The following is a 112,355-nucleotide window of genomic DNA, read 5'->3' on the forward strand; positions in this document are numbered from 1 at the left end:
GCTGGGCGCCAGCCCGACCGCGGCGGCCAGTTCCGCCACCGTCAACGGCTCCTCGCACCGTTCCGCCATCAGGACCAACGCCCGCTCCACCGGATCGACCGGCGCGGGCGTCATAGGACGGCGCGATTCCAGGGCGCGCAGCAGCAGCCCGGCCGCATGATGCGCCTGCACCGGGTCGAGCGGCCGGTCGGCCGCCTCCGCCGCCAGATAGCGCACCAAGCCATCCAACGCCGTGTCGATGGGGAAGAAAGCGTTGCAGGCATGCACCGCGGCCTCCGGCACCAGCCCGCCGGCCGGCACGTCCAGCACGACGAAGCGGTTGGTCCCGGCGCTGCGGAAGCTGTGCGGCATCCCGTCCGCCACCAGCACGCCGCGCCCGTCGCCCACCCGCCCGCAAATGCCGGCGACCTCCATGTCGAGGGTCCCGGCGATGGGCAGGACGATCTGGTGATGATCATGCGCGTGCCGCCGCTCGAACCCGTCGTAACTGCGGGTGCTGACGCTCGGCCGATGCGGGGAGGCCACGCCGTCGGACTCCTGGGGAACGGGTTGGAGCGGCCATGCTACGCCGCCGGGACCGAGGCGTACAGGCACACCTACGATCCCTTCCGCCGGAGAACCGGTCAATCCCGGCCGGAGCCCCGGTCAAGACAGCGTGCCGTTCACCGGCTATGGTCGCCCGATCCACGCCAACCGACCGATCCCCATCATGCCCGCCTCAACCGCCGCCCGCCCCGCCCTGCCCGACCGCCCGGCCGTCAACCGCGCCACGCTGGTCGGCTTCACCGCCATCCTGATGTGGGCGACGTTGGCCCCGCTGGCGACGCTGGCGTCGATGGTGCCACCGTTCCAACTGGTGGCGACCTCCTTCCTGCTGGCCTTTCTGGTCGGCAGCGGCTGGACGGCGCTGCGCGGCGACAACCCCTTGCGCTATTTCCGCCAGCCGCCCGCCGCCTGGGCACTGGGGGTGGGCGGGCTGTTCGGCTTCCACTTCCTCTATTTCATGGCACTGCAGGCGGCGCCGCCGGTGGAGGCCAACCTGATCAACTACCTGTGGCCGCTGCTGATCGTGCTGTTCTCCGCATTGCTGCCGGGGGAGCGGCTGCGGGCGTGGCATGTCGGCGGCGCCGTTGCCGGTCTGGCGGGCACCGCGCTGCTGATCGCCCGCGGCGGGAGCGGCGGCCTGGGGAGCGGGTTCTCCATCGATCCGGCGCATCTGCCGGGCTATGCGGCGGCCCTGGGCAGCGCCATCACCTGGGCCGGCTATTCGGTGCTGCGCCGCCGGCTGGGCCAGATCGGCGAGGCGCCGACCGACGCCGTCAGCGCCTTCTGCCTCGCCACCGCAGCCCTGTCGCTGCTCTGCCATCTGGCACTGGAACAGACGGTGTGGCCGGAGACCCTTGCGGGCTGGGGAGCGATGCTGCTGCTGGGGCTGGGTCCGGTGGGGGCGGCCTTCTTCGTCTGGGACCATGGCGTGCGCCACGGCGACATCCGGGCGCTGGGGGCGCTGTCCTATCTGGCGCCGCTGCTGTCGACCCTGCTGCTGGTCCTGTTCGGCCTCGCTCCCAATTCGGGGATCATCTGGGTGTCCTGCGCCCTGATCGCCGGCGGCTCGCTGCTGGCGAGCAAGGACCTGCTGCAGCGAAAATCCTCCTAGGCCTCCGCCCCCTGCGCCGCGGCGGCGACGTCGTGGCGGGCGCGGTCGCCGGTCGTCAGGCCGTTGAAGTACCAGTTCAGCGCCACCGCAGTCAGCGTGCCCAGCAGGATGCCGCTGTGCAGCAGCGGCGACAGGAAGGACGGCATCTGCGAGAAGAACTTGTCCGACACCAGCGGGATCAGCCCGACGCCGACGCTGACCGCCACGACGATCAGGTTCTCGCGCCGGTTGGCGTAATCGACCTGCGACAGGATCCGCACGCCGGTCGCCGCCACCATGCCGAACATCACCAGCCCGGCGCCGCCCAGCACGAAGGCCGGGACCGAGGCCACCACATGGGCCAGCTTCGGCAGCAGCCCCAGCAGCAGCAGGATCAGCCCGCCTGCCGCACAGACCCAGCGGCTGCGCACGCCCGTCACCCCGACCAGCCCGACATTCTGCGAGAAGGAGGTATAGGGAAAGGTGTTGAAGACACCGCCGATCAGCGTGCCCAGCCCGTCGGTGCGCAAGCCCCGGACCAGATCCTCCTGCGTCACCGGGCGGCCGACCATGTCGCCGACGGCCAGGAACATACCGGTCGACTCGATCATCACCACGATCATCACCAGCGACATGGTCAGGATGGCGACGGGGTCGAAGACCGGCAGGCCGAACTGGAAGGGCTGGACCAGCGCCACCCACGGTGCTTCGGCCAAGCCGCTGAAATTGACCATGCCCAGCGCCATCGCCAGCACCATCCCGGCCACCAGCCCCAGCAGCACCGCGACGTTGCGGACGAATCCGCGGCCATGCTTCATCAGTGCCAGGATCGTCACCAGCACAAAGGCGGCGACCCCCAGGAATGCCGGATCGCCGAAGCGCGGATTGCCCACCCCGCCGCCGGCCCAGCCCACCCCGACCCGCATCAGCGAGATGCCGATGATGGCGATGACGCTGCCGGTCACCACCGGCGGAAACAAAGGCAGCAGCCGGCCGACCAGAGGTGCGGCCACCATGGCGAAGACGCCGGACCCGATCACCGCGCCATAGATCCCCAAGAGCCCAAGCGACGGGTTGGCCGCCATCGCCACCATCGGCCCAACGGCGGCGAAGGTGACGCCCATCATGATCGGAAGCCGGATGCCGAACCGCCAGAACCCCACCGCCTGGATCAGCGTGACCACGCCGCAGGCGAACAGGTCGGCGTTGATCAGCATGGCGATCTGGTCCTTGGGCAGCTTCAGCGCCCCGCCGATGATCAGAGGCACCGCGATGGCCCCGGCATACATCACCAGCACATGCTGCAGCCCCAGCGCCAGCAGCCGCCAGGGCGGCAGCACCTCGTCGACGGGATGGGCGGCTGTCTTGTCGGTGGCGCGTGTCATGGCGCAAGCCTCGCTGTCCTGTTGTGCGGCATTGCGATGCATGGGCCGTGCCGCGTCGCCGCACCGCGTCCCGCGTGGCGGACACCAAACGAGCCTGCACAAGATGTGGGCATGTTCCGATCGAGGCTGCCCGCGCAGGTGGCAAATCCCGCGCGGTTTTTTGCCGCGCCGGGTGGAGGCGGCGATGATGGCTGCGTTATTCTTTAACGATCCGTGGGTACAGTCGCTGTCGCCTACCCCTTTCGCGCAACCCGAACAGAGCGTCGCGATGAGCAAGTCGATCGAGGGTGTATCCAACTGGATGCACATGTTCCGTTGGATCGTGAAGCTGATCCGCGACGAATACGGGGTGGACGAAGCTCTGCTGACCCGGAGTGCGACGCTGGAGACCGACATCCAACTGTCGATCGACCAGGTCGAGCAGGTTCTGGAATACATCTCCGAGAGCTTCGGCATCCGTTTCCCCGAAGGGACCCTGGACGAGCTGGTGAAGCTGGAGGAGCTTTGCCTGTTGGCGAGCTGGATCAAGGGCTATTACAAGCGCCCCGAGTTCATCTCCGACGAGTTCGAGAGCCGCTGCCGCAGCATCAACGAGATTGCCGCCTGAGATGACAGACCCGACCTTCTCCTATCCGCCCGGCTCCTATCCGCCCGGTTTCGTCTGGGGCGTCTCCACCTCCGCCTACCAGATCGAAGGGGCGGCGGCCGAGGACGGGCGCGGCGCCAGCATCTGGGACGTCCGCTGCCGCACCCAGGGCGGGGTGGTGAACGGCGACACCGGCGACGTGGCTTGCGACCATTACCACCGCATGGCGGAGGACGTGGCGCTGATGAAGGGGCTGGGCGTCGACGCCTACCGCTTCTCCGTCTCGTGGCCGCGGGTGCTGCCGCGCGGCAAGGGCGCGGTGAACGAGGCGGGGCTGGACTTCTACGACCGGTTGGTCGACCGGCTGCTGGAGGCGGGGATCGAGCCCTGGCTGTGCCTCTATCACTGGGATCTGCCGCAGGCCCTGCAGGATCTGGGCGGCTGGTCGGCCCGCGACTGCGCCGGATGGTATGCCGACTATGCCGCGCTCTGCGCCCGGCGCTACGGCGACCGGGTGAAGCGCTGGATCACCTTCAACGAATTCTCAGTCTTCACCCTGTTCGGCTATGCGATTCCGTGGGCGGCGCCGGGCATCGTCGACCGGGCGCAGCATCTGCGCGCCATCCATCATGTCAACCTCGCCCATGGCGCGGGGGTGGACGTGCTGCGGGATCTGGTGCCCGGCGCCTCCATCGGCGCGATCCACAACCGGCAGGTCGTGATCCCCGAGACCGACACGCCGGAAAACCACGCCGCGGCGGCGCTGCTGGACGAGCATTGGAACCTCGTCTTCTGCGATCCGCAGATCCTCGGCCATTATCCGCCGCAGACCGCCGCCGCCATCGAGCCGTACGTCCAAGCGGGAGACATGGCGCGGATCGCCCGGCCGGTGGACTGGTTCGGGCTGAACCACTACGGCCCGATCTTCGCCAAGGCCGATCCCTCCCGGACCTGGGGCTACGGCTGGGGCGACGCGCCGCCCGATTCGCCGACCCACGGCGTCGGCTGGGCAATCTTCCCCGACGCCTTCCGGGACGAGCTGCTGACCATCCAGCGCCGCTACCGCCTGCCCATAGTGGTGACGGAGAACGGCTGCGGCGGCAGCGACACCGTCAGCCCCGACGGCGCCGTCCACGATCCGCACCGCATCAACTACCTGACCATCTACAACGCCGCGATGCGCGATGCGATGGCCCAGGGCGCCGACGTGCGCGGCTATTTCGTCTGGTCGCTGCTGGACAATTTCGAATGGGGCAGCGGCTATGGCCAACGCTTCGGCATCGTCCATGTGGACTTCCAAACCCTGGCCCGCACGCCGAAGGACTCGGCGCGCTGGTATGCGGAGCTGATCCGGAAGGCGAAGGCCTAACGTCGGCGCACCTCCGCGCACACGCCCTCCGCCCCGTCCGGCACCTCCACCCGCGCGGCGCCGTCGCGCAGGAGCAGGCTGTGCCCTTCGGGAACCGGCAGGGCGTCCCCGCCATCGGAGGTGACGGACAGGCATCCGGCAAGGGCGTGGACCAGAACCACATCGCCGCCGGCACGTTGGCCGGCCGGACCAGCCAGCAGCGACAGGGTGCCGGTGGCCGACGCGCGGTCGAGCATCAGGTTCACGTCGCGGATCGGGCCGGCGGTCGGCTCGCACCACACCGTCGACTCGCCGGGAAAGGCGAAGGCGGGGTCCAGGCGGCGCCGTTCGACCGGCGGGGCGCCATCGACGGACAGGCGCATGCCGTCGCCCTCCACCACGGCAATCAGCCGGTCATAGCCGGGAAAGGCCGAAAATGGACCGGCTTCGACGACATCGGCGATGCTGACCCGCCATAGGAAGCGACCATCGGATGTCGGGCCGGAGGTCGGCTCCACCGCCAGTTCGGTGGTGACGCCGCCGCCATTCTTCCAGGGAACGCGGCGGTGATCGGCGGGGCTCAGAAGGGTGACGGTGGGCAAGGTCAGGCTCCGGCGCGGATGAACTCCGCACCGTCATAGCACAGCCGGTGCCGATGCCTCAGGCGAAGAGATTGAAGCTGCCCATCAGCTTCTGCGTTCCGGTCTGGCCGGTGGGGATCGAATTCAGGCTACCGATGGCGCTGTTCAACCCATCCAGCGTCGCCTGCTGCCCGGTGGTCAGGGCCATGCCGGTGTCCCCCTTGGCCGGAGCCTTGGCCACGGTGTCGTAATCCTTGCTGTAGTTCCCCATCACCAACTGCATGGCGTAGTTCTTGGGGTCCTTGTCCGACTGGCCCTTGTCGCGGGTGACGCGCAGGGTGTAGTCGCCCTTGTCGACCGTCAGATTGCCGGCCTGCAGCTTCTTGAAGGAGTCGTAATTGTCGCCGGACTTCGGGTCGCTGTCGGCCAATACCCGGCCCAGCCGGTTCATCAGCTGGACACGCACGCCGTCGTCGCCGACCTGACCCATGGTCATCTCACCCTTGGAGGTGACCTTGAACTTGTAGAAATCGACCTTGTCGTTCGCCGACAGCGTGCTGGCGACGTTCAGGCGGGTGGCGTTCTTGGCAAGAACGCCGATGTCGGTGGCGCCGGACGTGGCGGTCGACGCCGACTTCTTGACCGTCTTGGAAAATTCCTGGACGTCGCCGACGGCCTGGTTGCTCTGCGACTTCTTGATGGCCTCGACCGCGTTTTTGATCGACGCGTTGAGGCCGGACACCATAGAGCTGACGCTTGAGAGAGCATCATCCGCCATGATCCGTCATCCTTCTTCCGATCCGACCATCACATTCAAACCCGAACGAGCGGATTCGAATGCCGCCGAGAGGTACCAACAAGGGTGCGGCCGGCTGCGCCGCCACCCGGACACGTCTGCCCTAAGGGAGTATACGACAACAGCCGGCGGAACATAGGTAGGATTCGTGATTTTTTTGGTCCAAAGCAGGGATGCGGGGCCTGCACGCCACGGTTGGCGGCCCGACCCCGGCTCAGGATCGCGGCTTTCCCTCCATTTCCGGGTTCGTTGCGGACCGCGTGGCGGTCAGGCCGGCCGGCTGCGGGGCCGACTCGGAAGCGGCCGGTCCGGCCGGTTCGTCGGCCAGGGGGCAGTGCGGCGGCTGGGTGGGGCCGGTGACGACATCGAAATCGAACATGACAACCTCTCTTGCGGATGAGGAAGCCGCCCGGATCGCCCGTGTTCGGATTTTGAGGATGTGCAGCCCGTCAAGGGCAGAGGTCACAAACACGAAAGCCGCCGCGGGTCGGTCCGGGCGGCTTCGGGAATGAGCGACAGATGCGCGTTCCTAGGCCGCCGGACGAAACCAGCGGCCAAAATATCGGGAGCGTCCGGAGGACGCGATGGAAAGCGCCTGTTGCATGACGGCGACCATAGCGCGCGGCCGCCGCCCTGCCAAGGGGCATTTTCCCGATCAGCTTGCCTTGCGCTCGCCCACCGTGTCGGCGACATAGGCGTCGCGCTGCCCCAGCGGCCGGGCAGGCCGGCCGTCCCGGTCGGTGGTGTCGCGGGCGGTCTGGTGCTCGATCTCGGCGTTCAGCTCGGCCCCCAGCAGTACGACGTAGGAGGTCAGGTTGAACCACAGCAGCAGCACCACGACCGCGCCGACCGACCCGTAGGTCTCGTTGTAGCTGCCGAAATTCGACACATAGATTGAAAAGCCCAGCGATCCCAGCAGCCAGACCAGGGTCGCCGCCGCCGACCCCCAGGAGACCCAGCGCCATTGCGGCTCCCGCCGGTCGGGGGCATAGCGGTAGAAGACGGCAAGCCCCAGGATGATCGCCACGGCCAGGATCGGCCAGCGGGCAAGGCTGGCGATCCAACCGATCGGCGTGTCCTGCAGCCCGATGATGTTGATCGCGGCCGGCACCGCGACGATCATCACCATGGCGGTGATAACGAAGAGCAGGCCGGCCACCGTCAGGCTCATCGACAGGATCGCCAGCTTGATGAAGCTCCGCGTCTCCTGCTCGCCATAGGCGATGTTGAGCGCCGTCACCAGCGAGTTGGTGCCGCGCGACGCGCTCCACAGGGTCAGCAGCAAGCCGAAGATCAGGCCGAAACCCAGCCCCTGAGACGGGGTGGTGGCCACCTTGCGGGCCTGGTCGCTGACGATGGACAGAGCTTCCGGCGGGAGCAGGCCGCCCATCTGACTCAGCTGGTTCTCGATCATCACCGGGTCGGCGACGAGGCCGTAGATGGAGACCAGTGCCGCGATGGCCGGGAAGATGGCGAGCAGCCCGTAATAGGCCACGCCCGCCGCCAGCATCGAAACGTTGTCCTTGCTCTGCTCGTCCCACACCCGCAGCAGGATGTCCTTCCATCCCTTCTTGGGAATGTCGGACGGGGTTTCCGCCGACCGCCCGCGCCCGTCCCGGCCTCCGCCGCGCGCGTCATTGGCGGCGCGCCCGGCCGCATGGTGCCCGTTCGCACGGTTCCGGTGCTCGTAGTAATGGCGGCGGCTCAACCCCAGCATGACCCGCCCTCCTCAGACCACGGCTTCGCGCAGCGCGCCGACGCGGTGGCGGGCGGTCTCCACGGCATGGAACTGGGCGCCGATGACGACCTGCAGGTGATCGTCCGGCGCATCGCGCAGGGCATCGCGGAACAGGGCCAGCGTACCGTCCAGCCCGCTTTCCAGCCGTGCCAGCAGGTCGCCCCGCCCGGCCGTTCCACCGACGCCCGCCACGACGCTGCGCGCGCTCGCCTCCGCCAGGCCATGCAGGGGCGACCAGACCCGGCCGCCGTCACCCGCGGTCTCGATCCAGCCGCCGCCGTTGCGCAGCTCGGCGTCCAGTTCCATGGCGCTGCGGTCGAGCTGATCGGCCAGGGTTTCCAGGCGGGCGGACAGGGCCGGGTCGGCGATGGTCATGTCGGCGCGGCGGAAGGCGTCCGAGCCGTCGCGGCAGGCGGCGATCAGGTCGGTCAGCACATGCCGGCTGCGCGGGTCCAACTGCCGGCCGCGGGGATCGTAATCGTCGAATTCGGTGGTGGCTTCCGGGGTGCGGGCGACCGCCCAGGCGAGCCAGAGGGCGCCTACGCCCATCAGCGCCACGGGAATCGGGTTGGCGCGGACGGCGCGGGCGATCCGGCCGGACATGCCGTTGCCGCCGCCTTCGATGACGTCGCGCACCACCTGCACCACCCCGCCCGACATCTGGCCGGGCGACAGGCGGAATTCGATCTCGTCGATCACCGCGTCCATGCGGGCGCGGATCGACTCGATCTCGTGCTCGATCTCTTCGGGCCGGCGGTTCTGCGCCGCTGTCGTGGCCCCGGCAGCGGCCGCGTGGTCGGAGGAAACCGACGCGGACGGAGCGGCGGACGGAATGGCGTCGTTGTGGTTGGTCATGCCGGACGTCTCCTGTGGGGGCTGCCGGCTTGCAACACCAGGGGGCGGCGATTGTTCCGGCCTGACCTGCACAGGAAAAGGGCCGGAAGGTCTCCCTCCCGGCCCCGTCCTTCAAAACATGTATCCGCCGCCCGCGATCGGGCGAGCCGGACTTGGGCCAGCCGGATTCGGGCCAGCCAGACTTGGGCCAGCCGAACTCAGGCAAGCGTGACCAGCGCCACACCGCCGAGGCCGATTGCCGCGCCCAGGCCGCGCAGGACGAGCCCGCCCCTGCCCTCGCGTGCAACGCCGCGCAGCGACAGGGCCACGGCGACGCCGGCCCCATGCAGCAGGGCGGTGGCGAGCGCGAAGCCCAGGCCGTAGAGCAGCGGCTGCGCCGCCTCCGGCATCTCGGCCCCATGGGCCTGGCCGTGGAACAGCGCGAACAGCGCGACCGCCGCCAGCGACACCGGCAGCGACAGGCGCGACCGCGCGGCGACCAGGGCGCCCAGCACGATGACCGAACCGGCGATCCCCAGCTCCACCGCCGGCAGGCCGATGCCGGCCATGCCCAGCAGGCCGCCGCCGATCATGGCGGTGACGAAGGCCGCCGGCAGCGCCCACAACGCCGCGCCGCCGCGCTGCGCCGCCCACAGCCCGACCGCCACCATGGCCAGCAGATGGTCCCAGCCGCCGACCGGATGCAGGAAGCCGTGGACGAAGCCGGCATCATGGGCGCCGAAGGTGTGGGCGTCGGCAACCGCCGGCAGCACCAGCCCGGCCAGCAGGACGGCCGAGGCGAGGGGGAAACGTTTCATGGACAAGCATCCTCTGATGTCGTGTCGCGCCCGCCACGACCCTCCCGCCCGACGCATGGGGAGCCGGGCTGCATGGCGCGGTTGGGGCGAAGTGTAGCAGAAAGCGTCATCTCGGCCATGGCCGAGACACCGGGCCGACCCCGCCGGATCTACGTATTTTGACGCAGGTCAATGAGTTGCACCCCGGTTCCGTCAGGATGGATCCGCCGCCGCCCCAGGACTTCACCATGACCGCAACCACATTGCCCGCAGAGGGATCGGTATCCGTCCGGCTGCGGCTCGACGGCGAAACGGGCGGCAATACCATCGGCCGGGCCGAAGTCGCCACCCGGCGCCCACGCGCCGTCGCCGCCCTGGTCGGCCGCCGGGCGGAGGAGGCGGTGCGGCTGGCGCCCCTGCTGTTCAGCCTGTGCGGCACGGCGCAAGGTCTGGCGGTCGCCCGCGCCTGCGAAGCGGCGCTGGGCATCGACGCGGGCGCGCAGGAGACCGCGCGCCGCCTGCTGACCGACGCGGAGGCGCTCGACAGCCATGGCTGGCAGGCGGTCGTCGAATGGCCGGCGCGCCTCGGCGCCCCGCCGCGGCCGGCCGCCCTGCGCACTCTGCGCCAAGCGGTGTCCGCGGTCATGCCGACGCTTTATCCGGCCAAGGACGGGCTGCGGCCGGGCGGCGGCGTCCTTCGGCCCGACGCGGCGGCCCTGCGCGATGCGCTGGACCGGATGAATGGCTGGCTGGCGGCAGAGGTCTTCGCCGGACCGCCGCCACGGGATGCCGACGAGCTCGCCCGCTGGGCCGGCCTTGGCGCCAGCGACGCGGCGCGTCTGGCCGCCCGGCTGCTCGGCCCCGATCTGGCCGGCTGGGGGGCGGGGGGCGTGCCGCTGCTGGGCGAAAGCGGGCCGGACTGGTTCGCCGCGGCGCTGTCCGGCGATCCGGCCTTCGCCATCCGGCCGCGGCATGACGGCGCCCCGGCGCTGACCGGGCCGCTGGAACGTCAGGCGGCGCACCCGCTGGTGGTGTCGGTGACCGACCGCTTCGGCGACGGGCTGGCCCGGCTGTTCGCGGCACGGCTCGCCGATCTGGCCGAACTGCCCCGGCGGATGGAGGCGGCTATTGCCGATCTGCGCCCGGCCGATCCGGCGACGGCGGCAGGTCCGGCACCCGGGTCGGGCTGCGGGGTGGCGGAGACGGCGCGCGGGCGGCTGGCCCATTGGCTGCGGCTGGACGGGGACGGGCGGATCGCCGATGCCCGCATGGTGGCCCCGACCGACTGGAACTTCGCCGCCGACGGTCCGCTGGCGCGCGGACTGGCGCGCGCCGAGGTGCGCGGCCGCGACGATGCGGCGGAGAGAACGCGGCTGCTGGTCGCGATGCTCGACCCCTGCGTCGCCTGCGGCATAGAGGTACACGAATGACGATCGCTTGCCGAAGCGGTCAGGCCGTCCGATGATGGGTTGTCGAACGGATGGTGCGAATGCCTTGCTGTGAAATGTGGGGCGGATCGAAGAGTGGGAGAGCGCGTGATGTGCACGGTTTGCGGTTGCGGAGAAGGCGAAACCCGGATCGACGGCAAGGCCACCGATGCGGAGCATGAGCATATCGGCCCGGACGGCAAGGTCTACCGACACCGCCACGGCGAGGGGCACGGCCATGCCCACCACCATCACGACGACACCCACGAGCATGTCGCCCCCGACGGCACGGTTTTCCGCCACAGCCATACCGGGCATGGGCACCATGATCATGATCACGGGCATGACCATGAGCATGACCACGGGCACGCGCACCACCACCGTCCCGACCGCCCCGACGCCATCGACGGCGGCGCCGCGCTGAACCAGCCGCGGCTGATCACCATCGAACGCGACATCCTGGCGAAGAACGACGCGCTGGCCGACATCAACCGCCGCCGCTTCGCCGGACGCGGGGTGTTCGTGCTGAACCTGATGTCCAGCCCCGGTTCGGGCAAGACCACCCTGCTGACCCGCAGCCTGACCGACCTGAAGGGCCGCTTCCCGGTGGCGGTGATCGAGGGCGACCAGCAGACCAGCTTCGACGCCGACCGCATCCGCGCCACCGGCACCCCGGCGGTGCAGGTCAACACCGGCAAGGGCTGCCATCTCGACGCCTCCATGGTGGCGCAGGCCGCCGACAAGCTGGCCGCCGAGGGCGGATTCGCCGAGGACGGCGTGCTGTTCGTCGAGAATGTCGGCAATCTGGTCTGCCCCGCCGGGTTCGACCTGGGCGAGACCCACCGCGTCGTCGTCCTCTCGGTGACGGAGGGGGAGGACAAGCCCCTGAAATACCCGGACATGTTCGTCCGCGCCGACCTGCTGGTCGTCAACAAGATCGACCTGCTGCCCCATCTGACCTTCGATGTGGAGCGCATGATCGGCTATGCCCAGCGCCTGAACCCGTCGCTGGCGGTGATCCAGCTGTCGGCCACCACCGGCCAGGGGCTGGAGGAGTGGTACGACTGGATCGCCGACGGTCTGGCGGAGGCCCGCGCCTCCCAAGCCGCTGCCCACCCAGCCTCTGCTGCCGTCTGACCGGAGGACCGCCGCCATGTGCCTTGCCGTCCCCGCCCTCGTCACCGCCCTGCTGCCCGACGACCGCGCCACCGTCAGCCTCGGCGGCGTCACCTCCACCTGCTCGCTGGAGTTGGTTGAGGGCGTCGCCATCGGCGACTACGTGATCGTCCATGTCGGCTACGCCCTGTCCCGCCTCGACGCCGAGGAGGCCGAGCGAACGCTCGCTCTTCTTGCTGAGGTGGCCGACGCCGAGGCTGCGGCCTGACGCACGCACGTCATTCCCACACACCCGCCGACCACCCGGACCACCCGCCATGACCGACCGCCGCCTCTTCACCCGCAAGCTCGACATCGCCCGCGGGGCGGTGGACATGACCCATGGCTCGGGCGGCAAGGCGATGGCGCAGCTGGTGCGCGAGCTGTTCGCCGCCGCCTTCGCCAACCCGTATCTCGACCAGGGCAACGATCAGGCCGCCTTCGACGTGCCGGGCGGACGCATGGTGATGACGACCGACGGCTTCGTCGTCTCGCCGCTGTTCTTCCCCGGCGGCGACATCGGCTCGCTGGCCGTCCACGGCACGGTGAACGACGTCGCCATGGCCGGCGCCGTGCCGCTGCACCTGACCGCCGGCTTCATCATCGAAGAGGGCTTCCCGCTCGCCGACTTGAAGCGGGTGGTCGACAGCATGGCCGCCGCGGCGCGCGAGGCCGGGGTCGCCATCGTGTCCGGCGACACCAAGGTGGTGGAGCGCGGCAAGGGCGACGGCATCTTCATCACCACCACCGGCATCGGCATGGTGCCGCCGGGCGTCGCGCCGTCGGGCGACCGGGCGCGGCCGGGCGACGTCATCCTGGTCAGCGGCACCATGGGCGACCATGGCGTCGCCATCATGTCGACCCGCGACAATCTGGGCTTCGAGACGGCGATCCTGTCCGACAGCGCCGCGCTGAACGGCCTGGTCGCGGCGATGGTGGCGGCGGTGCCCGACGTGCATGTGCTGCGCGACCCCACCCGCGGCGGACTGGCGACGACGCTGAACGAGATCGCCCACCAGTCCGGCGTCGGCATGCGGCTGCGCGAGGCCGACATCCCCGTTCGGGCGGAAGTCACCGCGGCCTGCGAATTGTTGGGGCTGGATCCGCTCTACGCCGCCAACGAAGGTAAGCTGATCGCGATCTGCGCGGCGGAGGAGCGTGACCGGATGCTCGCCGCCATGCGCGACCACCCGCTGGGACGGGATGCCGCCTGCATCGGATGTGTGGTGGAGGACCCCCATCGGTTCGTTCAAATGGAGACCCGCTTCGGCGGCCGCCGGATCGTGGATTGGCTGACCGGAGAACAGCTTCCCCGGATCTGCTGACCCGTACCGGCGGGCTAACTCACCCTTTCCAAAGATCCTGTCCCTTCGGCAGGACCCCTTTCGCGCGCTGGCCGTTGCCTCTCTCGGATGGTCCTATGCTCTGACCAGAGACGTTCAGCGACGAGAGATTATAATGGCGTTGTCCAACATCGCTCTTTTGGGCGCACCCCGCCTGGACCCCGGCCGCATGGCCGGGACCCGGTCGGCGATGCAGGCGATGGACCGGCTTCCCGGTTGCCCTCCCCTGCACAGGCATCGCGTGAAACGTGCCTTCGACATCGTCGGTTCGCTGGGTCTGCTCGCCATATTCGGGCCGCTGATGCTGGTGCTGGCCTGGATGGTGGCCCGCGACGGCGGGCCTGCGGTGTTCGGCCACCGACGCGTCGGTGCGGACGGACGTTCCTTCACCTGCCTGAAGTTCCGCTCGATGGTGGTGAACTCCGCCGAGGTGCTGGAGCGGCTGCTCGCCACCGACGAGACGGCGCGCGCCGAATGGCTGGCGACGCGCAAGCTGCGCAACGACCCGCGCATCACCCCGGTCGGCCGCTTCCTGCGCAAGTCGAGCCTGGACGAGCTGCCGCAGCTGGTGAATGTCCTGCGCGGCGACATGAGCCTGGTCGGCCCCCGCCCGATCATCGACGACGAGGTCCCCTACTACCGCGCCTGTTTCCCCTTCTACACCCGCTGCCGCCCCGGCCTGACCGGGCTGTGGCAGGTCAGCGGCCGCAGCGACGTCGATTACGTGCGCCGCGTCCAGCTCGACACCGCCTATGTGGTGGGCTGGAGCTTCTGGACCGACATCGGCATCATGCTGCGCACCGTGCGGGTGGTGGTGAAGGGCAGCGGCGCCTACTGACCATCCTCCCCCCACCCTCCGAAAGCACTCATCCCTTCACACCGGTCGCGCGTCCCATCGGGGCGCGCGACATTGCTGTTTACGCACACCATTTCCGGTAGGGGAGCGCGGCGGCCATCCCCCGTTGCTGTCCCCGTTGCATGACACTCTTGCCGAATCCGGGGTGGACTTTGAGAATGGCGGAACGACGTGCTAGGGTCGGGCCAACCGGCGAAACCCTGGTATAAGTGAACGATGAGCGTAAGACCGCCGGCCGGACCGGCCAGTCAAGAGGGGCCTAGGATGGCGAAGCTGCTGGCTGCCTTGCTGCTGATGATGGTGGCGATCGGGCCCGCCTGCGCCGTGGCGCCGACCAGCCGAGCCGACACCGTTGCGGCGCTCGACCGATACCGCACCGATTTCGCGAAGATTCGCGGCTACGGTTCGCTGTCCGCCGCCGACCGCAACTACGTCCTCTTCTCCGACGCCATGCGCCGCGTTTTGACGGAACATGTGAAGCCCTTCGACCCGCAGGTACTGGTCGACAAGGCGGAAGACGGGCTGAAGAAGAAAAAGGCGGAAAACCCGCGCGCCAGCGACCGCATGCTGACCGAAGCGGCGCTGGACAGCATGCTGGGCTCGCTCGATCCCTATTCCAGCTTCCTCGACAGCGAACGCTACCGCTACCTGCGCGAACAGACGCAGGGCGAGTTCGGCGGGCTGGGCATCGAGGTGACGATGGACGAGGAAAGCGGCCTGATCAAGGTCGTGTCCCCCATCGACGGCTCGCCCGCCGCCCGCGCCGGCCTGCGCAGCGGCGACCTGATCGCCCGCATCGACGACGTGGCGGTCAAGGGGCTGAACCTGCACGACGCCGTCGCCCGCATGCGCGGCCCCGTCGGCAGCTCGGTCGCCCTGGCGATCCGCCGCCCGCCGGCGACCGACGCCAACACCCGCGTCTCGCTGACCCGCGCCATCGTCAAGATCCAGCCCGTCCGCTACCGGCTGGAGGGCAACGTCGCCTATGTCCGCATCGCCACCTTCAACCAGTCGACCTCTTCGGCGCTGGACGCGGCGGTCGAGGACATGCGCCGGCAAGCGAAGGGCCGGCTGACCGGCGCCGTCATCGACCTGCGCAACAATCCCGGCGGCCTGCTGGAGCAGGCGGTACAGGTGGCCGACCGCTTCCTGGAGACGGTGGACATCGTCTCCGTCCGCGGCCGCGACCCGGAGGAATCCCGCTCCTACCGCGGCACCTCGGGCGACCTGCTGGCCGGGTTGCCGGTGGTGGTGCTGATCAACAGCGGCTCGGCGTCGGCGTCGGAGATCGTGGCCGGCGCCCTGCAGGACCATCACCGCGCGCTGCTGTTCGGTTCGCGCTCCTACGGCAAGGGGTCGGTGCAGACGATCTCCTCGCTCAGCGTCGACACCGGCATCCGCCTGACCACCGCCCGCTATTACCGCCCGTCGGGGGCTCTGGTGGACTGCTTCGGCGTCTCGCCGAACCTGGAGGTCAAGCCGACCCACGGCAACACCGAGGAAACCCATCCCGACCCCGCCACCTGCGACGCGAACGCCCCGACGCCGCCCAAGCCGCAGGTCTGGATGGCGCAGGACATGTGCCCCGACGTGATGGACAAGGCCCCGCGCCCCGACGACGACCGTCCGCTGGAATGCGCCGTCTCCGCCATCCGCAACCGCCTGACCGGCACGCTGGCCGGCGGGGAGTGAATTGAAAAGCCCCTCTCCCCTTGCGGGGCGGGATCGGCCAAACGCCAACGGCGTTTTGCCGACCCGCGGGTTGGGGTGAGGGGTAACAAATCCAATAATTCCAACGGCCTGCGGCCGCCGCCGCCCCCTCATCCCAACCCTTCTCCCGCAAGGGGAGAAGGGCATTCGCAATGGAGCGGCGCTGCTTGCCTTTGAAGTATTTTCCTACCCCGCGAACGCCGCGTCCATCACCCGCGTCTCCACCGTCCATCCCGTCCCATGCGCCGCGATCGCGGCGACGGTGCCCGGAAGGACCCGGCGGTCGAACAGGCTCCAATCCGCCGGAACCCCCACATCCCCCCGCAAGCCCTCGCCGATCTCCAGCAGGGCCGGCGGCGCGCCCGGCGTCACCTCCACCGCGAACTGGTCGAGCGGCATCGACAGCCCGACGCCGGCCGCCTTGATGAAGGCCTCCTTCCGCGTCCAGGCCAGCAGGAAGCCCTCGTCCCGCCGCTCCAGCGGCAACGCCTGCAAAGCGGTTCGCTCGGCGGCGTGGAAGAAGCGGTCGGCGATGCCGTCGGCGCTTTCGATCGGGCGCAGCCGTTCGATGTCGACGCCGATCCGCCCCTCCGCCGCCACCGCGATGGCAAGGCTGTCCTCGCTGTCGCTGAGGTTGAAGGACGGACCGCCGGGCAGCGCCGGCTTGCCGTGCGTGCCATAGTCGAAGACCAACTCCGCCGGATCGCGGCCGGTGCAGCGTCCCAGCAGCAGCCGCAGCAAGCCCCGGCGCAACACGAAGCGGTCGGTCAACCGTTCCATCAGAAAGCGGTCGGCGCGTTCCACCTCGTCGGCGGACAACAGGGCGCGCATCGCCGCCCCATGGGCCGACAGCCCGGTCAGATCGGCGAACCAGACGCGGACGACTCCGGGACCAAGGACATAATCGCCGGCGCACCCGCCCGCCGCCACCGTGACGCTCGTGTCATGCATCGGACAGCGATCCTCCCTCCTGAATTAGCGTCCTGGCTCCGGCAGGGGTTTCGGGTATCATGCGCGCCTCTCGCATCCGCCCCTGCATCCGGACCAGGATCCCATGGTTGACACCGCCCTGCTCGCCCCGCACCTGACCAACGTTCTTCGCGACGCCTTCATCCCGGAGCTGCCCAATCATTACCGCGGCAAGGTGCGTGAAAACTACGACCTTCCGGATGGGCGGCGGATCCTCATCACCACCGACCGGCTGTCGGCCTTCGACCGCGCCCTGACCGCCATTCCCTTCAAGGGGCAGGTGCTGACCCAGACCGCGCGCTTCTGGTTCGAGGCGACGAAGGACATCTGCGCCAACCACGTCCTGGAATACCCGGACCCCAACGTCGTCGTGGCGAAGCGGCTGACCATCATGCCGGTCGAGGTCGTGGTCCGCGATTACATGGCGGGCACCACCGGCACCTCGATCTGGTCGATGTACAAGCAGGGCCGGCGCGAGATGTACGGCCACATCTTCCCCGACGGGCTGCGCCAGAACCAGAAGCTGGGCACCCCCATCATCACGCCGACCACCAAGGCCTTCGACGCCGGCCATGACGAGGAGCTGACCGCGACCGAGATCGTGGAGCGCAACCTGCTGACCCGCGCCCAGTGGGACGAGGTGTCGGACAAGGCGCTGGCCCTGTTCGCCCGCGGCCAGAAGATGGCGGCCGACCGCGGCCTGATCCTGGTCGACACCAAGTACGAGTTCGGCTTCGACGAGGACGGCAACATCCTGCTGGCCGACGAGATCCACACCCCCGACAGCTCGCGCTACTGGTTCGCCGCCAGCTATCAGGAGCGGTTCGAGGCCGGCGGGAAGCCGGAGAGCTTCGACAAGGATTTCGTCCGCAACTGGGTGGTCGCCCGCTGCGATCCGTACACCCAGGACGTTCCGGAGATCCCCGCCGACGTGGTTCTGGAAGCCGCCCGCGTCTACATCGAGGCCGGCGAGACCATCACCGGCCGCCCGTTCGAGGTGCCGGCGACCGCCGTCCCGATCCTCGACCGCATCCGCGCCAACCTGGCGCCCTACTTCACGAAGTAAGAGGGCGGGCTCCATGCGCGTCGCCATCCTCGACGATTATCAGGGGGTCGCGCGCGACCTCGCCGACTGGTCGCAGCTGCCGCCGGGGAGCGACCTGACGGTCTTCGACAAGCCGCTGGGCGATGAGGCGGCGGTGGCGGCGGCGCTGGAGCCCTTCGACGTGCTGGTGATCATGCGGGAACGGACGCCGTTCCCCGCAGCCCTGATCGACCGGCTGCCGAACCTGAAGCTGCTGGTCACCACCGGCGCCCGCAACAACGCCGTCGACCTCGCGGCCTGCGCCGCCCGCCGCATCCCCGTCTGCGGCACCCGCATGGTCGGGACGCCGACGGCGGAACTGACCTGGGGCCTGATCCTGGCGCTGGCCAAGCGCATCCCTGCGGAAGAGAGGGCGCTGCGCGAGGGGCGCTGGCAGACCGGGCTGACCGGCGATCTGGCCGGCAAGAGGCTGGGGCTGGTGGGCTTGGGCAAGCTCGGCAGCAAGGTCGCCCAGGTCGGCCAGGCCTTCGGCATGGAGGTGGTGGCCTGGAGCCCCAACCTGACCGACGAGCGCGCCGCCGCGGCCGGCGTGACCCGCGTCGAAAAGCGCGACCTGTTCGGCAGCTCCGACGTGGTCAGCGTCCATCTGGTGCTGAGCGAGCGCACCTGCGGCGTGGTGGGTGCGGCGGAGATCGGCGCGATGAAGCCGACCGCCTTCCTCGTCAACACCTCGCGCGCCGGGCTGGTGGACGAGGCGGCGCTGGCCCATGCGTTGCGCCACGGCCATATCGGCGGCGCCGGCATCGACGTCTTCCCCATCGAGCCTCTGCCGAAAGACAGCCTTTGGCTTGACCTTCCCAACACGGTTCTGACGCCCCATCTGGGCTACGTGACGCGGGAGAATTACGCGGTGTTCTACCGCGACGCCCTGGAGGACATCCTGGCCTGGAAGGCCGGTTCACCGGTGCGGCTGCTCTCTCCCGCCTGAACGGGAAACAGAGGCGGAGGGCACCGGTGAGCTGGCGGGACAGGGTTGGAGACGGCGTCCGGGGCGGCTTCTGGGCAAGGGTGGGCCGGCACCAGCTGGGCATGCTGGTCGGCATGTCGGTGGTCGCCGGCCTGCTGTTCGGCTTCGTCGAACTGGCCGGCGAGGTCATGGAGGGCGAAACCAGCGCCTTCGACAAGCGTCTGCTTCTGGCCCTGCGCGACCCGCTGAACCCCGAACAGCCCGGCGGCCCCTGGTGGCTTTCCCGCGTGGCGCGCGACATCACGTCGCTCGGCAGCACCACCATCCTCACACTCGTCACCGTCGCCACGCTGGGCTTCCTGCTGCTGCTTCACAAGCGGGCGGCGGCGCTGCTGGTCCTGGTGTCGATCGGCGGCGGCGGGACGCTCAGCACCCTGCTGAAGATGCTGTTCGACCGCGCCCGTCCCGATCTGGTGCCGCACGGCGATCAGGTGATCTCGGCCAGCTTCCCCAGCGGCCACGCCATGCAGTCGGCCGTGGTCTACCTGACGCTGGGCGCGCTGATGTCCCAGTTCGTCGAGGGCCGGCGGACCAAGGCTTATCTGCTGACCTGGGCGATGCTGCTGACGCTGGTCATCGGGTCGAGCCGCGTCTATCTGGGTGTCCATTGGCCGACCGACGTGCTGGCCGGCTGGAGCGTCGGCGCCGCCTGGGCGGCCTTCTGCTGGATGATCGCCGAATGGCTGCAGCGGCGCGGCGCGGTGGAGCAGGACCGGCCGGAGGCGACGGCGGGGCGCTGATCGCAGCGCATCGCACAAAAGGTTAACAAGCGGGTTGAATACGGACGCCTGCCCGCCGATAGTGTCGGCCCTAACCCTTTCGGATCAAGCCGCACCATGCCTCACGGCACACTCGACCGCGAAACCCTTGAAGCCGTCGGCGTCCTTGCCCGCGCGGTGGAGCGCGAGCGGGTGCCCGGCGTCCTGGAATGCCGCCTGCTGGCGAACGCCCTGAAGCGTACGCTGGACAGCGGGCGGGAGCACGAGTTGACCGAAGCGTCGCGCGTCTTCCGCACGCTGGACACCGATCTGCGCGACCGCATCGTCGCCCGCGCGCGGGTGGAGGCGCAGCAGGCCCGCGCGGAAGCGAAGGGCAGGAACACCGACCGCGAGGCGGTGACCCAGGAAATCCCGGCGGTCACCCGCCGTGCTCCGGACCAGAAGGGCCGTGAGCAGAAGGGCCGGGCCGGCAGCAACTTCCTGGCGGCACTCAACGGCTTGCGCCCGGCGGCGACCGCCGGCAGCCGGGGTGCCGCCCGCGACCGCTTGCGCGCCGCCGTCGACACGCAACGCCGCGTCGGGCAGCGGGTGGAACCGACGCTGGAGTGAGTGAGAGGGGCGGCGGCTCAGGCCGACGCCCGTCCCCTGCGCCCTTACCCCTGCCCCAGCGCGCAACGCGCAGCGGCCAAGTCCCACGCCGCACAGCCGACGCTCTTGAACAGGCGCGGGCGCCCTCCCGTCGCGCGGCCGTCCAGCGCATCGACCAGCGACTTTACCGTCGTCCAGTCCACGCCGGCCTGGATGAAGTCGCCGGCCTCGTGGCGGGCGCCGGCTGGATCGTCGACGAACAGCTCGCTGCCATGGACGGCGATCGGGCCGAACTCCGCCATCTCCGGCTTGAAGGCGCCGACGCCGACAAGCAGGCGGTCCGGGCGGGGCGTCTCGTCATAGATGGGCACAAGGCTGGTGGTCAGCGCGATCACCACCTCGGCGGCCGGATCGACCGCGCCGCTCATCGGCCGCAACTCCACACCCTGTTCGTCCTGCCTGGCGCAGAAGGCGGTGGCGCTGTCCAGGCTGCGGCTGTGGACGTCGATGCGGATGCCGGGATAGAGCGCCGCGAGTGCCGCGACATGGCCGGCCGACTGTGTGCCGGCGCCGAGCAGCGCCACGTGGCGCGGCGCCGGGGCCAGGGTGCGGATCGCCAGCATCGACACGGCGGCGGTGCGGCGGGCGGTGACGGTCGGGCCGTCCAGAATAACCTGGGGGGCACCGGTCAAGGCATCGAAGGCGCTGACCACGCCATGGATGGTCGGCAGACCCTTGGCGCCGTTGCCGGGGTTGACGTTCACCAGCTTGTGGATGGCGATGTCCGCCGCCGTGGCCGGCATCGACAGCAGCACGCCGCCGTCCGGCAGCGGCAGCACCTGCCGTTCCGGGGCGGTGATGCGGCCGGCGGCATAGTCGCGGGCGGCTGCGGCCACCGCGTCGCACAATGCTGGGAAAGGAAGACGGGCGGCGGTCTGTTCGGCGGTGAGCACGGCGAGCAAAGACACGGTGAGCGGCTTCCTCTCTTATGAGTTGGAAAACGGTCAGGCGCGGGCGCGCTCGATCTCCACGCCGACGCTGGCGGCGTCGGGGAAAACATCCAGCTTTTCCACCCGCACCTTGGCCATCGTCACCCGCGCATCGGCAAGGCAGCGTTCGGCGATACGCTCCGCCAGCGTTTCCACCAGCGTGACGTGGCCCTGGGTGACCACGCCCTTGACGATGGTCGCCATGTCCTCGCCGGTGACGCCGGGGGCGATCACCTCGAGGTCCAGGTTCAGGCGGATGCGCTGCGGCTTCAGCCTTTCATGGGCATAGACGCCGATCAGCGCGTCCATCACCAGATCGCGCACGAAACAACGGGTGGACAGCGCCGCCGGGGCCGAGCGCGGCACCGGGGCGGTGACGGTGGCGAAGAGCTTGTTCATGGACGAAAGCCCTAACACGGCGGCGGCGCCGCTGCCAAGCAGCCGACCGGGACAACGCCCATGCCGGACGGACAGGTCTGGGGCGGACTCAGTGCATTTCCGAGCGGATACGCTCGCGCAGCACGTCGATCGGACGCAGATCCTCGCCCTCCTCATAGTGCCAGAAGGTCCAGCCATTGCAGGCCGGCAACCCGGCCAGGGCCGCACCCACCTGATGGATCGAGCCGCGATGGTCGCCGCGCGGGCCGGAGCCGATCAGCGTGCCGTCGGCGCGCACGCGGGCGGCGACACGGCGGCGCTGGTCGAACAGGGTCGAGCCGGGGCGGAGCAGCCCGCGTTCCACCACCCAGCCGAAGGGGATGCGCGGCGCGCTGCGCTTGGGCGGGGTGTCGAGGATCGCCGCCTCCGGCGCTTCCTCCACCGCGTCGATGCGGGCCTGCGCCGCCTTGACATAGGTGTCGTCGCGCTCCAGCCCGATCCATTTGCGGCCGAGCCGCTTGGCGACCGCGCCGGTGGTGCCGGTGCCGAAGAAGGGATCCAGCACCACGTCGCCGGGGCGGGAAGAGGACAGGATCACCCGGTACAGCAGCGATTCCGGCTTCTGCGTCGGATGGGTCTTCTTGCCGTCCTCGTCGCGCAGACGTTCGCCGCCGCTGCAGATCGGCAGCAGCCAGTCGCTGCGCATCTGAAGATCCTCGTTGAGGTTCTTCATCGCCTCGTAATTGAAGCGGTAGCGCGCGTCCTTGTCGCGCGCCGCCCAGATCATCGTCTCGTGGGCATTGGCGAAACGGGTGCCGCGGAAGTTCGGCATCGGGTTGGTCTTGCGCCAGACGATGTCGTTCAGAATCCAGAAGCCCAGATTCTGCAGCGTGGCGCCGACGCGGAAGATGTTGTGATAGCTGCCGATCACCCACAGCGAGCCTTCCGGCTTCAGGATACGGCGGGCGGCCGTCATCCAGTCGCGGGTGAAGCGGTCGTAGGTCTCGAAATCGTCGAACTTGTCCCACTCGTCATCCACCCCGGCGACGCGGGTGTGGTTCGGCCGCAGCAACTCACCGCCCAACTGCAAGTTGTAGGGCGGATCGGCGAAGACGAGATCGACCGACGCGGGCGGCAGATCGTTCATGAGAGCGATGCAATCGCCGACCAGGATACGGTTTTCAGGGAGCATTTTACGACCGGCAAAGAACTGGGACTCGGCCGGACAATGAGTCGCGGCCGAGTCGCCGTCAACAGCTTTCTTTGCCAAGTGACGAGCGCTCAGCCGCTTAGTGCCCTTTGGCGTTTCACTGGTGCAAAACTGACTCGGTGATGCGGCGTGACACCATGGCGGGTCAGCGCGTCCAGATGCTCGGGCGTCGGATAGCCGGCATTTCGATCCCATCCATAGTGTGGATACTGGGCCGACAACCGCAACATCTCGCTGTCACGCGCCACTTTGGCGAGAATAGAGGCGGCGGCGATGGACTGGCTGCGGCTGTCCCCCTTGACGACCGCCACCCTCTCGCACGCGATGTCGGGGGTGAATTTTCCATCGACCAGCGCCGCGTCGGGCGCCGGGCCAGGCAGCGCCAGATACGCCCGCTTCATCGCCAGCAGCGTCGCCTTGTGGATGTTCAGCTCGTCGATCTCCGCCGCCGACGCCTCGGCGATGGCGAAGGCGAGAGCATGGGCGCGGATCGCCGGCTCGATCTCCTCGCGCAGGCGGCGGATGACGGCCTTGCTGTCATCGATCCGGGCCGCGATCTCCGGCGGCAGCCCTTCGGGCGGCAGGACCACGGCGGCGGCGACCACCGGGCCGCAGAGCGGGCCGCGCCCGACCTCGTCTATACCGCAGACGCGGCGGCCGGGACCGAAACCGGCCTCCAGCGACAGATCGGGGCGCTGCCGGGACGCGGCTGCTTTGCGGGGCGCTTTGGCAGGCATCGGCGGACAGCCTTCCTGAAGGGGTTGGATGGGGCCGCTTGATAGCGGCAGCGGATTCCGGGCGCAAGGCCGCGGCCACTTGCGTCAACCAAGCTCTTGAGAAGCGGCGCACGGCTGCGCTATGGATGCGCCCCGCAACGCCGGACCACGCCATCACCCGAGAGCAGGCCATGACCGACACGACCCAGACCGCCGCCGAATGCCCCTGCCGTTCCGGCAAGCCGCTGGACGCCTGCTGCGGTCCCTATCTGGCCGGCATGCCCGCCCCGACGGCCGAAGCGCTGATGCGCTCGCGCTATTCGGCCTTCGCCACCGGCAACATCGACTATCTGCACGACACGCTGCTGCCCAGCACCCGCGACGACTTCAACCGTGAAGAGATCGAGACCTGGGCCAAGAACAGCGTCTGGACCGGCGTGGAAATCCGCTCCACTGAGGCCGGCCAGCCCGGCGACAGCGAGGGGATCGTGGAGTTCGTCGCCCGTTTCAGCATGAACGGCAAGCCGATGACCCACCACGAGACCAGCCGCTTCACCCACCAGGACGGCCGCTGGTTCTATGTGGACGGCCAGCTGGGCGCCCGCCCGCGCAGCGGCCCGAAGGTTGGCCGCAACGACCCCTGCCCGTGCGGCAGCGGCAAGAAGTACAAGAAGTGCCACGGCGCCTGAGCCTGCACGCCTGACGGCCGCACCCTGAGTCGCGGTTGAGTCGTCACGCTGCACCTGCACAATTTCGGCGAAATCGGCCCGCCCCGCCCATCCATTGGGCGGCGGCGGTGTTTTTGTTGTGCGCGTAGGGTCGAATCGCGCAATGACGATTGAATTATGGGTCGGAACCGATCATCCTTCGATGGCCCTGTTCCGGGTCTCCCTCTTTGGTGCTTTGCCGGGATGGGGTTTAACACGACAGATGAGACGATACTGATGTTCGACCGTCCGCAGCGCTCTTCCTTCCGCGCTCCTGAAATCACCCAGCGCGACATCCGCGCCACCGTCAAGTGGTTCAACGCCACCAAGGGCTTCGGCTTCGTCACCCCCGACGACGGTTCGCCCGACGCTTTCCTGCACTCCACGGTTCTGCAGTTCTGCGGACACGACAGCCTTCCCGAAGGCGCGACCATCACCTGCGACCTGTCGCGCGGCCCGAAGGGCCCGCAGGTCGCCACCATCCACGCGGTCGACACCTCGACCGCCGCTCCGAGCCGCCCGCGCGCGCCGCGCGAGCGTGACAGCTGGGGCAACGACGGCGGCTACGGCGGCGGCGGTTACGGCGGCGGCAGCAGCCGCGGCGGTTACGGCGCCGACAGCTACGGCGATTCGGACAGCGGCGAGGTCGTCGACGGCACGGTGAAGTGGTTCAACGTGTCGAAGGGCTTCGGCTTCATCGCCCCGTCCACCGGCGGCAAGGACATCTTCGTGCACATCCGTGCGCTGGAGCGGTCGGGCATCAGCGGTCTGGACGACGGTGCGCAGGTCCGCGTCACCATCCGCCAGGGCGCCAAGGGCCCCGAGGCCCAGCGCATCGAGATGGCCTGATCTCTCATCGGTCGTTGTGATGTGAAAAAGCCCCCGCTCCATCGGAGCGGGGGCTTTTTCATGCCCGGAACGCGGTGATGACGCGCGTTACGAATCCAGGAATGGGGCGCCGCCGCCGAGCGCGGTGTCCCAGTAGTGGCAGGCCACATGATGGCCGGGCGCCACCTCCTCCAGCGGCGGGACCGCCTGAGCGCAGAAGTCGCGGGCCAGCGGGCAGCGGCGGCGCAGGGCACAGCCGCCGGGCGGGCTGAAGGCCGACGGCGCATCGCCTTCCAGGGCCGGCCGCTCGCCACGGGCCGCAGCCAGCATCGCCCGGCTGTAGGGATGCAGCGGCACCGTCCGCAGTGTCTCGGCATCGGCGCTCTCCACCACCCGTCCCGACAGCATCACGATGCCGCGATGGGCATCGCGCAGCCCCTCCAGATAGCGGTCGGTCGCCAGCACCAGCGCCAGACCGCGCCGGTCGCGCGCCGCCGTCAGGCGGTCGAGGAAGGCTTCGCGCTCCTCCGCCGACAGGCTGGCTGCCGGATCGTCGGCGATCAACACCCGCGGCTCCGGCAACAGGGCGCGGGCGAGCCCGGCATGGGCGGCCTCCGCCTTGCCAAGTCCGCCGGGCCAGCGGAGTGCCGTGTCCTGGCGCAGTCCGGCCTCCTCCAACGCCCCGTCGATGCGCAGGTCGCGGCGGTCGGCGGCGATGTCGGGGCGCAGGCTTTCCAGCGCCAGGGCGAACTGGTCGCCGATGGTCATGGCGGGATCGAAGGAGGCGGCCGGGTCGGGAAACAGCGGCTGCAGGTCGCGCCGGGCGCGGCGCAGGCCGCCGGGATCCGCATCCTCCCCCACCGCGTCGACCGGCGGCGCGGCGGCGGCGACCAGATCGCGGCCCATCCACACCACCGCCCCCGCCGTCGGCGGCGGCAGGCACAGCAGTGACCGGGCCAGCGTCGCCTTGGCGCTGCCGGTCTCGCCCAGCAGGGCCACCGTCTCCCCCAGGCCGACATCCAGGTCGATCCCGTGCAGGACGGTCAGCGCCCGGGCTTCCCCCTTCGGACCGGGAGCGAGCGGATAGGCCATGCCGACGCCGCGGGCATGCAGCCGCGCGGTCCCCGGCGCGTCCATCGGTTCCAACGGAGCGATACGCGGCGGCTCGTAGGGCAGCAGCCGGCCGCGGCGCAGGGACAGCACGCGGTCGGCGGGACCGGCCACACCATCTTCCGGCCGTCCGGCCAGGATCAGCGCCACCCCGTCCGCCCGCGCCCAGTCGGCCAGCCGGTGGAGAAGCCGCAGCCGCACGGTCGGGTCCAGCCCGGCGGCCGGCGCGTCGGCCAGCAGCACCGCCGGCCCCACCGCCGCCGCCATGGCGAACAGGCAGGCCCAGCGCAGGGAGTCCGGCAGCTGTTCGGGCGGCAGGTCGAAGCGGCGGGCGGCGGGCGGCACGCCCATGCGGTCCAGCCCGTCGGCCGTCCGGCGCAGCGCGCCACGCAGATCCAGCCCCAGATGATGGCCGACCACCTCCGCCACCTGCAGAGCCAGCGGCCGGCGCGGCGCCAGACGCCCGCCCTGGGCGATCAGCAGGCGCCCCTCGACACGGGCGCTGCCGGCCATGTCGACCCCGGCCAGCGGCTGGCCGGCGAGAGCGCCGAGCAGGGCGGTCTTACCGCTGCCGGCACCGCCGGTGATCGCCAGCACCTCCCCGCGCTCCACACGCAGGCTGGCACGGTCGAGCAGGACGCGGTCGCCGACCATCAGGGTCAGCGCCTCGGCCTCCACGGGGGCGGATTTCGGCCCGGATTTTGGGGCGATATGGTTCATGGCCTACGGCTTCCCGCCACCGCGGCATCGGCGATGGCGCAGGCGGCCCAGAGGGCGAGCGCCAGCAGCAGGGCCGGCGGGACGAAGGCCACCGGGTCGCCCAACCGCGCGGCGAGGCCTACCGAAGCGCCCCAGCTGCCGAGCGACGGCGGCAGGCCGAGGCCGAGCAGGCTGGCCGCACTTTCCGCCGCCAGCACGCGCGGCAGGGCCAGCGCCCCGGCGGCCAGGAGCGGGCGTGCCGCGTTGGGGATAAGGTGACGGCGCAGCACCTCGCCCTCCGACAGGCCGGCGGCGCGTGCGGCGGTCAGGAACTCCGCCCGCAGCAGCGCCGACAGCTCGGCATGGGCGAGCGCGGCGACGGCGGGGGCGGCGGTCAGCGCGGTGACGACGGCCAGCGGCCCGACCTCTCCCACCAGCCCGCCGGCCAGCCCGCCGGCCAGCGGCACCAGCAGGGCGAGCGGCAGGCCGGTCAGCCGGTGGGCGGCGGCGATGGTCCGCCGCTCCGCCCGGGCGCCCGACAGCTTGCCGAGCAGCCCGGCCAGCAACGCCCAGCCGATGCCCAGCGCGCCGCCCAGCACCGCGGCGAGCAGCGCGAAGGACAGGCTGCCCCGCCCGTCGAGCAGGGCGGCTGCCACCGGATCGGCGTCCAGCCGCTGGATGGCGGCCCCGTCGGCCATCAGCGGCGCGGCGGCCGAGGCGAGGGCCAGGGCGACCAGCACTGCAGCGCCCGACAGGCCGCGGGCGAAGCCGGCGCGCGGCGGCACCGGGTGGGACGGCACCGGGTGGGACGGCGGTGATTGGTCGAACTCGGCCATCGGGTCCCTTCGTCCGTCACGCGCCGTCATAGGGCGTGGAGCTGTGGTTGGCCGGATCGATCCAGTCGCGCACGGCAAGGCCGAGGGCACCCAGCAGCGCAGTCAGCCCGCAGAGCGCCACCAGCACCGGCAGCGATCCCGCCGCCGATCCGGCGCGGGCGGCGTCGATCATCAGCCCGCCCGCCCCCGGCAGGTCCAACAGGCTTTCCAGCGCCACCGCCCCGACCACTGCGGCCAGCACCGCGGCGCGCAGGCCCCCCATCACCGGGGCGACCGCCTGCGGCAGGGCGTGGTGGCGCAGCACGGTGCGTTCGTCCAGCCCCAGGCCGCGGGCCATGCGCACCGCGCCGCCCTCCGGCCCGGCGCCGAGCGCGCGCTCCATCGCCGGGCGCGACAGCCGTGCCGCCTGACAGGCTGCGGGAATGGCGAGCGCGGTCCAGCCCAGCGGTGCCGCCGATGCCCCCGCCCGCACGGCGAGCGCCGCGACGGCGGCCAGCAGGAATCCCGGAAGCAGCGGACCCGCCCCGGCCAGGAATCGTCCGATCAGCCCGCCCGCCGACCGGGGCGCCACCGCAGCCCAGGACCCGGCCAGGGCGCCCAGCGCGGTGCCCACCGCCAGCGACGGCAGGGTCAGCAGCAGCGTCACCGCCAGCCCGTACAGCAGCGCCGTCGCGGCGTCCGGCTGCGGCGCCACCAGTGCCGACAGCCCGATCCCCGCCGCCATCGGCAGGATGGCGGTCGGCACGGCATCGATCAGGCGGCGGATCAGGGGGCGCGGCATCAGAAGGACGGTATCGGGGGGAAACGGCATATCGGGTGCGACATGCGACCGTAAGCGCCCCCACCCCCATGGGGCAACAGAATTAGCGCCTGCCCCGGAACCGCGGCGGAAAAGCCGTCCCACCCGAATTTTTCGACCGGCAGCGTGGCCGGGGTGGCTGCAATTCCCGGCGGCTTTCACCAAATGGCTGAGGGCGAGGAAGGAAAGGCCTTCCCAGATGTTATGACCCAGGACACACAGCCGACCGGAACCCATGTACGCCCACTCGCCCCAGCCGCTCCCCTCCGCCGGACCGCCGCCCGACGACGCCGTCCCCGCCGGCGCGCTGCGGCCGATCCTGGAACCGGGACGGACCTGCTGGCGGGTGGAGGAGACGGCGCGGCTGGGCGTCATCGTCGATGGTGAGGATTATTTCGCGCTGGCAAAGGCCGCCATGCGGCGGGCCCGGCGCACCATCTACCTGACCGCCTGGGACTTCGACGCCCGCATTCGCCTGATGCCGCAGACGCGCCGGCCGCGCCGGCCCGACCGGCTGGGCACTCTGCTGAACTGGCTGGCGACGACGCGGCCGGACCTGCACATTCATGTGCTGAAATGGGACTATGCGGAGCTGTTCGACCTCGCCCGCTGGTCGCACCCCTTCATGCTGCGCAACTGGCTGACCCACCGGCGCCTGCAGTACCGGCTGGACGGCGACCACCCGACCGGCGCCTGCCATCATCAGAAGATGCTGGTGATCGACGACCGGGTCGCCTTCTGCGGCGGGCTGGACATCACGGCCAACCGCTGGGACACCCGCGCCCATCATGGGCACGACCCGCGGCGGCGCCAGCCCGACGGCAAGTCCTACGAGCCGTTCCACGACCTGATGATGGCGGTGGACGGCGACGCCGCCCGGGCGCTGGGCGAAATGTTCCGCGAACGCTGGGCGCGGGCGACCGGCGAGACGCTGACGCCCCCCGCCCCGTCGCCCGGCCGCCCGCCGCGCCGCCATCCGCTGGCCGCCGACCCCTGGCCGCCGGGTTTCGAGCCGCTGCTGCGCGGCGTGCGCGTTGGCATCGCCCGCACCGATCCCGCCTGCAACGGCCGCGAGGCGGTGCGCGAGGTGGAAGCGCTCTATCTGGAGGCCATCGCCCAGGCGCGCGAGGTCATCTATCTGGAAAGCCAGTATTTCGCCTCCACCGCCGTGGCCGAGGCGCTCAAGGCCCGGCTGGCGGAGGAGGATGGGCCGGAGGTGATCGTCGTCAATCCGGTGCGCACCACCAGCTGGCTGGAGAACACCGTGATGCTGGGCGCCCGCGCCCGGCTGACCCGCGAACTGCGCGAGGCCGACAGGCACGGTCGCTTCCGCCTGTTCGCGGCACTGACCGACGGCGGCTCCTGCATCACCGTCCATGCCAAGGTGATGGTGGTGGACGACCGGCTGCTGCGCATCGGCTCCGCCAACCTCAACAACCGCTCCATGGGCCTCGACACAGAATGCGATCTGGCGCTGGAAGCCGGGCCGGGGCCGGAGGACGCGGAGACCCGCCGGGCGATCCGCCACACACGCGACGACCTGATCGCCGAACATCTGGGCACCAGCCCGGCCGCGGTGGCGGCGGCGCACCGGCGGCTGGGCTCGCTCACCGCGGCCATCGAGTCGCTGCGCAAGCCGATGGGGCGCAGGCTGGAGCCGCTCCACGATCCCGAACCGGACGGGCTGGCCGCCGCGGTCGCCGACGCCCGCGTCTTCGATCCCGAACACCCGGTCGACGCGGTGGACATCGTACGCCGGGTGCTGCCGTCGCGGATCCCGCGCACCCGCCACTGGCTGATGCTGGCCGGCATCCTGGCGCTCCTGGGGCTGTGGGGGATGTGGCGTTACACCGCGCTCAGCGAATGGGCGACGCTGGACGCCGTGCTCGCGGTCTTCCAGACCTTGCGCGACAGCCCGCTGGCGCCGCTGTGGCTGATCCTGGCCTATGTCGCCGGCGGCTATGTCATGTTCCCGCTGACCGTGATGATCGCCGCCACCGCCATCGTGATGGGGCCGTGGTGGGGCTTCCCCACCGCCATGGGCGGGGCGGTCGCCTCGGCGGTGGCGATGTTCTGGACCGGGCGGATGGCGGGGCGCGACCTGCTGGACCGCCATGGCGGGCCGCTGATCGCGCGGCTCAACGAGAAACTGGCCGACAGCGGCATCGCCGCGGTGGCCGGGGTGCGCGCCGTGCCGGTCGCGCCCTACACCGTGGTGAACCTCGCCGCCGGCGCGTCGAAGCTGCGCTTCGGCGATTATGTGATCGGCACCATGGTCGGTCTTGCGCCCGGCATCCTTGCCTTCAACCTGCTCGGGCACCAGCTTGAACGGACCATCAGCAATCCCGGCGCCGCCGACATCGCGCTGCTGGTGGCGATGGGAGCGGTGGCGATCGGGCTCGGCTGGCTGACGAGCCGGCTGCTCGGCCGGTCGGGGCGGAAGCCCGGCCGGAAGGCAGAGGAAGAAGGCCGGCAGGACGACAGGCCAGACGAAAGGATTTTGGAACCGTGATCCGTTTTAGCCGTGAGCGTGTCCAGCGCATCGCCGCCGCGTTGCGCGCAGCCCGTGCCCGCCGTCCCCGCCGTGCCGACAACCGCAGTTCCCCCGTTCCGGACGGCATGGCCGCGTTCAGCGTCGCCACCTGGAACATCCACAGCTGCGTCGGGCTGGACGCCCGATTCGCGCCCGACCGCATCGCCCAGGTGATCCGCGACCTCGACGTCGACCTCGTCGGCCTGCAGGAGGTCGGCTGGCATCATCGCGGCGAATCGGGGATGGACCAGTTCGCCTTCCTGGAACAGCACACGGGCATGAAGGCCTATGCCGGCCCGACCAAGCACAGCGAACGCGCCCATTACGGCAACTGCCTGCTGACCCGCCTGCCGGTGCGCTCGATGGAGACGATGGACCTCTCCGTCGGCAAGCGCGAGCCGCGCGGCGCCATCGACGCGGTGGTGGAGGTGGAGGGCCGCCCGGTGCGGGTGATCGTCGCCCATCTCGGCCTCGACCCCTGGGAACGGGCCAAACAGGTGGGCGACATAGTGTCGCGGGTGGAAGGGCAACCGGAGCTGCCCACCCTGTTCATGGGCGACCTGAACGAATGGACGCCCAGCTCGCCGCGGCTGCGCCATCTGGCCGCCTCCTTCGCCGACGTCGCCAACCCGCGCAGCTTCCACGCCCGCATGCCGACCCTGCGGCTCGACCGCATCTATGTGACGGGAGGCTTGCAAATCCCCGCTTTCGAGGTGGTGCGCAGCGTCCTGACCCGTCGGGCATCGGACCATCTGCCGGTCCGCGCCGTGCTGGCCGTCCCCTGATCGTCAGCCATTTCCCTGAACGTCAGTATGACCAACGGAGTCACGCGCCGAGGTCATAGCGGGATTGTTGCGGTTGATAATTTTTTGTGCAGCGCAATGTTCTTTTAACAACAGAGCTTTGCAAATGCGAAGAGGCTCTTGACCTATACGCGACCCCTGACGAAGGATATGGTTGGTAATACGATCAATAAGTGGTCGAAGGAATAACGAACCGGACCAACAAACCCTGGCCGACCGGGGGTAGCCGTGACGTGAGGATCTGATTTGCTGTATCACCTGTACGACATGCAACACGCCGCCATGCGGCCGATGCGTTTCTGGGCCGAAGCCGCCCAGCACACCTTCCAGAACCCGTTGGTTCCGCTGTCCTACACCAAGCTGGGCCGGGCGGTCGCCGCCGGGGCCGAGCTGATGGAGCGGACGACCCGCCGCTTCGGCAAGCCGGCCTTCGGGCTGGCGGAGACGGTGGTCGACGGGCAGACCGTGCCGGTCACCGAACGGTTCGTCTGGCAGTCGCCCTTTTGCAAGCTGCTGAACTTCGCCAAGCCGGAAGGCACGCCGCGTCAGCCGAAGGTGCTTCTGGTCGCCCCGATGTCGGGCCACCACGCCACCCTGCTGCGCGGCACGGTGGAGGCGCTGATGCGCGACCACGACGTGTACATCACGGACTGGATCGACGTGCGGCTGGTGCCGATGTCGGCCGGGCGCTTCGACCTGGACGACTACATCGACACGGTGGCGGAGCTGATCCGCTTCCTGGGGCCGAACACCCACGTCATCGCGGTGTGTCAGCCGGCCGTGCCGGTGATGGCGGCGGTGTCGCTGATGGCGGCGGCGGACGAGCCGGTGCAGGCCCGCAGCATGACCCTGATGGGCGGCCCGATCGACCCGATGGCCAACCCGACGACGCCGGTCAAGCTGGCGATGGAACACCCGCTGAAGTGGTTCGAGCGCAGCGTGATCACCACGGTCCCGGTCTATTATCCGGGTGCCTTCCGCCGCGTCTATCCGGGCTTCATCCAGTTGTCGGGCTTCATGTCGATGAACCTCGACCGCCACATCAACGAGCATGTCGGGCTGTTCCGCCACCTCGTCCGCGGCGACGGCGATTCGGCCGAGCAGCACCGCCGCTTCTACGACGAATACCTGTCGGTGATGGACCTGTCGGCGGAATTCTACCTGCAGACCATCGAGACGGTGTTCCAGAAGCACGCCCTGCCGGAAGGTAAGATGGTCTCGCGCGGCCGCAAGGTGGAGCCGGCAGCGATCGCCAAGACCGCGGTGATGACGGTGGAAGGCGAACTGGACGACATCTCCGCCCCCGGCCAGACCATCGCGGCCCAGCGCCTGTGCTCGTCCCTGCCGGACGACATGCGCAAGACGCATTTCCAGAAGGGCGTCGGCCATTACGGCATCTTCAACGGCCGCCGCTGGCGCGAAGCCATCCTCCCGGAAATCCGCAGCTTCATCCGGAGCCACGACGGGGAGTGAGGGCGAACTGTTCCTTGCGGAGTCAGACCCCCACCTAACCTCCCCCGCTGGGCGGGGGAGGGACTGCCGCCCTCTCCCGGACCAGCATTTAACCCCCTCCCCCGCCCAGCGGGGGAGGGTTGGGGTGGGGGTCTAACTTCCGGCGCTGAAAGCTAAATCACCCTCAATCCACCCCTCAATCCACCATCGTCCGCGCCTCGGTGAAGGCATCAATGTGCCCCAGCCCGCCGGTCGCGCCGGCCTTCACCCGCATGCCGGCAGTCGCGAGGTGGAACAGGTAGCCCAGCGCGAACAGCGCCACGAACAGCCCGAACACCAGGGCGTTGTAGTAGATCATCGTCAGCAGGGCGAGCACCGCCAGCACCAGCGAGATCGCCGGGAAGACCGGATAGAAGGGCGCGCGGTAGGGCCGCTCCAGCGCCGGTTCGACGGCGCGCAGGCGGAACAGCGCCGCCATGCTCATGATGTACATGACGATGGCGCCGAAGACCGACATGGTGACGATGTTGGCGGTCAGCGGCAGGCCGCCGATCTGGATGAACTCGTCGGAATAGATCGCGGCGATACCCACCACGCCGCCGGCCAGAACCGCCCAGTGCGGCGTCTTGCGGGTCGGGTGCAGGCGGGACAGCACCGGCGGCAGGAAGCCGGCGCGCGACAGCGCGAAGATCTGGCGCGAATAGCCCATGATGATGCCATGGAAGGAGGCGATCAGGCCGAACAGGCCGATCCACACCAGCATGTGCAGCCAGCCGCTGGACTCGCCGACCACCGCCTTCATCGCCTGGGGCAGCGGGTCGTTGATGTTCGACAGCGCGGTCCAATCACCCACCCCGCCCGCGAAGATCATGGTGCCGAAGGCCAGCACCACCAGCGTCAGGATGCCGCCGATATAGGCGCGCGGCACGGTGCGCTTGGGATCCTTGGTCTCTTCCGCGGCCATCGCCGCCCCTTCGATCGCCAGGAAGAACCAGATGGCGAAGGGGATCGCAGCGAAGATGCCGCCGAAGGCGTCCATGCTGAAGCTGTTCGACCCGGCCCAGCCGTTGGCGGTGAAGTTGGCCCAGGAGAAGCCGGGGAACACCACGCCCATGAACACCACCAGCTCGAAGATCGCCAGCAGCGTGACGAACAGCTCGAAGGTGGCGGCGATCGACACGCCGGCGATGTTCAGCCCCATGAAGATGACATAGGCGGCGACCGCCGCCAGCTTGGGGTCGAGCCCCGGAAACTGCACGTTCAGATAGGCGCCGATGGCGAGCGCGATGGCCGGCGGCGCGAAGACGAACTCGATCAGCGTGGCGAACCCGGCGACGAAGCCCCCCTTCGGTCCGAATGCGCGGTAGCTGTAGGCGAAGGGACCGCCGGCATGGGGAATGGCGGTCGTCAGCTCGGTGAAGCTGAAGATGAAGGTGGTGTACATCGCCGCGATCAGGATCGTGGTGACGAGGAAGCCCAGCGTCCCCGCCGCCGCCCAGCCGTAGCTCCAGCCGAAATATTCGCCGGAGATCACCAGCCCCACGGCGATCCCCCACAGGTGGAGCCCGCTCAGGCTCTTGCTCAATTCAGGCTTCGTGTTCCCAGACATGTTGCCTCCTGCCCCTGTTCAAAGGCGTTGGTTTGAATGGCGGCGCTCTCTCACGGCACCCGGTTTCCTGGCCCGGTCAGCTGGTTTTTCTCGTTGTCCGGACCGGCCAGGGACGGGGCGTCCTCCTTCAGGGCGACCCCCGTCAGCTTCAGCCGCGCCGCCTCGGTTGCGAGCCAGCACAGCTTGTCGGCGGCCGTCTGGATGGACAGGCCGCCGGAATGGATGTTGGAAATGCAGTTGCGTTCGGAATCGGCGCGTCCGGGCCTGGGGTCCCAGGTCAGGTAGACCCCCAGCGATTCCGCGGCCGACAGCCCCGGCCGCTCCCCCACCAGCAGCGCGACGAGCCGGGCGCCCATGGCCGCAGCCACCTCGTCGCCCAGCGCCACGCGCGCCTGTTCGGCCAGCACCACCGGCCCGATGCGCAGATGCGGGAGCCGCTCCATGCAGGCATGGACCAGCGGTGCCGCATTCACCTGCACCGCCGCGGCCGACAGCCCGTCGGCGATCACGAACAGCAGGTCCCACTCCCCACCCGGCAGGGTCGCCGCACTGGCAGGATCCAGCCGGCGGCCCAGATCCGGGCGGCGCAGGTAGGTCGGCCGATCGGAGGCCGCGCTGTGGACGCGCAGCGTCTCCAGCGGGGCGAGGTCGGCGGCCAGACGGTCGAAGTCGACGGCGCTGTGCACCGCGTCGCGGGCGCGGGCATGGGCCAGCTGGAACTCCAACAACGCCTTGGTCGGCAGGGCGTCGCCGCTGCGGCCCAGCGCGATGCGGGCGCGGGTGGCGCCGCGGAAGCGCGCCCATGGATCCTTTAAATTGTCCTTCCGGGTGTCGCTCATGGCGCGGCACTCCCCAGCAGGGCGGAGACGACCAGGCTCTGGTCGGGCCAGGGCGGCAGGCGGCGCTGCTCGTCGAGCCAGCCGGCCTTGTCCAGCCACGCCTCGAACTCCGGGGCCGGCGGGCGTTTCAGCAGATGCCGCAGGCCCAGCACGTCGTGGTAGGACAGGCTCTGGTAATTCAGCATGACGTCGTCGGCGCCGGGCACCGCGATCAGGAAATTGACGCCCGCGGTCGCCAGCATCGTCATCAGGACGTCCATGTCGTCCTGGTCGGCCTCGGCATGGTTGGTGTAGCAGACGTCGCAGCCCATCGGCACGCCCAGCAGCTTGGCGCAGAAATGGTCTTCCAGCCCGGCCCGCGTGATCTGCTTGGCGTCATAGAGATATTCGGGGCCGATGAAGCCCACCACCGTGTTGACCAGCAGCGGGTCGAAGGCGCGGGCGACGGCATAGGCGCGGGCTTCCACCGTCTGCTGGTCGACACCGAAATGGGCGTCGGCCGACAGCGCCGATCCCTGCCCGGTCTCGAAATACATCACATTGTCGCCGATGGTGCCGCGCTTCAGCCCCTTCGCAGCCTCCTGCGCCTCGGCCAGCAGCGACAGGGTGACGCCGAAGCCGGCATTGGCCTTCTCGGTGCCGGCGATGGACTGGAACACCAGATCGACCGGCGCGCCGCGTTCGATCGCCTGGATGGTGGTGGTGACATGGGCCAGCACGCAGGACTGGACCGGAATGTCGAAGCGGGTGCGCACGGCGTCCAGCATCTCCTGCAGAGCGATGCAGGCCGGCACGTTGTCGGTCGCCGGGTTGATGCCGATCACCGCGTCGCCGATGCCGTAGAGCAGCCCGTCGAGCGTGGAGGCGGCGATGCCGGTCGGGTCGTCGGTCGGGTGGTTGGGCTGCAGCCGGCTCGACAGCCGCCCCGGCAGCCCGACCGTGGTGCGGAAGCGGGTGACGACCGAGCATTTCGCGGCGACGCAGACCAGATCGTGGTTGCGCATCAGCTTGGACACCGCCGCCGCCATCTCCGGCGTCAGGCCGGGGGCGAGCGCCGTGAGCGCGGCGGTATCGGCCTCGTAGGACAGCAGCCAGTCGCGGAACTGCCCGACCGTCATGTGCGCCACCGGCCGGAAGGCTTCGGCGTCATGGCTGTCGACGATCAGGCGCGTCACCTCGTCGGCCTCGTAGGGGACCAGCGCCTCGGTGAGGAAGGTCTTCAGCGGCAGGTCGGCCAGCACCATGCGCGCCGCCACCCGCCGTTCGTCGCTGTCGGCGGCGATGCCCGCCAGCTCGTCCCCCGACCTTCGCGGCGAGGCGCAGGCCATCAGCGCCTTCAGGTCGTCGAACCGGTGACGTTGCCGCCCCAGATCGCAATGGTAACCAGCCATACCGGCCTCCCGCCCGTCTCATCCCAGCACGAGAGTGGCACGGGACGGACGGCGGGCAGTTGACCGTAGAACACAAAATGCGGGGCGGGGGCGGGCTTCGAGAAAATTCCCTCTCCCGTCCCGGGAGAGGGAGGGGACCCACGAAGTGGGGAGGGTGAGGGGGCGGCCAAGAATTCTGAACTGCATGGTTCCTTGGGTCACCCCTCACCCTTCCCACCGCTTCGCGGCGGGCCCCTTCCCTCTCCCGGGGCGGGAGAGGGAGAAATAGCCCATCCGCGCAAGTTTAAGCCCAAGCGCGACCTTCGGCGGTGCAATCGGGTAGGCGGCCGAACCTGTAGCCCGGCCATACCGTTCATTTCGCACCGCAGCGCGCCGTCCGTCACCGGACGCCGCGCGCGCACCGAAAAAAGGAGACCGTCATGCTGACGCTGTTGCGCACCGCCGTCCTGGTCCTGCCGCTGGTCGCCGTGGCCGCCTGCCACAAGGACGGCCCGGCCGAACGGGCCGGCGAGTCCATCGACAACGCCGGCCAGAGCGTGAAGGACGCCATCGATCCGCCGGGTCCCGCCGAAAAGGCCGGCCGCGCCATCGATCGCGCGGTGGACTGATACCCGCCTCGCTCAGCGGGCCGCGAGGTCCCGCTCCCGCCCGGCCGGCTGGATGCCCGACACCTCCAGCAGCAGTTTGCTGAGGATCGCGTCGGCGAAGGCGTCGAAGTCGCGGGCAGGGACCAGGAAGGCGCCGGGACCGCCGATGACATGGTCGCGGTAATAGCCCTCCAGGTCGTTCGGCGCGGCACCGCCCCAGGGGTTGGGCCGGTCGTTCAGGATCGGCAGTCCGTTGATGGTGATGCCGCGGGCGACCGCGGCGTCCCGCGCCTCCTCAACCGGGCGGCCGCGGTTGTTCTCGCCGTCGCCCGACAGGTCGATGACCCGCCGCGTGCCCTCGAAGCCGTTGTTCTCGAACAGCGGGACGGAATAGTCGATGGCGGAGCTGATGGAGGTCCATTGCTCCGTCATCATCGGCGCTTCCGCCACCATGCCGGCGAAGCGCTCGATGCTGGCCGGATCGCTCAGTTCGGTCCAGCCGACGACGGTGTGCTGGTGGCCCTCCCCCGCCCATTCCACATAGGTGGCGCCGATCCGGCCGAAGGGTCCGCCGCGGATCGCCGCCTGCACCTTCCGGTTCAGCAGCGCCTGGACATAGCCGTTGCGCTGCAGCTTCGCCTCGTCCGGATCGACGCTGCCGGACACGTCCACCGCCAGCACCAGTTCCAGGTCCACCGGCGTCTGGGCCACGGCCGGAACCGCGGATAAGGACAGGCATAAGGGGGTGAGGAGCAGGATGACGGCCGGGAAGCCGGCCAGGGGACGGGTCAGGAAACGGGCCAAAAGACGGTATGCACGCATACGCACCCCCTTCGCCACCGGCTGTCCGGACGCCTGACGTCGGACGAAGGACTGAGGATTGGTATGCGAACGGTCTCTGTCCATGCCCTGTCGGGCGATTCCGGCAGCAACGGAAGGCCAAGGCGGAGTACTCCGCCGCTGCCGCAGCGTGGCGGGACGCCGGCATCCGTGTCGGCGGCACCGGTAACGGGTGACAAAGTCCCGATTGCCTGCATAGGTTAAGCCGTATGGGGTAAGCCGACCGGCAGGGCCCCTCCGCGCACGCCCCCCGTCCGGCAGTTCATGTCCGCATCAGCCATCGACACGCTTTCAGGCCGCTCACCCTCCGCCGCTTTGCCGCGGCCTGCATTGACCGTGTGCGCGCTCTTGGCCGTCTTTACCGCCGGCTGGTCCGGCGTCTGGTCTGGAGCGGCGGCGGCGCAGACCGTGCCTCCACCGCTGCATTCGGCCGAACTGATGGCGCCCGACCTGCCCAAGCCGGCAGCCCCCGCCGTCCGCGCCATCGAAACGCCCACGGCTTGCGCCGACCACGAGCCTGCGGGCAAGCCGGTGCTCGACGCGCTGTTCGGCGGGGATGCCGCCTTCGCGGAACTGGCCCGCAGCAACCCGGCGGAGGCCTTCCGCTGTTCCAGCCTGTTTCCCGGCGAGGCGGCGCTGGCCGCCCTGCGGGAGGCGGTCATGCTCGCCCCCTTCGACGCCGTTGGCGCCGCGGACCAGCTGTCCACACGTCCCGGCGGTGCGGAGGTCATCGCGCGGGCACTGGACATCGGGCTGCTGACGCGCTCGCTCGACAGCGGCCTGCCCTTCTACGAGACGCGGCACGAGCTGCGCAAACGCCTGTCCAAGGAGCATCTGCGCCTTCTGGAAGCCCAGGCGGCCAAGGCGCTGGCGGCATCCCTGGCGCGCGACCCGGCGCTGATGGCGCCGAAGATCGGCGTGCTGCTGGACGACATGGTGGACGATCCGCCGGCCGACCGCTTCCGCATCACACTTGCTCTGTCATCGGAGGACCTGTTCGGCCTGATCGCCCGCATCGGTCCGCAGCTCTACACCTCGTCGCTCGACGGGCTGGTCAACATCCTCCAGATCCAGCTGAAGCAGGAGCGGCGCGGCATCCTCGACCTTGCCCGCGGCGCGCGCACCCGGCCGCTGTGGGCGGACTTCTTCATCGCTGTCGTCGGCGGCGGGCGGGCCGGCAGCCTGTTCGGCACCAACCCCGCCACCGCGCGGGAACTGATGCGTGAGAGCATCCAGGCCCTGCTGCCGGCCATCCGGACGCCGCAGACACCGGCGACGAGCGGCATGCCGGATCCCGCGGTGGTCATCGGCGTGCTGGCCGACGCCATGGACCTCGACAACCGCGCGGTCCGCGCCGCGCTGGAGGACGAGTTGGCGGCTTGGTACCGCGACGCGGGCGAAAGCTCCGTCAAGGCGATGGCAGGGCTGGCGGGCAGCCTGCACGCGACGCGCCTGTCCGGCCGGCCGGCCACCCCCGCCTTCGAGACGGAGCGGTTCCTTCAACGCCATTCTCTGGGCGCCCCACCCGCCCTGACCGCGGAGCGCCTGTTCCGCAACGGCCTCAACGTGCAGAGGATGACCTTCTACGACGATCCCGACGGGCGCGCGTCCTTCCGCGGCTTCCTGCGGCAGCACCGGATGCAGGGCTGGGCGCTGCACAGCCGGTCCGGCTTCGTCGTCGCCGTCAGCCCCGACCGCCATGGCCGCCGCATCGTCATCGTCGCAGACGTGCCCGGCGCCGGCGATGCCGGGCGGGCCGCCGCCTGGGACTGGATGGCGCGCGAGGGGCTGACCCCGTCGATCGTCGTCCACCGCGGCCACAGCTATCACGAGGACGGCACGATGTCGGAGATCGCGCCGGCCACGGCGCTGGTCTTCTGGGGGTCCTGCGGCGGCCACACGCGGCTCCGCGCCACGTTGGAGCGGGCACCCGACGCGCTGGTCCTGGCGACGCAGAACATCGGGGTGTCGGCCGTCAACGAAACGCTGCTGGGCATCATCGAGGAACGGCTGCTGACCGACGGCGCCATCGACTGGAACGCGGTGTGGACCGACGCCCGCGCCCGCATCCGCGACCGCCGCTTTGCCGCCTACAAGCGTCCCGACCAGGATTCGGCCAACCTCGCCTTCCGCGCCTGGCGGGTGCAGGCGGCCTTCCCTTAACCGCACCGGCAGGGCATGGCTGAGTTTCGCCCGCGCCGCTTGCGGCGGAACCGCGCGCATGGTGCTGTGGTGCATCCGATTGTTGCCCACCCCCGTTGTCGAGGCCCCAGACCATGACGTGGCAGACGCTCGCCTTCTTCTTCGCCACCGCCTTCGTGATCTCGATGACGCCGGGGCCGAACATGCTGCTGGCGATGAGCCTTGGCCTGCGCTTCGGCGCGCGGCGCGCCGCCTGGGGCGGGGCCGGCATGTGCGCGGCGCTGGCGGTGATGGCGGCGCTGTCGGCCTTCGGACTGGGCGCCCTGCTCTCCACCTCCGTGCTCGCCTTCGAGATCGTGCGCTGGGCCGGCGTGGCCTATCTGACCTGGCTCGGCATCGCCGCATGGCGGGCGCCGGTGGAGCCGGCCGGAAGCCGCGACGCCGCGGCCTCCGCCACCGGCGAGGGGTCGGCGGTGCGGCTGTTCCTGCGCGGCGCCCTGGTCGCCTTCAGCAACCCGAAGGCGCTGGTCTTCATGGGCGCCCTGTTCCCGCAATTCATCGATGCCGGCGCGCCGCTGGCGCCGCAGCTGATCGCCCTTGTCGCCACCATGGTGGTGATCGAGTTCGGCTGGATCATGGCCTATGCGACCGGCGGCGACCGTCTGGCGGCGAGACTGACGACGGTGTCGGCGGCGAAGTCGCTGAACCGGCTGACCGGCGGCCTGATGATCGGCGCCGGCGGCCTGCTGGCGCTCGCCCGCCGGGTCTGACGCACCGGCCCCGCCTCCCTCCCGTTCTTCAAAAGAAAAGGGCCGCGCAAATGCGCGGCCCTGAAGTTTAGGGAGGAAACGCCCCGAGAATGGGCAAGGCCAAGATATGCTGCGCCGCACACGAACTGGTATTACCAATGCTGAATGGTAGCCATGCGTTGCGGGAATGGTCCTATGCAGCAATATGCATTGCCAGCAATAAGCACCGGATCCCGGTTACAAAAATTTCATAGAACCGCCGCGCTCGAGTCATCGCCCGCCCTATTAATGCATCGGTTTGCCACACCCCGAAGGGTTACCCCAATGGAGGCGTGGCGATGCGAAACCCGCGGTTGAGGAACGGTGCGATGGCGATCCCAGTCCTGCGCAGCTTGACGCTGAAGCAGGCGATTCATGCGGTCCTCGCCGCCTTCGTCATCGGATTCGCCATCACCGCGGTGGAGTTCACCTGGACCGCCTCGCACGAGCGGACGATGGCGCTGGCCAGGATCGGGGAGGCGGCCGCTCTGGTGGAGGGGCCGGCCGCGACCGCTGCCTGGCTGATCGATGGCGATCTGGCCGGGCAGGTGCTGGACGGCATGGTGCGCGCGAATGCCGGCTGGGCGGAGATCCGTCTGGGGGACGGCACGCTGCTGGCCCGGCGCGAACAGGCCGCCCCGCCGATGACGCTGCTGGGACGGGCGGCGACCGCGCTGCTCTTCACCGACCGGCCGATCCTGGTCCATGACCTAGCCGTCCCTGCTGCCGACCGCAGCACGTCGGCAAGTAGCGCGGCGGGCAGCCGCCGTATCGTCGGCCGGCTGGCGGTCGGAATCGACACCGGGCGGGCGGCGGCAGGCTTCCTCGCCTATGTCTCGGCGGCGCTGGTCGCGGGGACCTTGCGCAATCTCCTGATCGGGTTGGCGATGGCGGCAGTGTTCCACCGGCTGCTGACCCGCCCGCTTCTGCAGATCGGCCGCGCGGTGGCACGCATCGATCCGGAAAAGCCCTATGGCCAGCCGCTGGTCGTGCCGCGCGGCCATGCCGACGACGAACTCGGCTTCGTCATCACCCGCTTCAACCACACCCTGACCCTGCTGGAGCAGGAGCATGACGAGTTGCGCCGGCTGGCGACCCGCTGCCCGCTGACCGGGCTGGCGAACCGCGCGCTGCTGCTCGACCGGCTGGACCATGCCATCGATCTGGCGGAGCGTTCGCGTGAGCCGGGCGTCGGCCGGCTGGCGGTGCTCTATGTCGACCTCGACCGCTTCAAGCGGGTCAACGACAGCCTGGGCCACGGGGTGGGCGACCTGCTGCTCTGCCGGGTGGCGGAGCGGCTCGGCGCCAGCGTCCGGCGTTGCGACACCGTCGGCCGTCTGGGCGGCGACGAGTTCCTGGTGGTGCTGGAGCGCGTCGCCGACGGCGAAGAGGCGGCGATGGTTGCGCAACGGCTGCTGGACGGGCTGTCCGCCTTGCGGGAGGTCGGCGACCACCGCGTCCATGTCACCGCCAGCATCGGCATCGTCCTCCACCCGATGGATGCTGCGGCCGGCCGGGTTACCGCGGACGGCGCCGGGCTGATGCGGATGGCCGATTCGGCGATGCAGGCCGCCAAGACGGCGGGCGGCAACCGCTTCGTCTTCCATACCCGCGACATGACCGACCGCGCCGAGACCCGCCTGCGGCTGGAGGCGGGATTGCGCGAGGCGGTCGCGGCAAAATCCTTCGAACTGGTCTACCAGCCGAAGATCGAGGCGGCGGGCGGCCGGCTGACCGGCTTCGAGGCGCTGATCCGCTGGCGGCACGAGGGGGCGGCGATTTCCCCCGCCGATTTCATCCCCGTCGCCGAGGATACCGGCCTGATCATCGAGATCGGCCATTGGGTGCTGGAGGAGGCGTGCCGCACCGCCACCCGCTGGGCGCTGGATCACGGTCCGGTGCCGGTGGCCGTCAACGTCTCCGCCCGCCAGCTCGCCGATCCCGGCTTCGCCCGGCTGGTGGAACAGGTGTTGCAGCGCCACGGTACCCCGCCCGATCTGCTGGAACTGGAGATCACCGAAACCGTCATCATGAAGGACGTGCGCCACCACCTGCCGACGCTGAACCGCCTGCGGGCGTTGGGCGTGCGCATAGCCATCGACGATTTCGGCACCGGCTATTCCTCGCTGGCTTACTTGCGCGAACTGCCGGTCGACGTATTGAAGATCGACCGCAGCTTCGTCAACGACCTGCCGCACGCCCCCGACATCGCCTCCACCGTCATCGCCCTGGCCCAGAAGCTGCTGCTGTCCACTGTGGCGGAGGGGGTGGAGACCGCCGAACAGCGGCACTGGCTGGCCGAGGCCGGGTGCAACTGCCTGCAGGGCTTTCTGATCTCGCGCCCGCTGTCGGCCGATGCCGCCGAGGCGATGGTGATGACGGCCTTCGCCTGCAACGAGGCGCTGCCGCTGACGGCGTGAGGGGAGCAGGCCAAAGTAACCAGCCGAAATCTCCAGAACTGAAACTCAGTTTCATTTTTTTATCCCAAACCATTCCAAGTTTTTGTCCGCATCCCGCACCGGTTTGCCGATATTCGCCCACCCATTCACATCAGGATGGCCTGATATTCCGGACGAACAATTGCGGCGCCGGACAGCGCCTCCTTATGAGTATTTTCAAATAAGAAATATGACCGCATGGGAACGGATCGTTCTCCGTTCGCCAAAAAGCACTCATAAAAGGAACGCCCGATGTACCGAGATCGCATTCGCTTGAAGTCGCTGTGGGGCAAGGTCGTGCCGGCGGAAGAGGCCGCCTTCCTGATCAAGGACGGCATGACGGTGGGCATGAGCGGCTTCACCCGCGCCGGCGACGCCAAGGCCGTGCCGCTGGCGCTGGCCGAACGCGCCGCGTCCGAGAAGCTGAAGATCACGCTGATGACCGGCGCGTCGCTGGGCAACGACGTGGACCGCATCCTGACCGAGGCGGGGGTTCTGGCCCGCCGCCTGCCCTTCCAGGCCGACCCGGTGCTGCGCAAGGCGATCAACCGCGGCGAGGTGATGTTCGTCGATCAGCACCTGTCGGAGACGGTGGAGCTGCTGCGCTCGCGCCAGATGGGGCCGGTCGACGTCGCGGTGATCGAGGCCTGCGCCATCACCGAGAATGGCGGAATCGTGCCGACCACCTCCATCGGCAATTCGGCGACCTTCGCCATCCTGGCAGAGAAGATCATCGTCGAGCTGAACCTGACCCAGCCGCTGGATCTGGAGGGGATGCACGACGTCTACATCCCGACCCGCCGCCCCTTCCGCGAGCCGATCCCGGTGGTGACGGCGGAAAGCCGCGCCGGCTTGCCCTATATCCCGATCGACCCGTCGCGGATCGCGGCCATCGTGGTGACGCGCAAGCAGGACAGCTCCGCCAGCATCCTGCCGCCGGACGACGAGACCAACGCCATCGCCGGCCACCTGATCGAGTTCCTGGGCCGGGAGGTGAAGCAGGGCCGGATGGGCCGCTCGCTGGCGCCGCTGCAGGCCGGTATCGGCACCATCGCCAACGCCGTGCTGCACGGGCTGATCGACGGGCCGTTCCACGACCTGACCATGTACAGCGAGGTTTTGCAGGACAGCACCTTCGAGCTGTTCGACGCCGGCAAGCTGAACTTCGCCTCCGGCTCCTCGATCACGCTCAGCGCCGGGAAATATGCCGAAGTGCTGCCGAAGATCGGCTCCTACAAGGGCCGGCTGCTGCTGCGCCCGCAGGAGATCTCCAACCATCCGGAGGTGATCCGCCGCCTGGGCGTCATCGGCATCAACACGGCGCTGGAGTGCGACATCTACGGAAACGTCAACTCCACCCATGTCAACGGCACGCAGATGATGAACGGCATCGGCGGCTCCGGCGACTTCGCCCGCAACAGCCACCTCGCCATCTTCGTCACCAAGTCGCTGGCCAAGGGCGGCGCCATCTCCAGCGTCGTGCCGATGGTCAGCCACGTCGACCACAACGAGCATGACGTGGACGTTCTGGTGACGGAGGTCGGTCTGGCCGATCTGCGCGGACTGGCGCCGCGCGAACGGGCGGAGACCATCATCCGCAACTGCGTCCATCCCAGCTATCGCGAACTGGCGGCCGACTATCACCGCCGGGCGCTTCAGCGCGGCGGCCATACCCCGCATCTGCTGGAGGAGGCCTTCGCCTGGCATACCCGCTTCCAGCAGACCGGCAGCATGATGCGGAAGCCGCTGGCCGCTGAATAAGGTTCCTCAAAAACGGGCGGGCCGCGGAAATCCGCGGCCCGTCCCCGTTACCCATATGCCGTCATACGTGCTGCCCGCCATTGCGCTCCAAGTACAGGAGTAGAGCGGGGTAGTAGTGCTTGCGCTCGGACGAAATCTTCTCGCAGAACCGCCGGGCGGCACCACTCTTGAGCCATTCCTCAAGCTGCCCATTTTCCCGCTTTTCCGCGACGATGGTGTCGATCGCGTCCAAAATCTTGTGAATCACCTCAGGCCTCGTCTTGTGCAAACCGGAGCGGCGTCTTCGTCGCCCTCACAGTCTTATATGGCCCAGGTGATGGTGAATGGCCGTGCATTCTGGGAATGGCTGCGTGTTGCAATGCACAAAACGAGCATAGAGAAACCCACATGGCCGGTCAGCGCCAGCGATGCTTCTCACGTTGCAGCGCCCCCGAGACCACGCGCCGCCACTCCTGCAGAGGGGAGGAATACCAAAACAATGGCGATCAATCCGCCCGCGATCAGCACCAGGGCCATGTTCATGAAACGGGATCGCCACCTCTGTCCAATTCGCTGCCTTCTTGACATAGATATGAGACCAAGACCAATCGCAACGAAAGCGAATCCTACGGTTATTTCATTAAGCACTGGAGGCATGGCGAGTTCATAGACTTGGATTTTCATTGCTACAGTTCCCGCATTGATTTCATCTCACCCGAATGGGCAAGCAAAACCATCATACGGACAAGGTATTTCGTTTTGATTTATCTGCGCATCTACATCAACGACCACCAGCCCTTTTCCCGACCGGATGAACAGGGTCCTCTGACGGCACCTCCGGCGGGCGGAGCGCCTGACCGGTCGGGCACAGGCGCAGCAGCACGCAGCGGTCGCAGGCCGGTGCATGATGGTAGCAGCAGCGCTGGCCGTGCAGCATCATGACCTCGTGGTTGTCGTAGACCTGCTGGGCGTCCCAATCCGCCGGCAGTTGTGCCGACAAAACAGCGTGGGAGGGGCCGACGGCGACGTTGGCGGGGATCAGGCCGGTGCGCACGGCGACGCGGTGGTGGTGGCTGTCCACCGGCAGCGCCGCCTGCCGCAGGGTGGAGAAACTCAGCACCGCAGCGCTGGTCTTCGGCCCCACCCCCGGCAGTTCCTCCAGCCACGCGCGGGCGTCCGGCACCGGCATGCCGGACAGCAGGTCGAGCGACAGGCTGCCGACCCGCTCGGTGATCCGGCGCAGGATGGCCTGGATGCGCGGCGCCTTCTGCTCCGGCCAAGTGACGCCGGCAATGGTCGCCTCCACCTCCGCGACCGGGGCATCGCGCACCGACTCCCAGTCTGGCCAGCGGCGCCGCAGCGCCTTGAAGGCGGCGCCCGAGGCGGCATTCCGGGTGCGGTGCGACAGCAGCGACGACACCAGCTCGCTCAGCGGGTCGAGGCTGTGGAAATAGGCGACCGGGCAGCCGTAGACGGTGCACAGCAGCCGGTGGATTTCGAGCGCCTTGTCGCGCAACGCAGCCGGGTCGGTCATGAAACCGACAACAGCCGAACCGGTAAGGCGTTACCGGTAAATCATCAGGCTCTCTTCTCAGCCCGCCCCTACCCCACCAGTCCCGACATCACCGCCCGCAGCTGCGCCGGCTTCACCGGCTTGTTCAGCACCAGACAGCCGGCCGCCTTGGCCTCGTCCGCCAGTTCCGGCGTGCGGTTGGCGGTGACGATCACCGCGGGCAGGATGCGGCCGCAGGCGGCGCGCAGCCGGGCCACCTCGTTGACGCCCAGCGCCCCGTCGTCGAGGTGATAGTCGGCGATCAGCAGATCCGGCGGCTGCGGCATGCCGGACAGCAGGGCCAGCGCCTCGTCGCCATTGGTGGCCGACACCACGTCGCAGGCCCAGCCGCGCAGCAGCGCCTCCATCCCCGCCACCACCGCCGGCTCGTTGTCCAGCACCAGCACCGAGGTTCCGGCCAGACGGTTGGTCATCGGCCGGGCGGCGATGCTGGCCGGGCGCACGGCACGGCGCTCCGTCCCCCGTGGCACGGTGACGGCGAAGACCGAACCGCGGCCCGGCTCCGACCGCACGGTGATGGGATGGTCCAGCATGCGGGCAACGCGGTCGACGATCGCGAGGCCAAGCCCCATGCCGCGGTCGCGCCCCTTGGTGACGGGGGTGTCGAGGCGGCGGAACTCCTGGAAGATCTCGGTGATCTTGTCGCGCGGAATGCCGGGGCCGTTGTCCCACACCTCGATCCGGATGCTGCCGTCGCCGGTCCGGCGGCAGCCGACCACCACCCGGCCGCCCTGGACATAGCGGAGCGCGTTGGACAGGAAATTCTGCACGATCCGGCGCAGCAGCCGCATGTCGCTGCGCACCACCGCCCCCGATCCCACCACCTTCAGGTCGATGCCGCGTTCCGCCGCCACGGCGGCATATTCGGTGGCGAGCGGCGCCAGGATGCCGCGCAGCGGGAAATCGGTCAGCTCCGGCGTCACCGCCCCGGCGTCGAGCTTGGAGATGTCCAGCAGCGCCGACAGCAGATCCTCCACCGACGCCAAAGCCACGTCGATGTTCTCCACCAGTTCGACGTTGCCGGCCGGCTGCTCCAGGTCGGCCAGCGCCGAGACGAACAGGCGGGCGGCGTTCAGCGGCTGCAACAGGTCGTGGCTGGCGGCGGCGATGAAGCGGGTCTTGGACAAATTGGCCTGATCGGCCTGGGATTTCGCCTGCTGAAGCTGGTCGTTCAGCATCATCAGCGCGGATTTCTCCGCCTGTTCGGATTCGCGCCGCCGCTCCTCCTCCCGCTTGATGACGGTGATGTCGGTGTAGACGCCGACGATGCCGCCGTCGCGGGTGCGCCGCTCGTTCACCTGGATCCAGCGGCCGTCCGACAGCCGGTTCAGGAAGACGCCCTTCAGGTCGTGGCGGTGCTCCATCCGCTCGCGCAGCCAGACGTCGGGCGGCGGTTCACTGACCGCACCGGCCGCGGCGACCATGGCGACCAGATCGTTGAAGCGGATGCCGGCCTGGATGCGGCCCGCCACCGACGGCCAGTAGGACAGGTATTTGCGATTGCACAGCACCAGCCGGTCGGCGGAGTCGAACAGGGCGAACCCCTCGTTCACCGACTCGATCGCCTCGAACAGGCGGGTCCGCATGGTGTCCGCCAGTTCCTTGGCGCGGGCGAGGTCGCGGTTGCTGTCCTCCAGCTTGTGCAGGGCGCGTTCCAGTTCCAGCGTGCGTTCGCGGATCTTCTGCTCCAGCACGATGGCGGTCTGGAACAGCGAGAAGGCGCCGCCCTGGAAGTCCATCGACCGCTCGACGCGGTCCATCAGCACCTTGTTGATGCGCTGGAGCTTGGCGTTCTCGCGCTCCAACTCGGCGATGCGCTCGGCGGGATCGATCGTCCCGGCGGTCAGGCTGCGGGTGGGGATGCCGGCCATGGCTTAGCGCCCTCCGATGGCGACGCCCGTGAAGGTCTGGTTGACATGCATGCCGTTCACCTGTTCGCCGTAGGCGCAGAATCCGACAACCCGGTTGCGCGCCAGCCGTTCCGACATCACCGCGTTCAATTGCCGCTGCTCCATCTCCAGCCGGCGCAAGATGCAGTCGCAGCCGAGGATCAGGTCGGGCGCGCCGACCTCCGCCTCGATCCCCTCGATCAGCCCGTCGAAGTTGGCGACCGGATCGACCCCCTCGGCCACGGTCAGGACGATGCCCTCGTCGATGGCGCAGAAGAAGGTCAGGCTCTCGTCGTCGTTCACCTTCTGGATCGAACGGACATGGTACTGGCCGCCGACCCGCACCACGACCGGGTGCGAGGCGAAGATCATCGGGGTCAGCGGCTCCCCCTCCAGCCCGACCAGCCGGGCGTACTCGCGGCCCGCCGGCTCGGCATTGATCTCGTGCACGATGCGGTGCTGCGGATCGGCGCCAGTGACCACCATCTTGCGGTCGGAACTGACGAAATGCTGGGTGCGGAAGACGGTGAAGGGGCGGTTGGTGGTGAACAGCGCCACAACCGCCGCGTTGGGGTGGAAAGCCCCCTCATGGAGGACGAAGGTGCGTTCGAAATGCAGGTCGTCGCCGGCCGAGGCGCCGAACAGCGGGATGTCGATCAGCGCGCTGTGGAGGGCGCTGACCACCGTCTCCTCGCTCATCGACAGCCCGTCGATCAGCAGCATGGCGAAGCTGCGGGCCTCCTCGCCCAGCGGCACCGGCCGCGAGGCCATGGCGCGGTCGCGCCGCGACAGCAGGGAGCGCGCGATGGCGGTGCTGTCGGCGATCTCGAAGCGGTCGACATGGTCGACCAGCGCGGTGACGACGCAGAAATCCTCGCTCGGGAAGCCCACCGCCACCAGGGCGTTGGTGGTGTAGCCGCCGGGGCCGATCTCTCCCGCCGTGGTGCAGCCGATGACCGGCACCATGCCGAACTCCGCCGCCAGCGCATCGGCCAGGGCGTGACGGTCGTAACTGGGCGCGCAGAAGACGAGCACCAGTTCCAGCGCCACGTCGCCCAGCCCGGCGCGCAGCTCCCTTGCCGCCTCGTCGGGGCGTTCGGCATGGGTGACGGCGCGCGGCATGCCTTCGCCGGCTGCCATCCTCGCCGGTTCCCTCACGGAAGTCTCCCGTGCGGACATGGCTTCCCCCTGCACCTCCCGCTCCGTCCGCGGATGCGATCCGGCAAGGGTACTCCAGGGATGGCGGCGGGCAAGGCCAATCCGCGGGCCGGTGAAGGAGGACATGGTGGAGGATGGCTCCCCGGTGTTGGTCAGTCAGAGAGTGTTCGCAGGTTGCGGATCGGAAAGGCCCGCCAATTCCTCATCCGTGAACAGGCGGGCCTTGGCGGTGAAGCGCACGCCGTCCGGCGCCTCGATCGAGAAGCCGCCGCCGCGCGCCTGGATAACGTCCAGGATGACCTGGGTGTTGCGCCACCATTGGAAGGTATCGTCGCCCATGCAGAAGGGCGCACCGGCGACCGTGCCGAGGCAAAGGTCGCGCTCGCCCAGGCGGAACTCCCCCAGCGGCAGGCAGAGCGGTGCCGACCCGTCGCAGCAGCCGCCCGACAGATGCAGCATCAGCGGTCCGTGCTTGGCCGACAGGCGGTCGAGCAGGGCGATGGCTTCGGGGGTGGCGATGACGCGGTTGGCTGGCATGGTGGTCCTTTATCACGAAACCACGCGGGGAAAGAAAAAAGGCCGGGGGACGCGCCCCCGGCCCAGGTTTGCCCGATAGGGAGGAGCGGGGCTCAGAAGAAGCCGAGCGCTTTCGGGCTGTAGCTGACCAGCAGGTTCTTGGTCTGCTGGTAGTGGTCGAGCATCATCTTGTGCGTCTCGCGGCCGATGCCGGACTTCTTGTAACCACCGAAGGCGGCGTGCGCCGGGTACAGGTGGTAGCAGTTGGTCCACACGCGGCCGGCCTGGATGCCTCGACCCATGCGGAAGGCGCGGTTGCCGTCACGGCTCCACACGCCGGCACCCAGGCCGAACTCGCTGTCGTTGGCAATGGCCAGCGCCTCTTCCTCGGTCTCGAAGGTGGTCACGGCGACGACCGGGCCGAAGATCTCCTCCTGGAAGATACGCATCTTGTTGTGGCCTTCCAGGATGGTCGGCTGGACGAAATAGCCGCCCTCCAGCTCGCCGCCCAGGTGGGAACGCTCGCCGCCGAGCAGGACCTTGGCGCCCTCGGCCTTGCCGATCTCGATGTAGGAGAGGATCTTCTCCAGCTGCTCCTGCGAGGCCTGGGCGCCGATCATGGTGGCGCCGTCCAGCGGATGGCCCTGGGTGATCTTGGCGACGCGTTCCACCGCCAGCTTGATGAAGCGGTCGTAGATCGACTTCTGGATCAGGACGCGGCTCGGGCAGGTGCAGACCTCGCCCTGGTTCAGCGCGAACATCGCGAAGCCTTCCAGCGCCTTGTCCAGGAACTCGTCGTCGGCGGCCATCACGTCTTCGAAGAAGATGTTCGGCGACTTGCCGCCCAGCTCGACGGTCGACGGGATGATGTTCTCCGAGGCGTATTGCAGGATCAGGCGGCCGGTCGAGGTCTCGCCGGTAAAGGCGATCTTGGCGATGCGCTTGCTGGTGGCGAGCGGCTTGCCCGCCTCGATGCCGAAGCCGTTGACGACGTTGACGACGCCGGGCGGCAGCAGGTCGCCGATGATGTCCATCAGGACCATGATCGCCATCGGGGTCTGCTCGGCCGGCTTCAGCACGATGCAGTTGCCGGCGGCGAGCGCCGGGGCCAGCTTCCAGGCGGCCATCAGCAGCGGGAAGTTCCAGGGGATGATCTGGCCGACGACGCCCAGCGGCTCATGGAAGTGGTAGGCGTAGGTGGTGTGGTCGATCTCGGCGATCGAGCCTTCCTGGGCGCGGATGCAGCCGGCGTAATAGCGGAAGTGGTCGATGGCGAGCGGAACGTCGGCGGCGCGGGTCTCGCGGATCGGCTTGCCGTTGTCCAGCGTCTCGGCCAGCGCGATGACCTCCAGCCGCTCTTCCATGCGGTCGGCGATCTTCAGCAGGGCGTTGGAGCGCTCGGTCGGCGAGGTGCGGCCCCAGGCGTCCTTGGCCTTGTGGGCGGCGTCGAGCGCCAGCTCCACGTCGGCGGCCTGGGAACGGGCGACCTCGCACAGCGGCTTGCCGGTAATCGGGGTCAGGTTGGTGAAGTATTGGCCGTCCACCGGAGCCACCCACTGGCCGCCGATAAAGTTGTCGTAGCGGGGGCGGAGCGCGATCTGCTTCTGGAGCGTGTCGAGAGCCTGGTGGAGCATTTGGGCCGTTCCTCTCAGTGTGGCGAACCGGACAGGTCCCCGGTCCAGCGCGTTTGTCTGCGCCATTCAGCCACTCTGGGAGGTGTAGGGTAAATTGTACTATGGAAGGAGACGGTGCGGGGGTGGGATTGTTCGTTCACCACCCGATTCTGCCACCCTTGGGTCGACCGCCCGCCGGGCGACCGCTCACTCGGCGGCCGTTCACTCGGCGGGATGACGGCCCTCGACATAGCCCTTGCGCAACTGCTCCTCGTACCAGCGGCGGTGATGCTCGATGGCCCAGGCCTCGTCGACATCGCCGCTGCCCATGGCGTCGAAGGCGCCTTCCATGCCGATGGTGCCGATGTAGATGTGGCCGATCACCACCGCGATCAGCACGGCCGCCAGCAGCCCGTGGATGACGTGCATGATCTGCATGCCGCCGATCCCGGTGAAGGCGAAGGGCACCATCAGCAGATAGCCGGTGACCGCCATGCCGATCCCGCCCAGCACGATGCCCCAGAACACCCCCTTCTGTCCGGCGTTGAAGCGCCCGGCTTCCGGATGATGCCCGCCGGCCTTGGAAAACAGGCCGCCGCCGGTCTTGATCCATTGCCAGTCGGACTTTTCGGGAATGTTGTCGCGCATCCAGAGCGCCACGATCATCAGCAGCCCGACGACGAAGGGCACGCTGACGAAGTTGTGGATCGACTTGGAATATTCGGCCAGCGGCGTGAAGGCCTGATGGCCGATCAGCGGGATCAGCAGCGTCCGGCCGAAGGTGAGGATCACGCCGGTCAGCGCCATCACCAGGAAGCTGACCGCCGTCGTCCAATGGGCGAAGCGGTCCAGCCCATTGAAGCGCAGGACCAGCCGTCCCGCCTTGCCGCCATGGATGCGGATGGTGCCGCGATAAAGAAAGAAGCCAGCCAGCACCACCGTCATGCCGATCGCCAGCCCGCCGATCGCCAGCCGCAGCGTGTGGCTGCGCCATTCCCGCCATTCCCGCCCTTCCGGCTGGACCAGCACGGCCAGCTTCTCGTCGGGGATGCTGACGCGGCCGATCAGCTTGTCGTCCTGCGGGACGTAGAGCGGCACCTGCTCCTTGGTGGTGGGCGAGTTGGGGCCGGGCGCCTGATAGAGCTGCGCTTGTGCGAAAGTCGGAGCGGCCAGCAGAACGATCAGCAGCAGCAGGGCGTGCAGGGGGCGCAGAGTTGGGCGCATGGGTTGGGTCTCCCGGTTAGGCGACTTCTTGCTTCACTTGCCCCCACCTAACCTCCCCCGCTGGGCGGGGGAGGGACTGCCGCCGAACGCCGACAAAAGTCCAATCCCCTCCCCCGCCCAGCGGGGGAGGGTCAGGGTGGGGGGTATCGTCAGCCGACGCTCACGCCCCTCCCGTTCCCGGCCCGCCGGGCGCGAAGGGGGAACCGCGGTCGTTGCGGCCGTAGGCGGTGGACCAGCCCGGTGCGCCCGAGCCATAGCCGCGGCGCAGCGAGCGTTCCTGGTAGATGTCGGCCAGCACCGCACCGTCGCCGCCCATCAGCGCGCGGGTGGAGCACATCTCCGCGCACAAGGGCAGCTTGCCTTCCGCCAGCCGGTTGGAGCCGTATTTCTGGTACTCCTCCACGCTGTTGTCGGCTTCGGGGCCGCCGGCGCAGAAGGTGCATTTGTCCATCTTGCCGCGGCTGCCGAAATCGGTGGTGCGCGGGAATTGCGGTGCGCCGAACGGGCAGGCGTAGAAGCAATAGCCGCAGCCGATGCACAGGTCCTTGCTGTGCAGAACCACCCCGTCGGCGGTCTGCAGGAAGCAGTCGACCGGACACACCGCGGCGCAGGGCGGGTCGTTGCAGTGCATGCAGGCCATGGAGATCGACCGCTCGCCCGGCTTGCCGTCGTTCAGCGTGACCAGCCGGCGGCGGTTGATGCCCCAGGGGACCTCATGCTCGTTCTTGCAGGCGGTGACGCAGGCGTTGCACTCGATGCAGCGTTCGGCGTCGCACAGGAACTTCATCCGGGCCATGTTCTACCTGCTTCCCTGTCGCGTTCCGCTCACGCCGGCTCGACCCGGCAGAGGGTGACCTTGGTTTCCTGCATGAAGGTGACGGGGTCGTAGCCGTAGGTCGTCACCCCGTTGACCGGCTCGCCCAGCACGATGGGGTCGGTGTCGGGCGGGTAGTTGCCGCGCAAGGACTCGCCCTGCCAGAAGCCGGAGAAGTGGAAGGGCATGAACACCGTGCCGCCGCCGACGCGGTCGGTCACCAGCGCCTTCACCTTGGCCTTGCTGCCGTCCTCCGGCCCATAGACCCAGACCCAGGCGCCGTCCTTGATGCCCAGCCGTTCTGCGTCCTTGGTGTTGATCTCCACGAACATCGACTGCTGCAACTCGGCAAGCCAGACGTTGGAGCGCGTCTCCTCGCCGCCGCCCTCGTATTCCACCAGCCGGCCGGAGGTCAGCACCATGGGGAAGCGCTGGCGCAGGTCGCTGTCGGCCACCTTGAACTGCAGCGAGCGGGCAAGCTGGACCAGACGGAAATCGCGGCGGTCCTCGACGGCGGGGAAGGCCTTCACCAGGTCGGGGCGCGGGGAATAGATCGGTTCGCGGTGGATCGGCACCGGGTCGGGCAGGTTCCAGGCAACGGCGCGCGCCTTGGCGTTTCCGTGCGGCACGCAGCCATGCTTCAGCGCCACGCGGATGATGCCCATCGACAGGTCGGTCTGCCAGCTGACATTGTCGACTTCGGCTCCGCCGCCGCCGATGGCCTGGATGACGCGCATCTCCTCCGACGTCAGATCCTTGTCCCAGCCCAGCTTCTTCAGCACGGCCATGGTGAATTCGGGATAGCCGTCCTCGATCTCCGACCCCTTCGAATAGGAGCCGTCGGCCAGCAGCGAGACGCCGTTGCGCTCCACCCCGAAGCGGGCGCGGAAGACGCCGCCGCCGTCCATCACATGCTTGGAGGTGTCGTAGAGCACCGCCGATCCCGGATGCCTGATTTCCGGATGGCCCCAGCTGGGCCAGGGCAGGCCGTAATAGTCGCCGGCGCAGGGTCCGGAGGCGGCCCGCATGGTGATCTTGTCGAAATCGGCCTGATGCTTCATGTGCATCTTCAGCCGTTCCGGCGACTGGCCGGTGGCGCCGATGGACAGGCAGCTGCGGTTCATCTCGCGCAGGATGTCCTCCGGCACCGGACGCGTGTTCTCCACCGTGATGTGCTTGAACATCTCATCGGCGAAGCCCAGCTTGCGGGCCAGCAGGTAGATGATGGTGTAGTCGTCCTTCGATTCGAAGATCGGCTCCACCACCCTCTCCCCCCACTGCATTGAGCGGTTGGAGCAGGTGCGCGACCCGTCGGTCTCGAACTGGGTGCAGGCCGGCAGGATGTAGGTGCCGTTGCGCCGCTCCTTGATGGCGGCGAAGGTGGTCGGGTGCGGGTCGGCGATGACCAGAAGGCTGAGCTTCTCCAGCCCCTTCACCATCTCCGGCATGCGGGTGACGGTGTTGCCGCCATGGCCGAAGCACATCATGGCGCGCAGGGGGCTGGGCTGGTCGATCTCGCCCGGCTTGGCCAGCACCGCGTCGAACCAGCGGGTGGTCGGGATGCCCTTGGCCTCCATCAGCTCCTTGGAGCCGAAGCGGCTTTTCAGATAGTCGTACTCGACGTCCCAGGCGCGGGCGAAATGCTTCCACGCCCCTTCGGCCAGCCCGTAATAGGCCGGCAGCGTGCTGACGTCGAGGCCGAAGTCGGTGGCGCCCTGCACGTTGCAGTGGCCGCGGTAGATGTTGGCGCCGCCGCCGGCCACGCCGATGTTGCCCAGCGCCAGCTGCAGGATCGACAGCGCGCGGACGTTGGCCGTGCCGACCGTGTGTTGGGTGACGCCCATGCACCAGATCACGGTGCTGGGCTTGTTCTTCGCAATCACCTCCGCCACCCGGCGCAGCTGGGCACCGGGAACCCCGGTCACCCGCTCCACCTCCTCAGGAGTCCACTTCTTCACCTCGGCGCGGATCTCGTCCATGCCGTAGACGCGCTGGCGGATGTATTCCTTGTCCTCCCAGCCACTCTCGAAGATGTGCCACAGCAGGCCCCAGGCGATCGGGATGTCGGTGCCGGGACGGATGCGGACATATTCGGTGGCGTGCGCGGCGGTGCGGGTGAAGCGCGGGTCGATGACGATGAAGGGGGCGCGGTTGTGCTCCTTGCCGCGCAGCATGTGCTGCATCGACACCGGATGCGCCTCCGCCGGGTTGCCGCCGACGATCAGCAGCGCCTTGGAGTTCTGGATGTCGTTGTAGCTGTTGGTCATGGCGCCGTAGCCCCACGTGTTCGCCACGCCGGCGACCGTGGTGGAATGGCAGATGCGCGCCTGATGGTCGACGTTGTTGGTCCCCCAGAAGGCCGCCAGCTTGCGGTAGAGATAGGCGCCTTCATTGGAGAATTTGGCCGAACCCAGCCAGAACACCGCGTCCGGTCCCGACGCCTGCCGGATCTCCAGCAGCTGGTTGCCGATCTCCTCGATCGCCTGGTCCCAGCTGATCCGCTGCCAGACGCCGTCGACCAGCTTGAGGGGATATTTGACCCGCCGGGTGCCCTTGGTCAGCTCGCGCACCGACGCACCCTTGGCGCAGTGGGTGCCCTGGTTGATCGGGCTTTCCCAGCCCGGCTCCTGCCCGACCCAGACGCCGTTCTGCACCTCCGCGATCACCGTGCAGCCGACCGAACAGTGGGTGCAGACGTTCTTGCGCGTCACCACCTCGATGTTCGGCAGGATGGGACCCGCCTCCGCCTTGCGGATCATGGCACCCGGCAGCGCGCCGACGGCGGCGATGCCGCCCGCGGCAAGGCCGGACTGGCGCAGGAAGCCGCGGCGGCTGACGCCCGATTCGAGGCTCTCGGCCAGCGCCCCGAACAGACCGGAGCTCCTGCCACGCGACGCTTTCGCTGAGGACCGTTTGACCAGCATGGACACCCTCCGGACCGCTCTAGAGGCGGTTCAGCGCGTAGAAGCGCTTGACGTGTTCGGTTTCGCGGTAGCGGGCCTTCACCTGCTCCTGCGGCGATTCCATGGCCTGCGCCTCCTCGCCGCCGGGCAGCACGGTGGCCGCGGCGGCGCCGGCCGCACCCAGCCCCAGCGTCTTCAGGATGTCGCGGCGCTGCAGGGGATTGCGCGCGGGTTCTGGCGGCGTCTTCATGCGTCGGCTCCCTCCAGTTGGTCAGGATGTCTGGCCAGCGCTTCGTCTTCGATCTCCAGGAACAGGCGGCCGATGGCGCCGAGCGGGCGGTAGAGGCCGGCCGAGTCAGCCGCCTCCAGATCCTGGAAGAAGCGCCCGGCCCAGGGCGTCAGGTGGCTGTCCAGCATGTGCCGCTGCACAGCCGGATCGGCCCCTTCGCGGATCAGCACGGCCATCACGTCGCAGAGCGCGGCGATATGGTCCTCCGGCTCCGACACGTCGGGCGCGCGCTCAAGCCCAAGCGCCTGCAGGTCGGCGCGCAGGGCCGACAGCGGCCGGTCGGTCAGGAAACCGGTGCGGTAGTAGGAGGCATAGGGGACCAGCTCGCCCTGGACGACGCCGATGAACAGCGCGTTGAACTCCCGCTCCGCCGCTTGCGGACCGGTGTTGCGTGCACGGGAGGCGAGATCGTCGAAGGCACGGCCGATCGCCGTAGCATCGCCCGTCAGGGCGCCGAGCAATCCCAGCAGGTCGGCGGAAGGCGGGGCCGCCAGCGTCAGCGCCAGCAGCCGGTAGACGTCGGCGCGCAAGGCATCCGCGCCGCTTTCCGGATCATGAACCGTCATCACACTCCCGCAAGCCGCTCCCGAACGTCCCGAAGGCCTGTTCGGCCTGAACTGGGATAACGGTGCGCAGGGGCAAAGGTTGCCTTACCCGGTCGGGGCTATCCCGCCGGGGTGATCCTTTTTCCCCATCCGCGGGATCACTCCTGGGGGCGGGCCTGAGGGTGGGCCTGCGGACGGCCGGAGAAATTGCGGTGCTCGACGGACGCATCCTCCCCCACCCGCGCGCCGGCGGAGGCGAAGGTCTCGTCGGCCGTTCGGGCGAACAGGGCCGGCAGGACCGCCCAAGCGCCGGCCGCCAGGACCACGATGGCGCAGAGCGCGGCAAGGAAGGCTTTCATCGGCGATTCTCCAGACAGCACCCGAACGGGCGAGCCCGCGGTCCGGACTTCACCCAACCCGGCCACAACACCCCTGGACCCGGAATGTTTCCCCGTCCTCTTTTCCGCTTGATATGCTCTAACAGAGCACATATGGTTTTGCTCAGAAAGAGCATACAGCGGAACAGCCAGATGCCCGAGGTCGCCGAACTCGCCTACACCCCCGCTGTCGCCGCGGCGACCGCGCCGATCTACGACCGGATGAAGCGCGTCGTGCCGGCCATCGAGTGGCCCTTCCACGCGCCGCTGGTCCACGCCATCAACGAGCTGAAGCGGGAACGCAACGCCGTCATCCTGGCGCACAACTACCAGACGCCGGAGATCTTCCATGGCGTGGCCGACATCGTCGGCGACAGTCTGGCGTTGGCCGCCAAGGCGACGCAGACCGACGCCGACGTGATCGTGCTGGCCGGCGTGCATTTCATGGCGGAGACGGCGAAGCTGCTGAACCCCGCCAAGACGGTGCTGATCCCCAGCCGCAACGCCGGCTGCTCGCTGGCCGACAGCATCACCGCCGCCGATGTCCGCCTTCTGCGCGAGGCGCATCCCGGCGTGCCGGTGGTCGCCTACGTCAACACCTCGGCCGAGGTGAAGGCGGAGGTCGACATCTGCTGCACGTCGGGCAATGCGGTGGAGGTGGTGGAATCGCTGGGCGTCGACCGGGTGATCTTCCTGCCGGACGAGTATCTGGCGAAATACGTCGCCACCCAGACCAAGGTCGAGATCATCGCCTGGAAGGGCCATTGCGAGGTGCATGAGCGCTTCACCGGGGCGGAGATCGAGGAGTTCCGCCGCCGGTTCGACCGGCTGACCGTGATCGCCCATCCCGAATGCCCGCCCGACGTGCTGGAGGCCGCCGATTTCGTCGGATCCACCGCCCGCATGATCGACTTCGTCGGCACCGAGAAGCCGCCGCGGGTGCTGATGGTCACCGAATGCTCGATGAGCGACAACGTCGCCGCCGCCTCGCCGGAGACGGAGTTCGTGCGCCCCTGCAACCTCTGCCCGCACATGAAGACGGTGACCCTGTCGAGCATCCTGGAGTCGTTGCAGACACTGGAACCGCGGGTCGAGATCCCTGACGCGCTCGCCGCCCGCGCCCGCCGCTCCGTGGAGCGCATGCTGGCGGTGAAGCCGAAGTGAGTGCTTAGAAAAGCCCTCTCCCGCCCCGGGAGAGGGAGGGGACCCGCGCCGGTGGCGCGGGGAGGGTGAGGGGCTATCCGGACATGGATTTCTGATCCTCGCCTCACCCCTCACCCTTCCCGCTTCGCGGGCCCCTTCCCTCTCCCGGGGCGGGAGAGGGCGAGCCAGGAGTCCCCCATGATCTCCAGCACGCCTTACGATGTCCGCGATGCCGAGGTGATCGTCGTCGGCTCCGGCTTGGCCGGGATGACCGCGGCGCTGCAGTTGGCCCCCCGCGCGGTCACGCTCATCACCAAGACCGCCGGCCTTCCCGGCGGCTCCAGCCTCTATGCCCAGGGCGGCGTCGCCGCCGCGGTCGGCCCCGGCGACCGGCCGGAGGACCATGCCGCCGACACAGTCGCCGCCGGGGCCGGTCTGGTCGACGCCGCGATGGCGGCCCTGCTGACCCGCGACGGCGCCGCGCTGATCCGCCGCCTGCTCGACGACGGCCTTCCCTTCGACCGCGCGCCGGACGGCTCGCCGCTGCTCGGCCGCGAGGCCGCCCATGGCGCGGCGCGCATCGTCCATGCCGGGGGCGACGCCACTGGGCGGACTCTGGTCACCGCCTTGGCCGAGCGCCTGCGCGCCACCCCGTCGGTGCGGGTGGAAACCCACGCCTTCGCCGTCGATCTCGTCATCCGCAATGGCCGGGTCTGCGGCCTGCTGGCCTGTCATGGGCAAGGCTGGGTCCTGCACCGCGCACCGCGCGTGATCCTGGCGACCGGCGGCATCGGCGCCGCCTTCGCCCGCACCACCAACCCGGCGGAGGCCACCGGCGACGGGCTCGCCATCGCCGCGCGGGCCGGCGCCCGGCTGGCCGACTTGGAATTCGTGCAGTTTCACCCCACGGCGCTCGCCGTCGATGCCGACCCGGTGCCGCTGCTGACCGAGGCGCTGCGCGGCGCCGGCGCCCTCCTGCTCGACCGGAATGGCAGCCGCTTCATGCCGGACGAGCATCCGCTGGCGGAGCTGGCGCCGCGCGACGTGGTCGCCCGCGCCATCGGCCGGCGCGTCGCGGCGGGGGAGCCGGTGTTCCTCGACCTGCGCCCGGCGCTGGCCGCCAAGCCCGACGGCTTCCCCACCGTGCTGGCGCTCTGCGCCGACCATGGGCTCGACCCGTTCGCGGAGCCAATGCCGGTGGCGCCCGCCGCCCACTACCACATGGGCGGGGTGGTCACCGACGCCGACGGTCGTACCAGCCTGGAAGGGCTGTGGGCCTGCGGCGAGGTCGCCTGCACCGGCGTCCATGGCGCCAACCGGCTTGCCAGCAATTCCCTACTGGAGGCTCTGGTCTTCGGCGCCCGCGTCGCCCGCGACGTGGCGGAGCGGCCGCTTGCTCCGCTGCCGCCCTTCGCCCTGCCCCACCCGCCGGCAGTCGCCGCCGATGTCGGCCACGCCCTGCTCGATGCCATCGGGGCGGAGGCACGGACGGCGCTCTACGAAGGGGCCGGGCTGGTCCGCAGCGGGCTCGGGATGCTCGCCGCACGGCGAAAGCTCGACCGGCTGGCGGCGGCACTGGACATGCTCCGTTGCGAGGATGACGACGCCGACCATGGCGCCCAGGCCCCGCCCACGATCGTCCGCCAGTGGGGCGAGGCGCGCAACCGGCTGCTGGTCGGCCGGCTGGTCGTCCATGCCGCCCTGAACCGGGAGGAAAGCCGCGGCGCCCATTGCCGCAGCGACCATCCGCTGCCGAATCCCGCCTTTACCCGCCGCACCCTGACCCTCAGCGATCTGGCCGGAACCGCCGGCCCCCTGCCCGGAGACGCCGCATGCTGCATCCTCTGACCGTCGAGCCCATCGTCCGCGCCGCCCTGGCGGAGGATCTGGGCCGGGCCGGCGACATCACCACCGACAGCATCATCCCGGCCGACGCGGTGGCGACCGCCCGCATCGCCGCCCGCAAGGACGGCCGCGTCGCCGGGCTGGAGGCGGCGCTGATCGCCTTCCGCCTGCTCGACCCCGGCATCTCGGTGACGGTGGAGCGCGCCGATGGCGACGACGTGCCTCCCGGCGGCACCATCGCCACCCTGACCGGCAAGGCCCGCGCCCTGCTGACGGCGGAACGTACGGCGCTGAACCTGATGGGCCGGCTATCGGGCATCGCCACCGCCACCCGCTCCCTGGTGCGCGAGGTGGAAGGGACTAGGGCCCGCATCGTCTGCACCCGCAAGACCACCCCGGGCTTACGCGTTCTGGAAAAGCATGCGGTGAAGCTGGGCGGCGGCTTCAACCACCGCTTCGGGCTGGATGACGCCGTGCTGATCAAGGACAACCACATCGCCGTCGCCGGCGGCGTGCGTCCGGCGGTGGAGCGCGTCCGCGCCGCCATCGGCCACATGGTGAAGGTCGAGGTGGAGGTCGATACGCTCGACCAGCTGGACGAACTGCTCGGCCTGCCGGTCGATGTCGTGCTGCTCGACAACATGGATCCGGACACGCTGCGCCGCGCCGTGCGGATGGTGGACGGGCGGCTGCTGACCGAAGCCTCGGGCAACGTCACGCTCGCCACCGTCCGCGCCATCGCCGAGACCGGCGTCGACATGATCAGCTGCGGCTGGCTGACCCACAGCGCCCCGAACCTGGATTTGGGGCTGGATATGTGACTACAGTCGAACCCTCGAAATCCCGGAGGCGTCCCCTCTCCCCGGGGGGAGAGGGAGGTATCTCTTTACGCCGCCATCTTCTCGACCGTGCCGTCCAGGTTCATCAACAGCAGCTCGACTTCGAGGTCGGGGTGGCGTTCCTTAACCATCGCCTTCAGCTTGGTCAGGTACTGGCCGTGCACCTCGGCCTCCTTGGCCGCATCGGACGCCACGTCCATGCCGAGAAAGACCTTGTAGGCGCCGCAGTCGCGGTGATCCATGACGATCACGCGCTTGATGTGGTGCAGTTCCTTGGCGACCGCAACATGGTCCCAGAAGGCCTCGCCCCAGGCCGGCTTCTTGTCGGTCAGGGCGCCCAGGCTGGCGCCGGCCAGGATGACGTGGTCGTAATTCGCCTGCATGTTGCGGGCGTTCATGTAGCCGGCGACATGCCCCATCAGGCGATAATCCATGCAGGACAGCAGAAGCGTGTCGACGCTGCCGGCGCGGGCCGGCCGGCTCATCATCATCGGCGCCATCAGCGTCACGCCGGCACCCAGCGTCGCCAGCTTCAGGAACGCGCGGCGCGAGCTGTGTTCGCCCTGGCAGCAGCCATGGTGATGACCGGTCGAATGATCCATTGTGCCCTCCAACACGCCCCGAACCCATATCGGGGGTTTCACGCGTGATGGTGGCAGGCAAATGGTAAAAATTTCAATATAGGGGCTTTCACCAAGTGGAAAAGCAATGATCGTTCACCTCTGTGGCATTTTTCGGAAAGATTGGTCTGCAACCGTGGAATCGCGGCGCCTGCGGCACAAAAGAAACGGGCCGCCCGGTGAGGGGCGGCCCGTTCCAACGCATGGACGTTCCAGGTCGTCAGCGTCCGGCGATCACCCGCCGCGCGTGCTGCTGGGCGCCGGGGTTCCGACCGATCCGACGGTGCCGGAGGCCGGCGGCGGCGACGCGCTCGCGCTGTGGCTGGACGAACACTCCGCGTTGGCGATCCCCGCCGTCAGGAGAGTGGCGAGACCGAACACTGCGGCGACGACCGGACTGGCTCCATGAGACATTGGATCACCTCCTTTCTGAAACGTTGCGACCACCAACAGATTGACACAGCAGGGCGCTGGGTCAATGGCCGATTCGACTGCCGATGCTCCGTCTCCCATACGGACAGGTTTGGCGTCCATACCTGATCATTTTCATCGGGTTTCCAGCAGGCCGCTCATCGTCGCGAACAGCTCCGACTTGGCCTCGAACCCGATGCCGGGCAGGTCGGGCAGGCGCACCCGGCCGCCCTCCACGGCGATGCCGTCGGCGAAGCCGCAGAAGGGCTTGAAGACGTCGGGGTAGGATTCGTTGCCGCCCAGATGCAGGCCGGCGGCGATGTTCAGCGACATCTGGTGCCCGCCATGCGGCACCACCCGGCGGCTGGACCAGCCATTGTCCTTCAGCATGTCCAGCGTGCGCATATACTCCACCAGCCCATAGCTCAGCGCGCAGTCGAACTGCAGCCAGTCGCGGTCGGCCCGCATGCCGCCATGGCGGATCAGGTTGCGGGCGTCCTGGTGGGAGAACAGGTTCTCGCCGGTCGCCATCGGGCGGTCGTAGTGGGTGGCGAGTTCGGCCTGCAGCGCATAGTCCAGCGGATCGCCGGCCTCCTCATACCAGAACAGGCCGTAGGGCTTCAGCGCCTCCGCGTACGCGACTGCGGTGTCGAGGTCGAAGCGGCCATTGGCATCGACGCACAGGTTCTCGCCCGATCCCACGACCTCCAGCACCGCGTCGATCCGGCGCAGATCCTCTTCCAGCGAGGCGCCGCCGATCTTCATCTTCACGACCTTGTAGCCGCGGTCGCGGTAGCTGCGCATCTCGTCCTGCAGCGCCTTCACATCCTTGCCGGGATAGTAATAGCCGCCGGCCGCATAGACCCACACGCTGTCGTCGGCCACCCCGCCGCGGAAGCGGTCGGCCAGCAGGCGGTAGAGCGGAACGCCGGCGATCTTCGCCACGGCATCCCACACCGCCATGTCGATGGTGCCGACGGCGACGGAGCGCTCGCCATGGCCGCCCGGCTTCTCGTTGGTCATCAGACGCGCCCAGATGCGGAACGGGTCCAGGTTTTCGCCCGTGTCGTCCAGCAGGCTGTCGGGGGTGGCGCTCATCAGCCGGGGTATGAAACGCTCGCGCAGCAGCCCGCCCGCGGCATAGCGGCCGTTGGAGTTGAAGCCGTAGCCGATCACCGGCTTGCCGTCGCGCACCACGTCGGTGACGACCGCCACCACGCTGCAGGTCATCTGGCTGAAATCGATGAAGGCGTTGGCGATGTCGGACTTGATGCCGGCGGTCTGCTCGCGGATTTCGACGATGCGCATGGCGGTTCCTCTTGCAGCGTGGTGGCGCGTTTCGTGCCGGCACTGTAGGGATGGTGCGGGCCGCCGGGCCAATGCCAAGGCTGGAACGCATCATGCGGGTTCGGCATGGGATGGCGGAAAGCCGGCCTGGCAGACGTGACGAAGATTGGGCGATGGAACTCTCCTGGCTCGACGATTTCCTGGCGCTGGTGGATTGCGGCAACTTCTCCCGCGCCGCCGACGCGCGCCACCTGACCCAGCCGGCCTTCAGCCGCCGCATCCGCGCGCTGGAGGATTGGGCCGGCACCCCGCTGTTCGACCGCAGCGCCCAGCCGGTGACCCTGACCGAGGCCGGGCGCCGCTTCCGCCCCTTCGCCGACGAGACGGTGCGCCGCCTGCTGCAGGGGCGCGAGGAGGCCCGGCTCGCCGCCCAGTCGGAGGCCGCGACCCTGCGCTTCGCCGCCACGCATGCGCTGTCGCTGACCTTCTTCCCCTCCTGGCTGCGGGCACTGGAAGCCCGCGCGCGGCTGGGCGCCATCACCCTATCGTCGGACAGCATGGAGGCCTGCGAGCGGCTGATGCTGGCCGGTCAGGCGCAGTTCCTGCTGTGCCACGCCCACCCGGCGGCGGCCGGCCGACTGGACGCGGAGTCCTTCCGCTCCATCGTCATCGGCAGCGACCGGCTGCTGGCGGTGACCGCCCCGGACGCCGACGGGCGGCCCCGCCATCTGCTGTCCGACGGAGAAACCGCGGCACTTCCCCACCTGTCCTACAGCCGGGAATCCGGCATGGGCCGCATCCTGGAGGCGGTGCGGGCGGTGCAGCCGTTGCCCAGCGCGCTCGACACCGTCTTCACCTCTCACCTCGCGGCGGTTCTGCGCACGCTGGCGCGTGACGGGCGCGGGGTGGCCTGGCTGCCGGAAAGCCTGATCGCCGAGGATCTGGCCCGCGGATCCCTGGTTCGGGCAGGCCAACCGGTCGGTGACATACGCTGGACCGTGCCGGTGCAGATCCGGCTGGTCCGTCCCCGCGCGCGCCAGAGCAAGGCGGCCGAAAGCTTCTGGACCCTGGCGGTGGAGGCCGCGCTGTGGCGCAATGCCGAGTCGCCGCCGGAGCCCGCCATCGCGGTTGCCGAGTTGGAACATCCCATGGAAAAAGAGTTGTGACGCTCGCCCCTTAAGGCACTTTGTTCGTTGACATTCCCGCCGATGATCGTTCAACGAGTCGATTTCGCTGGCGCTAACCCTTTCGATCGGGCAAAATTTGCCTAGTTTGGGGTGCAGCCGGGCCCCGACGCCACCGGTCGGATGACCGAAGCCAAGATCCGTTCGCCGGCTGGTCCAAGAAGCGTCGCACCAGCGACCGGAGGAACCATCATGGGCGTGAGCAGCATCGGCGGTATCGGCGGCTATCAGCAGCAGCCCTACGTCACCCCGCTCAGCAGCGGTCCGGCCGCGGCGCAGCGGTCCACCTCGCCGGTCGAATCCGCACAGGAAGACCAGGACGAACGCACCCGCCGCCAGCAGGAGGCGCAGAACGTCCAGTCCGGTTCCGGCGGCGGCAACACCACCCCGACCCGCGGCCAGACCCTGAACATCACGGTCTGATCGGCACCTGTCGCACGGCCGGAACGGCAGGGGAGTGAAACGGGGCGCCCGGCAACGGCCCGCTCCAGCCAGCGGACAACAGACGCGGGAGGCACCGATGGAGATCCGTGGCGTTTCCAGCACGACAGCAGTCCGCCCGACGGCCTTCCAGCCGACGGAGGGCGGCGTCGCCGCCTCTTCGGCAGACTCTGTCCAGCCCTCCCCCACCCAGACCGATGGTACCGCCACCGGGACGGAAACCGGGAAGTCCTCCGGCCCCGGCTATATCAGCCCCTATCTGCGCTACGATCAGGGCGCACGGGTCGCGGTGCTCTATTTCCGCGACTTCGATACCGGCGAAACCCAGGACCAGATCCCGTCCCAGCGCGTCGTCGAGGAATACCGCCGCGCCGCCGACCGTCTTGCGCAGGATGACCAGAGGAAATCAGCCGGGACGCAGACGGCAAGCGGCGGCAAGGCGGAAACGGCTGCCGGTTCCACCGACGGGTCGGCCAGAACTGCATCGGGGGCAGGCTCCGCAACGACGCGAAGCACTGACGGGAGCGGATCGGGCGCCACATCCCTGGGCGTGTCCTTTGCCAGCGCCACCGGCAGACCGACGGCTTCCGCGAGTGGCTCGGGCATCCCCACAGGGACGGCGCCGGCCGCCGGCTTCGCGCCCGCCCCGGCGGCTGGCAACTATGGCGGATCGCCGGGCGGCCTCGTCTCCGTCACGGTCTGAGCGCCTGTTTGAAAACGTCCATCATATTCCGATCCCTTTGCGATCCGTCCTCCCCGCCTTCGCGCTACGAGATGCACACAACTCGGAGCCACATGAAGCCCCTGGAAACAATGGAACTTTGCGTCATCCCCGCGAAAGCGGGGATCCAGGAAACTCCGCAACTGAGCCGCTGAAACGTCTGGATTCCCGCCTTCGCGGGAATGACGATGGAAACGCGTTGAGTGTTGGCCGGCGGACTTTTCAAACAGGCCCTGAACGTCTTCATCCCTTTACTTGTATTTGGTTCCGAAGTACTGCCCGTACTGCACCTTGTGGGTGTCTTTGCGTTGCTTGACCATGCTGCTCGACTGGTTCAGGGCGACCCTGTAATAGACCACCCAATCTTCCATGCGGTTTTCCAGCCATGGTTCGCAGTTTTCGCACGGGCTGTAGTCGACGTAGATGTGGCATCGGCCATTCTGGTCGGTCCACAGCGCATATTGATCGCAGGCAATCAGAATGGCCGTCTGTTCCGCATGCTGTTCGCGCTGGGACGAGGCGAAGGGGCTTCTCGGGTTGATGTCGTCCGATACGGTGTTGAACACCGGATCAAGGCCCGTATGCAGACGTGACGATCCGAAACAGACCGAGAAATTGGGATAGGATGTCAGATCCGCTCGCTTCTGCACCGCCACCGCGGCATTGCAGGCTTCATAGCCGAAACCGAGATTGCGAAATCCGTGGAAATGGACGAAATGATTGGTTGCCGCGGTATACAAGGCCAAACCGGGGCTGTCCTGCGGCACGGCAGTGGTGCTGAGGTTGATCATCTGATGGATGGTCATGGCTCTCTCGCCCAGTAAGTGAAAATTTATCGACCCGACCTTCCAGGGGTGGATAGAGGGAGGGCTACCTATAGTATCACGGGTGCATGGGGCCACCAAGCCGGGGCATATCATATGCATTGCCCGATGGTCGGCGGCTCCGCTAATGCTGGCGGGTGTCCCGCAACATTCCGATACCGGCTCATGTCCTCGAACATTGACGCTTTCCCCCGCTTCATCGCCATCGACTGGTCCGGTGCCCGCGGCAAGCGCTATGCCGGCATCGCGGTGGCGGAATGCCGGGACGGCGATGGGGCGCCCGAACTGGTGGACGGCCCCGGCGGCTGGTGGTCGCGGACGGCGCTGTTCGACTGGCTGCGAACGGAACTGGCGCGCGAACCGGCATTGGTCGGCATCGACTGCGCCTTCTCCCTGCCCTTTTCAGTGGCGGCGCGCGGCTTTGCCGGCCGGGAGGCCTCCGTCTTCGACCTGTGGGACGCGGTGGAGGAGGTCTGTGCCGATGAGCCTGATTTCGGCGGCGGCCCTTTCGCCGTCCATCCGCTGCATGGCGCCAGCTTCTGGCATGGCGGCCCGCAGCCGGACTGGTACGCGGACCCGCACCGGGCGACCGAATGGGCCTGCCGCGCCGACGGGCTCGGCCATCCGCAGAGTCCCTACAAGCTGATCGGCTCGCGTCAGGTCGGCAAGGGCGCGCTCGCCGGCATGCGTGTGCTGCGCGCCCTGCGCGCGGCGCTGCCCGGACAGCTGGCGGTCTGGCCCTTCGAGGACCCGGCGCCGGGCGGCAGCGCGATGGTGGAGATCTACCCGCGCCTGTTCCTGAAACACACCGGCTTCGGCCAGCGCAAGATCCGCGACGCGGCCGAGCTGGACGAGGCGCTGCATCGGCTGGGCTCGCGTCCGCTGGAACGGACCGGGGTCGTCAGCGATCATGACAGCGACGCGCTGGTCTCGGCCGCCGGCCTGCGCCGGCTCGCCGGCATCCCGCGGGCCTGGACGCCACGGGGGCTGGACGAGACGGCGCGGCGGCAGGAAGGATGGATTTTCGGCGTGGGGATGACGGGATCATGAGTGCGGTCGACGGTGTGCCGGCGGAAGGTTCGACTCAGGGCACGGCAGGTGGATCCAAAGCGGGCGGATCGCGCCGCCCGGCAATCGACGTCGCGCGTGGGTTGGCGCTGGTCGCCATGGCCCTCTATCACGCCAGCTGGGACGCCACCTATTTCGGGCTCGCCCGCTTCGACCTGCTGGGCGATCCGCTCTGGCTCGCCGCCCGCACTATGATCCTGTCGAGCTTCCTGCTGCTGGCCGGCGTCGGGCTGGTGCTGGCGACCCGCGACGGCCTCGACACCGGACGCTTCCTGCGCCGGCTGGGGCGGGTGGCGGCCGGGGCGGCGGCGGTTTCGGCAGCATCCTACGCCCTGTTCCCCGACAGCCCGATCTTCTTCGGCGTGCTGCACCACATCATGCTGGCGAGCATCGTCGGCCTTGCCTTCGTCCGCCTGCCGGCGGCACTGACCCTGATGGCGGCTGCGGCGGCGGTGCTGGCCGGAACCTCGCTGTCCTCCCCCGTCTTCGACACCCCATGGCTGCAGTGGATCGGGCTGACCACGGTGGCGCCGGATTCCAACGATTTCGTGCCGGTCCTGCCCTGGATCGGCGCAGTGCTGGCGGGGATCGGGCTGGCACGGCTAAAGCCGGGGATGGGCGAGGGCGTGGCGGTGAGCGGTGCCGCCGGGCGGATTCTGGCGCTGGCCGGACGGCACAGCCTTGCGGTCTATCTGCTGCACCAGCCACTGCTGTTCGGCATCGCCTGGGCGGCGGCACAGGTCCTGCCGGTGGAGGCGCCGGCGGTGCGCGATTTCCAGGCCGCCTGCGTGGCGAACTGCGAGCGCGCCGGCGTGGCGTCGGCGACCTGCACCGCCAACTGCCGGTGCGTGCAGTCGGAGTTGGCGCGGAGGGGGCTGTGGGAAGGCTTCGTCGCCAATCGCCTGAGCGAGCGGGAACAGCGCGGGCTCGAAGACGCGGTTGCCGTCTGCCGCAAGCCCTGAGGATGGGTGCGGCCGGGTGGCTGGCCGCCCCGAACCGATCAGACCGGAAAGATCAGACCGGAAAGATCAAACGGACTGGCGCTTTTCCAGCAGGCCGCGCAGCAGGCTGGTCAGCGTCTCAGCCAAGCGGTACTGGTCCTCGGGCGGCAGGGTGTCGATGACGCCCGCGAAGTCGTTGAGCGGATCGTGGCGCAGCAGCTCCAGCGCCTTGGGTGTCGGGTGCAGCTGGGTGACGCGGCGATCCTCCGGAACCGGAACGCGGACCAGCAGCTCCTTGCCCACCAGCACTTCCACCATCTGCGAGGCGGCGCCGCGCGTGGTGGCGTGGAAGTCGGCGAAGGCCGACACGGTGCGCTGGCTGTTGTTGGCGCCGGCGAAATAGCGCAACGCCGTCCACTGCGACGGCTTCAGGCCGTGGGTGTAGCCCAGGCTGTCCGCGATGTGGGCGATCTGCAGCATCACGTCGGCAATGGCCTGCGGCGAAGCGCCGCCGGTGTGATCCGAGTGGGCGATGTCCATTCCGGCTCCAATGGGCCCGGCACCGATCGAACCCGCCCCGATGGGAGAACCGATCGGAGCGCGATCCAGCGCGCCGTTCTTCCGAACCGCCATGCGGCCCGCAGCAACGCCGCGCACTTTTGCAAAGTCCATTTTTCTCCACTCTATAAAGTTTAGTGGCTATACGATGGGCGTACAAAGAGGCAGGCAGCTATCGCTGAAAGGCGGCTACCACTTCGATCATGAGATCGTCACATACTGTAGCGCGACGGAACTGAAAACGGAACCGTGAACACTTTGGCTGTTTGTTGCGAATTGTCGCATCGTCCGCGGCGATCCGGCTAAGGCTCGGCGGCAGGAAACCCTTGTGGAACACAGGCAAAATCGGCATATCGGCCATGCCGATTCTCTTCTCCGTCATGTTTCACTGGCGTAACCTTCGATTCGGCGGTATACGCGCGCGATGACCACATCCCCCGTTCCGAAGTCCGCATCGCCGGCCGCCGCTCAGACCATGGGCGCCCCGAAGGTCGGCATCGTCAGCCTCGGCTGCCCGAAGGCGCTCGTCGATTCAGAGCGCATCCTGACGCGCCTGCGCGCGGAGGGGTACGAGATCTCCCCCAGCTACGACGGCGCCGACGTCGTGCTGGTCAACACCTGCGGCTTCCTCGACAGCGCCAAGAAGGAGTCGCTGGACGCCATCGGCGAGGCGATCAAGGAAAACGGGCGGGTCATCGTCACCGGCTGCATGGGCGTGGAATCGGACATGATCCGGCAGATCCACCCCGACGTGCTGGCCGTCACCGGTCCCCACCAGTATGAACAGGTGGTCACCGCGGTGCACGAGGCGGTGCCGCCGACGCACAATCCCTTCACCGATCTGGTGCCGCCGGAAGGGCTGCGGCTGACCCCGCGCCACTACGCCTACCTGAAGATTTCCGAGGGTTGCAACAACCGCTGCAGCTTCTGCATCATCCCCAGCCTTCGCGGCGATCTGGTCAGCCGGCCGATCCATTCGGTCCTGCGCGAAGCGGAAAAGCTGGCGGTCGCCGGTGTCAAGGAACTGCTGGTCATCTCCCAGGACACCAGCGCCTACGGCGTCGATGTGAAGTACAAGACGGAGAAATGGTACGACCGCGAGGTCCGCACCCGCTTCTTCGACCTGTGCAACGAGCTGGCGAACTTCGACCTGTGGGTCCGCCTGCACTACGTCTACCCCTACCCGCATGTGGACGAGGTCATCCCGCTGATGGCGGAGGGCAAGATCCTCCCCTATCTCGACATCCCGTTCCAACACGCCTCGCCCACCGTGCTGAAGGCGATGCGCCGCCCGGCCGCCCAGGAAAAGCAGCTGGACCGCATCCGCAAGTGGCGGCAGGACTGCCCGCATCTGGTCCTGCGCTCCACCTTCATCACCGGCTTCCCCGGTGAGACGGAGGAGGACTTCCAGTTCATGCTGGACTGGCTGAAGGAGGCCCAGCTCGACCGCGTCGGCTGCTTCAAGTACGAGCCGGTGGAGGGCGCCACCGCCAACGACCTGCCCGGCGCCGTCCCGGAAGAGGTCAAGCAGGAGCGCTGGGAGCGCTTCATGGAGACGCAGAAGGCGATCAGCGCCGAACGGCTCCAGCAGAAGGTGGGCTGGACGCTGGGCGTGCTGATCGACGAGGTCGACGAGGATGGGGCCATCGGCCGCTCCTACGCCGACGCGCCGGAAATCGACGGCAACGTCTTCCTGAACGGCGAGACCGGCCTGAAGCCCGGCGACATGGTCGACGTCACCATCGAGCATGCCGACGAGTACGACCTGTGGGGCAGCGTCGAGCGCGACCTGTAACGCGTTGGGAGGGAGAGCGCCATGCCCGTCACGCCGGACGATGCCGAACTGATGGACGTCCAGCAGGGCGGGCGCTGCTTCTTCTGCGACGGGCCGGTGGGGGCCAAGGCGACCTTCGACCACCTGATCCCCCAGGCCTATGGCGGGATCGACGATCCGGCCAACGTCGTGCTGGCGCACCGCCGCTGCAACCAGCGCAAGGACGACCGCCTGCCGACCGACGAGGAGCTCGACCGCTTCTTCGCGCTGCGCCGCTCCAGCCGGCTCGGCGTCTGGCCCCCCTTGCGTGCGCTGCGCGACGGGGATGAGGGGGCCGACGAGGAGGAGCGATGGATGGCGGTGGCTCAGGCGATCGCGCGGGAACGGTAAGGCGCCCGATCCGGTTGAGGGGGAGGATACCTTATATAATGGGAGACTCCCCCCTATGACCGGTTCGCAGAACAAGCAGCCCCACACCGAACAGACCATCCGCCACACCGAGGGCGAGCAGAACACCGGCAATCACAAGAAGCCGGATGCCCCGGATGCAAAGGGCGCAGACCGCTTCGGCGGCACCCGCGCCGGCGCGGAGAATGTCGAGCCCAAGAAGTAAGCAGCGGGATTAGGGACTTTTCGGGCTGGCATCCCATGCCCGGCCTGTGCGAGATCCGGGGGCTGGCGCCCAGGGACGTCATGCCCCGGTCGACCGCCCCCACCTCGCACCCGTGACCCGATGGCTCCTTCGATCTTCAAACGCTACAAGCTTCATTTCACGCGGCCGCTGCCCGGCCTGCGCCCTGGCCGGCCGGAACGGGACGCCATGGTGGAGCGCGTGCGCCGGCTGGCCAGCGAGAACGGCATGGCCGGCGACCTGCACGCCATCGCTCCCAACGCCGGCTTCGGCATCCTGGAGGTCCGCTGCACCGAACGGCTGGCCCGCCGCCTGTCCGACCTGTCGGAGATCGAAACCGTCCAGGAAGCCTGACCGCCGGACGTTCCCCTGCGCCGTTCCCCTGCGCCGGTTCGGCGCGCCAAATCGCGCGATGGTGTTATGCGGCTGGCCGCAACGTCCCGCCGCCCTAGGTCAGGCTCGACCGGTTCCGATAAGCGGGCCGGAAGCACTATGACCTGAAATGGGGAGACACCGACATGGCGATGCGGCAATCGGACGCCGAATGGCGCGGCGACCTGAAATCGGGCAGCGGCAAGATGCGGCTGGGCAGCGGCGCCTTCGAAGGCGCCTATTCCTTCCCGTCCCGCTTTGAAAACGGCCAGGGCACCAATCCGGAGGAGTTGATCGCGGCAGCCCATGCCGGCTGCTTCTCCATGGCGTTGTCGGCCGGGCTCGCCCAAGCCGGCCACACCCCGACCCGCGTCCACACCACCGCCAAGGTCCATCTGGAAAAGGCCGGCGCCGGCTTTGCCATCAGCCGGATCGAGCTGGAGTGCGAGGCGGAGATCCCCGGCATCGACGAGGCCACCTTCCAGGAGCAGGCGGCCGGCGCCAAGGCCAACTGCCCGGTGTCGAAGGCGCTCGCCGGCACCGAGATCAGCCTGACCGCCAAGCTGGTCTGACGCGGCTGCGATCCATGCGCCGCCCGGTCGACGGGCGGCGCATTCGCCCCTTTGGGGTGCCGACAGAGATAATAAATCGACTTGGCCGGCATGAACCTGCCGGAAGGCAAGGGGTCGTCCGCGCCGCTGCTCGGCCGAAGGGCAGATTGACCCGACAGCTTCCGCCCACCCATAGTGCCGCGTTCCGCGCGCGGAAGCTCCCGTCTTCCGTCCGCCGTATCAATCGAACGACGGACAATGTTTGCCGCAGCCACTCGCTTTCTTAAGCCAGCACTTCTTCTGCTTGCGCTCGCGTGGGCTGTACCGGCGGCTGCGACCGATGCCGGCAGGCCGGCGACCGGGCCCGAACCGGTGATCCTGGCGCTGGACGGCGAATTCGGGCTGACCAACAGCACCTCGGCCGAGGCCATAGAGCGCGGCATCCTGACCGCCATCGACGACATCAACCGCCAGGGCGGCGTGCTGGGCGGCCGGCCGCTGGCCCTGATCACGCGCGAACACCGGTCGATCTCCGCCCGCGGCATCAAGAACATCCGGGAACTCGCCACCATTCCCGACCTGATCGCGGTGTTCGGCGGCCGGTTCAGCCCGGTGGTGATCGAGGAACTGCCAGTCCTGCAGCAGACCCGCACCCTGTTCCTCGCCCCCTGGTCGTCGGCGGACGGCATCGTCGACAATGGGATGAAGCCCAACTACATCTTCCGCCTGTCGCTGCGCGACGGGCTGGCCATGCCCTTCCTGCTGACGCGCGCCGCCGACCGCGGGCTGACCCGCGTCGGGCTGCTGCTGACCAACACCGCCTGGGGGCGCTCCAACCTGGAGGCGGCGAACCGTCATCTCGCCGGGCGCGACAGCCCGAGCGTGGTCGGCACCGCCTGGTACAATTGGCGCGACCGCAAGCTGATCGACAAGTACGAGGAGCTGGCGGCCGCCGGCGCCCAGGCCATCCTGCTGGTCGCCAACGACGACGAGGCCGCCGTGCTGGTGCGCGAGGTGGCGGCCCTGCCGCCCGGCCGGCGGCTGCCGATCCTCAGCCACTGGGGCGTCACCGGCGGCGATTTCACAGGTCAGGCCGGACCGGCCCTGCAGGAGGTCGACTTCACCGTGATCCAGACGGTCAGCCCCTTCCGCATCCCGCCCGAACGGCTGGCTCCGGTCCTGGAGACCGCCGGGCGCCTGTTCGGCATCCACCGGCCGGAGGACATCGTGTCGCCGGTCGGCTTCCTGCACGCCTACGACCTGACCCGCATCCTGGCGTTGGCGATCGACCGCGCCGGCACCACCGACCGGGCCGCCGTGCGCGACGCGCTGGAGCAGGTCGGCCCCTATCGCGGGGTGATCCGCGATTTCGAGCGCCCCTTCGCCCCCGGCCGGCACGAGGCGTTGGGACCGCAAGACCTGCTGATGGCGCGTTTCCGCCCCGACGGCGTGCTGGTCCCGGTGGAATGAGCGCGCCGATGACCGGACCCGATCCCTACCGCCCCCCGAATGGCGCCATCCCCCCGAGCGCCATTCCCAGCGCGGCGCAGCGGATGCTGACCTCCGGCCGGCTGGCCCGCCGCTTCGCGCTGGTGTCGCTGATGCTGGGCGTGCTGATCGCCATCCTGATCGGCGCCAGCCTCTATGTGGTGTCGAGCCGCCATCTGGCGCGCCAGCATCTCGCCAATGTGGAAGCGAACGCCAGCCTCGCCGCCCGCCAGACCGAGGGGCTGCTCAACACGCTGGCCACCACCGTGCGCGAGTTGGCCGACAACAGCGTGCTCGCCACCGCTCTGGTCGATTCCGCGGGCAAGGAAACCTATCTGGTCCCCTTCCTGGGCAGCTTCAATCACATCGCCAGCGTGCCCGTGGCGATCGTCTTCACCGATTTCGAAGGGGAACCGATCGCCGACAACGGGCGCCAGTCGGGCACGCTGTCCATCGGTCCCACCGATATGGCCTGGCTCCGCGCGGCAATCGCCGCCGGAAAGCCGGCCGCCACCGTGATCCACCAGGACGACACCCATTACCTGCTGGCGGCGGAGATGCTGATCTATTCCCGCACCAGCTCGCCGGAAGGGGCGCTGCTCTACAAGGTTCCACTCGACTCCCTGGTGCTGCATCCGGAGGCGGAGCTGCTGCACACCGGGGAGGAACCGCAGCCGCTGACCCCGGACATGATCGCGGTGACCGTTCCGCTCACCGTGCCGAACAGGCTCTCGACGCTCGGGCTGCAGCTTCGGCTGGAGGCGCCGCGCACGCCGACCACCGCCCTGCTGTCCTGGATGCTGCCGGCCTATGGTCTGGTCGCCGTAGCCGCCCTGCTGGCGATCTATATCGGCAGCCGCGCCGTCGGCAGCCACATGACCCGCTCCCTGCGCGAACTGGAACGGCTGGCCGGCTCCATCGCCACCGACGGCTTCACCGGCCAGCGCGCCAGGGTGCGCGGCAGCGACGAGGTGTCGGCGCTGGCCCGCGGCTTCAATGCCATGCTGGACCATATCGCGGCGATCCAGCGCGAGCGCGAGATGCGCGCGGCGGAGGAGATCACCATCCAGCGCACGCTGGCCGAACGCGCCGAACAGGCGCGCGCCGAAGCCGAAAGCGCCCGCAACGAGGCGGAGCGTTCGCGCCAGGAGGCGGTGATGGCGCTGATGGTGGCGGAGCGCGCCAACGCCGCAAAGACCCATTTCCTGGCCGCCGCCAGCCACGATCTGCGCCAGCCGGTACAGTCGCTGGTCCTGCTGACCTCGGCGCTGGCGCTGAGGCTGGGCGACCATCCCGCAGCATCACTGGTCGGCAGCATCGAGGCGTCGATGGACGCGCTGTGCCGGCTGCTCGACGCCATCCTGGACATCTCGAAGCTGGATGCCGGCACCGTCTCCCCCAACGTGCAGACGGTGTCTCTCGGCGCCATCTTCGCGCGGCTGGAGGGGGAATACCGGCTCCGCGCCGCGGAGAAGGGCATTGCCTTCCGCAGCGTTCCCACCGACGTGACCCTGAACGCCGACCCGGCCCTGCTGGAGCGGATCATCCGCAATCTGGTGGAGAACGCACTGCGCTACACCGACCATGGCCGCATCCTGCTGGGCTGCCGCCATGGCTCCGGAACCTTGCGCATCCAGATCCACGACACCGGCATCGGCATTCCGCCGGAGCATCTGGAGCGGATCTTCCACGAGTTCTACCAGATTTCCAATCCCACCCGCGACCGCGGCAAGGGGCTGGGGCTGGGGCTCGCCATCGTCGACCGGCTGGCGCGGCTGCTGGGATACCGGGTGCATGTCGCCTCCCGGCCCAACCGCGGCTCCTGCTTCACGCTGGAGATCCCGATGCCGGCCCTGTCCGCGCCGGCCATCTCACCTGCGGCCGAGGCGGCGGAGCATGCCCCGCAACCGGGGCGCGGCATCGCGCTGGTGATCGACGACGACCCGCTGGTGCGCGAGGGGCTGACCCTGCTGATCGAGGATCTCGGCTGGCGGGCGATCGCGGCGGACAGCGCCGGCCACGCGCTCCGCCTGCTGCGGGAGCAACCGCGCCCGCCCGATCTGGTGATTGCCGACTACCGGCTGGAGGCGGGCGCCACCGGGCTGCAGGCGATCCACGCGGTTGAGACCGCACTGAAGGAGCAGGAGCACGCATCGCCCCTCAGCGTCGTGCTGACCGGCGACACCGCGCCCGAACGCATCGCCGACGCCGAGGCCAGCGGCTATCGCATCCTGCACAAACCCATCGCCGCCAAGGAGGTGGCGCAGTTGCTGAGCGACGCGCTGCTGGCCGGGGTTGACCGCGACGACGCCCGCGGGCCCACACCTGAAGGCGCCGGCCGCCGCGACTCAGCCATCCTGAAGGGCTGAACGCGCCGGCCGGCCGCTTCCTGCCGTCGGCACGCTACCCGCGCTGGGATTGCCCGGCGGCATCGACCTGGAGGGCGAGCCGCTCTATGGCGCGCACCGCCATTTCCTGGCGGTGTGCCGGGTCACGTATTTCCTGCCGCAGATGGGCTGCCGCCGCGTCTTCCAGCGCGCCCCGCGCCTCCTCGGGCGTCAATAGACCCTTTTCAACCATTGCGATCACCAGCGATTCACAAATCGAGAGAGCGGCCATGCCCGCCGCCTCTTCCTCCGCCGTCATCATGCCCCCCGTCTGCTTGTTCCACGCATTGCCCCGGCGCCGGTGCTGCCCATCCGGCATCGCAAAAGGCATAGGAACAACAGCGGGGTCTGTGGCGCGTCACACCACGTTCGAAGAAAATATCGGGCCGATTAACCTATGTTGTAGCCCCTTTTATCGAAAGCCTTAAACGTTCGATACGACGCGGAACCGGTTGAACTTCGCATCCGTTCATCAAGGCGCCAATATTAGGACAAAGAAGGCAAAGAGACGATCATGACTCGCGCCCCGGCGAGCCGCGCCATCGAGCACACTCCATTGTGGCTCAAATTGAGCAGCTACCTCGTTCTGTCGGATGAGGAGAAATCGTACCTTTCCGATTTGGAAAGGACGATCGTGCGCGAGCCGCCCCGGACGGATCTTCTCCAGCAGGGCGAAAGATACCGGGATGTCCGCATCATGCGCGACGGCTGGGCAATCCGTCACAAAGCCTTGCCGGACGGCCGGCGTCAGGTGGTTAACTTCGTCCTGCCCGGCGATCTCATCGGCATGTATTGCACGCTGTTCGAATCCGCGGACCACAGCGTCACCACCCTGACCGCAGTGGAGGTGGCGAGCTTTCCGCCCGAACGGATCGGTGAGCTTTTCCGCTCCTTCCCGCGTCTTGCCGCCGCCCTCGCCTGGTCCGGCGCGCGGGAGGAGGCCATCGTCGCCGAACGCCTGCTCAGCCTGGGCCGGCGCACCGCGCTGGAACGCACCGCCCACCTGATCGTGGAGCTTCTGCGCCGGCTCAGCATCGTCAACATGGCGGCCGACGGGCATTTCGTGCTGCCGGTGACGCAGGAGATCCTGGCCGACGCGCTGGGGCTGAGCATCGTCCACATCAACCGCACCCTCCGCCGCCTGCGCGACAGCGGCCTGATCGAGTTGAACGGCCAACGCATCACCGTCAACGACGTGCGCCAGCTCGCCTCCGTCGGCCAGTTCGACGAACTGTACCTCCACCTGATCCGCGCGCCGCGCCGCCTGGAACGCGCCTTCTCCGGCGCCCCCCAACACCACAACGGCACCCGCCCGGACGGCGAAGACCGCCCGAAGGCGTAAGCCTCTCTCCGCTTCCAAGACCTTCGCCCCCAACCAACACCAGTCCCCTCCCCCGCTCAGCGGGGGAGGGTCAGGGTGGGGGCATGCGTGGCGAGGATTCTTGAAAATCCACGCAATGCGTCGCGCTCACCCTAACCCTCTCCCCGGGGGGAGAGGGGATATTCCAGCGCCATAGTCAGTTATACCTGAGGCAGCACATCTCCCCCTTCAGCCTGCCTCTTCCGCATCGCACAAATTCCGACAAACCATACCGTCCGTGTATCGGCGAATCCCTTCGCTCATCCTTTTCCAGTAGGACGCAGCCCCAACGCCATCCCAACAATCGAACTTAACTATCTGAATAAAAACGCTTTCTCCCGCCTCCATCACGCCACCCCAGAAGCGACACATATTTCCGCTTTACAGTCGTTGATCTGTATCATAATTTTCCCTGAGAAATTGTTCGCTGGACGCGCAATCCATCTCGGGGATGCCGATGTACACGCAAGGTTTGGATGCCAAGACCGAGCAGGGCGCTCAACCGTCTCCCCGGCTGGTGACGGAACAGGAAGCCGCTCTCCAGGGCCGCTTCCAGGAGCGCGTCGATGCCGAAGAGAAGATCGAGCCGCGCGACTGGATGCCGGAGGGCTACCGCCGCACGCTGGTCCGCCAGATCTCGCAGCACGCCCATTCGGAAATCGTCGGCATGCTGCCGGAAGGAAACTGGATCACCCGCGCGCCGACGCTGCGCCGCAAGGTGGCCCTGCTGGCCAAGGTGCAGGACGAGGGCGGGCACGGCCTCTATCTCTACAGCGCCGCCGAGACGCTGGGCGTATCGCGCGACGAGCTGGTCGGGCAACTGCTGTCGGGCAAGGCCAAATATTCCAGCATCTTCAACTACCCGACCCCGACCTGGGCCGACATCGGCGCCATCGGCTGGCTGGTCGACGGCGCGGCGATCATGAACCAGGTGCCGCTCTGCCGCTGCTCCTACGGTCCCTATGCCCGCGCCATGGTCCGCATCTGCCGGGAGGAGAGCTTCCACCAGCGCCAGGGCTACGAGCTGATGCTGGCGCTGGCCCAGGGCACGGCGGAGCAGAAGCGGATGGCGCAGGACGCGCTGAACCGCTGGTGGTGGCCGTCGCTGATGATGTTCGGCCCGTCGGACGACCAGTCCGCCCACTCCGCCCAGAACATGGCCTGGAAGATCAAGCGCTTCTCCAATGACGAGCTGCGCCAGCGCTTCGTCGACGCCACGGTACCGCAGGCGGAGTTCCTGGGCCTGACCATCCCGGACCCGGAGCTGCGCTTCAATGCCGAGACCGGCCATTACGAATTCGGCGCCATCGACTGGACCGAGTTCAACGAGATCCTGAAGGGCAACGGCCCCTGCAACCGCGAGCGCATCGAGGCCCGCCGCAAGGCGTGGGACGACGGCGCCTGGGTGCGCGAGGCCGCCGTCGCCCACGCCGCCAAACGCAAGCAGCGCGCCCTGAAGAAGGCCGGCTGACCCAAGAAATCCGAGGGAACGAGACGATGGACCGTAAGGACTGGCCGCTGTTCGAGATCTTCATCCGGCCGAAGAACGGGTTGTCGCACAAGCATGTCGGCAGCCTGCACGCCGCCGACGCCCGCATGGCGCTGGACAATGCCCGCGACGTCTACACCCGCCGCGGCGAGGGCGTCAGCATCTGGGCGGTTCCGGCCTCCAGCATCGCGGCGTCTGACCCGTCGGAGAAGGCCAGCCTGTTCGATCCGGCCGACGACAAGGTCTATCGCCACCCGACCTTCTACGACATCCCAGCCGACGTGAAGAATATCTGATGAGCACGGATCTCGAAGAAGCCCTGTTCGGCTACACGCTGCGGCTGGGCGACACGTCGCTGGTGCTGGGGCACCGGCTGTCGGAATGGTGCGGCCATGCGCCGGAGCTGGAAGAGGACATCGCGCTGACCAACGTCGCGCTCGACCTCGTCGGCCATGCGCGCATGCTGCTGACCTACGCCGGCGAGCTGGAAGGCAAGGGCCGCGACGAGGACCGCCTCGCCTACCGGCGCGACGTCTTCGACTACCGCAACCATTTGCTGGTCGAGCAGCCCAACCGCGACTTCGGCCACACCATCGTCCGCCAGTTCCTGCACGACGCCTGGTCGGTGGAGATGTACGAGCGGCTCTGCTCCTCGACGGACGCCACGCTGGCCGGCATCGCCGCCAAGGCGGTGAAGGAGGTGCGCTATCACGTCCGCCACAGCGGCGACTGGCTGGTGCGGCTGGGCGACGGCACCGACGTCAGCCACGCCAAGGTCGCCGACGCGCTGGGCCGCCTCTGGCCCTACACCGGCGAGATGTTCGAGCGTGACGAGGCCGAACAGGCGCTGGTCGCCGCCGGCATCGTCCCCGACCCGGCCGGGCTGAAGGCCGGCTGGACCGCCCGCGTCGAGGCAGTGCTTGATGAAGCGACACTCGACCGCCCGGCCGACGGCTGGATGCAGAAGGGTGGCCGCCGCGGCGAGCACAGCGAGCATCTGGGCTATCTGCTGGCCGAGATGCAGTTCCTGCCGCGCGCCTACCCCGACGCAAATTGGTGAGGCCGAGATGCCGGATGCAGCAGGCTGCTGGGGACCGGAACCGGGTGCCGACGCGGTCGTGAAGGCCGCCTGGGAGGCGCTGGCCGGGGTGATGGATCCGGAGATCCCGGTGCTGAGCATCGTCGATCTCGGCATCGTCCGCGCGGTTTCAGCGGATGACGAGGGCCGGCTTTCGGTGGCCCTGACGCCGACCTATTCCGGATGCCCCGCCACCAACGTCATCGTGCTTGAGGCGGAAACCGCGCTGGCCCGCGCGCGCCTCGACGCCCGCGTCTCGGTGGTGATCGCCCCGCCCTGGACGACCGACTGGATCAGCGACACCGGCCGGGAAAAGCTGGCCGAGGTCGGCATCGTCCCGCCGCCGCATTCCGGCAAGCGGTCGCTGACCGCGCCCGACGAGGTGATCGCCTGCCCGCGCTGCGGCTCGGAGGACACCCGCCAGATCAGCCGCTTCGGCTCCACCGCCTGCAAGGCGCTGCACGCCTGCAACGCCTGCCTCGAACCGTTCGACGTGTTCAAATGCCATTGAGTGGAAGCGCCGGCCGCACTTGCCCCCACTCTAACCCTCCCCCGCTTCGCAGGGGAGGGAACTGCCGCCGCTCTCCCGAACAAGCACTTGCCCCCTCCTCCGCCCAGCGGGGGAGGGTTGGGGTGGGGGCAAGCGCCGCAACCACTGCCGCGACCACTCCACCGGCCCGCCCCCAACCGGCTCGACCGAGGACCACCCCATGACCAGCCCCAGCTTCCACCCGCTGACCATCCGCGAGTGCCGCCGGGAGACCGCGGACACCGTGTCGATCGCCTTCGACGTGCCGGCCGATCTCGCCGACCGTTTCCGCTTCGTCCAGGGCCAGTACCTGACCCTCAAGACCCACATCGGGGACGAGGAAATACGTCGCTCCTATTCCATCTGCTCCGGCGTGGACGAGGGCGAGCTGCGCGTGGCGGTGAAGAAGGTCGATGGCGGCCTGTTCTCCACCCACGCCAACCAGTCGCTGGCGCCGGGCGCCGTGCTGGAGGTGATGACGCCGATGGGGCGCTTCCACACCCCCATCGACCCGAACGCCGCCCGCACCTATGTCGCCTTCGCCGCCGGCAGCGGCATCACCCCGGTGATGTCGATCCTGAAGACCGTGCTGGCGCAGGAGCCGAAGAGCCGCTTCGTCCTGGTCTACGGCAACCGCACCGTCACCTCCATCATCTTCCGGGAAGAGCTGGAGGACCTGAAGAACCGCTACATCGGCCGGCTGGTGATCCACCATGTGCTGAGCCGCGAGCCGGAAGAGGCCGGACTGCTGGGCGGCCGGATCGGCGCCGGTCTGGTGCGCGAACTCTGCGCCGGTCCGCTGAAAGCCGAGGACATCGACGCCGCCTTCCTCTGCGGTCCCCAGCCGATGGTGGAGGAGGTGCGCGACGCGCTGGCCGCCTGCGGCACGCCGCCCGCCAACATCCATGTCGAGCTGTTCGGCACCACGACCGCCGCGCGGCCCACGGTCAGGAAGGTGGCGGCCGACACCCCCACCGATGCCGCGACCATCGCCATCCTGCAGGACGGCAAGCGCAAGGAATTCACGCTGCCCTACGATGGCGAGAGCATCCTCGACGCCGCCCACCGGCACGGCGCCGACCTGCCCTATTCCTGCAAGTCCGGCGTCTGCTGCACCTGCCGCGCCAAGGTCCGCGAAGGCAAGGTGGAGATGGCCGAGAACTACTCGCTGGAAGCGTGGGAGATCGAGGCCGGCTATGTCCTGACCTGCCAGTCGCGCCCGCTGACCGAACGGGTCGTCATCGATTTCGACGCCGCCTGATCCGACGCCGCCTGATCCAACGACAATAAGGAAACGCCCCGCCATGACCACCACCCCGCAGAGCCTGTTCGAGACGCACGAGGCGACGCTGCAGAAGGCCGTGGAGGCCTGCCGCAGCCGCGCCTACTGGTCGGCCTTCCCCGAAATGCCGAGCCCGCGCGCCTATGGCGAGACGGCGGCGACGGATGGCGAGGCGGCCTTCGCGGCATACCGCGACAAGCCTTTCGAACTGGACCAGCCGGGCGTGACCGGTACGGTGGGTGGCGAGCGTTCGCCCTTCGGCTTCGACCTTGGCATCACCTATCCGGTGTCGGACGTCGATGCGCTGGTGAAGGCGGCCAAGGCGGCGATGCCGGGCTGGCGCAAGGCGGGCCCGAACGGCCGGGCCGGCGTCTGCCTGGAAATCCTGAAGCGGCTGAACGCGCGGTCCTTCGAGATCGCCAATGCGGTGATGCACACCACCGGCCAAGCCTTCATGATGGCCTTCCAGGCCGGCGCCCCGCACGCCCAGGACCGCGGGCTTGAGGCGGTGGCCTATGGCTGGAAGGCGATGACCGACCAGACCCCGGCGGCGCGCTGGGAGAAGCCGCAGGGCAAGAACCCGCCGCTGGTGATGGACAAGCGCTTCGAGGTGGTGGGCCGCGGCGTCGGGCTGGTCATCGGCTGCGCCACCTTCCCGACCTGGAACGGCTATCCCGGCCTGTTCGCCAGCCTCGTCACCGGCAACGCGGTGATCGTGAAGCCCGGCCCGACCGCCATCCTGCCGCTCGCCATCACCGTGAAGATCGCACGCGAGGTGCTGGCGGAGTGCGGGCTCGACCCCAACCTCGTCACGCTCGCCATCGGCGACACCGTCGCCAAGGATCTGGCGCTGCGGCCGGAAGTGGCGGTGATCGACTACACCGGCTCCACCGGCTTCGGCGACTGGCTGGAGCAGAACGCCCGTCAGGCCCAGGTCTATACCGAGAAGGCCGGCGTCAACACGGTGGTGATCGACGGCACCGACGATCCCAAGGGCATGGTGCGCAACCTCGCCTTCACGCTCAGCCTCTATTCCGGCCAGATGTGCACGACGACCAAGGTCATCTTCGTGCCCAAGGACGGCATCCAGGCTGGCCCTGACCGCATGAGCTTCGATCAGGTCGTCTCGGCGCTGGCCGGCGGCGTCGACAAGTTCCTGTCCGACCCGGAACGCGCGGTGGAGGTGCTGGGCGCCATCCAGTCCGACGCGACGCTGGCCCGCATCGACGAGGCCGCCAAGCTGGGCACCGTCGTGCTGCCCTCGCGCGCCATCGCCCATCCGAAGTTCCCGGACGCCCGCATCCGCACGCCCTTGATCCTGACCATGGACGCGGATGAGGAGGACAAGTACGGCCATGAGCTGTTCGGCCCGATCTCCATCATCGTGAAGACCGACAGCACCGCCGACAGCCTGGAACGTGCCGCCCGCCTGACCCGGACCAAGGGCGCGCTGACCACCGGCCTCTACAGCACCGACCCGCAGCTGATCGAGCAGGCGACCGACCTGTTCGTCGAGGCCGGCGTCGCCCTGTCGGTCAACCTCACCGGCGGCGTCTTCGTCAACCAGTCGGCGGCCTTCAGCGACTTCCACGGCACCGGCGCCAACCCGGCGGCCAATGCGGCACTGTGCGACCTCGCCTTCGTCGCCAACCGCTTCCGCGTGGTGCAGAGCCGCGTTCCGGTTCTGGAGGCCGCGCAATGACTGCCGACAAGACCATCCTTCTCGACATCGCCGACGGCGTCGCCACCATCACGCTGAACCGGCCCGACCGGCTGAACAGCTTCACCGCGGCGATGCATGAGGAACTGCGCGAGGCCGTCGGCGAGGTCCGCGACGACAAGGCCGTGCGCTGCCTGCTGCTGACCGGCGCCGGGCGCGGCTTCTGCGCCGGGCAGGATCTGTCCGACCGCGCCGTCGCGCCGGGCGCCCAGGGTCCCGATCTCGGCGTGTCGATAGAAACCAACTACAACCCGCTGGTCCGGTCCTTGCGTGCCCTGCCGATGCCGGTGGTCTGCGCCGTCAACGGCGTCGCCGCCGGGGCTGGCGCCAACATCGCTCTCGCCTGCGACATCGTGCTGGCGGCGCGGTCGGCCAGCTTCATCCAGGCTTTCTGCAAGATCGGGCTGATCCCCGACAGCGGCGGGACCTGGACCCTGCCGCGTCTGGTCGGCCATGCCCGCGCCATGGGCCTCGCCATGCTCGGCGACAAGGTCTCGGCCGAGCAGGCGGAAGCCTGGGGCATGATCTGGAAGGCGGTTGACGACGACAGGCTGATGGCGGAGGCCGGCGCGCTCGCCCGCCAGCTCGCCACCCAGCCGACGCGCGGTCTGGCCCTCATCAAGCAGGCGCTCAACGCCTCCTCCGCCAACGACCTCGACACCCAGCTCGACCTGGAACGCGATCTCCAGCGCGACGCGGGCCGCACGCATGACTATCGCGAGGGCGTTTCCGCCTTCGTCGAGAAGCGCGCGCCGAAGTTCGAGGGGCGGTGATGGCGGCGCTCGATCCGTCCGTCACCGTCGCGGTGGTCGGGGCCGGGGCCATGGGCCAGGGCATCGCCCAGGTCGCGGCGCAGGCCGGCCATCCGGTCCTGCTGGTAGACACCCGCCCCGGCGCCGCGCAGGCCGCCGTCGAGTCCATCGCCAAGGCGCTGACCACGCTGGTCGAGAAGGGCAAGCGCACCGCGGCGGAGCGCGACGCCACCGTGGACCGGCTGCGCGCGGTGAACGGCCTGTCCGACCTCGCCCCCGCCGGTCTGGTGGTGGAGGCCATCGTCGAGGACCTCGACGTCAAGCGCCGCCTGTTCGCGGAGCTTGAGGGCATCGTCGGGCGCGATGCCATCCTCGCCACCAACACCTCGTCGCTGTCGGTCACCGCCATCGGCGCCGGGGTGCAGCAGCCGGAACGGCTGGCCGGCCTGCATTTCTTCAATCCGGCGCCGCTGATGGCGCTGGTGGAGATCGTCAGCGGGCTCGCCACCGATCCGGCGGTGCTCGACACGCTGTTCGACACGGCGAAGGGCTGGGGCAAGAGCCCGGTCCGCTGCCGCTCCACCCCCGGCTTCATCGTTAACCGCGTCGCCCGCCCCTTCTACGCCGAAGGGCTGCGGCTGGTGCAGGAGCAGGCAGCCGATCCCGCCACCATCGACGCCGTGATGCGCGAGGCCGGCGGCTTCCGCATGGGGCCGTTCGAGCTGATGGACCTGATCGGCCATGACGTGAACTTCGCCGTCACCCGCTCGGTCCACGCCGCCTATTTCGGCGATCCGCGCTTCCAGCCCTCGCTGATCCAGCAGGAGCTGGTGGAGGCCGGGCGTCTCGGCCGCAAGACCGGCTGCGGCTTCTACGACCACAGTCCCGGCGCCGCCAAGCCGGTGCCGTGCAGCGCCGAACCGGCGCCCAAGCCGCAGCGGGTTGTCTTGCAGGGCGACCTCGGCCCCGCCGCTGCGCTGTTTGGGCTTCTGCGCGAGGCTGGCATCGCCGTCGAGGAGACCGCCGGCCCCGGCGTGCTCGTCGCCGATGGCGTCACGCTGGCCCTGACCGACGGCCGCACCGCCACCGCCCGTGCGGCGGAGGACGGCATTGCCCCGCTGGTGCTGTTCGACCTCGCGCTGGACTACGCCAAGGCGACCCGCGTGGCGCTGGCCCCCGCCGACGGCACGCCGTCCGAAGCGGTCGCCGCCGCCGCCTGGCTGTTCCAGGCGCTGGGCAAGGCGGTGTCGGTGATCGACGACGCCCCCGGTCTGGTGGTGATGCGCACCGTCGCCATGCTCGCCAACGAGGCGGCGGACGCGACGATGCAGGGCGTCGCCAGCGCCGCCGATATCGACATCGCAATGACCAAGGGCGTGAACTACCCGCTGGGGCCGCTGGCCTGGGCCGACCGCATCGGCCTGCCCCATGTGCTGGGCGTTCTCGACGCGCTGGCCCGCACCTACGGCGAGGACCGCTACCGCGCGTCCGCCCTGTTGCGCCGCAAGATTTCCGGAGGAAACCGCTTCCATGGCTGAGACCTACACCGATCCCCAAAGCCTCGCCGAAGCGGTCGGCCGCGGCATGTACGAGCGCGACCATTGCGCCCAGGCCCATGGCATCGAGCTGCTGGAGATCGCCCCCGGCTATTCCCGCATGACGATGACGGTGCGCAAGGACATGGTGAACGGCCACGACATCGGCCATGGCGGCATGACCTTCACGCTGGCCGACACCGCCTTCGCCTATGCCTGCAACGCGGCCAACGAGGTGACGGTGGCGGCTGGCTGCTCCATCACCTTCCCGGCCCCGGCCAGGTTGGGCGACGTGCTGACCGCCGAATGCCGGGAGGTCCACAAGCGCGGCCGCTCCGGCGTCTACGACGTCACCGTCACCAAACAGGACGGCACGGTGGTCGGCCTGTTCCGCGGCCAGTCGGCGCGCATCGCGGGGACCGTGATTCCGGTCGAGTGATCCGGGCGGAATGACCGCCCCTGGCGGCCACGCCCACGATCCCCATCTGTTAGTTTCTGGAGCGAACCATGCGTGAAGCCTACATCTGCGATGCCGTCCGCACCCCCTTCGGCCGTTACGGCGGCGGGCTGGCCGCGGTGCGCCCGGACGACCTCGCCGCAGTGCCGCTGAGGGCGCTGGTGGAGCGCAATCCCGGTGTCGAATGGTCCGCCGTCGACGACGTGATCCTCGGCTGCGCCAACCAGGCCGGCGAGGACAACCGCAACGTCGCCCGCATGGCAGCATTGCTGGCAGGATTGCCGGAAGCGGTTCCCGGCACCACGGTCAACCGCCTCTGCGGCTCCGGGATGGACAGCATCGGCATGGCCGCCCGCGCCATCAAGGCCGGCGAGGCCGATCTGATCGTCGCCGGCGGCGTGGAGAGCATGACCCGCGCCCCCTTCGTCATGGGCAAGTCCGACAGCGCCTTCTCCCGGCAGGCGGAGATCTTCGACACCACCATCGGCTGGCGCTTCGTCAATCCGCTGATGAAGGCGAAGTTCGGCATCGACAGCATGCCGGAGACGGCGGAGAACGTCGCCGCCGACTACGCCATCTCCCGCGCCGACCAGGACGCCTTCGCCGTCCGCAGCCAGCAGCGCGCCGGCCGTGCCCAGGAGTCGGGCCGCCTCGCCCGCGAGATCGTCCCGGTCTCCATCCCCCGCCGCAAGGGCGAGCCGACCATCGTCGCCGCCGACGAGCATCTGCGTCCCGACACCACGCTGGAGGCGCTGGCCAGGCTCTCCACCCCCTTCCGCAAGGAAGGCGGCAGCGTCACCGCCGGCAACGCGTCGGGTGTCAATGACGGCGCCGCTGCGGTGATCGTGGCGTCCGAGGACGCGGTCAAGCGCTATGGCCTGACCCCGCGCGCCCGTGTCGTCGGCACCGCGGTGGCCGGCGTGGCGCCGCGCGTCATGGGCATCGGCCCGGCCCCGGCCACGCAGAAGCTGCTGGCCCGCCTTGGCCTCTCCATCGGCGACGTCGACGTGATCGAGTTGAACGAGGCCTTCGCCGCCCAGGGCCTCGCCGTTCTGCGCATGCTGGGCCTGCCCGACGATGCCGAGCATGTGAACCCCAACGGCGGCGCCATCGCGCTCGGCCACCCGCTGGGCGCCAGCGGCACCCGACTGGTCGCCAGCGCGGTGATGGAGTTGGAGGACCGCAAGGCGACTCGCGCGCTCTGCACCATGTGCATCGGCGTCGGCCAGGGCATCGCCATGATGGTGGAGCGGGTCTGAAGGGAATTTGGCATCGAATAGGGCCAACACCGGCCGTCAAGCGCCGGGCATCAGTACGAAGGGAGAAGCGCACCATGTCCATCATGACCGATACCGGCGTTAACCAGGGCGCGAAAGCCGGCATGGACCGCTACGAGTTCGCCAGCCGCGACGAGATCTTGGGCATGCAGACGGAGCGGCTGGCATGGTCGCTGCGCCATTCCTACGCCAACGTCGAGTCCTTCCGCGCCAAGTGCGAGGCGAAGGGCGTCCACCCCGACGACTTCAAGGAACTGAAGGATCTGGCGCTGTTCCCCTTCACGGTGAAGGACGACCTGCGCCGCGCCTATCCCTACGGCATGTTCGCCGTGCCGATGGAGGACATCGTGCGCGTCCATGCCTCCAGCGGCACCACCGGGCGGCCGACGGTGGTCGGCTACACCAAGGGCGACATCGACGTGTGGGCGGAGGTCGTCGCCCGCTCCATCCGGGCGGCGGGCGGCACGCGCAACGACATCGTGCACATCGCCTACGGCTATGGCCTGTTCACCGGCGGGCTCGGCGCCCATTACGGGGCGGAGCGGCTGGGCTGCGCCGTGGTGCCGATGTCGGGCGGCCAGACCGAGAAGCAGGTCCAGCTGATCCAGGACTTCAAGCCGACCATCATCATGGTCACGCCGTCCTACATGCTGAACATCGCCGACGAGATGCGCCGCCAGGGCATCGATCCGCGCAGCACCAGCCTGCGCGTCGGCATCTTCGGCGCCGAGCCGTGGACCGGCGCGCTGCGCGAGGAGATCGAGCGCACCTTCAACATCCACGCCGTCGACATCTACGGCCTGTCGGAGGTGATGGGGCCGGGCGTCGCGTCCGAATGCGTGGAGACCAAGGACGGTCCGGTGATCTGGGAAGACCATTTCTATCCCGAGATCATCGACCCCGAAACGGGCGAGGTGCTGCCCGACGGCTCATACGGCGAGCTGGTCTTCACCACGCTGACCAAGCAGGGCATGCCGGTCATCCGCTACCGCACCCGCGACCTGACCCGGCTGCTGCCGCCCACCGCCCGCGGCATGCGGCGGATGGACAAGATCACCGGCCGGTCGGACGACATGCTCATCATCCGCGGCGTGAACGTCTTCCCGACCCAGGTCGAGGAGCTGATCTGCAAGATTCCCGCGCTCGCTCCCCATTACGAGCTGGTGGTGAGCCGCGACGGCCACATGGACAACCTCGCCGTCCGGGTGGAGATGCATGACGACATCCACCCATCGGAATGGGACGGCCACGCCAAGCACCTGCAGCATTCGATCAAGTCGCTGATCGGCATCAGCACCCGCATCGAAGTGGTCGAACCCGGCGGCATCGCCCGGTCCATCGGCAAGGCCAAGCGCGTGCAGGACCTGCGTCCGAAGGGCTGATACCGCCGAGCCGTACGCTCGGCGGTAAGGGCCGCGACTGCGGCCAAGCAGGCCCATGCCTGCGAAGGCAAGCGGCCGGACGGCCGCGCCCGCCGTTTGAGGGCGAGCGTAAAGCCTGACATGTCAGGCTTTACGCTCGATAAGAAGATTCAGCCCTTCTGCGACAGCAGCGGGAAGGCGTCCAGAACACCGGTCAGCAGGATCTGGACGCCGACGCAGAACAGCAGGAAGGCGAACAGCCGCGTCAGCACCCGCACCCGCGTCGGACCCAGGAAGGCGACGATGCGGTCGGCGGAGCGGTAGGACAGCCAGATCAACGCAGCGATCGCCAGCGCGGCGCCCGACATGCCGATGAAGAACTCCATCAGCCCGCCGGCCCCGCGTGTCGGGCGGGTGGAGCCGAGAGCGATGGCGACCGAGATGGTGCCCGGCCCGGTGGTGAAGGGGATCGTCATCGGGAAGAAGGCCGATTCCGCCAGCCGGTCGTTGTCGCCGGTCGGCGCCGCCTGTTCCTGCTTGCGCGCCTCGTGCCGTTCCGGCGCGGTCAGCAACGCCCAGGCCCGTTCCGCCACCACGAAGCCGCCGGCGATCCGCAGTGCCGCCATCGACACGCCGAAGAAATTCAGCACATAGGCGCCCGCCCACAGCGCGGTCAGCATCACGATGGCCGAATAGAGGCTGACCAGCCCGGCCAGCCGCGCCCGGTCGCGCGGACTGCTGTCCGCCGTCACCTGACTGAAGATCAGTGCCATCGCCAGCGGATTGACGATGGAAAACAGGGCGGTGAAGGCGAGCAGGAAACTGTCGAGCATGGGATCCGGGGGGTGCGTCGGCTGTCCGAACAGTTAGCTGGGACGTGGCAATGCTGGCAAGGGCGGCGTTGTTCCTGGCATCGGGGCAATTGCATTTGGGTTTGATCGATTGCTGAAGCCCCTCTCCCCTTGCGGGAGAGGGGTTGGGGTGAGGGGCGCAATTCAACGCTTCCTCCCGGCCTCGGCCGGCTGCACCCCTCATCCCAACCCTTCTCCCGCAAGGGGAGAAGGGCATCCGTAGGGGTAAACGGCTGCTCCCGATTTAAATTCGGTGTCCCCCCCCACTCTCACCCGTTGAACAGCGTCGCGTCGATCCGCCGGACCATCGCCACCAGCCGCGGCGCGAACTCCTCCTCCAGTTTCTGCAAATCGACCATGAAGGCCGGCCCGCCGCAGTTGAAGGCCAGCACCTGCGATCCGTCGCGCGGCACGAAGGGAACGCCGACGGCGTGCACCTCCGACTTCCAGGCGCCGAGGGAGCGGCAGTAGCCGCGCGTCCGGTAATCCTCGATGGCCTGGAGGATGCCGTCGCGGATCTCGGGCCAGCGTTCCCCCTCATGCTCTTCCAGCTTCGCCATCAGCGGCGCGCGCTCCGCCTCCGGCAAGGCGGCCAGATAGGCGCGGCCCATGCCGGTGGTCGACAGCTTGATGTGGGAACCGACGTCGAGCGACAGGGTGATCGGCCCGGTCGCCTTGCAGCATTCCAGATAGATCATGCTCAGCCGGTCGCGCCCGCCCAGCGCCACGGCAAGGCCGGTCTGGTCGGCCAATTCCTGCATCAGCGGCCGGGCGACCTGCCGGATGCCCATACCCGACAGGCTGGCATAGCCCAGCGCCAGCACCGAGGTGCCGAGCCGGTACTTGCCGGTGTTCTGGTCGTAGGCGAGATAGCCCAGCTTTGCCAGCGTGTAGGTCAGCCGCGACACCGTCGGCTTGGGCAGGCCGGTGCGCTGCGCCAACTCCAGGTTGCCCAGCATCGATTCGTTGCGGCGGAAGGCGCGCAGCAGTTCCAGCCCGCGGGCCAGCGCCGTGACGAAACGCGGGTCCTTCTCGTCCTCCGCCAGATCGTCGGCGACCAGAGCCTCTTCCCGCCTGCGCATGACCCAATCCTCCCGCAACACGTCGCGGGACGATCCTGCCAGCGCCCGGACGGCAGGTCAATGAAACAGCATTTCACAATGCGAAATTTATGACCGCAGGCCTATGCCGGCGCCTACTGCGTCGCCCCAAGCCCCAGCGTCACCATGCGTTCGTACAGCGACGCGCGGGAAATGCCCAGCAGCTTCGCGGCCCGCGCCTTGACGCCGTTGGCCTCCTCCAGCGCGGCGGCGATGGCGTGGCGTTCGGCGGCGTGCAGCACCTCCTGCAACGGTCGCGCGCCGGCCGCCAGCGGCAGGGCCGAGGCGCCGGCCGGATGCTGCATGCCGGGCAGAACGCTGCGGATGTGCGGCGCGGTCAGGATCGGCGCGTCGGTCAGCGCCACCACCCGCTCCAGCGTGTTGTAAAGCTCGCGGACGTTCCCCGGCCAGTCATAGTCGCGCAGCACCTGCACCGCCGACTCCAGAAGCTCGCGCGGCGGCGTGCCCTGCTGGATCGCCAACTGCTCCAGGATGCGGTCGGCGATGCTCTCGATGTCCTCCGGGCGGTCGCGCAGCGGCGGCAGGGTGATCGGCACCACGTTCAGCCGATAATAGAGGTCGGCGCGGAACTGCTTCTCGCGCACCAGGGCGTGCAGGTCGCGGCTGGTGGCGGCGATGATGCGGACATCGACCCGCACCACCTTGTTGGAGCCGAGCGGCTCGATCTCCCGCTCCTGCAGGACGCGCAGCAGCTTGGCCTGCACCGGCAGCGGCATGTCGCCGATCTCGTCCAGGAACAGGGTACCGCCATTGGCGAGTTGGAACTTGCCCTCGCGGTGGCGGCGGTCGGCGCCGGTGTAGGCGCCGGGGGCGACGCCGAAGAACTCCGCCTCCAGCAAAGTTTCCGGAATGGCGGCGACATTGACGCCGACGAAGGGCTTGGACGCCCGCGGGCTGGCGGAATGGATGGCCTGGGCCAGAAGCTCCTTGCCCGTCCCCGTCTCCCCCAGCAGCAGGACGGTGCTGTCCATTTGCGCGGCGCGGCGGCCCAGACGCTTGATCTCGCGGATCGATTCACTGGCGCCCAGGAACTGGGAGAAGGAGTATTTGGCGCGGCGCTCATGCGCCAGCTCCTGCTGGGTGCGGGTCAGCTCCTCCTGCATCTTCTCGTATTTGCGGACCAGCGGGCGCAGATACTCGGCACGGTCGAACAGCACGAAGCCGATGGCGCCGATGATCGATCCGTCGGTACCGAACAGCGGCATCCGCGTCACCACGAAGGACCGGTCGCCGAACTCCATGATGTCCAGCGGCTGGGGCTGGCCGCTGTCGATCACCCGGCGCAGCTGGCTGTTGGGGATGACGTCCTCCACCTGCCGGCCGCGCGGGTCGCCGGGAACGCCCAGCAGCGCCTTGTATTTCTCGTCCATCCAGGCGATGCGGCCATTGTGGTCGACCGCGACGGCGCCGACGCACATGGATTCCAGGTGTTCGAACAGGGAGTGCACCGCGCGCTGGCGCAACGCTTCGAAATCGACGGTGTCGCCCACGTCACCCTCCCAAACGGGACCGATCTTCGTCGTCCCGGTGTCGAGGCCCATTGCGGCGCCGGCTTTGGGGCCTGCTGCATTGCAACGCAATTTGCCAACAATATCAGAGGTCAACATAGTAGCCCATCCGTCGGATTAAAGGGAAGGCGCACGGGATCAGGCGGGTGCGCGAGGTCGATCCGCACCCGTTCATCAGACCAGAGCTTGACGGCACCGCAAGCCGGGACGCTTTTTAAAAAGGCAACCCGGACCTGCTCTCTACATCCTCCGCCATATCCTCTCTCTTCTTCGTGATTTTCAACCCGGGCGGGTAGGAGAAAGGAAAAAGAGGGGGACCTTTCGGTCCCCCCTGGGGGAGTTCGCGGAAACGGACGGCGGACTCAGTGCCCGCGCTTGGGCAGGCGGGCCAACAGTTCGCCGACGATGCCGCGGCGGAAGACCAGGACGCAGACGACGAAGATGCAGCCGATCACCACCGGCACCGGCAGGCTGGTGGCGGCGAGATAGCTTTCCAGCGTCACCACCAGCCCGGCGCCGACCACCGGCCCCAGCAGCGTGCCCATGCCGCCCAGCAGCGTCATCAGCACCACCTCGCCCGACATCTGCCACGTCACGTCGGTCAGGCTGGCGAGCTGGAACACGATGGCCTTGGTCCCGCCGGCGAGACCCGCCAGCGAGGCGGACAGCACGAAGGCGACCAGCTTGTAGCGGTCGGTGCGGTAGCCGAGCGAGACCGCACGCGGTTCGTTCTCGCGGATCGCCTTCAGCACCTGCCCGAAGGGCGAATGCACCGTGCGCCAGATCAGGGCGAAGCCGCCGAGGAAGATCGCCAGCACGGTGTAGTACATGGTCAGCGGCTGGTTGAGGTCGAACAGACCGAACAGCATGCCGCGCGGCACGCCCTGGATGCCGTCCTCGCCATGGGTGAAGGGCAGCTGCAGCGCCAGGAAGAAGATCATCTGGCTCAGCGCCAGCGTGATCATGGCGAAATAGATGCCCTGGCGGCGGATGGCGATCAGGCCGAAGACCAGCCCCATCGCTCCCGCCACCGCGGTGGCGGCGAGCAGGCCGAACTCCGGTGCCCAGCCCCAGACCTTCACCGTATGGGCGGCGATGTAGGCCGCGCCGCCGAAGAAGGCGGCATGGCCGAAGCTGAGCAGGCCGGCGAAGCCGATCAGCAGGTTGAAGGCGCAGGCGAACAGCGCGAAGCACAGCACCTTCATCAGGAAGACGGGATACAGCACGAAGGGTGCCGCGAGGGCGATCAGCAGCAGGGCGGCGGCGATCAGGATGGTGCCGGTGCCGCGGGAGGACCCGCGCATGGCGATGGTGGCGGCGTTGCTGGCGACGGTCATGGATCAGCGCTCCCGTCCGAAGAGGCCCGCGGGCTTGATGAGAAGAACGATCGCCATCACGACGAACACGACGATGTTGGACGCCTCCGGATAGAAGACCTTGGTCAGCCCCTCCAGCAGCCCCAGCCCCAGGCCGGTGACGATGGCGCCCAGGATGGAGCCCATGCCGCCGATCACCACCACCGCGAAGACGATGATGATCAGGTTGGTCCCCATCAGCGGCGACACCTGATAGATCGGCGCCGCCAGCACGCCGGCCAGCCCGGCCAGCGCCACGCCGAAGCCGTAGGTCAGCGACACCATCACCGGCACATTGATGCCGAAGGCCTGGACCAGCGTCGGATTCTCCGTCGCCGCGCGCAGATAGGCGCCCAGCTTCGTCCGCTCGATGGCGAACCAGGTGCCGAAGCAGATGGTCAGCGAGGCGACGACCACCCAGGCGCGATAGTTCGGCAGGAACATGAAGCCCAGGTTTTGCCCGCCCTGGAGGGCTGCGGGGATCGGATAGGGCTGGCCCGACACGCCATACTGGTGGCGGAAGGCCCCTTCCAGGATCAGCGCCAGCCCGAAGGTCAGCAGCAGGCCATAGAGATGGTCGAGCTTGTAGAGCCGCGACAGCATCGACTTTTCCAGCGCGATGCCCAGCAGCCCGACGGCCACCGGCGCCAGCACCAGCGCCCCCCAGTATCCGATCCCGGCATAGGTGAGCAGCAGCCACGCCACGAAGGCGCCGACCATGTAGAGCGCGCCGTGGGCGAAGTTGATGACGTTCAACATGCCGAAGATCACCGCCAGCCCGAGGCTGAGCAGCGCGTAGAAGGAACCATTGATCAGGCCGAGCAGAAGCTGCCCGAACAGGACTTGGGGCGGAACTCCCAGCAGGCTGAACATATCCGCGTCTCTCCCGGTTCGTGGTTGTTGTTCTTCTGGGTGGGAATTGTCGGCTTCGAATGCCCCCACCTAACCTCCCCCGCTGGGCGGGGGAGGGACTGCCGCAATCTATTCGAACAAGTGCCTAATCCCCTCCCCCGCCCAGCGGGGGAGGGTTAGGGTGGGGGTCTAACTCCCCCTCACTTCACCAGCGCGCAGCCGCTCTGCTTGGGGTCCATGAAGGCGGTGTCGGCCGGGATGGTCTTGACGATCTTGTAATAATCCCAGGCCCCCTTCGACTCGGCCGGGGTCTTCACCTGGGCCAGATACATGTCGTGGATCATGCGGCCGTTGGCGGCGATCCTGCCCTTCTTGGCGAACATGTCCTCGACCGGCATTTCGCGCATCTTGGCGGTGACCTTGTCGGCGTCATCGGTCTTCGCCGCATCGACCGACTTCAGGTAATGCTTCACCGCCGAATAGACGCCGGCCTGCACCATGGTCGGCTTCTTGCCGGCCTTGGCCTCGAACTTCTTCGACCATTCGCGCGTCTGGTCGTCCATGTCCCAATAGAAGCCGGTGGTCAGCATCAACCCCTGGGCCGACTGCAGCCCCAGCGCATTCACGTCGGTGATGAACATCAGCAGACCGGCCAGGCTCTGGCCCGACTGGGTGATGCCGAATTCCGCCGCCTGCTTGACGGCGTTGACGGTGTCGCCGCCGGCGTTCGCCAGCCCGATCACGTCGGCCCCCGATCCCTGCGCCTGCAGCAGGAAGGACGAGAAGTCGGAGGTGCCGAGCGGATGGCGCACCGATCCGGAGATGGTGCCGCCCAGCGACTTCACCATCTTGGTGGTCTCCTCCTCCAGCGATTGGCCGAAGGCGTAGTCGGCGGTCACGAAGAACCACTTCTTCTTGCCCTGCTCGTACAGGGCGCGGCCGGTGCCGGCGGCCATGGCATAGTTGTCGTAGGTCCAGTGGAAGCCGTATGGGCTGCACTGCGCACCGCTCAGCGCCGTGGCGCCCGGACCGGACATCAGGAAGATGCGCTTCTTGTCCTTGGTGATGCCCTGCACCGCCAGCGCGGCGGCGGAGTTCGGCACGTCGGCGATCACGTCGACGCCGCCGGTGTCCACCCACTCGCGCGCCTTCGACGCGGCGATGTCGGCCTTGTTCTGGTGGTCGGCGACGACGATCTCGATGGCGGCGCCGGCGACCTTGTTGCCGAACTCCTCCGCCGCCATCCGCGCGGCGATGGCGGACCCCTCGCCGGCCAGATCGGCGTAGATGCCGGAGCGGTCGTTCATCACGCCGATGCGGATGACGTTGTCCGACACCTGGGCCGCGGCCGGAATTGCGGTCCCGGCCAGCGTCAGCAGGGCGGTGCCGGCGAGAAGAAGCGTGCGCATCGGAAGGTCTCTCCCTCTTGGTTTTATTGTCGGCCGGTCCCCGCTGCGGGAACCTGCGGCCGTAATCGGGCAAAGCTCCGGCCGTCCGCCGCCCCGCCCTCGATTGGGGTGGGGCGGCGTCGATGCCGGGAATGATCGGAAGGCTGGACGGGCTACACGCCGAGATAGGTGTGCAGCTTGTCCATGTTGGCTTCGAGCTGGTCGTTGGGGATCATGTCGACCACATGGCCCTCCTCCATCACGTAATGGCGGTCGGCGATGGTGGCGGCGAAGCGGAAGTTCTGTTCCACCAGCACGATGGTGAAGCCGCGTGCCTTCAGCGCCCGCACCGCCACGCCGATCTGCTCGATGATGACCGGGGCCAGACCCTCGGTCGGTTCGTCCAGCAGGATCATGGTGGCGCCGGTGCGCAGGATGCGGGCGATCGCCAGCATCTGCTGCTCGCCGCCCGACAGCCGCGTGCCCTGGGTCGAGCCGCGGCCCTTTAGGTTGGGGAACAGGTCGTAGATCTGCGGGATCGTCATCCCGCCGTCCTTCACCACCGGCGGCAGCGTCAGGTTCTCGTCGACACTGAGCGAGGAGAAGATGCCGCGCTCCTCCGGCACATAGCCGATGCCCAGCCGCGGGATCTTGTGCTGGGCCATGCCGATCAGCTCCTGCCCCTGGAATCGGATGGAGCCGGTGCGCTTGCCCATGATCCCCATGATGGCGCGCATGGTGGAGGTCTTGCCGGCGCCGTTGCGGCCCAGCAGCGTCACCACCTCGCCCTGCCGCACCTCCAGGCTGACACCGTGCAGCACATGGCTTTCGCCGTAATAGCCGTGCAGGTCGGCGATCTCCAGCATGGCAGTCTTGGTGTTCATCCCGTCAGGCATGTCCGGTCCCCATGTATGCTTCCATCACCTGCGGGTTCTTGGAGACGACCTCGTACGGTCCCTCCGCCAGGATTTCGCCGCGGCGCAGGACGGTGATGGTGTCCGACAGGTGGGCGACGACCGACAGGTTGTGTTCCACCATCAGCACGGTGCGGTCGGCGGCGACGCGCTTGATCAGCGCCGCGGTGCCTTCGATGTCCTCATGGCCCATGCCGGCCAGCGGTTCGTCCAGCAGCATCACCTCCGGGTCGAGCGCTAGCGTGGTGGCGATCTCCAGCGCGCGCTTGCGGCCATAGGGCAACTCGGCGGCGGTGTGGCCGGCCCAGGGGGTGAGGTTCACCGCCTCGATCAGTTCCAGCGCCCGGTCGTGCAGGTCGTAGAGCGACGCTTCGGACTTCCAGAAATGGAAGCTGGTGCCGAGCGGCCGCTGCAGCGCCACCCGGACATTCTCCAGCACGCTGAGATGCGGGAAGACGGCCGAGATCTGGAAGGAGCGGACCAGCCCCATCAGCGCGATGTCGGCCGGCTTGGTGCGGGTGATGTCCCGGCCCTTGTAGAGGATCTGGCCGCGCGTGGGCGTCAGGAACTTGGTCAGCAGGTTGAACACCGTGCTCTTGCCGGCGCCGTTCGGGCCGATCAGCGCATGGATGGTGCCCCGCTTGACTTGCAGGTTCACCTCCTTCACCGCCACGAAGCCCTTGAACTCCTTTGTCAGATTGCGCGCTTCCAGGATGATGTCGTCGTTCGGTGCGGCGTTCATCGGTCGCGAATTCTCCTCCCGTTCGTCCTTATGTCCGGGCTTGTGCCCGGGGCTTATATCCGGGCTCCCGGCCCAGGGGCCGCCATGCGGCGGGACGTTTCACCGATTGTTGTACGCACGAAGCGTGCCACGGCAGGGTTCGCTTCGCTCGGGCCCGTGGACCCATTGTTTCTCCGATGGTTTGCCTCTGCCTCCCTCTCTCCGCTCCGGACCCTGGCATCGGAAAGTGTCGGAATCGCGGACACTCTGTCCGCCAAACATGACACCATCCAAAATGTCGGCGCGCAAGATCGTCCGTGTGGCCGACGCCATATTGCGGACTTGCCAAACCGGCAGCGCACTGCGATGGTGGCCGTCCGACGGTGCCCTGCCCGTCCTGACGGGCGGCGGGGATAATAGGGAATGCGGTGCGGATCTCCGTTGCACGGGGTCCAATGCCGCGGCTGCCCCCGCAACTGTGTGCGGCGAGCGTCCCGTCCATCATGCCACTGGCCTTCGCGCCGGGAAGGCGGACGGCGATGCGACGACCCGCGAGCCAGGAAACCTGCCGGCGGACACATCGACCTTTCCCAACCCCGCCGGGTGTGGCGGGACAGCAAGGATTTCGTTCCATGACCACCCGTTCGCTTCACGCTGCCGCCGGTTCCGCGACCCGCAGCGCCGCCCAGACCGCGGTCGCCGCCTTCGCCGCGATCCTGCTGGGCAGCTTCCTGCTGTACGGCGTCGGCTTCGCCCAGCCGCAGCAGATCCACGACGCGGCCCACGATGCCCGTCACTCCTTCGCGTTTCCCTGCCACTAAGCCAGGGTCATGGATCTGATCCAGCGGCTGTTCACAGCCGCCCTGGTCGCGGGCGTGCTCTCCGGCACGGCCGCTTCCGTCGTTCAGCAGGCGACGACCATCCCGCTGATCCTCGAAGCCGAGAAATACGAGGTGGTGACTCCGCCGCCCGCGCCGGCCGTGGCTGCCCTCGCCGGCGCACCTGCCGCGTCGCACCAGCACGACCCCGTGCGCGAGGTCGGCGAAGGCGTGCCCACCACGCTTGAGGAGGCGATGCAGCGCATCGGCCTGACCATCGTCTCCAACCTGCTGACCGGCGTGGCCTATGCGCTGCTGCTGTCGGCTGCGATGCTGCTGGCCGGCCGGCCGGTGGATGCGCGGCGCGGGCTGGTGTGGGGTGCAGGCGGTTTCGTCGCCGTGTCGCTGGCGCCCTCCTTCGGCCTGCCGCCGGAACTGCCGGGCATGGCCGGGGCCGATCTGGAACTGCGCCAGCTCTGGTGGCTGGCCGCGGCGGCCGGGGCCGGCGTCGGCATGGCCGCGCTCGCCTTCGCCCGCAACCGCCTCGTCATCGCCGCCGCCGTACTGGCCGCCGCCTTGCCCCATCTGGTCGGGGCCCCCCATCCGGATAGTGCCGAAGGCGCCGTCCCGCCGGAGTTGGCCGCCCATTTCGTCACCGCCTCGCTGGGCAGCGCCGCCCTGTTCTGGGCGATCCTGGGCGCGGTCTGCGGCTGGCTGACGGGCGGGCTGGTCGGCGAGGCCGAGCAACGGCCGGCCCTGCGGGTGCAGCCCGGCGCGCGTTAAGGAGTTACGTCCCATGTCCGCACTTTCCAAGACGGCCGCCGGCAAGGTTCCGGCGACCGTCATCACCGGCTTCCTCGGCGCCGGCAAGACCACGCTGATCCGCGGCCTGCTGGAAAAGGCCGACGGCCGCCGGCTGGCGCTGATCATCAACGAGTTCGGCGATGTCGGCATCGACGGCGACATCCTGCGCGCCTGCGGCAACCCGACCTGCACCGAAGACGACGTGATCGAGCTGGCGAACGGCTGCCTGTGCTGCACCGTCGCCGACGACTTCGTCCCGGCCATTGAGAAGCTGCTGGCCCGGCCGGAGCCGCCCGAGCATATCATCATCGAGACCAGCGGCCTTGCCCTGCCGAAGCCGCTGGTCCAGGCCTTCCACTGGCCGGCGATCAAGACGCGGGTCACGGTGGACGGCGTCATCGCCGTGGTCGACGCCTCCGCCGCGGCGGAGGGCCGTTTCGCCCCCGATCCCGCCGCGCTGGAGGCCCAGCGCGACGCCGCCGGCACCGTCGATCACGAAACGCCGATCGAAGAGGTGTTCGAGGACCAGCTGCTCTGCGCCGACCTGATCGTCGTCAACAAGACCGATCTGGTAGCATCCGGCGACCTCGCCCGCGTCGAGGATCTGATCCGCGGCGCCCTCTCCCACGCGGTCGGCCGCGACGCCAAGCTGGTGCGGGCCTCCCAAGGCGCTGTCGATCCGCTGGTTCTGCTCGGCGTCGGCGCGGCGGTGGAGGATGACCTCGACAACCGTCCCAGCCACCACGACGATGAAGAGGGCCACGACCACGACGACTTCACCAGCTTCGTGGTGGAGCTGCCGCCGCAGCCCGATCCCGCCCGTCTGGCGATGACGCTGGAGCAGGTCGCCGGCCTGCATGGCGTGCTGCGCCTGAAGGGCTTCATCGACGTGCCCGGCAAGCCGATGCGCCTGCTGGTCCAGGGCGTCGGCACCCGCATCCAGACCCACTACGACCGCCTGTGGAAGCCCGGCGAGGAGCGCCGCAGCCGTCTGGTGGTGATCGGCGAGACCGGGCTGGACCGCGACGCGGTGACGCGGGCGGTTGTTGGGCAACAGTAGGTTTGGTGCGGAGTTAGACCCCACCTAACCTCCCCCGCTCTCGCGGAGGAGGGACTGCCGCCGCTCTTCCGCACAAGCACTTAGTCCCCTCCCCCGCGAGAGCGGGGGAGGGTTAGGGTGGGGGCAAGTGTCCCCGCTCTTTGAACGTATCCGCGGACATCCATGCACCTGCTCGCCGCCCGCCAGGACGAACTGGACGCCGGCCCCCAGGCGGAAGACCTGGGGCAGACGCCGGCCGACCTCGTCATGCTGTCCTTTTCCGACAGCGACCTGACCGCGCTCGCCGCCGCGTGGCGGGCGGGACGCGACCGCTTGCCCAGCCTCCGCCTCGCCAACCTCAACCGGCTCGGCCATCCGCTGTCGGTCGATCTCTACGCCGACACCATCGTCGCCAAGGCGAAACTGGTGGTCCTGCGCCTGCTCGGCGGCAGCGGCTATTGGCGCTACGGCCTCGACCGCCTGTCCGCGCTGTGCCGCGAGCGCAACATCCCGCTGGCCGTCCTGTCGGGAGAGGCTCAGCCCGACCCGAACCTGACCGCCTACGGCACCGTCGCCCCCGCAGCCGCCGACCGCCTGTGGCGCTATTTCACCGAGGGCGGCCCGGCCAACATGGCCCATCTGCTGGCCTGCGCCTCGACGCTGGCCGGCACGCCCCTGCCCCATGAGGAACCCGCTCCGGTCCCGCGCTTCGGCGCTTATGACGGCTGGAGCGGTCCCGCCGCCCCCGACGCCCCCGCCGCCCCCGACGCTCCCGTTGCGGCGGTCGTCTTCTACCGCTCCCACCTGCTGGCCGGCGACCTCGCCCCTATCCATGCCCTGTGCGACGCGCTGGCCGAGCGTGGACTCAGCCCCCGCCCGCTGTTCGTCGCCAGCCTGAAGGAGCCGGACTGCGCCGCCTGGATGCGCGCCAGCCTGACCGCCCAGAACGCCGCCGTGGTCGTCAACACCACCGCCTTCTCCGCCGCCCGTGACGACGGCTCGCCGCTGGAGGCCAACGGCAGCCCGGTCCTTCAGGCCATCCTCGCCACCACGCCCGAAGCCGGCTGGCAGGCGTCCTCGCGCGGCCTCGGGCCGTCCGACCTCGCCATGAACGTCGTGCTTCCGGAGATGGACGGCCGCATCATCGCCCGCGCCATCGCTTTCAAGACGGCGGGCGAGCCCGACCCCGACCTGCAATTCGCGGCCCCGGCCCTGCGCCCGATCGCCGACCGGGTGGCCTTCACCGCCGACCTTGCGGCAAGCTGGGTCCGCCTGTCCCGCACCGCTCGGGCGGAGCGGCGGCTGGCGCTGGTGCTGTCCGACTATCCCGGCCCCGGCGGCGGCATCGGTCATGCGGTGGGCCTGGACAGCCCAGCCAGCACCATCGCGATGCTCCACCGGCTGTCCGCCGAGGGCTACGGCCTGTCCGCCATTCCGGACACCATCTTGGGTGGGGGCGCCGAGTTGATGGCGGCCCTGACATCCGCCCCCACCCCGACCCTGTCACTGGCCGACTACCACCGCCTCGCCCCGCCGGAGCTGCGCGCCCGCATCGCCGGGACCTGGGGCGAGCCGGCCGCCGATCCCGCCTGCCGCGACGGCGCCTTCGCCTTCCGCGTCCTGCCTTGCGGCAATGCCGTGGTTGCGGTGCAGCCCAGCCGCGGCCACGGTCCCCTGACCACCGCCCAGCATCACGACCCCGACACGCCCCCCAGCCACGGCTATCTCGCCTTTTACCTGTGGCTGCGCCATACCATGGGCATCCACGCCCTGGTCCAGGTCGGCGCCCATGGCACGCTGGAATGGCTGCCCGGCAAGGCGGTGGCGCTATCGGCGGATTGTTGGCCGGAGATCGTCGGCGGCGCCCTGCCGACGCTCTATCCCTTCATCGTCAACAATCCCGGCGAGGGGGTGCAGGCCCGCCGCCGCCTCGGCGCCGTGCTGATCGGCCATCTGACCCCGCCGCCGGTGGAATCAGGCCTCTACGGTGAACTCGCCGCGCTGGAAAACGCCATCGACGAGTATTCGCAGGCGACCGGGCTGGACCCGCGGCGGCTGGGCATGCTGCGCGAGACGATTCTCGACCTTGCCTGGAAATCCGGTGTCGCCGCCGACTGCAACCTGCGGCCAGACGACGATCCCGACGCCATCCTGTCGCGGCTGGACGCCCATCTCTGCGACATCAAGGAATTGCAGATCCGCGACGGGCTGCATGTCTTCGGCCACAGCCCGGCCGGCGAGCGCCGCGACCGCCTGACCGCCGCCGTTGCCCGTACCGCCGACCCGGCCATGGTCGCCACTGCCGTCGACGCCTGCGGCGAGGCGGAGATGCGGGCGCTGCTCGACGGGCTGGACGGCCGCTTCGTCCGCCCCGGCCCCGGCGGCTCGCCGGCGCGCGGGCGGGCGGACACCCTGCCGACCGGACGCAACCTCTATGCGCTCGACCCGCGCGGGGTGCCGACGCCGACCGCCTGGACGCTGGGCTGGCAGGCGGCGGACGCGCTGATCACCCGCTATCTGCAGGACCATGGCGACTGGCCGCGCCGGCTGGTGGTGGATTGCTGGGGCACGCCGGCCATGCGCACCGGCGGCGACGAGCTGGCCCAGGCGCTGGCCCTGCTCGGCGTCCGCCCGATCTGGGAGAACGGTTCCGGCCGCGTCACCGGCTACGAGATCATGCCGGCCGGCGTGCTCGGCCGCCCGCGGGTGGATGTGACGCTGCGCATCTCCGGCCTGTTTCGCGACGTCTTCCCGCAGCAGATCGCCCTGTTCGATCAGGCGGTTCGCGCCGTCGCCGGATTGGACGAGCCCGACGACACCAACCCGCTCGCCGCCACCGCGCGGGCGGAGGAACAGCGCCTCACGACATCCGGCACCGCTGCGGAGGACGCCCGCCGCTGGGCCACCGCCCGCATCTTCGGCGCCGCCCCCGGCATCTACGGCACCGCGCTGTCCGGCATGATCGCGCGCGGCGACTGGACCGCGCGGGCCGATTTCGGCGCCGCCTATCTGGAGGGCGGCTGCCACGCCTATGGTGCTGGGCTGGAGGGTGTGCCGCTGCCAGCATTGTTCCGCCGCCGGGTGGGAGGCGCCGACGCGCTCGTCCACCACCAGGACCAGCGGGACCATGACGTGCTGTCCACCGACGGCTTCATGCAGTTCGAAGGCGGTTTCGCCGCCGCCGCGGCGCTGGAGGATTCCGAGCCGGCGCTCTACCACCTCGACAGCGCCGATCCGGAAAAGCTCACCGTCCGCACCCTGGCGGAGGAGATCGCCCGCACCCTGCGCGGCCGGGCGGCCAACCCGCGCTGGATCCAGGGGATGATGCGCCACGGCTATCGCGGGGCGGCGGAACTGGCGGCCGGCGTCGACACGCTGTTCGCCTTCGCTGCCACCACCGACGCCGTACGTCCCGCCCACTTCGACCAGCTGTATGACGCGTACGTCGAGGATGAGGAGGTGTGGGACTTCCTGTCGCATGCCAATCCTGCTGCCGCCCGGCACATTCTGGCGCGCATGAGCGAGGCGCTCGACCGCGGCCTGTGGCATCCCCGCCGCAACTCCACCGCGGAGGATCTGCGGCGCCTCCGGGAGACCGCCGCATGACGAACCCTGTGCCGACCCAGCCGAGACGGCGCGGCACCTGCCCCGGTGTGCTGGCGCCGATGCAGGTCGGCGACGGGTTCCTGCTGCGCGTCCGCGTCCCCGCCGGCGTGCTGCCCGCCGACCACGCCCGCCGCATCGCGGAGCTGGGGGATCGTTACGGAAACGGCCTGATCGACCTCAGCCACCGCGGCAACCTGCAGCTCCGCGGCATTCCCGCCGACGGGCTGGAGCCGGTGACCGATGCCCTGCGCGAGATGGGCTACGTCTTCAGCGATGCGGCGAGCGAGGCGGTGCGCAACGTCCTGTGCTCTCCCACTGGCGGGCTGGATCCCACCGCGCCGATGGACGTACGGGAGGCAGCACGTACGCTCGACGCGCGGCTGGCGGCGGACACGGCCTTGCACGGCCTGCCGCCGAAATTCGGCTGGCTTGTCTGCGGCGGTGGCATCGGCCATCTCGCCGGCAGCAGTACGGACGTACGGTTCGACGCGGTGGACGGAACGCACTTCCGGGTGTCGCTGGGCGGCACGCTGGCGAAAGCCGCGCCGCTGGGACTGTGCCGTGCAGACGATGTGGCGGATGTGGCCTCTGCGCTGGGCCGCGCCTTCCTGGAGTTGCGCGCGTCGTTGCAGGAGCCGTCGCGCCGCATGGCCGGTCTGGTCGCGGCGATTGGTGCTGAGGCGTTCCTAATGCGCCTCGCCTCGCTGATATCCCCTCCCCCGCCCAGCGGGGGAGGGTCAGGGTGGGGGCAAGTGTCGCACCTCATGGATCTCTTCGGCTCCGCCGAACCCCCTCATCCTAACCTTCTCCCCGGGGGGGAGAAGGGATCCATAGCCGGAAGGGTCGTCGCCTTCCCCTTCGGCCGCCTGACCGCCGCCACCCTCGCGGCCCTGGCTTCCACCTGCGTCGAGTTCCGCATCACCCCCTGGCGCGCCCTGATCCTCGTCGGCCCCTCCGCCGACGCCGAAACCATCGCCCAGGCCCACGGCGCCATCCTTTCCCACACCGACCGCCGCCTGAAGCTGACCGCCTGCAGCGGGGCCGGCGGCTGCGATGTCGGCACCACCGACACCCATGCGACGGCACTCGCCATCGCCGAGCGCGCAGGCCCCTTGCTGGACCATGTACGAATGGTGCATGTGTCGGGCTGCGCCAAGGGCTGCGCCCATCCCGCCATCGCCGATGTCACCCTGACCGCCCGCGACGGGGTGTATGACGTCGCCCTGAACGCCAAACCCGGTGACGATTCCCCGCACACCGGCCTGTCCCCCGCCGACGCCGTGGCCCGCGTCGCGGATCTGTTGACCGAGGAGTCCACCGGTGCCTGAGCCGCTCTATGACTATATCCGCGACGGAGCGGCCATCTACCGCCAGTCCTTCGCCACCATCCGGGCGGAGGCCGACCTGTCCGCCATCCCCGACGACCTGAAGCCGGTGGCGGTGCGGGTGATCCACGCCTGCGGCATGGTCGATGCGGCCCAGGACCTGCTGTTCTCCACCGATGTCGGCAGCGCCGCCCGCGCCGCCCTGCGCGCCGGCGCGCCGATCCTCTGCGACAGCGAGATGGTCGCCCATGGCGTGACCCGCGCCCGCCTGCCGGCCGACAACCGGGTGGTCTGCACCCTGCGCGACCCCGCCGTGCCCGATCTGGCGAAGAGCATTGGCAACACCCGCTCGGCCGCGGCGCTCGACCTGTGGGGCGACCGGCTGGGCGGTTCGGTGGTCGCCATCGGCAACGCGCCGACCGCGCTGTTCTATCTGCTGGAGTTGCTGGCGGCCGGCGCGCCGAAGCCGGCGGCGATCCTGGGCTTCCCCGTCGGCTTCGTCGGCGCGATGGAAAGCAAGGACGCGCTGGCCGAGAACCCCTTCGGCGTTCCCTATCTGGCGATCCGGGGCCGGCGCGGCGGCAGCGCCATGGCCGCCGCCGCCGTCAACGCGCTGGCGAGCGACGTGGAATGAGCGGCGATATCCCCTCCCCAAATCCGTCCACCCTGGGCACCCTGTTCGGCGTCGGCGTCGGCCCCGGCGACCCGGAGTTGATGACGCTGAAGGCGGTGCGCACCATCGGCGCCTGCCCGGTCGTCGCCTATTTCTGCAAGCGCGGCACCAGGGGCCAGGCCCGCCGCATCGCCGATCAGGCAATCACGGCCGACCAGATCGAGCTTCCGATGGTCTATCCGGTGACGGTGGAACTGCCGCCGACCCACCCGGAATACGGCCGCCAGATCGAGGCCTTCTTCGACGAGTCCGCCGGGCGCATCGCGGAGCATCTCGCCGCCGGTCGCTCCGTTGCGGCGCTGAACGAGGGGGATCCGTTCTTCTACGGCTCCTTCATGCATCTGTTCCTGCGGTTGTCCGGCCGTTTCGCGACGGAGGTCATCCCCGGCGTCACCAGCATGGTGTGCAGCGCCTCGCTGCTGCCGCGCCCGCTGATGCTGCGCGACGATGTGCTGTCGGTGATCCCCGGCACGCTGGACGAGGAGTCGCTGGTCCGCGCGCTGACCGCCGCCGATGCCTGCGTGGTGATGAAGCTGGGCCAGAATTTGCCCAAGGTGCGCCGCGCCATCGCCGCCGCCGGGCTGGCCGAGCGGGCGTGGTATGTGGAGCGCGCCAGCATGGACGAACAGCGCTTCATGCCCTTCCTGGAGGCGCCGGACGTCGCCCCCTACTTCTCCCAGATCGTCATTCCGGGCGAGGGCAAGCGGGGATGAACGGCCCTGAAAACAATGGCTGGCTGAAGGTTGTGGGATTGGGTCCCGGCCCCGAAGACTGGCTGACGCCGGAGGCCCGGCGCGATCTGGCCGAGGCCACCGACCTCGTCGGCTACTTCCCCTATGTGGAACGCGTTCCGCCGGGGGACCAAGTGCGCCATGCCTCCGACAACCGGGTGGAGTTGGACCGCGCCCGCTTCGCGCTCGATCTGGCGGCGCAGGGCCGGCGGGTGGCGGTGGTGTCGGGCGGCGACCCCGGCATCTTCGCCATGGCCGCCGCCATCTTCGAGGCGCTGGAGGATCCAGATGCGCCGGAGACTTGGCGCGCGGTGCCTCTGGCGGTCGATCCTGGCGTCTCCGCCATGCAGGCCGCCGCCGCGCGGGCAGGGGCGCCGCTGGGGCATGATTTCTGCGCCATCTCGCTGTCCGACAATCTGAAGCCGTGGGACGTGGTGCTGAAGCGCCTGCGTCTGGCGGCAGAGGCGGATTTCGTCATCGCGCTCTACAACCCGATCTCCCGCGCCCGGCCTTGGCAGCTTGGCGCCGCCTTCGACGCCCTGCGCGACATCCGCGCGCCTGAGACCCCCATCGTGCTCGGCCGCGCCGTCGGCCGTGCGGACGAGGAACTGACCGTCACGACGCTGGGCGAGGTGCGGGCGGAGCAGGCGGACATGCGCACGCTGGTCATCATCGGCGCCTCGCACACCCGCTTCGTCGCGCGGGCCGATGGCGGGCGCTGGGTCTACACGCCCCGGCATTATCGGGGGTGAGGATGACCTCCACGACCAATCCGCAGCGAGTAACCCTCTCCCCCGCGGGGAGAGGGCTGGGTGAGGGGGATGCGCGGCGAGGATTCTCGGGAAGGCACGCGGTGCATCCCCCTCACCCCGACCCTCTCCCCGGGGGGGAGAGGGGGATTACGCGGGGGGGAGCCTCAGCCCACCCCCTCCAGCCACCCCACCGCCTCCGCCACCCCGTGCAGTTCCGCCACGCCGTTGCCCGCCGGCCGCTCCACCATCACCACCGGCAGGCCCAGCGCGCGCGCGGCTTCCAGCTTCGCGTCGGTGGCGCGTCCGCCGCTGTTCTTGGCTACGACAACCTCCACCCCCTGCCCACGCATCAGCGCCAGTTCACCCTCCACGGTGAAGGGTCCGCGGTCGAGGATCAGACTCATGCGAGGCAGGGCCGGCATCGGCTCCGGCGGATCGACTGCGCGGATCAGGTAGCGCTTGTCCGGCATCGCCTCGAAGGCAGCGACCTCCTGCCGGCCGATGGTCAGGAACACGGTGTCGCCCAGATCGCGCAGCGCCAGCGCCGCAGCGTCCATGTCCGGCACGCCGATCCAGCGGTCGCCCGACCCCGCCACCCAGGCCGGCCGGGTCAGGACACGCAGCGGCACACCGACCTGTGCACAGGCCGCGGCGGCATTGGCGGAGATCCGGTCCGCAAAGGGGTGCGTCGCGTCGATCACCGCACCGATCCCCTCGGCGCGCAGATACCCGGCCAAGCCCTCCACCCCGCCGAAACCGCCGATGCGGGTGGGCAGCGGCGGCAGCACCGGGTTCTTCGTGCGGCCGGCGAGCGACACGCGGGCGTCGATGCCGGGATGGCCGGCCAGCCGCTTCGCCAGCGCCGTCGCCTCCGTCGTGCCTCCCAGGATCAGCACTTTGACCATCAGCGCCTTGACCAACTCCCCCTCCCCACCCGTCAGGATCGGCGCCATGGATAGCATGGGAACGGCCCGCTGGCTCACCATCGTCGGCATCGGCGAGGATGGCTGGGACGGTTTGTCGCCCGCCGCCCGCGCGGCGGTGGAAAGCGCGGCCATCCTCTATGGCGGCAGCCGCCACCTTGGTCTCGTGCCGGTCGTTGCCGGACAGGAACGGTTGCCCTGGCCGTCGCCGATGACCGACGCCTTCCCCGGCCTGATTGCGCGGCGCGGGCAGCGGGTCTGCGTGCTGGCGAGCGGCGATCCGTCCTGGTACGGCGTCGGCGCCTCGCTGTCGCGATTCGTTCCGGCTGCGGAAACGACGGTGATCCCGGCGGCCTCCGCTTTCAGTCTTGCCGCTGCACGGCTGGGCTGGCCTCTGCAGGACTGCCGCTGCCTGACCGTTCATGGCCGTCCGCTGGAGCAGGTCGTTCCGTATCTGCAACCGAACGCCAAGCTTCTGCTTCTTTCCTGGGACGGAACGACCCCGGCGACGCTCGCCGCCCTGCTCCGCGCCCGCGGCTTCGGGAAGTCGCGCCTGACGGTGCTGGAGGCGATGGGCGGCCCGCGCGAGGGCTGGCTGGAGGCCACTGCCGATGCTTGGAGCGCCGGGCAGGTCGCCGACCTCAACACCATCGCGCTGGACTGCGTCGCCGCCCCCGGCGCCCGTGTCCTGCCGCTGGCGCCGGGCCTGCCCGACGACTGGTTCGACCATGACGGCCAGATCACCAAGCGCGAGGTGCGCGCCGTCACCCTGTCCTTCCTGGCGCCGCGCCGGGGCGAGCTGCTGTGGGACGTCGGCGCCGGATCGGGCTCCATCGGCATCGAATGGATGCTGCGCGATCCCGCCAACCGCGCCGTCGCTGTCGAACATCACCCGGAGCGCATCGCCCGCATCCTCGCCAACGCTTCCGCCTTCGGCGTGCCCGGCCTGACGCTGGTGCGCGGCAAGGCCCCGGCGGCGCTGGACGGACTGGAGCGGCCCGACGCCATCTTCATCGGCGGCGGGTTGACCGCGGATGGCGTGCTGGCGGCCTGCTGGGACGCCCTGCCCGCCGGCGGCCGGATCGCCGCCAACGCGGTGACGCTGGAAAGCGAGGCGGTGCTGTTCGACGCGCACAAGCGGCTGGGCGGCGAACTGACCCAGATCGCCGTTGCCCGCGCCTCCGCGGTCGGCGGTTTCCGCGGCTGGCGCGCCGCAATGCCGGTGACGCTGTGGCGGGCCGAGAAGCCATTTCCGGAGGGCGTATGGACCGCCTGACGCCTGACTCCCTGCTGTTCGGCCCCGTCTATGTTGGCCTGGGTTGCCGCCGCGGCTGCGGTTGGGAGGAGATCGCCGGTCTGGTCGTCGCCGCCTTCGACGAGGCAGCCTTGCCCGACGCCGCGCGCCAGCTGGCGGCCATCGCCGCCCCGGCGATGAAGGCCGACGAAGCCGGGCTGGCAGAGGCCGCCCGCGCGCTCGGCCTGCCGCTGCGCTTCATCGAAGAGGACGCGATGCTGGCGGCCCAGGACCGCGTCCACACCCGATCATCCACCGTGCTGGCCGCCGTAGGGCTGGCCTCGGTCGCGGAGGCCGCGGCGCTGGCCGCCGCCGGGCCGGGATCGCGCCTGCTGCTGCCGCGCCGCTCCACCCCGCGCGCCACCGTGGCGCTCGCTCTTCCGGCTGTCGCTCTTTTGGAGACCCGTTCATGACCGTCCATTTCATCGGTGCCGGACCGGGCGCTCCCGACCTGCTGACCCTGCGCGGCCGCGACTTGATCGCGCGCTGCCCGGTCTGCCTCTATGCCGGCTCGCTGGTGCCGAAGGAGATCATCGCCCACGCCCCCGCCGATGCGCGGATCATCGACACCGCCCCGCTGACGCTGGAGGAGATCGTCGCCGAGTTCCAGGCCGCCCACACCGCCGGCAAGGACGTGGCGCGGCTGCATTCCGGCGACCTGTCGGTCTACAGCGCATTGGGCGAGCAGACCCGCGCGCTGCGCGAGCTTGGCATCCCCTACACCATCACCCCCGGCGTGCCGGCCTTCGCCGCCGCGTCGGCCGCGCTGGGGCGCGAGCTGACCTTGCCGGAGGTCAGCCAGACGCTGATCGTGACCCGCACGGAAGGCCGCGCCTCGGCCATGCCCGCCAACGAAACGCTGGAGGTGCTGGGCGCCTCG

Annotated in this window: 108 protein-coding genes and 1 riboswitch (2 of these 109 cut by a window edge); of the genes, 61 read left to right on the forward strand and 47 right to left on the reverse strand. The window is 69.0% G+C overall.

Going from position 1 to position 112,355, the window contains the following annotated elements; genetic code table 11:
- Positions 1-525: the 5' portion of an AraC family transcriptional regulator gene (locus J2Y49_RS13640; protein WP_310115389.1), read on the reverse strand. 216 nt of this gene lie to the left of the window's left edge; 525 of the gene's 741 nt are visible here — the first part of the coding sequence; the start codon lies at positions 523-525; its stop codon lies beyond the left edge, outside the window.
- Between the two features lie 184 nt (positions 526-709).
- Between J2Y49_RS13640 and J2Y49_RS13645 the strand changes: the two genes are divergently transcribed.
- Positions 710-1,657 carry an EamA family transporter gene (locus tag J2Y49_RS13645; protein WP_310115390.1) on the forward strand — a complete coding sequence of 316 codons (948 nt, stop codon included), beginning with the start codon at positions 710-712 and terminating at the stop codon, positions 1,655-1,657.
- Here J2Y49_RS13645 and J2Y49_RS13650 read toward each other — a convergent pair.
- Positions 1,654-3,021: a nucleobase:cation symporter-2 family protein gene (locus J2Y49_RS13650; protein WP_310115391.1), complete on the reverse strand. Its 1,368-nt coding sequence runs from the start codon at positions 3,019-3,021 to the stop codon at positions 1,654-1,656. The two genes, J2Y49_RS13645 and J2Y49_RS13650, sit on opposite strands and share 4 nt — an antisense overlap.
- A 268-nt stretch (positions 3,022-3,289) precedes the next feature.
- On the opposite strand from J2Y49_RS13650, the gene J2Y49_RS13655 reads away from it, so the two are divergent.
- Positions 3,290-3,628 carry an acyl carrier protein gene (locus tag J2Y49_RS13655; RefSeq protein ID WP_310115392.1) on the forward strand — a complete coding sequence of 113 codons (339 nt, stop codon included), beginning with the start codon at positions 3,290-3,292 and terminating at the stop codon, positions 3,626-3,628.
- Position 3,629: 1 nt separating this feature from the next.
- Entirely contained in the window at positions 3,630-4,976 is a 1,347-nt protein-coding gene (locus J2Y49_RS13660; protein ID WP_310115393.1) for a GH1 family beta-glucosidase, read from the forward strand.
- On the opposite strand, the gene J2Y49_RS13665 is transcribed toward J2Y49_RS13660, so the two are convergent.
- From J2Y49_RS13665 to J2Y49_RS13690, 6 genes are all read right to left on the reverse strand, one after another.
- Positions 4,973-5,557, reverse strand: a complete 585-nt coding sequence (locus J2Y49_RS13665; protein WP_310115394.1) for a HutD family protein — start codon at positions 5,555-5,557, stop codon at positions 4,973-4,975. The genes J2Y49_RS13660 and J2Y49_RS13665 overlap by 4 nt on opposite strands.
- 58 nt (positions 5,558-5,615) lie before the next feature.
- Positions 5,616-6,314, reverse strand: a complete 699-nt coding sequence (locus tag J2Y49_RS13670) for a hypothetical protein (RefSeq protein WP_310115395.1) — start codon at positions 6,312-6,314, stop codon at positions 5,616-5,618.
- Between the two features lie 232 nt (positions 6,315-6,546).
- Entirely contained in the window at positions 6,547-6,711 is a 165-nt protein-coding gene (locus tag J2Y49_RS13675; protein ID WP_310115396.1) for a hypothetical protein, read from the reverse strand.
- 276 nt (positions 6,712-6,987) lie between these two features.
- On the reverse strand, positions 6,988-8,049 hold the full coding sequence (locus tag J2Y49_RS13680) for a YihY/virulence factor BrkB family protein (RefSeq protein ID WP_310115397.1): 1,062 nt from the start codon (positions 8,047-8,049) through the stop codon (positions 6,988-6,990).
- A 12-nt stretch (positions 8,050-8,061) separates the two neighbouring features.
- Entirely contained in the window at positions 8,062-8,925 is an 864-nt protein-coding gene (locus tag J2Y49_RS13685) for a DUF3618 domain-containing protein (protein ID WP_310115398.1), read from the reverse strand.
- Positions 8,926-9,122: 197 nt separating this feature from the next.
- Positions 9,123-9,722 (reverse strand): HupE/UreJ family protein, encoded by a 600-nt coding sequence (locus tag J2Y49_RS13690; RefSeq protein ID WP_310115399.1) that lies wholly within the window; start codon positions 9,720-9,722, stop codon positions 9,123-9,125.
- Between the two features lie 227 nt (positions 9,723-9,949).
- On the opposite strand from J2Y49_RS13690, the gene J2Y49_RS13695 reads away from it, so the two are divergent.
- The 6 genes from J2Y49_RS13695 to J2Y49_RS13720 all read left to right on the forward strand — a co-directional run bounded on the left by J2Y49_RS13695 (position 9,950) and on the right by J2Y49_RS13720 (position 16,174).
- Positions 9,950-11,131 (forward strand): nickel-dependent hydrogenase large subunit, encoded by a 1,182-nt coding sequence (locus J2Y49_RS13695; RefSeq protein ID WP_310115400.1) that lies wholly within the window; start codon positions 9,950-9,952, stop codon positions 11,129-11,131.
- Between the two features lie 108 nt (positions 11,132-11,239).
- Complete coding sequence (gene hypB, locus J2Y49_RS13700; RefSeq protein ID WP_310115401.1) at positions 11,240-12,265, forward strand: hydrogenase nickel incorporation protein HypB; 1,026 nt, start codon at positions 11,240-11,242, stop codon at positions 12,263-12,265.
- A gap of 16 nt (positions 12,266-12,281) precedes the next feature.
- Entirely contained in the window at positions 12,282-12,512 is a 231-nt protein-coding gene (locus J2Y49_RS13705) for a HypC/HybG/HupF family hydrogenase formation chaperone (protein WP_310115402.1), read from the forward strand.
- Positions 12,513-12,561: 49 nt separating this feature from the next.
- Positions 12,562-13,608, forward strand: coding sequence for a hydrogenase expression/formation protein HypE (hypE, locus tag J2Y49_RS13710; protein ID WP_310115403.1), 1,047 nt, complete (start codon positions 12,562-12,564; stop codon positions 13,606-13,608).
- Between the two features lie 187 nt (positions 13,609-13,795).
- Positions 13,796-14,464, forward strand: coding sequence for a sugar transferase (locus tag J2Y49_RS13715; protein ID WP_310115404.1), 669 nt, complete (start codon positions 13,796-13,798; stop codon positions 14,462-14,464).
- A gap of 282 nt (positions 14,465-14,746) precedes the next feature.
- Positions 14,747-16,174 (forward strand): S41 family peptidase, encoded by a 1,428-nt coding sequence (locus J2Y49_RS13720; RefSeq protein ID WP_310115405.1) that lies wholly within the window; start codon positions 14,747-14,749, stop codon positions 16,172-16,174.
- 204 nt (positions 16,175-16,378) lie between these two features.
- Here the strand turns inward: J2Y49_RS13720 and J2Y49_RS13725 are convergent, their stop codons facing one another.
- Positions 16,379-17,143 (reverse strand): 4'-phosphopantetheinyl transferase superfamily protein, encoded by a 765-nt coding sequence (locus tag J2Y49_RS13725; protein WP_310115406.1) that lies wholly within the window; start codon positions 17,141-17,143, stop codon positions 16,379-16,381.
- 103 nt (positions 17,144-17,246) lie between these two features.
- Between J2Y49_RS13725 and J2Y49_RS13730 the strand changes: the two genes are divergently transcribed.
- From J2Y49_RS13730 to J2Y49_RS13745, 4 genes are all read left to right on the forward strand, one after another.
- Entirely contained in the window at positions 17,247-18,227 is a 981-nt protein-coding gene (locus tag J2Y49_RS13730) for a phosphoribosylaminoimidazolesuccinocarboxamide synthase (RefSeq protein ID WP_310115407.1), read from the forward strand.
- Between the two features lie 13 nt (positions 18,228-18,240).
- A complete protein-coding gene (locus J2Y49_RS13735) occupies positions 18,241-19,194 on the forward strand; it encodes a D-2-hydroxyacid dehydrogenase family protein (RefSeq protein WP_310115408.1) in 954 nt (317 codons plus the stop codon).
- Between the two features lie 26 nt (positions 19,195-19,220).
- Positions 19,221-19,973, forward strand: a complete 753-nt coding sequence (locus J2Y49_RS13740; RefSeq protein WP_310115409.1) for a phosphatase PAP2 family protein — start codon at positions 19,221-19,223, stop codon at positions 19,971-19,973.
- Between the two features lie 96 nt (positions 19,974-20,069).
- On the forward strand, positions 20,070-20,561 hold the full coding sequence (locus J2Y49_RS13745; RefSeq protein WP_310115410.1) for a hypothetical protein: 492 nt from the start codon (positions 20,070-20,072) through the stop codon (positions 20,559-20,561).
- Between the two features lie 44 nt (positions 20,562-20,605).
- Here the strand turns inward: J2Y49_RS13745 and lhpI are convergent, their stop codons facing one another.
- From lhpI to J2Y49_RS13765, 4 genes are all read right to left on the reverse strand, one after another.
- Positions 20,606-21,508, reverse strand: a complete 903-nt coding sequence (gene lhpI, locus J2Y49_RS13750) for a bifunctional Delta(1)-pyrroline-2-carboxylate/Delta(1)-piperideine-2-carboxylate reductase (RefSeq protein ID WP_310115411.1) — start codon at positions 21,506-21,508, stop codon at positions 20,606-20,608.
- Positions 21,509-21,544: 36 nt separating this feature from the next.
- Complete coding sequence (locus tag J2Y49_RS13755; RefSeq protein ID WP_085092178.1) at positions 21,545-21,928, reverse strand: dihydroneopterin aldolase; 384 nt, start codon at positions 21,926-21,928, stop codon at positions 21,545-21,547.
- Between the two features lie 88 nt (positions 21,929-22,016).
- On the reverse strand, positions 22,017-23,099 hold the full coding sequence (locus J2Y49_RS13760; protein ID WP_310115412.1) for a DNA methyltransferase: 1,083 nt from the start codon (positions 23,097-23,099) through the stop codon (positions 22,017-22,019).
- 89 nt (positions 23,100-23,188) lie between these two features.
- On the reverse strand, positions 23,189-23,854 hold the full coding sequence (locus J2Y49_RS13765; protein ID WP_310115413.1) for a ribonuclease HII: 666 nt from the start codon (positions 23,852-23,854) through the stop codon (positions 23,189-23,191).
- A 170-nt stretch (positions 23,855-24,024) separates the two neighbouring features.
- On the opposite strand from J2Y49_RS13765, the gene J2Y49_RS13770 reads away from it, so the two are divergent.
- Together J2Y49_RS13770 and J2Y49_RS13775 are read left to right on the forward strand one after the other, a co-directional pair.
- The gene (locus tag J2Y49_RS13770; RefSeq protein ID WP_014189567.1) at positions 24,025-24,522 is read left to right on the forward strand and encodes a YchJ family protein; all 498 of its coding nucleotides are present in this window, start codon (positions 24,025-24,027) and stop codon (positions 24,520-24,522) included.
- Positions 24,523-24,777: 255 nt separating this feature from the next.
- Positions 24,778-25,389 carry a cold-shock protein gene (locus tag J2Y49_RS13775; protein ID WP_310115414.1) on the forward strand — a complete coding sequence of 204 codons (612 nt, stop codon included), beginning with the start codon at positions 24,778-24,780 and terminating at the stop codon, positions 25,387-25,389.
- A gap of 87 nt (positions 25,390-25,476) precedes the next feature.
- Here the strand turns inward: J2Y49_RS13775 and J2Y49_RS13780 are convergent, their stop codons facing one another.
- Genes J2Y49_RS13780 through J2Y49_RS13790 form a run of 3 tightly spaced genes read right to left on the reverse strand, consistent with a single transcriptional unit; the run spans position 25,477 to position 28,794 of the window.
- Entirely contained in the window at positions 25,477-27,198 is a 1,722-nt protein-coding gene (locus J2Y49_RS13780) for an oligopeptide/dipeptide ABC transporter ATP-binding protein (protein ID WP_310115415.1), read from the reverse strand.
- Positions 27,195-28,013 (reverse strand): ABC transporter permease subunit, encoded by an 819-nt coding sequence (locus tag J2Y49_RS13785; protein ID WP_310115416.1) that lies wholly within the window; start codon positions 28,011-28,013, stop codon positions 27,195-27,197. Before J2Y49_RS13785 ends, J2Y49_RS13780 begins: the two co-directional genes overlap by 4 nt.
- A gap of 16 nt (positions 28,014-28,029) precedes the next feature.
- The gene (locus J2Y49_RS13790) at positions 28,030-28,794 is read right to left on the reverse strand and encodes an ABC transporter permease subunit (protein ID WP_310115417.1); all 765 of its coding nucleotides are present in this window, start codon (positions 28,792-28,794) and stop codon (positions 28,030-28,032) included.
- Between the two features lie 253 nt (positions 28,795-29,047).
- Here J2Y49_RS13790 and J2Y49_RS13795 point away from each other — a divergent pair, with 253 nt between their 5' ends.
- The 3 genes from J2Y49_RS13795 to J2Y49_RS13805 all read left to right on the forward strand — a co-directional run bounded on the left by J2Y49_RS13795 (position 29,048) and on the right by J2Y49_RS13805 (position 33,621).
- A complete protein-coding gene (locus tag J2Y49_RS13795; protein ID WP_310115419.1) occupies positions 29,048-31,324 on the forward strand; it encodes a VTT domain-containing protein in 2,277 nt (758 codons plus the stop codon).
- Positions 31,321-32,130: an endonuclease/exonuclease/phosphatase family protein gene (locus tag J2Y49_RS13800; RefSeq protein WP_310115420.1), complete on the forward strand. Its 810-nt coding sequence runs from the start codon at positions 31,321-31,323 to the stop codon at positions 32,128-32,130. Before J2Y49_RS13795 ends, J2Y49_RS13800 begins: the two co-directional genes overlap by 4 nt.
- 264 nt (positions 32,131-32,394) lie before the next feature.
- Positions 32,395-33,621, forward strand: a complete 1,227-nt coding sequence (locus J2Y49_RS13805; protein ID WP_310115421.1) for a polyhydroxyalkanoate depolymerase — start codon at positions 32,395-32,397, stop codon at positions 33,619-33,621.
- A 175-nt stretch (positions 33,622-33,796) separates the two neighbouring features.
- Here the strand turns inward: J2Y49_RS13805 and eat are convergent, their stop codons facing one another.
- Genes eat through J2Y49_RS13820 form a run of 3 tightly spaced genes read right to left on the reverse strand, consistent with a single transcriptional unit; the run spans position 33,797 to position 37,439 of the window.
- Positions 33,797-35,209, reverse strand: coding sequence for an ethanolamine permease (gene eat / locus J2Y49_RS13810; RefSeq protein ID WP_310115422.1), 1,413 nt, complete (start codon positions 35,207-35,209; stop codon positions 33,797-33,799).
- Positions 35,210-35,259: 50 nt separating this feature from the next.
- Positions 35,260-36,048, reverse strand: coding sequence for an ethanolamine ammonia-lyase subunit EutC (gene eutC / locus J2Y49_RS13815; protein ID WP_310115423.1), 789 nt, complete (start codon positions 36,046-36,048; stop codon positions 35,260-35,262).
- Positions 36,045-37,439: an ethanolamine ammonia-lyase subunit EutB gene (locus J2Y49_RS13820; RefSeq protein ID WP_310115424.1), complete on the reverse strand. Its 1,395-nt coding sequence runs from the start codon at positions 37,437-37,439 to the stop codon at positions 36,045-36,047. The genes eutC and J2Y49_RS13820 overlap by 4 nt, the downstream gene beginning before the upstream one ends.
- Before the next feature lie 419 nt (positions 37,440-37,858).
- On the opposite strand from J2Y49_RS13820, the gene J2Y49_RS13825 reads away from it, so the two are divergent.
- Entirely contained in the window at positions 37,859-38,047 is a 189-nt protein-coding gene (locus J2Y49_RS13825) for a hypothetical protein (protein ID WP_085092305.1), read from the forward strand.
- 12 nt (positions 38,048-38,059) lie between these two features.
- Here the strand turns inward: J2Y49_RS13825 and J2Y49_RS13830 are convergent, their stop codons facing one another.
- Positions 38,060-38,848: a DUF1194 domain-containing protein gene (locus J2Y49_RS13830; protein ID WP_310115425.1), complete on the reverse strand. Its 789-nt coding sequence runs from the start codon at positions 38,846-38,848 to the stop codon at positions 38,060-38,062.
- 366 nt (positions 38,849-39,214) lie between these two features.
- On the opposite strand from J2Y49_RS13830, the gene J2Y49_RS13835 reads away from it, so the two are divergent.
- From J2Y49_RS13835 to J2Y49_RS13850, 4 genes are all read left to right on the forward strand, one after another.
- Positions 39,215-41,029: a hypothetical protein gene (locus J2Y49_RS13835; RefSeq protein WP_310115427.1), complete on the forward strand. Its 1,815-nt coding sequence runs from the start codon at positions 39,215-39,217 to the stop codon at positions 41,027-41,029.
- Positions 41,030-41,142: 113 nt separating this feature from the next.
- The gene (locus J2Y49_RS13840; RefSeq protein WP_310115428.1) at positions 41,143-41,778 is read left to right on the forward strand and encodes a LysE family transporter; all 636 of its coding nucleotides are present in this window, start codon (positions 41,143-41,145) and stop codon (positions 41,776-41,778) included.
- A 347-nt stretch (positions 41,779-42,125) separates the two neighbouring features.
- The gene (locus J2Y49_RS13845) at positions 42,126-44,216 is read left to right on the forward strand and encodes an EAL domain-containing protein (RefSeq protein WP_310115429.1); all 2,091 of its coding nucleotides are present in this window, start codon (positions 42,126-42,128) and stop codon (positions 44,214-44,216) included.
- Positions 44,217-44,486: 270 nt separating this feature from the next.
- The gene (locus tag J2Y49_RS13850; protein ID WP_310115430.1) at positions 44,487-45,995 is read left to right on the forward strand and encodes an acetyl-CoA hydrolase/transferase family protein; all 1,509 of its coding nucleotides are present in this window, start codon (positions 44,487-44,489) and stop codon (positions 45,993-45,995) included.
- 61 nt (positions 45,996-46,056) lie between these two features.
- On the opposite strand, the gene J2Y49_RS13855 is transcribed toward J2Y49_RS13850, so the two are convergent.
- The 12 genes from J2Y49_RS13855 to J2Y49_RS13910 form a co-directional block, all read right to left on the reverse strand.
- On the reverse strand, positions 46,057-46,242 hold the full coding sequence (locus J2Y49_RS13855) for a hypothetical protein (RefSeq protein WP_194913599.1): 186 nt from the start codon (positions 46,240-46,242) through the stop codon (positions 46,057-46,059).
- 513 nt (positions 46,243-46,755) lie between these two features.
- A complete protein-coding gene (gene nth, locus J2Y49_RS13860) occupies positions 46,756-47,508 on the reverse strand; it encodes a Fe-S cluster assembly protein HesB (RefSeq protein ID WP_310115431.1) in 753 nt (250 codons plus the stop codon).
- Between the two features lie 68 nt (positions 47,509-47,576).
- Positions 47,577-49,418 carry a NahK/ErcS family hybrid sensor histidine kinase/response regulator gene (locus J2Y49_RS13865; RefSeq protein ID WP_310115432.1) on the reverse strand — a complete coding sequence of 614 codons (1,842 nt, stop codon included), beginning with the start codon at positions 49,416-49,418 and terminating at the stop codon, positions 47,577-47,579.
- Positions 49,419-49,421: 3 nt separating this feature from the next.
- Positions 49,422-50,576 carry a nitric oxide-sensing protein NosP gene (nosP, locus tag J2Y49_RS13870; RefSeq protein WP_310115433.1) on the reverse strand — a complete coding sequence of 385 codons (1,155 nt, stop codon included), beginning with the start codon at positions 50,574-50,576 and terminating at the stop codon, positions 49,422-49,424.
- A 174-nt stretch (positions 50,577-50,750) separates the two neighbouring features.
- Positions 50,751-51,131, reverse strand: a complete 381-nt coding sequence (locus J2Y49_RS13875) for a DUF779 domain-containing protein (protein WP_310115434.1) — start codon at positions 51,129-51,131, stop codon at positions 50,751-50,753.
- A gap of 92 nt (positions 51,132-51,223) precedes the next feature.
- Positions 51,224-52,744, reverse strand: a complete 1,521-nt coding sequence (adh, locus tag J2Y49_RS13880) for an aldehyde dehydrogenase (RefSeq protein WP_310115435.1) — start codon at positions 52,742-52,744, stop codon at positions 51,224-51,226.
- 201 nt (positions 52,745-52,945) lie between these two features.
- Complete coding sequence (locus tag J2Y49_RS13885; protein WP_310115436.1) at positions 52,946-53,947, reverse strand: formate dehydrogenase subunit gamma; 1,002 nt, start codon at positions 53,945-53,947, stop codon at positions 52,946-52,948.
- Between the two features lie 160 nt (positions 53,948-54,107).
- The gene (gene fdh3B, locus J2Y49_RS13890; protein ID WP_014189539.1) at positions 54,108-54,743 is read right to left on the reverse strand and encodes a formate dehydrogenase FDH3 subunit beta; all 636 of its coding nucleotides are present in this window, start codon (positions 54,741-54,743) and stop codon (positions 54,108-54,110) included.
- 29 nt (positions 54,744-54,772) lie between these two features.
- Entirely contained in the window at positions 54,773-57,685 is a 2,913-nt protein-coding gene (locus J2Y49_RS13895; RefSeq protein WP_310115437.1) for a formate dehydrogenase subunit alpha, read from the reverse strand.
- 19 nt (positions 57,686-57,704) lie between these two features.
- The gene (locus J2Y49_RS13900) at positions 57,705-57,914 is read right to left on the reverse strand and encodes a twin-arginine translocation signal domain-containing protein (RefSeq protein ID WP_014189537.1); all 210 of its coding nucleotides are present in this window, start codon (positions 57,912-57,914) and stop codon (positions 57,705-57,707) included.
- On the reverse strand, positions 57,911-58,519 hold the full coding sequence (locus J2Y49_RS13905) for a molecular chaperone TorD family protein (protein ID WP_310115438.1): 609 nt from the start codon (positions 58,517-58,519) through the stop codon (positions 57,911-57,913). Before J2Y49_RS13905 ends, J2Y49_RS13900 begins: the two co-directional genes overlap by 4 nt.
- A 137-nt stretch (positions 58,520-58,656) precedes the next feature.
- On the reverse strand, positions 58,657-58,857 hold the full coding sequence (locus tag J2Y49_RS13910) for a hypothetical protein (protein ID WP_310115439.1): 201 nt from the start codon (positions 58,855-58,857) through the stop codon (positions 58,657-58,659).
- A gap of 171 nt (positions 58,858-59,028) precedes the next feature.
- On the opposite strand from J2Y49_RS13910, the gene nadA reads away from it, so the two are divergent.
- The 3 genes from nadA (at position 59,029) to nadC (ending at position 62,684) form a co-directional block, all read left to right on the forward strand.
- A complete protein-coding gene (nadA, locus tag J2Y49_RS13915) occupies positions 59,029-60,039 on the forward strand; it encodes a quinolinate synthase NadA (protein WP_310115440.1) in 1,011 nt (336 codons plus the stop codon).
- Positions 60,040-60,216: 177 nt separating this feature from the next.
- The gene (locus J2Y49_RS13920; protein ID WP_310115441.1) at positions 60,217-61,866 is read left to right on the forward strand and encodes an L-aspartate oxidase; all 1,650 of its coding nucleotides are present in this window, start codon (positions 60,217-60,219) and stop codon (positions 61,864-61,866) included.
- A complete protein-coding gene (gene nadC, locus J2Y49_RS13925; RefSeq protein WP_310115442.1) occupies positions 61,851-62,684 on the forward strand; it encodes a carboxylating nicotinate-nucleotide diphosphorylase in 834 nt (277 codons plus the stop codon). Before J2Y49_RS13920 ends, nadC begins: the two co-directional genes overlap by 16 nt.
- A gap of 65 nt (positions 62,685-62,749) precedes the next feature.
- Here the strand turns inward: nadC and J2Y49_RS13930 are convergent, their stop codons facing one another.
- The 3 genes from J2Y49_RS13930 to J2Y49_RS13940 all read right to left on the reverse strand — a co-directional run bounded on the left by J2Y49_RS13930 (position 62,750) and on the right by J2Y49_RS13940 (position 65,041).
- Positions 62,750-63,304, reverse strand: coding sequence for a carbonic anhydrase (locus J2Y49_RS13930; RefSeq protein ID WP_310115443.1), 555 nt, complete (start codon positions 63,302-63,304; stop codon positions 62,750-62,752).
- A gap of 252 nt (positions 63,305-63,556) precedes the next feature.
- Positions 63,557-63,736 (reverse strand): hypothetical protein, encoded by a 180-nt coding sequence (locus J2Y49_RS13935; RefSeq protein WP_310115444.1) that lies wholly within the window; start codon positions 63,734-63,736, stop codon positions 63,557-63,559.
- Between the two features lie 132 nt (positions 63,737-63,868).
- On the reverse strand, positions 63,869-65,041 hold the full coding sequence (locus J2Y49_RS13940) for a mandelate racemase/muconate lactonizing enzyme family protein (protein ID WP_310115445.1): 1,173 nt from the start codon (positions 65,039-65,041) through the stop codon (positions 63,869-63,871).
- Between the two features lie 152 nt (positions 65,042-65,193).
- Here J2Y49_RS13940 and J2Y49_RS13945 point away from each other — a divergent pair, with 152 nt between their 5' ends.
- The 3 genes from J2Y49_RS13945 to J2Y49_RS13955 all read left to right on the forward strand — a co-directional run bounded on the left by J2Y49_RS13945 (position 65,194) and on the right by J2Y49_RS13955 (position 67,348).
- Positions 65,194-66,186, forward strand: a complete 993-nt coding sequence (locus tag J2Y49_RS13945) for a LysR substrate-binding domain-containing protein (protein ID WP_310115446.1) — start codon at positions 65,194-65,196, stop codon at positions 66,184-66,186.
- Positions 66,187-66,396: 210 nt separating this feature from the next.
- Positions 66,397-66,627, forward strand: coding sequence for a hypothetical protein (locus J2Y49_RS13950; protein ID WP_310115447.1), 231 nt, complete (start codon positions 66,397-66,399; stop codon positions 66,625-66,627).
- A 97-nt stretch (positions 66,628-66,724) separates the two neighbouring features.
- Entirely contained in the window at positions 66,725-67,348 is a 624-nt protein-coding gene (locus J2Y49_RS13955) for a hypothetical protein (protein WP_310115448.1), read from the forward strand.
- 269 nt (positions 67,349-67,617) lie between these two features.
- Here J2Y49_RS13955 and J2Y49_RS13960 read toward each other — a convergent pair whose 3' ends face one another.
- Positions 67,618-68,172, reverse strand: coding sequence for a hypothetical protein (locus J2Y49_RS13960; RefSeq protein WP_310115449.1), 555 nt, complete (start codon positions 68,170-68,172; stop codon positions 67,618-67,620).
- Between the two features lie 183 nt (positions 68,173-68,355).
- Here J2Y49_RS13960 and J2Y49_RS13965 point away from each other — a divergent pair, with 183 nt between their 5' ends.
- Together J2Y49_RS13965 and J2Y49_RS13970 are read left to right on the forward strand one after the other, a co-directional pair.
- Positions 68,356-69,240 carry a hypothetical protein gene (locus J2Y49_RS13965; protein WP_310115450.1) on the forward strand — a complete coding sequence of 295 codons (885 nt, stop codon included), beginning with the start codon at positions 68,356-68,358 and terminating at the stop codon, positions 69,238-69,240.
- Positions 69,237-70,220: a heparan-alpha-glucosaminide N-acetyltransferase gene (locus tag J2Y49_RS13970; protein ID WP_310115451.1), complete on the forward strand. Its 984-nt coding sequence runs from the start codon at positions 69,237-69,239 to the stop codon at positions 70,218-70,220. The genes J2Y49_RS13965 and J2Y49_RS13970 overlap by 4 nt, the downstream gene beginning before the upstream one ends.
- Before the next feature lie 66 nt (positions 70,221-70,286).
- On the opposite strand, the gene J2Y49_RS13975 is transcribed toward J2Y49_RS13970, so the two are convergent.
- Positions 70,287-70,739, reverse strand: a complete 453-nt coding sequence (locus J2Y49_RS13975) for a MarR family winged helix-turn-helix transcriptional regulator (protein ID WP_149227146.1) — start codon at positions 70,737-70,739, stop codon at positions 70,287-70,289.
- 493 nt (positions 70,740-71,232) lie between these two features.
- Here J2Y49_RS13975 and rimO point away from each other — a divergent pair, with 493 nt between their 5' ends.
- The 7 genes from rimO (at position 71,233) to J2Y49_RS14010 (ending at position 77,942) form a co-directional block, all read left to right on the forward strand.
- The gene (rimO, locus tag J2Y49_RS13980; protein WP_310115527.1) at positions 71,233-72,552 is read left to right on the forward strand and encodes a 30S ribosomal protein S12 methylthiotransferase RimO; all 1,320 of its coding nucleotides are present in this window, start codon (positions 71,233-71,235) and stop codon (positions 72,550-72,552) included.
- A gap of 21 nt (positions 72,553-72,573) precedes the next feature.
- Positions 72,574-72,921 (forward strand): HNH endonuclease, encoded by a 348-nt coding sequence (locus J2Y49_RS13985; protein ID WP_310115452.1) that lies wholly within the window; start codon positions 72,574-72,576, stop codon positions 72,919-72,921.
- Between the two features lie 55 nt (positions 72,922-72,976).
- Positions 72,977-73,144: a hypothetical protein gene (locus J2Y49_RS13990; protein WP_188092527.1), complete on the forward strand. Its 168-nt coding sequence runs from the start codon at positions 72,977-72,979 to the stop codon at positions 73,142-73,144.
- A gap of 120 nt (positions 73,145-73,264) precedes the next feature.
- Positions 73,265-73,516: a hypothetical protein gene (locus J2Y49_RS13995; protein WP_014189516.1), complete on the forward strand. Its 252-nt coding sequence runs from the start codon at positions 73,265-73,267 to the stop codon at positions 73,514-73,516.
- 164 nt (positions 73,517-73,680) lie between these two features.
- Entirely contained in the window at positions 73,681-74,106 is a 426-nt protein-coding gene (locus J2Y49_RS14000; RefSeq protein WP_149227140.1) for an OsmC family protein, read from the forward strand.
- A 351-nt stretch (positions 74,107-74,457) separates the two neighbouring features.
- A complete protein-coding gene (locus J2Y49_RS14005; RefSeq protein WP_310115453.1) occupies positions 74,458-75,555 on the forward strand; it encodes an ABC transporter substrate-binding protein in 1,098 nt (365 codons plus the stop codon).
- A gap of 8 nt (positions 75,556-75,563) precedes the next feature.
- The gene (locus J2Y49_RS14010; protein ID WP_310115454.1) at positions 75,564-77,942 is read left to right on the forward strand and encodes an ATP-binding protein; all 2,379 of its coding nucleotides are present in this window, start codon (positions 75,564-75,566) and stop codon (positions 77,940-77,942) included.
- A gap of 34 nt (positions 77,943-77,976) precedes the next feature.
- Here J2Y49_RS14010 and J2Y49_RS14015 read toward each other — a convergent pair whose 3' ends face one another.
- On the reverse strand, positions 77,977-78,222 hold the full coding sequence (locus tag J2Y49_RS14015; RefSeq protein ID WP_310115455.1) for a hypothetical protein: 246 nt from the start codon (positions 78,220-78,222) through the stop codon (positions 77,977-77,979).
- A 252-nt stretch (positions 78,223-78,474) separates the two neighbouring features.
- Here J2Y49_RS14015 and J2Y49_RS14020 point away from each other — a divergent pair, with 252 nt between their 5' ends.
- From J2Y49_RS14020 to paaK, 12 genes are all read left to right on the forward strand, one after another.
- Complete coding sequence (locus J2Y49_RS14020) at positions 78,475-79,302, forward strand: Crp/Fnr family transcriptional regulator (RefSeq protein ID WP_310115456.1); 828 nt, start codon at positions 78,475-78,477, stop codon at positions 79,300-79,302.
- A gap of 475 nt (positions 79,303-79,777) precedes the next feature.
- The gene (paaA, locus tag J2Y49_RS14025; protein WP_310115457.1) at positions 79,778-80,791 is read left to right on the forward strand and encodes a 1,2-phenylacetyl-CoA epoxidase subunit PaaA; all 1,014 of its coding nucleotides are present in this window, start codon (positions 79,778-79,780) and stop codon (positions 80,789-80,791) included.
- A gap of 26 nt (positions 80,792-80,817) precedes the next feature.
- The gene (gene paaB / locus J2Y49_RS14030; RefSeq protein ID WP_085092120.1) at positions 80,818-81,105 is read left to right on the forward strand and encodes a 1,2-phenylacetyl-CoA epoxidase subunit PaaB; all 288 of its coding nucleotides are present in this window, start codon (positions 80,818-80,820) and stop codon (positions 81,103-81,105) included.
- Positions 81,105-81,869 carry a 1,2-phenylacetyl-CoA epoxidase subunit PaaC gene (paaC, locus tag J2Y49_RS14035; protein ID WP_310115459.1) on the forward strand — a complete coding sequence of 255 codons (765 nt, stop codon included), beginning with the start codon at positions 81,105-81,107 and terminating at the stop codon, positions 81,867-81,869. Before paaB ends, paaC begins: the two co-directional genes overlap by 1 nt.
- 7 nt (positions 81,870-81,876) lie before the next feature.
- Positions 81,877-82,398 carry a 1,2-phenylacetyl-CoA epoxidase subunit PaaD gene (paaD, locus tag J2Y49_RS14040; RefSeq protein ID WP_310115460.1) on the forward strand — a complete coding sequence of 174 codons (522 nt, stop codon included), beginning with the start codon at positions 81,877-81,879 and terminating at the stop codon, positions 82,396-82,398.
- Positions 82,399-82,597: 199 nt separating this feature from the next.
- Positions 82,598-83,677: a 1,2-phenylacetyl-CoA epoxidase subunit PaaE gene (gene paaE, locus J2Y49_RS14045; RefSeq protein WP_310115461.1), complete on the forward strand. Its 1,080-nt coding sequence runs from the start codon at positions 82,598-82,600 to the stop codon at positions 83,675-83,677.
- 43 nt (positions 83,678-83,720) lie between these two features.
- Positions 83,721-85,400 (forward strand): phenylacetic acid degradation protein PaaN, encoded by a 1,680-nt coding sequence (paaN, locus tag J2Y49_RS14050; protein WP_310115462.1) that lies wholly within the window; start codon positions 83,721-83,723, stop codon positions 85,398-85,400.
- A complete protein-coding gene (gene paaG / locus J2Y49_RS14055; RefSeq protein ID WP_310115463.1) occupies positions 85,397-86,191 on the forward strand; it encodes a 2-(1,2-epoxy-1,2-dihydrophenyl)acetyl-CoA isomerase PaaG in 795 nt (264 codons plus the stop codon). Before paaN ends, paaG begins: the two co-directional genes overlap by 4 nt.
- The gene (gene paaH, locus J2Y49_RS14060) at positions 86,191-87,708 is read left to right on the forward strand and encodes a 3-hydroxyacyl-CoA dehydrogenase PaaH (RefSeq protein ID WP_310115464.1); all 1,518 of its coding nucleotides are present in this window, start codon (positions 86,191-86,193) and stop codon (positions 87,706-87,708) included. The genes paaG and paaH overlap by 1 nt, the downstream gene beginning before the upstream one ends.
- Positions 87,701-88,144, forward strand: coding sequence for a hydroxyphenylacetyl-CoA thioesterase PaaI (paaI, locus tag J2Y49_RS14065; protein ID WP_310115465.1), 444 nt, complete (start codon positions 87,701-87,703; stop codon positions 88,142-88,144). The genes paaH and paaI overlap by 8 nt, the downstream gene beginning before the upstream one ends.
- Positions 88,145-88,212: 68 nt before the next feature.
- The gene (pcaF, locus tag J2Y49_RS14070) at positions 88,213-89,421 is read left to right on the forward strand and encodes a 3-oxoadipyl-CoA thiolase (RefSeq protein ID WP_310115466.1); all 1,209 of its coding nucleotides are present in this window, start codon (positions 88,213-88,215) and stop codon (positions 89,419-89,421) included.
- A gap of 74 nt (positions 89,422-89,495) precedes the next feature.
- Positions 89,496-90,821, forward strand: coding sequence for a phenylacetate--CoA ligase PaaK (gene paaK / locus J2Y49_RS14075; protein WP_310115467.1), 1,326 nt, complete (start codon positions 89,496-89,498; stop codon positions 90,819-90,821).
- A 149-nt stretch (positions 90,822-90,970) separates the two neighbouring features.
- Here the strand turns inward: paaK and J2Y49_RS14080 are convergent, their stop codons facing one another.
- The 8 genes from J2Y49_RS14080 to J2Y49_RS14115 all read right to left on the reverse strand — a co-directional run bounded on the left by J2Y49_RS14080 (position 90,971) and on the right by J2Y49_RS14115 (position 99,531).
- On the reverse strand, positions 90,971-91,633 hold the full coding sequence (locus tag J2Y49_RS14080; RefSeq protein ID WP_149227111.1) for a MarC family protein: 663 nt from the start codon (positions 91,631-91,633) through the stop codon (positions 90,971-90,973).
- A gap of 287 nt (positions 91,634-91,920) precedes the next feature.
- The gene (locus J2Y49_RS14085; protein WP_310115468.1) at positions 91,921-92,733 is read right to left on the reverse strand and encodes an IclR family transcriptional regulator; all 813 of its coding nucleotides are present in this window, start codon (positions 92,731-92,733) and stop codon (positions 91,921-91,923) included.
- A 113-nt stretch (positions 92,734-92,846) separates the two neighbouring features.
- A complete protein-coding gene (locus tag J2Y49_RS14090) occupies positions 92,847-94,262 on the reverse strand; it encodes a sigma 54-interacting transcriptional regulator (RefSeq protein WP_310115469.1) in 1,416 nt (471 codons plus the stop codon).
- 380 nt (positions 94,263-94,642) lie between these two features.
- Positions 94,643-95,584, reverse strand: coding sequence for a branched-chain amino acid ABC transporter permease (locus J2Y49_RS14095; RefSeq protein ID WP_310115528.1), 942 nt, complete (start codon positions 95,582-95,584; stop codon positions 94,643-94,645).
- Positions 95,585-95,620: 36 nt separating this feature from the next.
- On the reverse strand, positions 95,621-96,508 hold the full coding sequence (locus J2Y49_RS14100) for a branched-chain amino acid ABC transporter permease (RefSeq protein ID WP_310115470.1): 888 nt from the start codon (positions 96,506-96,508) through the stop codon (positions 95,621-95,623).
- A gap of 179 nt (positions 96,509-96,687) precedes the next feature.
- Entirely contained in the window at positions 96,688-97,896 is a 1,209-nt protein-coding gene (locus J2Y49_RS14105; RefSeq protein WP_310115471.1) for an ABC transporter substrate-binding protein, read from the reverse strand.
- 152 nt (positions 97,897-98,048) lie between these two features.
- On the reverse strand, positions 98,049-98,771 hold the full coding sequence (locus tag J2Y49_RS14110; protein WP_310115472.1) for an ABC transporter ATP-binding protein: 723 nt from the start codon (positions 98,769-98,771) through the stop codon (positions 98,049-98,051).
- Positions 98,764-99,531 carry an ABC transporter ATP-binding protein gene (locus tag J2Y49_RS14115; RefSeq protein WP_310115473.1) on the reverse strand — a complete coding sequence of 256 codons (768 nt, stop codon included), beginning with the start codon at positions 99,529-99,531 and terminating at the stop codon, positions 98,764-98,766. Before J2Y49_RS14115 ends, J2Y49_RS14110 begins: the two co-directional genes overlap by 8 nt.
- Before the next feature lie 343 nt (positions 99,532-99,874).
- A riboswitch (cobalamin riboswitch) is annotated at positions 99,875-100,098 on the forward strand.
- A 44-nt stretch (positions 100,099-100,142) separates the two neighbouring features.
- On the opposite strand from J2Y49_RS14115, the gene J2Y49_RS14120 reads away from it, so the two are divergent.
- The 8 genes from J2Y49_RS14120 to cobJ all read left to right on the forward strand — a co-directional run bounded on the left by J2Y49_RS14120 (position 100,143) and on the right by cobJ (position 109,258).
- Positions 100,143-100,331, forward strand: a complete 189-nt coding sequence (locus J2Y49_RS14120; protein ID WP_310115474.1) for a CbtB domain-containing protein — start codon at positions 100,143-100,145, stop codon at positions 100,329-100,331.
- Between the two features lie 9 nt (positions 100,332-100,340).
- Entirely contained in the window at positions 100,341-101,111 is a 771-nt protein-coding gene (locus J2Y49_RS14125) for a CbtA family protein (RefSeq protein WP_310115475.1), read from the forward strand.
- Between the two features lie 13 nt (positions 101,112-101,124).
- The gene (gene cobW / locus J2Y49_RS14130; RefSeq protein WP_310115476.1) at positions 101,125-102,192 is read left to right on the forward strand and encodes a cobalamin biosynthesis protein CobW; all 1,068 of its coding nucleotides are present in this window, start codon (positions 101,125-101,127) and stop codon (positions 102,190-102,192) included.
- 162 nt (positions 102,193-102,354) lie between these two features.
- A complete protein-coding gene (cobN, locus tag J2Y49_RS14135; RefSeq protein WP_310115477.1) occupies positions 102,355-105,777 on the forward strand; it encodes a cobaltochelatase subunit CobN in 3,423 nt (1,140 codons plus the stop codon).
- A complete protein-coding gene (gene cobG / locus J2Y49_RS14140) occupies positions 105,774-107,105 on the forward strand; it encodes a precorrin-3B synthase (protein ID WP_310115478.1) in 1,332 nt (443 codons plus the stop codon). The genes cobN and cobG overlap by 4 nt, the downstream gene beginning before the upstream one ends.
- Positions 107,098-107,736 carry a precorrin-8X methylmutase gene (locus J2Y49_RS14145; RefSeq protein WP_310115479.1) on the forward strand — a complete coding sequence of 213 codons (639 nt, stop codon included), beginning with the start codon at positions 107,098-107,100 and terminating at the stop codon, positions 107,734-107,736. The genes cobG and J2Y49_RS14145 overlap by 8 nt, the downstream gene beginning before the upstream one ends.
- The gene (locus J2Y49_RS14150) at positions 107,733-108,488 is read left to right on the forward strand and encodes a precorrin-2 C(20)-methyltransferase (protein WP_310115480.1); all 756 of its coding nucleotides are present in this window, start codon (positions 107,733-107,735) and stop codon (positions 108,486-108,488) included. The genes J2Y49_RS14145 and J2Y49_RS14150 overlap by 4 nt, the downstream gene beginning before the upstream one ends.
- The gene (gene cobJ, locus J2Y49_RS14155) at positions 108,485-109,258 is read left to right on the forward strand and encodes a precorrin-3B C(17)-methyltransferase (RefSeq protein WP_310115481.1); all 774 of its coding nucleotides are present in this window, start codon (positions 108,485-108,487) and stop codon (positions 109,256-109,258) included. Before J2Y49_RS14150 ends, cobJ begins: the two co-directional genes overlap by 4 nt.
- A gap of 164 nt (positions 109,259-109,422) precedes the next feature.
- Here cobJ and J2Y49_RS14160 read toward each other — a convergent pair whose 3' ends face one another.
- Positions 109,423-110,163 carry a cobalt-precorrin-6A reductase gene (locus J2Y49_RS14160; protein WP_409017841.1) on the reverse strand — a complete coding sequence of 247 codons (741 nt, stop codon included), beginning with the start codon at positions 110,161-110,163 and terminating at the stop codon, positions 109,423-109,425.
- Between the two features lie 55 nt (positions 110,164-110,218).
- On the opposite strand from J2Y49_RS14160, the gene cbiE reads away from it, so the two are divergent.
- The 3 genes in view from cbiE to cobM are tightly spaced (each overlapping or abutting the next) and all read left to right on the forward strand, a layout consistent with a single transcriptional unit that may run on beyond the window.
- Positions 110,219-111,457, forward strand: a complete 1,239-nt coding sequence (gene cbiE / locus J2Y49_RS14165) for a precorrin-6y C5,15-methyltransferase (decarboxylating) subunit CbiE (RefSeq protein WP_310115529.1) — start codon at positions 110,219-110,221, stop codon at positions 111,455-111,457.
- Positions 111,445-111,888 (forward strand): cobalamin biosynthesis protein, encoded by a 444-nt coding sequence (locus J2Y49_RS14170; RefSeq protein WP_310115483.1) that lies wholly within the window; start codon positions 111,445-111,447, stop codon positions 111,886-111,888. Before cbiE ends, J2Y49_RS14170 begins: the two co-directional genes overlap by 13 nt.
- Positions 111,885-112,355: the 5' portion of a precorrin-4 C(11)-methyltransferase gene (cobM, locus tag J2Y49_RS14175; protein ID WP_310115484.1), read on the forward strand. Its footprint extends 291 nt past the window's final position; only the first 471 of its 762 coding nucleotides appear in the window; its start codon is at positions 111,885-111,887; its stop codon lies beyond the right edge, outside the window. The genes J2Y49_RS14170 and cobM overlap by 4 nt, the downstream gene beginning before the upstream one ends.

The organism is Azospirillum sp. BE72, assembly GCF_031455875.1.
GTDB lineage: Bacteria > Pseudomonadota > Alphaproteobacteria > Azospirillales > Azospirillaceae > Azospirillum.

Coding starts and splice junctions, on each gene's coding strand:
- J2Y49_RS13645 (WP_310115390.1), top strand. CDS start 710: ATGCCCGCCTCAACCGCCGCCCGCCCCGCCCTGCCCGACCGCCCGGCC.
- J2Y49_RS13650 (WP_310115391.1), bottom strand. CDS start 3,021: ATGACACGCGCCACCGACAAGACAGCCGCCCATCCCGTCGACGAGGTG.
- J2Y49_RS13655 (WP_310115392.1), top strand. CDS start 3,290: ATGAGCAAGTCGATCGAGGGTGTATCCAACTGGATGCACATGTTCCGT.
- J2Y49_RS13660 (WP_310115393.1), top strand. CDS start 3,630: ATGACAGACCCGACCTTCTCCTATCCGCCCGGCTCCTATCCGCCCGGT.
- J2Y49_RS13670 (WP_310115395.1), bottom strand. CDS start 6,314: ATGGCGGATGATGCTCTCTCAAGCGTCAGCTCTATGGTGTCCGGCCTC.
- J2Y49_RS13675 (WP_310115396.1), bottom strand. CDS start 6,711: ATGTTCGATTTCGATGTCGTCACCGGCCCCACCCAGCCGCCGCACTGC.
- J2Y49_RS13680 (WP_310115397.1), bottom strand. CDS start 8,049: ATGCTGGGGTTGAGCCGCCGCCATTACTACGAGCACCGGAACCGTGCG.
- J2Y49_RS13685 (WP_310115398.1), bottom strand. CDS start 8,925: ATGACCAACCACAACGACGCCATTCCGTCCGCCGCTCCGTCCGCGTCG.
- J2Y49_RS13690 (WP_310115399.1), bottom strand. CDS start 9,722: ATGAAACGTTTCCCCCTCGCCTCGGCCGTCCTGCTGGCCGGGCTGGTG.
- J2Y49_RS13695 (WP_310115400.1), top strand. CDS start 9,950: ATGACCGCAACCACATTGCCCGCAGAGGGATCGGTATCCGTCCGGCTG.
- hypB (WP_310115401.1), top strand. CDS start 11,240: ATGTGCACGGTTTGCGGTTGCGGAGAAGGCGAAACCCGGATCGACGGC.
- J2Y49_RS13705 (WP_310115402.1), top strand. CDS start 12,282: ATGTGCCTTGCCGTCCCCGCCCTCGTCACCGCCCTGCTGCCCGACGAC.
- hypE (WP_310115403.1), top strand. CDS start 12,562: ATGACCGACCGCCGCCTCTTCACCCGCAAGCTCGACATCGCCCGCGGG.
- J2Y49_RS13715 (WP_310115404.1), top strand. CDS start 13,796: ATGGCCGGGACCCGGTCGGCGATGCAGGCGATGGACCGGCTTCCCGGT.
- J2Y49_RS13720 (WP_310115405.1), top strand. CDS start 14,747: ATGGCGAAGCTGCTGGCTGCCTTGCTGCTGATGATGGTGGCGATCGGG.
- J2Y49_RS13725 (WP_310115406.1), bottom strand. CDS start 17,143: ATGCATGACACGAGCGTCACGGTGGCGGCGGGCGGGTGCGCCGGCGAT.
- J2Y49_RS13730 (WP_310115407.1), top strand. CDS start 17,247: ATGGTTGACACCGCCCTGCTCGCCCCGCACCTGACCAACGTTCTTCGC.
- J2Y49_RS13735 (WP_310115408.1), top strand. CDS start 18,241: ATGCGCGTCGCCATCCTCGACGATTATCAGGGGGTCGCGCGCGACCTC.
- J2Y49_RS13745 (WP_310115410.1), top strand. CDS start 20,070: ATGCCTCACGGCACACTCGACCGCGAAACCCTTGAAGCCGTCGGCGTC.
- J2Y49_RS13755 (WP_085092178.1), bottom strand. CDS start 21,928: ATGAACAAGCTCTTCGCCACCGTCACCGCCCCGGTGCCGCGCTCGGCC.
- J2Y49_RS13760 (WP_310115412.1), bottom strand. CDS start 23,099: ATGCTCCCTGAAAACCGTATCCTGGTCGGCGATTGCATCGCTCTCATG.
- J2Y49_RS13765 (WP_310115413.1), bottom strand. CDS start 23,854: ATGCCTGCCAAAGCGCCCCGCAAAGCAGCCGCGTCCCGGCAGCGCCCC.
- J2Y49_RS13770 (WP_014189567.1), top strand. CDS start 24,025: ATGACCGACACGACCCAGACCGCCGCCGAATGCCCCTGCCGTTCCGGC.
- J2Y49_RS13775 (WP_310115414.1), top strand. CDS start 24,778: ATGTTCGACCGTCCGCAGCGCTCTTCCTTCCGCGCTCCTGAAATCACC.
- J2Y49_RS13780 (WP_310115415.1), bottom strand. CDS start 27,198: ATGAACCATATCGCCCCAAAATCCGGGCCGAAATCCGCCCCCGTGGAG.
- J2Y49_RS13785 (WP_310115416.1), bottom strand. CDS start 28,013: ATGGCCGAGTTCGACCAATCACCGCCGTCCCACCCGGTGCCGTCCCAC.
- J2Y49_RS13790 (WP_310115417.1), bottom strand. CDS start 28,794: ATGCCGCGCCCCCTGATCCGCCGCCTGATCGATGCCGTGCCGACCGCC.
- J2Y49_RS13795 (WP_310115419.1), top strand. CDS start 29,048: ATGTACGCCCACTCGCCCCAGCCGCTCCCCTCCGCCGGACCGCCGCCC.
- eat (WP_310115422.1), bottom strand. CDS start 35,209: ATGTCTGGGAACACGAAGCCTGAATTGAGCAAGAGCCTGAGCGGGCTC.
- eutC (WP_310115423.1), bottom strand. CDS start 36,048: ATGAGCGACACCCGGAAGGACAATTTAAAGGATCCATGGGCGCGCTTC.
- J2Y49_RS13820 (WP_310115424.1), bottom strand. CDS start 37,439: ATGGCTGGTTACCATTGCGATCTGGGGCGGCAACGTCACCGGTTCGAC.
- J2Y49_RS13825 (WP_085092305.1), top strand. CDS start 37,859: ATGCTGACGCTGTTGCGCACCGCCGTCCTGGTCCTGCCGCTGGTCGCC.
- J2Y49_RS13830 (WP_310115425.1), bottom strand. CDS start 38,848: ATGCGTGCATACCGTCTTTTGGCCCGTTTCCTGACCCGTCCCCTGGCC.
- J2Y49_RS13840 (WP_310115428.1), top strand. CDS start 41,143: ATGACGTGGCAGACGCTCGCCTTCTTCTTCGCCACCGCCTTCGTGATC.
- J2Y49_RS13845 (WP_310115429.1), top strand. CDS start 42,126: ATGGCGATCCCAGTCCTGCGCAGCTTGACGCTGAAGCAGGCGATTCAT.
- J2Y49_RS13850 (WP_310115430.1), top strand. CDS start 44,487: ATGTACCGAGATCGCATTCGCTTGAAGTCGCTGTGGGGCAAGGTCGTG.
- nth (WP_310115431.1), bottom strand. CDS start 47,508: ATGACCGACCCGGCTGCGTTGCGCGACAAGGCGCTCGAAATCCACCGG.
- J2Y49_RS13865 (WP_310115432.1), bottom strand. CDS start 49,418: ATGGCCGGCATCCCCACCCGCAGCCTGACCGCCGGGACGATCGATCCC.
- nosP (WP_310115433.1), bottom strand. CDS start 50,576: ATGGCAGCCGGCGAAGGCATGCCGCGCGCCGTCACCCATGCCGAACGC.
- J2Y49_RS13875 (WP_310115434.1), bottom strand. CDS start 51,131: ATGCCAGCCAACCGCGTCATCGCCACCCCCGAAGCCATCGCCCTGCTC.
- adh (WP_310115435.1), bottom strand. CDS start 52,744: ATGCTCCACCAGGCTCTCGACACGCTCCAGAAGCAGATCGCGCTCCGC.
- J2Y49_RS13885 (WP_310115436.1), bottom strand. CDS start 53,947: ATGCGCCCAACTCTGCGCCCCCTGCACGCCCTGCTGCTGCTGATCGTT.
- fdh3B (WP_014189539.1), bottom strand. CDS start 54,743: ATGGCCCGGATGAAGTTCCTGTGCGACGCCGAACGCTGCATCGAGTGC.
- J2Y49_RS13895 (WP_310115437.1), bottom strand. CDS start 57,685: ATGCTGGTCAAACGGTCCTCAGCGAAAGCGTCGCGTGGCAGGAGCTCC.
- J2Y49_RS13900 (WP_014189537.1), bottom strand. CDS start 57,914: ATGAAGACGCCGCCAGAACCCGCGCGCAATCCCCTGCAGCGCCGCGAC.
- J2Y49_RS13905 (WP_310115438.1), bottom strand. CDS start 58,519: ATGACGGTTCATGATCCGGAAAGCGGCGCGGATGCCTTGCGCGCCGAC.
- J2Y49_RS13910 (WP_310115439.1), bottom strand. CDS start 58,857: ATGAAAGCCTTCCTTGCCGCGCTCTGCGCCATCGTGGTCCTGGCGGCC.
- nadA (WP_310115440.1), top strand. CDS start 59,029: ATGCCCGAGGTCGCCGAACTCGCCTACACCCCCGCTGTCGCCGCGGCG.
- J2Y49_RS13920 (WP_310115441.1), top strand. CDS start 60,217: ATGATCTCCAGCACGCCTTACGATGTCCGCGATGCCGAGGTGATCGTC.
- nadC (WP_310115442.1), top strand. CDS start 61,851: ATGCTGCATCCTCTGACCGTCGAGCCCATCGTCCGCGCCGCCCTGGCG.
- J2Y49_RS13930 (WP_310115443.1), bottom strand. CDS start 63,304: ATGGATCATTCGACCGGTCATCACCATGGCTGCTGCCAGGGCGAACAC.
- J2Y49_RS13935 (WP_310115444.1), bottom strand. CDS start 63,736: ATGTCTCATGGAGCCAGTCCGGTCGTCGCCGCAGTGTTCGGTCTCGCC.
- J2Y49_RS13940 (WP_310115445.1), bottom strand. CDS start 65,041: ATGCGCATCGTCGAAATCCGCGAGCAGACCGCCGGCATCAAGTCCGAC.
- J2Y49_RS13945 (WP_310115446.1), top strand. CDS start 65,194: ATGGAACTCTCCTGGCTCGACGATTTCCTGGCGCTGGTGGATTGCGGC.
- J2Y49_RS13950 (WP_310115447.1), top strand. CDS start 66,397: ATGGGCGTGAGCAGCATCGGCGGTATCGGCGGCTATCAGCAGCAGCCC.
- J2Y49_RS13955 (WP_310115448.1), top strand. CDS start 66,725: ATGGAGATCCGTGGCGTTTCCAGCACGACAGCAGTCCGCCCGACGGCC.
- J2Y49_RS13960 (WP_310115449.1), bottom strand. CDS start 68,172: ATGACCATCCATCAGATGATCAACCTCAGCACCACTGCCGTGCCGCAG.
- J2Y49_RS13965 (WP_310115450.1), top strand. CDS start 68,356: ATGTCCTCGAACATTGACGCTTTCCCCCGCTTCATCGCCATCGACTGG.
- J2Y49_RS13970 (WP_310115451.1), top strand. CDS start 69,237: ATGAGTGCGGTCGACGGTGTGCCGGCGGAAGGTTCGACTCAGGGCACG.
- J2Y49_RS13975 (WP_149227146.1), bottom strand. CDS start 70,739: ATGGACATCGCCCACTCGGATCACACCGGCGGCGCTTCGCCGCAGGCC.
- rimO (WP_310115527.1), top strand. CDS start 71,233: ATGGGCGCCCCGAAGGTCGGCATCGTCAGCCTCGGCTGCCCGAAGGCG.
- J2Y49_RS13985 (WP_310115452.1), top strand. CDS start 72,574: ATGCCCGTCACGCCGGACGATGCCGAACTGATGGACGTCCAGCAGGGC.
- J2Y49_RS13990 (WP_188092527.1), top strand. CDS start 72,977: ATGACCGGTTCGCAGAACAAGCAGCCCCACACCGAACAGACCATCCGC.
- J2Y49_RS13995 (WP_014189516.1), top strand. CDS start 73,265: ATGGCTCCTTCGATCTTCAAACGCTACAAGCTTCATTTCACGCGGCCG.
- J2Y49_RS14000 (WP_149227140.1), top strand. CDS start 73,681: ATGGCGATGCGGCAATCGGACGCCGAATGGCGCGGCGACCTGAAATCG.
- J2Y49_RS14010 (WP_310115454.1), top strand. CDS start 75,564: ATGACCGGACCCGATCCCTACCGCCCCCCGAATGGCGCCATCCCCCCG.
- J2Y49_RS14015 (WP_310115455.1), bottom strand. CDS start 78,222: ATGATGACGGCGGAGGAAGAGGCGGCGGGCATGGCCGCTCTCTCGATT.
- J2Y49_RS14020 (WP_310115456.1), top strand. CDS start 78,475: ATGACTCGCGCCCCGGCGAGCCGCGCCATCGAGCACACTCCATTGTGG.
- paaA (WP_310115457.1), top strand. CDS start 79,778: ATGTACACGCAAGGTTTGGATGCCAAGACCGAGCAGGGCGCTCAACCG.
- paaB (WP_085092120.1), top strand. CDS start 80,818: ATGGACCGTAAGGACTGGCCGCTGTTCGAGATCTTCATCCGGCCGAAG.
- paaC (WP_310115459.1), top strand. CDS start 81,105: ATGAGCACGGATCTCGAAGAAGCCCTGTTCGGCTACACGCTGCGGCTG.
- paaD (WP_310115460.1), top strand. CDS start 81,877: ATGCCGGATGCAGCAGGCTGCTGGGGACCGGAACCGGGTGCCGACGCG.
- paaE (WP_310115461.1), top strand. CDS start 82,598: ATGACCAGCCCCAGCTTCCACCCGCTGACCATCCGCGAGTGCCGCCGG.
- paaN (WP_310115462.1), top strand. CDS start 83,721: ATGACCACCACCCCGCAGAGCCTGTTCGAGACGCACGAGGCGACGCTG.
- paaG (WP_310115463.1), top strand. CDS start 85,397: ATGACTGCCGACAAGACCATCCTTCTCGACATCGCCGACGGCGTCGCC.
- paaH (WP_310115464.1), top strand. CDS start 86,191: ATGGCGGCGCTCGATCCGTCCGTCACCGTCGCGGTGGTCGGGGCCGGG.
- paaI (WP_310115465.1), top strand. CDS start 87,701: ATGGCTGAGACCTACACCGATCCCCAAAGCCTCGCCGAAGCGGTCGGC.
- pcaF (WP_310115466.1), top strand. CDS start 88,213: ATGCGTGAAGCCTACATCTGCGATGCCGTCCGCACCCCCTTCGGCCGT.
- paaK (WP_310115467.1), top strand. CDS start 89,496: ATGTCCATCATGACCGATACCGGCGTTAACCAGGGCGCGAAAGCCGGC.
- J2Y49_RS14080 (WP_149227111.1), bottom strand. CDS start 91,633: ATGCTCGACAGTTTCCTGCTCGCCTTCACCGCCCTGTTTTCCATCGTC.
- J2Y49_RS14085 (WP_310115468.1), bottom strand. CDS start 92,733: ATGCGCAGGCGGGAAGAGGCTCTGGTCGCCGACGATCTGGCGGAGGAC.
- J2Y49_RS14095 (WP_310115528.1), bottom strand. CDS start 95,584: ATGCGCGGGTCCTCCCGCGGCACCGGCACCATCCTGATCGCCGCCGCC.
- J2Y49_RS14100 (WP_310115470.1), bottom strand. CDS start 96,508: ATGTTCAGCCTGCTGGGAGTTCCGCCCCAAGTCCTGTTCGGGCAGCTT.
- J2Y49_RS14105 (WP_310115471.1), bottom strand. CDS start 97,896: ATGCGCACGCTTCTTCTCGCCGGCACCGCCCTGCTGACGCTGGCCGGG.
- J2Y49_RS14110 (WP_310115472.1), bottom strand. CDS start 98,771: ATGCCTGACGGGATGAACACCAAGACTGCCATGCTGGAGATCGCCGAC.
- J2Y49_RS14115 (WP_310115473.1), bottom strand. CDS start 99,531: ATGAACGCCGCACCGAACGACGACATCATCCTGGAAGCGCGCAATCTG.
- J2Y49_RS14120 (WP_310115474.1), top strand. CDS start 100,143: ATGACCACCCGTTCGCTTCACGCTGCCGCCGGTTCCGCGACCCGCAGC.
- J2Y49_RS14125 (WP_310115475.1), top strand. CDS start 100,341: ATGGATCTGATCCAGCGGCTGTTCACAGCCGCCCTGGTCGCGGGCGTG.
- cobW (WP_310115476.1), top strand. CDS start 101,125: ATGTCCGCACTTTCCAAGACGGCCGCCGGCAAGGTTCCGGCGACCGTC.
- cobN (WP_310115477.1), top strand. CDS start 102,355: ATGCACCTGCTCGCCGCCCGCCAGGACGAACTGGACGCCGGCCCCCAG.
- cobG (WP_310115478.1), top strand. CDS start 105,774: ATGACGAACCCTGTGCCGACCCAGCCGAGACGGCGCGGCACCTGCCCC.
- J2Y49_RS14150 (WP_310115480.1), top strand. CDS start 107,733: ATGAGCGGCGATATCCCCTCCCCAAATCCGTCCACCCTGGGCACCCTG.
- cobJ (WP_310115481.1), top strand. CDS start 108,485: ATGAACGGCCCTGAAAACAATGGCTGGCTGAAGGTTGTGGGATTGGGT.
- J2Y49_RS14160 (WP_409017841.1), bottom strand. CDS start 110,163: ATGGTCAAAGTGCTGATCCTGGGAGGCACGACGGAGGCGACGGCGCTG.
- cbiE (WP_310115529.1), top strand. CDS start 110,219: ATGGGAACGGCCCGCTGGCTCACCATCGTCGGCATCGGCGAGGATGGC.
- J2Y49_RS14170 (WP_310115483.1), top strand. CDS start 111,445: ATGGACCGCCTGACGCCTGACTCCCTGCTGTTCGGCCCCGTCTATGTT.